The 81,668-nt window shown below is 54.9% G+C and carries 74 protein-coding genes; 47 read left to right on the top strand and 27 right to left on the bottom strand.

The window, feature by feature from the left end:
• Positions 1-120: 120 nt before the first annotated feature.
• The 6 genes from ACR0MO_RS18885 to ACR0MO_RS18910 all read right to left on the bottom strand — a co-directional run bounded on the left by ACR0MO_RS18885 (position 121) and on the right by ACR0MO_RS18910 (position 6,251).
• Positions 121-1,254, bottom strand: coding sequence for a Gfo/Idh/MocA family protein (locus tag ACR0MO_RS18885; protein WP_480892773.1), 1,134 nt, complete (start codon positions 1,252-1,254; stop codon positions 121-123).
• A 12-nt stretch (positions 1,255-1,266) separates the two neighbouring features.
• Entirely contained in the window at positions 1,267-2,007 is a 741-nt protein-coding gene (locus tag ACR0MO_RS18890; protein WP_480892776.1) for a sugar phosphate isomerase/epimerase family protein, read from the bottom strand.
• 64 nt (positions 2,008-2,071) lie between these two features.
• Positions 2,072-3,151 carry an ABC transporter ATP-binding protein gene (locus tag ACR0MO_RS18895; protein WP_480892778.1) on the bottom strand — a complete coding sequence of 360 codons (1,080 nt, stop codon included), beginning with the start codon at positions 3,149-3,151 and terminating at the stop codon, positions 2,072-2,074.
• 5 nt (positions 3,152-3,156) lie between these two features.
• Complete coding sequence (locus ACR0MO_RS18900) at positions 3,157-4,062, bottom strand: carbohydrate ABC transporter permease (RefSeq protein WP_480892781.1); 906 nt, start codon at positions 4,060-4,062, stop codon at positions 3,157-3,159.
• A complete protein-coding gene (locus ACR0MO_RS18905; RefSeq protein WP_480892783.1) occupies positions 4,055-4,945 on the bottom strand; it encodes a carbohydrate ABC transporter permease in 891 nt (296 codons plus the stop codon). The genes ACR0MO_RS18900 and ACR0MO_RS18905 overlap by 8 nt, the downstream gene beginning before the upstream one ends.
• A gap of 79 nt (positions 4,946-5,024) precedes the next feature.
• Positions 5,025-6,251, bottom strand: coding sequence for an ABC transporter substrate-binding protein (locus ACR0MO_RS18910; RefSeq protein WP_480892786.1), 1,227 nt, complete (start codon positions 6,249-6,251; stop codon positions 5,025-5,027).
• A 174-nt stretch (positions 6,252-6,425) separates the two neighbouring features.
• On the opposite strand from ACR0MO_RS18910, the gene ACR0MO_RS18915 reads away from it, so the two are divergent.
• From ACR0MO_RS18915 to ACR0MO_RS18930, 4 genes are all read left to right on the top strand, one after another.
• On the top strand, positions 6,426-7,478 hold the full coding sequence (locus ACR0MO_RS18915; RefSeq protein ID WP_480530623.1) for a LacI family transcriptional regulator: 1,053 nt from the start codon (positions 6,426-6,428) through the stop codon (positions 7,476-7,478).
• Between the two features lie 23 nt (positions 7,479-7,501).
• Positions 7,502-8,566 carry a sugar phosphate isomerase/epimerase family protein gene (locus ACR0MO_RS18920; RefSeq protein WP_480892789.1) on the top strand — a complete coding sequence of 355 codons (1,065 nt, stop codon included), beginning with the start codon at positions 7,502-7,504 and terminating at the stop codon, positions 8,564-8,566.
• Positions 8,554-9,672 carry a Gfo/Idh/MocA family protein gene (locus ACR0MO_RS18925; protein ID WP_480892792.1) on the top strand — a complete coding sequence of 373 codons (1,119 nt, stop codon included), beginning with the start codon at positions 8,554-8,556 and terminating at the stop codon, positions 9,670-9,672. Before ACR0MO_RS18920 ends, ACR0MO_RS18925 begins: the two co-directional genes overlap by 13 nt.
• A gap of 277 nt (positions 9,673-9,949) precedes the next feature.
• Positions 9,950-10,096 carry a (2Fe-2S)-binding protein gene (locus ACR0MO_RS18930; RefSeq protein WP_480892795.1) on the top strand — a complete coding sequence of 49 codons (147 nt, stop codon included), beginning with the start codon at positions 9,950-9,952 and terminating at the stop codon, positions 10,094-10,096.
• 589 nt (positions 10,097-10,685) lie between these two features.
• Here the strand turns inward: ACR0MO_RS18930 and ACR0MO_RS18935 are convergent.
• The 6 genes from ACR0MO_RS18935 to urtA all read right to left on the bottom strand — a co-directional run bounded on the left by ACR0MO_RS18935 (position 10,686) and on the right by urtA (position 19,012).
• Positions 10,686-12,275: a solute:sodium symporter family transporter gene (locus ACR0MO_RS18935; RefSeq protein WP_480892799.1), complete on the bottom strand. Its 1,590-nt coding sequence runs from the start codon at positions 12,273-12,275 to the stop codon at positions 10,686-10,688.
• 774 nt (positions 12,276-13,049) lie between these two features.
• Positions 13,050-13,745, bottom strand: a complete 696-nt coding sequence (gene urtE, locus ACR0MO_RS18940; protein WP_480892801.1) for an urea ABC transporter ATP-binding subunit UrtE — start codon at positions 13,743-13,745, stop codon at positions 13,050-13,052.
• 3 nt (positions 13,746-13,748) lie between these two features.
• Positions 13,749-14,489 (bottom strand): urea ABC transporter ATP-binding protein UrtD, encoded by a 741-nt coding sequence (urtD, locus tag ACR0MO_RS18945; protein ID WP_046210419.1) that lies wholly within the window; start codon positions 14,487-14,489, stop codon positions 13,749-13,751.
• Positions 14,486-15,715 (bottom strand): urea ABC transporter permease subunit UrtC, encoded by a 1,230-nt coding sequence (gene urtC / locus ACR0MO_RS18950; RefSeq protein ID WP_480892805.1) that lies wholly within the window; start codon positions 15,713-15,715, stop codon positions 14,486-14,488. Before urtC ends, urtD begins: the two co-directional genes overlap by 4 nt.
• Before the next feature lie 3 nt (positions 15,716-15,718).
• Positions 15,719-17,671 carry an urea ABC transporter permease subunit UrtB gene (urtB, locus tag ACR0MO_RS18955; protein WP_480892807.1) on the bottom strand — a complete coding sequence of 651 codons (1,953 nt, stop codon included), beginning with the start codon at positions 17,669-17,671 and terminating at the stop codon, positions 15,719-15,721.
• A gap of 60 nt (positions 17,672-17,731) precedes the next feature.
• A complete protein-coding gene (gene urtA / locus ACR0MO_RS18960; RefSeq protein ID WP_480892809.1) occupies positions 17,732-19,012 on the bottom strand; it encodes an urea ABC transporter substrate-binding protein in 1,281 nt (426 codons plus the stop codon).
• A gap of 361 nt (positions 19,013-19,373) precedes the next feature.
• Here urtA and ACR0MO_RS18965 point away from each other — a divergent pair, with 361 nt between their 5' ends.
• The 10 genes from ACR0MO_RS18965 (at position 19,374) to ACR0MO_RS19010 (ending at position 27,145) form a co-directional block, all read left to right on the top strand.
• Positions 19,374-20,228 carry an urease accessory protein UreD gene (locus ACR0MO_RS18965; protein ID WP_480892812.1) on the top strand — a complete coding sequence of 285 codons (855 nt, stop codon included), beginning with the start codon at positions 19,374-19,376 and terminating at the stop codon, positions 20,226-20,228.
• Position 20,229: 1 nt separating this feature from the next.
• Entirely contained in the window at positions 20,230-20,532 is a 303-nt protein-coding gene (locus tag ACR0MO_RS18970) for an urease subunit gamma (protein ID WP_480892815.1), read from the top strand.
• A gap of 15 nt (positions 20,533-20,547) precedes the next feature.
• Positions 20,548-20,709 carry a peptidase M23 gene (locus tag ACR0MO_RS18975; RefSeq protein ID WP_480892818.1) on the top strand — a complete coding sequence of 54 codons (162 nt, stop codon included), beginning with the start codon at positions 20,548-20,550 and terminating at the stop codon, positions 20,707-20,709.
• Positions 20,706-21,011, top strand: a complete 306-nt coding sequence (locus tag ACR0MO_RS18980) for an urease subunit beta (RefSeq protein ID WP_480892821.1) — start codon at positions 20,706-20,708, stop codon at positions 21,009-21,011. The genes ACR0MO_RS18975 and ACR0MO_RS18980 overlap by 4 nt, the downstream gene beginning before the upstream one ends.
• Positions 21,011-22,720: an urease subunit alpha gene (gene ureC / locus ACR0MO_RS18985; RefSeq protein WP_480892823.1), complete on the top strand. Its 1,710-nt coding sequence runs from the start codon at positions 21,011-21,013 to the stop codon at positions 22,718-22,720. The genes ACR0MO_RS18980 and ureC overlap by 1 nt, the downstream gene beginning before the upstream one ends.
• A gap of 18 nt (positions 22,721-22,738) precedes the next feature.
• A complete protein-coding gene (gene ureE, locus ACR0MO_RS18990) occupies positions 22,739-23,191 on the top strand; it encodes an urease accessory protein UreE (protein ID WP_480892825.1) in 453 nt (150 codons plus the stop codon).
• A complete protein-coding gene (locus ACR0MO_RS18995) occupies positions 23,175-23,828 on the top strand; it encodes an urease accessory protein UreF (RefSeq protein ID WP_480892827.1) in 654 nt (217 codons plus the stop codon). The genes ureE and ACR0MO_RS18995 overlap by 17 nt, the downstream gene beginning before the upstream one ends.
• Positions 23,825-24,475, top strand: a complete 651-nt coding sequence (gene ureG, locus ACR0MO_RS19000) for an urease accessory protein UreG (protein WP_152460009.1) — start codon at positions 23,825-23,827, stop codon at positions 24,473-24,475. Before ACR0MO_RS18995 ends, ureG begins: the two co-directional genes overlap by 4 nt.
• 929 nt (positions 24,476-25,404) lie before the next feature.
• Positions 25,405-26,226, top strand: a complete 822-nt coding sequence (locus ACR0MO_RS19005) for a type IV toxin-antitoxin system AbiEi family antitoxin domain-containing protein (protein WP_480892830.1) — start codon at positions 25,405-25,407, stop codon at positions 26,224-26,226.
• Entirely contained in the window at positions 26,216-27,145 is a 930-nt protein-coding gene (locus ACR0MO_RS19010; protein ID WP_480489152.1) for a nucleotidyl transferase AbiEii/AbiGii toxin family protein, read from the top strand. Before ACR0MO_RS19005 ends, ACR0MO_RS19010 begins: the two co-directional genes overlap by 11 nt.
• 141 nt (positions 27,146-27,286) lie before the next feature.
• On the opposite strand, the gene ACR0MO_RS19015 is transcribed toward ACR0MO_RS19010, so the two are convergent.
• The 7 genes from ACR0MO_RS19015 to ACR0MO_RS19045 all read right to left on the bottom strand — a co-directional run bounded on the left by ACR0MO_RS19015 (position 27,287) and on the right by ACR0MO_RS19045 (position 34,545).
• Positions 27,287-27,568: a type II toxin-antitoxin system RelE/ParE family toxin gene (locus tag ACR0MO_RS19015; RefSeq protein ID WP_480833259.1), complete on the bottom strand. Its 282-nt coding sequence runs from the start codon at positions 27,566-27,568 to the stop codon at positions 27,287-27,289.
• A complete protein-coding gene (locus ACR0MO_RS19020) occupies positions 27,565-27,849 on the bottom strand; it encodes a CopG family ribbon-helix-helix protein (protein ID WP_480892833.1) in 285 nt (94 codons plus the stop codon). Before ACR0MO_RS19020 ends, ACR0MO_RS19015 begins: the two co-directional genes overlap by 4 nt.
• A gap of 119 nt (positions 27,850-27,968) precedes the next feature.
• Positions 27,969-29,039, bottom strand: coding sequence for a helix-turn-helix domain-containing protein (locus ACR0MO_RS19025; RefSeq protein WP_480489157.1), 1,071 nt, complete (start codon positions 29,037-29,039; stop codon positions 27,969-27,971).
• A gap of 177 nt (positions 29,040-29,216) precedes the next feature.
• Positions 29,217-30,185: a plasmid partitioning protein RepB gene (gene repB / locus ACR0MO_RS19030; protein ID WP_480892836.1), complete on the bottom strand. Its 969-nt coding sequence runs from the start codon at positions 30,183-30,185 to the stop codon at positions 29,217-29,219.
• Entirely contained in the window at positions 30,185-31,369 is a 1,185-nt protein-coding gene (repA, locus tag ACR0MO_RS19035) for a plasmid partitioning protein RepA (RefSeq protein WP_480508913.1), read from the bottom strand. The genes repB and repA overlap by 1 nt, the downstream gene beginning before the upstream one ends.
• Before the next feature lie 366 nt (positions 31,370-31,735).
• A complete protein-coding gene (locus tag ACR0MO_RS19040) occupies positions 31,736-32,791 on the bottom strand; it encodes a tyrosine-type recombinase/integrase (RefSeq protein ID WP_480892839.1) in 1,056 nt (351 codons plus the stop codon).
• Positions 32,792-33,210: 419 nt separating this feature from the next.
• A complete protein-coding gene (locus ACR0MO_RS19045) occupies positions 33,211-34,545 on the bottom strand; it encodes a tetratricopeptide repeat protein (protein WP_480892841.1) in 1,335 nt (444 codons plus the stop codon).
• A 99-nt stretch (positions 34,546-34,644) separates the two neighbouring features.
• On the opposite strand from ACR0MO_RS19045, the gene ACR0MO_RS19050 reads away from it, so the two are divergent.
• The 3 genes from ACR0MO_RS19050 to ACR0MO_RS19060 are packed head-to-tail and all read left to right on the top strand — an operon-like array spanning position 34,645 to position 37,348.
• Positions 34,645-34,878, top strand: coding sequence for a hypothetical protein (locus tag ACR0MO_RS19050; RefSeq protein WP_480584271.1), 234 nt, complete (start codon positions 34,645-34,647; stop codon positions 34,876-34,878).
• A gap of 10 nt (positions 34,879-34,888) precedes the next feature.
• Positions 34,889-36,355 carry a guanitoxin biosynthesis MBL fold metallo-hydrolase GntH gene (gene gntH, locus ACR0MO_RS19055; RefSeq protein ID WP_480584269.1) on the top strand — a complete coding sequence of 489 codons (1,467 nt, stop codon included), beginning with the start codon at positions 34,889-34,891 and terminating at the stop codon, positions 36,353-36,355.
• A 12-nt stretch (positions 36,356-36,367) separates the two neighbouring features.
• Positions 36,368-37,348, top strand: a complete 981-nt coding sequence (locus tag ACR0MO_RS19060) for a CobW family GTP-binding protein (protein WP_480892844.1) — start codon at positions 36,368-36,370, stop codon at positions 37,346-37,348.
• 347 nt (positions 37,349-37,695) lie between these two features.
• Here the strand turns inward: ACR0MO_RS19060 and ACR0MO_RS19065 are convergent, their stop codons facing one another.
• Positions 37,696-38,934: a tetratricopeptide repeat protein gene (locus tag ACR0MO_RS19065; protein WP_480892847.1), complete on the bottom strand. Its 1,239-nt coding sequence runs from the start codon at positions 38,932-38,934 to the stop codon at positions 37,696-37,698.
• Between the two features lie 118 nt (positions 38,935-39,052).
• Here ACR0MO_RS19065 and ACR0MO_RS19070 point away from each other — a divergent pair, with 118 nt between their 5' ends.
• From ACR0MO_RS19070 to ACR0MO_RS19085, 4 genes are all read left to right on the top strand, one after another.
• Entirely contained in the window at positions 39,053-39,415 is a 363-nt protein-coding gene (locus tag ACR0MO_RS19070) for a hypothetical protein (RefSeq protein ID WP_480584263.1), read from the top strand.
• Between the two features lie 33 nt (positions 39,416-39,448).
• Positions 39,449-41,077 carry a sulfatase-like hydrolase/transferase gene (locus ACR0MO_RS19075; RefSeq protein WP_480892851.1) on the top strand — a complete coding sequence of 543 codons (1,629 nt, stop codon included), beginning with the start codon at positions 39,449-39,451 and terminating at the stop codon, positions 41,075-41,077.
• Positions 41,078-41,144: 67 nt separating this feature from the next.
• Positions 41,145-41,891: a hypothetical protein gene (locus tag ACR0MO_RS19080; RefSeq protein ID WP_480892854.1), complete on the top strand. Its 747-nt coding sequence runs from the start codon at positions 41,145-41,147 to the stop codon at positions 41,889-41,891.
• A 198-nt stretch (positions 41,892-42,089) separates the two neighbouring features.
• Positions 42,090-42,734, top strand: a complete 645-nt coding sequence (locus ACR0MO_RS19085; protein WP_480892857.1) for a hypothetical protein — start codon at positions 42,090-42,092, stop codon at positions 42,732-42,734.
• 45 nt (positions 42,735-42,779) lie between these two features.
• On the opposite strand, the gene ACR0MO_RS19090 is transcribed toward ACR0MO_RS19085, so the two are convergent.
• On the bottom strand, positions 42,780-43,985 hold the full coding sequence (locus ACR0MO_RS19090; protein ID WP_480892860.1) for an adenylate/guanylate cyclase domain-containing protein: 1,206 nt from the start codon (positions 43,983-43,985) through the stop codon (positions 42,780-42,782).
• Positions 43,986-44,066: 81 nt separating this feature from the next.
• On the bottom strand, positions 44,067-45,095 hold the full coding sequence (locus ACR0MO_RS19095) for a LacI family DNA-binding transcriptional regulator (protein WP_480892863.1): 1,029 nt from the start codon (positions 45,093-45,095) through the stop codon (positions 44,067-44,069).
• 112 nt (positions 45,096-45,207) lie between these two features.
• On the opposite strand from ACR0MO_RS19095, the gene ACR0MO_RS19100 reads away from it, so the two are divergent.
• The 11 genes from ACR0MO_RS19100 to ACR0MO_RS19150 all read left to right on the top strand — a co-directional run bounded on the left by ACR0MO_RS19100 (position 45,208) and on the right by ACR0MO_RS19150 (position 58,459).
• On the top strand, positions 45,208-46,719 hold the full coding sequence (locus ACR0MO_RS19100; protein ID WP_480892866.1) for a tripartite tricarboxylate transporter permease: 1,512 nt from the start codon (positions 45,208-45,210) through the stop codon (positions 46,717-46,719).
• Positions 46,716-47,171 (top strand): tripartite tricarboxylate transporter TctB family protein, encoded by a 456-nt coding sequence (locus tag ACR0MO_RS19105; protein WP_480892868.1) that lies wholly within the window; start codon positions 46,716-46,718, stop codon positions 47,169-47,171. The genes ACR0MO_RS19100 and ACR0MO_RS19105 overlap by 4 nt, the downstream gene beginning before the upstream one ends.
• A gap of 44 nt (positions 47,172-47,215) precedes the next feature.
• Positions 47,216-48,175: a tripartite tricarboxylate transporter substrate binding protein gene (locus ACR0MO_RS19110; protein WP_480892871.1), complete on the top strand. Its 960-nt coding sequence runs from the start codon at positions 47,216-47,218 to the stop codon at positions 48,173-48,175.
• Between the two features lie 55 nt (positions 48,176-48,230).
• The gene (gene sauS / locus ACR0MO_RS19115; protein ID WP_480892874.1) at positions 48,231-49,652 is read left to right on the top strand and encodes an acylating sulfoacetaldehyde dehydrogenase; all 1,422 of its coding nucleotides are present in this window, start codon (positions 48,231-48,233) and stop codon (positions 49,650-49,652) included.
• Positions 49,649-51,160, top strand: a complete 1,512-nt coding sequence (locus tag ACR0MO_RS19120; protein ID WP_480892877.1) for an AMP-binding protein — start codon at positions 49,649-49,651, stop codon at positions 51,158-51,160. The genes sauS and ACR0MO_RS19120 overlap by 4 nt, the downstream gene beginning before the upstream one ends.
• Before the next feature lie 198 nt (positions 51,161-51,358).
• Positions 51,359-52,447 carry a hypothetical protein gene (locus ACR0MO_RS19125; RefSeq protein ID WP_480892880.1) on the top strand — a complete coding sequence of 363 codons (1,089 nt, stop codon included), beginning with the start codon at positions 51,359-51,361 and terminating at the stop codon, positions 52,445-52,447.
• Positions 52,444-54,042: an ABC transporter transmembrane domain-containing protein gene (locus ACR0MO_RS19130; protein WP_480892882.1), complete on the top strand. Its 1,599-nt coding sequence runs from the start codon at positions 52,444-52,446 to the stop codon at positions 54,040-54,042. The genes ACR0MO_RS19125 and ACR0MO_RS19130 overlap by 4 nt, the downstream gene beginning before the upstream one ends.
• Complete coding sequence (locus ACR0MO_RS19135; protein ID WP_480892885.1) at positions 54,033-55,592, top strand: sensor histidine kinase; 1,560 nt, start codon at positions 54,033-54,035, stop codon at positions 55,590-55,592. The genes ACR0MO_RS19130 and ACR0MO_RS19135 overlap by 10 nt, the downstream gene beginning before the upstream one ends.
• Entirely contained in the window at positions 55,589-56,257 is a 669-nt protein-coding gene (locus ACR0MO_RS19140) for a response regulator transcription factor (RefSeq protein ID WP_480892887.1), read from the top strand. Before ACR0MO_RS19135 ends, ACR0MO_RS19140 begins: the two co-directional genes overlap by 4 nt.
• A 445-nt stretch (positions 56,258-56,702) precedes the next feature.
• Positions 56,703-57,251 (top strand): hypothetical protein, encoded by a 549-nt coding sequence (locus tag ACR0MO_RS19145; RefSeq protein WP_480892889.1) that lies wholly within the window; start codon positions 56,703-56,705, stop codon positions 57,249-57,251.
• 23 nt (positions 57,252-57,274) lie between these two features.
• A complete protein-coding gene (locus ACR0MO_RS19150) occupies positions 57,275-58,459 on the top strand; it encodes a mandelate racemase/muconate lactonizing enzyme family protein (protein ID WP_480892891.1) in 1,185 nt (394 codons plus the stop codon).
• Positions 58,460-58,556: 97 nt separating this feature from the next.
• Here ACR0MO_RS19150 and ACR0MO_RS19155 read toward each other — a convergent pair whose 3' ends face one another.
• A complete protein-coding gene (locus ACR0MO_RS19155; RefSeq protein WP_480892893.1) occupies positions 58,557-59,012 on the bottom strand; it encodes a MarR family winged helix-turn-helix transcriptional regulator in 456 nt (151 codons plus the stop codon).
• A 193-nt stretch (positions 59,013-59,205) separates the two neighbouring features.
• On the opposite strand from ACR0MO_RS19155, the gene ACR0MO_RS19160 reads away from it, so the two are divergent.
• The 6 genes from ACR0MO_RS19160 to ACR0MO_RS19185 all read left to right on the top strand — a co-directional run bounded on the left by ACR0MO_RS19160 (position 59,206) and on the right by ACR0MO_RS19185 (position 66,781).
• Positions 59,206-60,465, top strand: coding sequence for a ferredoxin reductase family protein (locus ACR0MO_RS19160; protein WP_480892895.1), 1,260 nt, complete (start codon positions 59,206-59,208; stop codon positions 60,463-60,465).
• A gap of 26 nt (positions 60,466-60,491) precedes the next feature.
• Complete coding sequence (locus tag ACR0MO_RS19165) at positions 60,492-60,983, top strand: enoyl-CoA hydratase (protein ID WP_480892897.1); 492 nt, start codon at positions 60,492-60,494, stop codon at positions 60,981-60,983.
• A gap of 39 nt (positions 60,984-61,022) precedes the next feature.
• The gene (locus ACR0MO_RS19170) at positions 61,023-62,369 is read left to right on the top strand and encodes an efflux RND transporter periplasmic adaptor subunit (RefSeq protein ID WP_480892898.1); all 1,347 of its coding nucleotides are present in this window, start codon (positions 61,023-61,025) and stop codon (positions 62,367-62,369) included.
• A complete protein-coding gene (locus ACR0MO_RS19175) occupies positions 62,366-65,485 on the top strand; it encodes an efflux RND transporter permease subunit (RefSeq protein ID WP_480892900.1) in 3,120 nt (1,039 codons plus the stop codon). Before ACR0MO_RS19170 ends, ACR0MO_RS19175 begins: the two co-directional genes overlap by 4 nt.
• A gap of 23 nt (positions 65,486-65,508) precedes the next feature.
• The gene (locus ACR0MO_RS19180) at positions 65,509-65,844 is read left to right on the top strand and encodes an ion channel (RefSeq protein WP_480508881.1); all 336 of its coding nucleotides are present in this window, start codon (positions 65,509-65,511) and stop codon (positions 65,842-65,844) included.
• 133 nt (positions 65,845-65,977) lie between these two features.
• Positions 65,978-66,781, top strand: a complete 804-nt coding sequence (locus ACR0MO_RS19185; protein WP_480892902.1) for a bestrophin-like domain — start codon at positions 65,978-65,980, stop codon at positions 66,779-66,781.
• 199 nt (positions 66,782-66,980) lie between these two features.
• Here the strand turns inward: ACR0MO_RS19185 and ACR0MO_RS19190 are convergent, their stop codons facing one another.
• The gene (locus tag ACR0MO_RS19190; RefSeq protein ID WP_480892904.1) at positions 66,981-68,315 is read right to left on the bottom strand and encodes a tetratricopeptide repeat protein; all 1,335 of its coding nucleotides are present in this window, start codon (positions 68,313-68,315) and stop codon (positions 66,981-66,983) included.
• A gap of 410 nt (positions 68,316-68,725) precedes the next feature.
• Here ACR0MO_RS19190 and ACR0MO_RS19195 point away from each other — a divergent pair, with 410 nt between their 5' ends.
• From ACR0MO_RS19195 to ACR0MO_RS19220, 6 genes are all read left to right on the top strand, one after another.
• The gene (locus tag ACR0MO_RS19195) at positions 68,726-70,393 is read left to right on the top strand and encodes a sulfatase-like hydrolase/transferase (protein ID WP_480892906.1); all 1,668 of its coding nucleotides are present in this window, start codon (positions 68,726-68,728) and stop codon (positions 70,391-70,393) included.
• 67 nt (positions 70,394-70,460) lie between these two features.
• Positions 70,461-71,192, top strand: coding sequence for a hypothetical protein (locus tag ACR0MO_RS19200; protein ID WP_480892908.1), 732 nt, complete (start codon positions 70,461-70,463; stop codon positions 71,190-71,192).
• 112 nt (positions 71,193-71,304) lie between these two features.
• A complete protein-coding gene (locus ACR0MO_RS19205) occupies positions 71,305-72,414 on the top strand; it encodes an HlyD family secretion protein (protein WP_480892910.1) in 1,110 nt (369 codons plus the stop codon).
• A 27-nt stretch (positions 72,415-72,441) separates the two neighbouring features.
• On the top strand, positions 72,442-73,383 hold the full coding sequence (locus tag ACR0MO_RS19210; protein WP_480892912.1) for a formylglycine-generating enzyme family protein: 942 nt from the start codon (positions 72,442-72,444) through the stop codon (positions 73,381-73,383).
• A gap of 219 nt (positions 73,384-73,602) precedes the next feature.
• Positions 73,603-74,259, top strand: coding sequence for a lipid-binding SYLF domain-containing protein (locus ACR0MO_RS19215; protein WP_480892914.1), 657 nt, complete (start codon positions 73,603-73,605; stop codon positions 74,257-74,259).
• 59 nt (positions 74,260-74,318) lie between these two features.
• Positions 74,319-75,515 carry a DUF3300 domain-containing protein gene (locus tag ACR0MO_RS19220; protein WP_480892916.1) on the top strand — a complete coding sequence of 399 codons (1,197 nt, stop codon included), beginning with the start codon at positions 74,319-74,321 and terminating at the stop codon, positions 75,513-75,515.
• A 610-nt stretch (positions 75,516-76,125) separates the two neighbouring features.
• Here ACR0MO_RS19220 and ACR0MO_RS19225 read toward each other — a convergent pair.
• The 3 genes from ACR0MO_RS19225 to ACR0MO_RS19235 form a co-directional block, all read right to left on the bottom strand.
• On the bottom strand, positions 76,126-77,079 hold the full coding sequence (locus ACR0MO_RS19225) for a LuxR family transcriptional regulator (protein ID WP_480892918.1): 954 nt from the start codon (positions 77,077-77,079) through the stop codon (positions 76,126-76,128).
• A gap of 187 nt (positions 77,080-77,266) precedes the next feature.
• Positions 77,267-78,556, bottom strand: coding sequence for a helix-turn-helix domain-containing protein (locus ACR0MO_RS19230; protein WP_480892920.1), 1,290 nt, complete (start codon positions 78,554-78,556; stop codon positions 77,267-77,269).
• A 367-nt stretch (positions 78,557-78,923) separates the two neighbouring features.
• Complete coding sequence (locus ACR0MO_RS19235; RefSeq protein ID WP_480892922.1) at positions 78,924-79,382, bottom strand: hypothetical protein; 459 nt, start codon at positions 79,380-79,382, stop codon at positions 78,924-78,926.
• A gap of 420 nt (positions 79,383-79,802) precedes the next feature.
• Here ACR0MO_RS19235 and ACR0MO_RS19240 point away from each other — a divergent pair, with 420 nt between their 5' ends.
• The 3 genes from ACR0MO_RS19240 to ACR0MO_RS19250 form a co-directional block, all read left to right on the top strand.
• A complete protein-coding gene (locus ACR0MO_RS19240; RefSeq protein WP_142638830.1) occupies positions 79,803-80,159 on the top strand; it encodes a hypothetical protein in 357 nt (118 codons plus the stop codon).
• Positions 80,160-80,207: 48 nt separating this feature from the next.
• On the top strand, positions 80,208-80,621 hold the full coding sequence (locus ACR0MO_RS19245; RefSeq protein WP_480892924.1) for a thermonuclease family protein: 414 nt from the start codon (positions 80,208-80,210) through the stop codon (positions 80,619-80,621).
• A 773-nt stretch (positions 80,622-81,394) separates the two neighbouring features.
• A partial coding sequence (locus tag ACR0MO_RS19250; protein WP_480892926.1) for a hypothetical protein occupies positions 81,395-81,668 on the top strand: 274 nt, incomplete at its 3' end.

The following is an 81,668-nucleotide window of genomic DNA, read 5'->3' on the forward strand; positions in this document are numbered from 1 at the left end:
TTTCTTTCTCATCTCCACTCCTTGGCGGTTACGATGAGCCAGAAACCCTCTCTTATCAAATCGCCCTAAACTGTCCCATTGGTGCTGACGTCAGACAGCGACAGAACCATAGGAGGCAACTCAAATGAGTAGAGCGCGGGCTTGATCCGGGAGCAACGCATCCGGACGTTCGCAAGAGGTGACTATATCGACCCAGCGTCGTTCTTCAGCCGACTGTAGGATTGCGGTCATTATCTCGACCACGTGAGTCGCTAGTTCCAAGCTGCAACGATGCGGCCTTCCCGTGGCGACGGCAGCGGCCATATCCGCAAGTCCTGCACAGCGGTAGTTGGCACGGTCATTCCCTTGCCCGTCCTTGGCATTGGGGATCTCAAATGCATGATTGCGAGACGCAATAGCGGTGGCATCGCCGTCCTGCTTGGCTAGATAAACCTCACCCCCAAAGAAATTTGGATCAGGAAGGTACAGCGAACCATCAGTTCCATAGAGCTCCATATTCTCATGGCGATGGGCGCAAACATCCCAACTTGCGCCAAGGGTGATCAGCGCGCCGTTTTCGAATTCAAGCACGGCGTGAATATTGGTTGGCGTGTCCACAGGCACGGTTTCGCCATCGCGTGGGCCATTGCCGATGGTGCGGGTCGGAAAGCTGGCCGAAGCCATGGCTGTCACCGCTTTCACCGGCCCGATAAGTTGCACCAGGCTGGTCACATAATAGGGACCGAGGTCAAGAATGGGTCCGCCACCGGGCTGGAAAAAGAAGTCCGGATTGGGGTGCCAAGCCTCCATTCCGCGCGACATTACGTGACAGGTACCACCGATGATATCCCCGACCAGATTTTCGTCAATGGCTGCACGAGCGAGTTGATGGGCACCGCCCAGGAAGGTGTCCGGCGCCGATCCTACGCGCAGACCTTTTTCCGCCGCCAGGCTCCGCAGTGCTTCGCCCTCTTCAAGGGTCAGCACGAAGGGCTTTTCGGAATAGGCGTGTTTGCCTGCCTCCAAAATCCGTTTGGTCACATCGAAATGTGCCGCCGGGATCGTCAGGTTGACGATGATCTCAATGTCATCAGCAGACAGCAGATCGTCACTCGTATCGGCGCGGACGGAATACTCTTCGGCCCGTGCCTTGGCGGCATCCATGTTCAGGTCGGCAACCGCCCGGACCTCAAGCGCCTCAAAAAGTGGCGCGAGCTTGAGGTAAGAGGTCGAGATATTTCCGCAGCCGATGATGCCGACACCAACAGTCTTCATGTCTGCGATCCCTCAAAATGCCTGAACAGTGGCCAGCGAGCGGGTCGCCATGCGGACGTGGTCATTGGGGTTGTCATGCTCGATGACATAACGCTCGACCCCGGCGGCATCCATCGCCTGCTTGATCGCGGGCCAGTCCATGATGCCGTGACCAACATCGGCCCAGCCGCTCTCATCGGCATTTTCACCTTCGGGCGCACGGTCCTTGACGTGCACGGTGGTGATGCGGTCAGCATATTTCGCTAACCATTCCGCTGGGTTGTGCCCAGCCACTTTGACCCAGGCCAAATCCAGCTCAAGCATGATGTCGTCCGAAGCGGCGGCGATGATATCCAGCGGGATCTGCCCGTCGACAGGAACAAACTCGAAATCGTGGTTGTGCCAGCCGAACTCAAACCCAGCGGCGGTGATCGGTTCGCCGGCTTTGGCCAGACGCGTGGCAAATTCCTGCCAACCAGCCAGAGTTGTCGGGCGTTCGGCCGGCGGAATGAAGGGCACGATCACCGTCTTGATTCCTAGGGTCTTGGCAATCTCGATGGCTTTTTGCGGTTCGTGCTCCACGAGATCGGGCGCGAAATGGCCCGTCGGCATGGTCATGCCATGGGTCTCGAGCAAGGCTTTGGTCTTGACCAGGTCTTCATAGTAAGGGCCAACACCTTCGACCTCATTGACGCCCAATTCGGCGAGCATCTTGAAGGTCTCTTCAACGTCCCAATTGCGGGAGGAATAAAGCTGATAGGATATAGACGGCATGATCTGTCCTTTAAGATCAAGTTGAGAGGATGGCTTCGGCCCGTTTTCTGGATTGGAAAGTGGCTTAGAGACGCAATTCCGATTGAATATCAAAGAGCGAGGATTGTGACAGGTCGAAACCAAGTCGCAGTTTCTCACCGACCTTCACATCGGCCTGCCCCTCCATGCGCACGCGGAAATGGTTGCCCGCAACAACACAATCCACCAGCTTGTCTGAGCCAGTTGGTTCAATCAGGTCGATATCCACATCGATCAGATAGGGCGCGTTCTGCACAAGCTCTCCGGTGACCACATGTTCGGGGCGGATGCCCAAGGTCGCAGGGCCTTCGATCGAACCCTCCGAAGAGAATTCGTAGCCGGACAGCGGGATCTTCTGCTCGCCCACTTCGAAGTGACCGTCCTTGATCTGGCCATCCATGAAATTCATTGACGGCGATCCGATGAAGCCCGCCACATATTTGTTGACCGGGCGGCTGTAGATTTCATCAGGGGACGACAGCTGCATGATCTGACCGCCCCGCATGATCGCGATCCGATCGGCCAGCGTCATCGCTTCGATCTGGTCGTGGGTGACGTAGATCATGGTGTTTTCGAGGTTCTGGTGCAGGCGCTTGATTTCGACCCTCAGATCCGCGCGTAGTTTCGCATCGAGGTTCGACAACGGCTCGTCAAACAAAAAAACATCGACGTCGCGCACCAACGCACGCCCGATGGCCACACGCTGACGCTGACCACCGGACAGGGCGGCAGGTTTGCGTTTCAAAAGCGGCTCGATTTGCAGGATTTCCGAGGCGCGTTTGATCCGCTCGGCGATCTCAGCCTTTGGCAGGCCCGCATTCTTAAGGCCGAAGGACAGGTTCCCCTCGACCGTCATCTGCGGGTAGAGCGCATAGGACTGGAACACCATGCCGATGCCACGTTCGGACGGCTCGGCCCAAGTAACGTTCTGACCGTTTATGTGGATCTGCCCAGCGGAGATATCCAGCAGGCCTGCAATACAGTTCAACAGGGTGGACTTGCCGCAACCGGACGAGCCCAGGAGCACCAGGAATTCGCCCTTTCCGATATCGAGATTGAGGTCTTTGAGGACTTCAACCGATCCAAACCGCAGGTCGAGATTTTTTATTTCTACTGAATTTTCCATGATGTTCAGCCTTTCACCGCGCCGGCGGCGATGCCGCGCACAAAGAGTCTTCCCGAGACGAAATATATGGTCAGTGGCACCAATCCGGTGAGGATCGTGGCGGCCATATTGACGTTGTATTCCTTCACGCCTTGGGTCGTGTTGACGATATTGTTCAGCGACACAGTCATCGGATAGCTTTCCGGGCCGGTGTAGACGACGCCGAACAGGAAGTCGTTCCAGATGCCTGTCACTTGCAGGATCATCGCAACCGTGAAGATCGGCAGGGACATGGGCACCATGATGCGGAAATAGATGCCCCAGAAGCCCGCCCCGTCGACGCGTGCAGCCTTGAACAGCTCTTCAGGCAGCGACGTGAAATAGTTGCGGAACAGCAGCGTCAGGATCGGCATCCCGAAGATCGTGTGAACAATGACCAACCCCGATAACGATCCGTATAGGCCAATCTCGCGCAGCATGATCACAATCGGATAGAGCATCACCTGATAGGGGATGAAGGCACCAAAGATCAGGATGGTGAAGAACAAATCCGCGCCTTTGAACTTCCAGTTGGCCAAAGCGTAGCCGTTCACCGATGCGATGATGATCGACAGGATCACCGAGGGGATCGTGATCTGGACCGAATTCCAGAACCCAGTACTGAGACCGTTACAGGTCAGACCGGTACAAGCCTCGGACCAGGCTTTGACCCAGGGCTGAAAAGTCACCTCCATCGGCGGGGCAAAGATATTGCCCATCCGGATTTCCGGCATGCCTTTCAGCGACGTCACGATCATGATGTAGAGCGGCAGAGCGTAGTAGGCAGCCACTACAAAGAGCGTGCCGTAGAGAAAGATATTGCGCCGTGAGAAGGCCTTTTGCGGTTTTGGCCCATGTGGGTCGGTGAAAGCGGAAGCGGAAGTATCAGCCACGGTTCTTGCCTCCAAACTCGAGGATAGCCCAGGGGATCACGATGATTGCGACCGTCACCAACATCATGGTCGAGGCAGCAAAGCCCTGACCCAAATTGTTGGCCTGGAACATCATGTCATAGACGTATTTGGCGGGAACTTCGGTGGCGATGCCCGGACCCCCGCCCGTTTGCGCCACGATCAGGTCATAGAGTTTCACAATGCCCGTCACCACCAGTACAAGGGTCGTGATAAAGACCGGGCGCATCATCGGGATGACAATGAAGATATAAGTTTTCCAGGCGGGGATACCGTCGACACGGGCGGCCTTCCAGACCTCTTGATCGATACCGCGAAGACCGGCGAGCATCAGCACCATAACGAGCCCGCTTCCCTGCCAGAGGCCAGCAATGAGCACGCCGTAAATCGCGATATCGGCCGTATAGAGCGGGTCGAAGGTGAAGCTTTCCCAACCCAGACCACGCACGATACTTTGCACGCCGAATTCCGGGTTCAGAATCCATTGCCAGACCAGACCGGTGACAACGAAGCTGAGCGCATATGGGTAAAGAATAATGGTCCGAATGGTATTCTCAAATCGGATCTTTTGGTCAATCAGCGCAGCCAGAATGAAGCCGATCACAAACATCAGAACCAGCATACAGAAGCCATAGATGGCAAGATTCTCGATTGAAACCAGCCATTTACGTGTTGTCCAAAGCCGCTCATACTGGTCAAGGCCAACCCAATTCAAGCGCGGCAAAAGCCCTGAATCGGTAAAACTGTAAACAACCGTCCACACGGTTCCGCCAACAAAGACAAAGAGTGCGGTCAACACCATTGGTATTGCTGCAATCTTTGCTGATTTGTTCCGGAACAGCTGGTTTGGGCGCGTCGAAGTCATCGCCTATCTCCCTGCTGAAAGCCCGACAATCAAAGTGGATGGGTTAGCCCGTTCGAAAACGCGCCAACCACAGAGTGGCTTAGTTTGCGCGTTCAATAATGCGCACGAAATCGGCGTGTGCATCTTCCGGGGAGTAGGAAGGATCGGCAAAGAACTGCACCATAAGATCGTCGATCTGAGATTTGGTGTCAGGGGTCACTAGCATGTTGAAGTCCGGCAGAAGTGCGCCATCCGCAAGCAAGGCCAGACCCTGCTGCATGCAGTCATTGGCCGCTTCGAGGTCGATATCACCCCGGACCGGCAACGAGCCTTTCGCTAGGTTAAAGCTCACCTGAGTTTCAGGCTTGAGAAGCAGGGCTGCGAGTTCGGCTTGGGCCGCCGATAACTCCGCGTCGTCGAGCACGGGGAAGTAGAATGCGTCACCGCCCGTTGATAGACGCGGGTTTACGCCAAGACCAGGCAAGCAGCTATAGTCTTCACCGGCAACCTGACCGGCAACCGCGAATTCACCTTGTGCCCAATCACCCATGATCTGGCCACCAGCCTTGCCCGTGATCAGCATGTTGGTGGCGTCGTTCCAGTTCTGGACGTTGGAGTTAGCAGCCATATCCCGCGCGGACGCGGCGGCGGCGAACACGGATGCCACGTCTTCGCCCGCGGCAATCTCGATGTTCTTGTCGCCATAAACGCTGGTGAATACGTCGCTTGGCGGCAAGCTTGCCATGAAGACATTGAATGCGCCGGCCTGCTGCCAGCCCTGCTGACCTATGGCCATCGGGATTTTCCCGGCAGCCTCAAGAGCGTCTGAAGCGGCAACGAATTCATTCCAATTGGTCGGTACCGCAACACCGGCGTCTTCAAAAGCACCATGGCTTACCCAGAGCCACTGCCAGGAGTGGATGTTTACCGGGGCGCAATAGACGCGCCCGTCGACGGTGCAGGCTTCCAGCAAGCTGGGAGGGTTCACAAGGTCAAGCCAACCTTCGGCCTCGGCGATGTCGGTGATGTCTCGCAGCAGCCCTGCTTCGATCAGCTCTTCGGCCTGACGGCCGTGGTTGAACTGGAACGCGCCCATTGGGTCGCCACCTGTCAGGCGGCTCACCATAACAGCGCGCGCGGCGTCGCCTCCAGCGATCGCGCCGTCAACCCAAGTATTGCCCGTGGCATTAAAGGCATCGGCGAACTGCTGGACTGCTACGGCCTCACCGCCCGACGTCCACCAGTGCATAACTTCAAGCTCAGCGGCAGAAGCGCTGGATGCGGCGACAATCGCCGTTGCTGACATCAGCATTTTAGTCCGGTTCATGGTTTCCTCCCACCTATAACGATATAGTTTTTCTCCTATAACGTTATAGTTTCTCCTTGCAAGTGTTTTTTTGTACGCTTTATTATTGGGGTGCGACCTTTCGCAGACGGAGGCGAAGCAAGAATTGCTGAATAGGTTCAGGCCTGTCTAAGCAATGTTCTGAGGTGTAGGCTAATGAGACGAAGCGCAGATGTAATCGCTGGATTAAGCAAAAAAGAACTGTCGGCGCTGGTTCATCCAGGCGAGCGACCGACCCTGAAGACAATCTCGCGAATCAGCGGTTTGGCCGTCGCAACGGTCTCACGCGCGTTGGGGGATGCTCCGGATATCGGCAGCGACACCAAAGAGCTTGTACGCAAAATCGCCGATGCGGTGGGCTATGTCCCAAACCGAGCCGGGGTCCGCCTCCGGACAGGACGAACAAATGTTGTCACCCTCGTCGTGCCCGCGGAGGGCGACGTCATCAGCAGCGCAACTCGCCTTACGAGTTCAATCGCACTCGAGTTGCGTGGGACACAGTTTCACCTGAACGTGTTGCCATGGTTTCCAGACGAAGATTCGTTGCGGCCGATCAAGTACATCGTCGAAACGCGGTCAGCCGATGCGGTAATCTTCAATATGGTCGAACCAGAAGACCAGCGCGTCGCGTATTTGATGGAACGCAAGTTTCCATTTGCGACGCACGGGCGTTCGAAGTGGTGCGCCGATCACGCCTATTCCGACTACGACAACGCTGCATTCATGCGCATCGCTCTAAACCGTCTTGCAGAGCGTGGACGCAGAAACATCCACGCAATTCTACCACCCCTGCATCAGGCCTATGCCACGGACATGAAGCGCAGCCTGATTGAAACCGCACCTCATCTGAATCTGAGCTATCGAATTGCCGAGAGGGTCTCCAGCGACGATTCTTCCGACGACATCCGGCATTGGCTGCTGAACAGGTTTGAAAAGTCACCAGATATTGATGCTGTTGTCTGCGCTTCCCCCAAAGTGGCCATCGCGACCATCGGTGTTCTCGAAGGCCTAGGGCGCAAGCTGGGCAAGGATATCGACGTGTATTCGAAAGAAACCGTGCCGTTGCTGAAGACATTCCGCGACGACATCCTCGTCGAAACTGAGGATGTCGGGAAGACGGGCCAGTTCCTCGCAAAGGCTGTCATGCAGCAACTGATCGCACCCGATGAGCCGTTGATGCAAAGGCTGCACGTTCCTCCTGAACACTAACAATCCATCGCAAGGAGAAAACGATGGCAACTCAAATCAAGGGGCCAGCCCTTTTTCTGGCCCAATTCGCGGGCAATGAAGCGCCCTTCGACTCCCTGGCCGGGATCACCCGCTGGGCCGCGGGGTTGGGCTACAAGGGCGTGCAGATCCCGACCTTCGACGCACGCCTGTTTGACCTTGAACAGGCAGCGACCAGCCAGACCTATTGCGACGAGATTAAAGGGATTTGCGCGGACGCGGGGGTCGAGATCACCGAACTGTCGACCCATCTTCAGGGCCAATTGGTGGCCGTGAACCCCGCCTATGACGAAGCCTTTGACGCCTTCGCGCCTAAGGTCGTGCATGGTAATCCCAAGACGCGGCAGGAATGGGCCGTGGATCAGATGATGAAGGCCGCCGTCGCCTCCGAACGGCTTGGCCTCATGCACACGGTCAGTTTCACAGGATCGCTGGCGTTCCCTTATCTCTATCCCTGGCCGCAGCGCCCCGCCGGGTTGATCGAGGAGGCTTTTGCCGAGCTTGGCCGCCGCTGGACCCCGATCCTGAACCACTACAAGGATCACGGGCAGGATATCGGCTTTGAAATTCATCCCGGCGAAGATGTCTTCGATGGCGCCACGTTTGAGATGTTTGTCGATGCATGTGACGGCCATGACGCGGCGATGATCAACTACGACCCCTCGCATTTCCTGCTGCAACAGCTCGATTATCTGGCCTTCATCGACATCTATCACGACCGCATCAATGCGTTCCACGTGAAGGATGCCGAGTTTAACCCAACCGGACGTCAGGGTGTCTATTCCGGTTATCAGGGTTGGACCGACCGCGCCGGGCGCTTCCGGTCTCTTGGGGATGGCCAGGTCGATTTTGCCGGGATTTTCTCAAAGCTCACGCATTATGGCTACGACAGCTGGGCCGTTCTTGAATGGGAATGCTGCATCAAGTCACCGGAACAAGGCGCAGCCGAAGGGGCACCCTTTATCGAAAAACACTTGATCGAAGTGACCGGCAAAGCCTTTGACGACTTCGCCGGAGCAGAGCGTGACGATGCGCAAATCAAACGGATGCTAGGAATATGCAAAAGCTAAAACTTGGAATGGTCGGCGGCGGCCAAGGCGCGTTCATTGGCGGTGTCCACCGCATCGCCGCGCGTATCGATGGCAAGTGGGATCTGGTCGCGGGCGCGTTGTCATCCAACCCCGAACGCGCGGCGACCTCGGCTGTGGAGCTGGGCATCGCGCCGGAGCGGTCTTACGACAGTTTCGAAGTCATGGCCCAGCAGGAAGCTGCACGTGAAGACGGGATTGATGCAGTTGCGATTGTGACGCCAAACCATATGCATGCAAGCCCGACGATCGCGTTTTTGAATGCTGGGATTAACGTGATCTGTGACAAACCCCTTGCCGCGACACAGGAAGATGCTGAGGCAATCAAAGCTGCCGTGGACACTTCAAATGCAAAATTCATCCTCACTCATAATTACACAGGTTACCCTCTCATGCGGCAAGCCCGAGAGATGATTGTACGTGGAGATCTGGGGAAAATACGTGTGGTTCAGGCTGAATATGCCCAGGATTGGCTTACTGAGGACGCCCAGAACAAACAAGCCGACTGGCGCACTGATCCATATCGCTCTGGGGCCGGCGCAATCGGTGATATCGGCACGCATGCCTTCAATCTGCTCTCTTTCGTATCGGGGCTTGGTACGGAAGCGCTGTGCGCAGACCTGCATAGTTTCGTAGATGGGCGTAAGGTCGATGACAATGCCCACATCCTTTTACGTTTGGATGGTGGTGCCAAGGGTATGATTTGGGCCAGTCAAGTTGCCGTTGGTTGCGAAAATAGCCTGACATTGCGCATCTATGGCGATAAAGGCAGCATTGAGTGGAACCAAGAGAACCCAAATCAAATGAGTTTCACTAGGTTTGGGGCGGCCACACAAATCCTCACACGGGGCGGCTCTCATTTAGGCGAAGAAAAGGACCGTTGGACGCGCATCCCTCCTGGGCATCCCGAGGGGTATCTAGAGGGTTTCGCCAATCTCTACAATGACGCAGCCGATCTTATCAGCGGTTCTAGCGATGGGCTTCTCCTCCCTGGGATTGACGCTGCAATGAATGGCATGTGGTTTATCACAGCGTGTCAGACAAGCTCGAAAAATGACGCGTCTTGGGTGCGCAATAAACCAAAATAAGGCTGTAAGTGCTAAGAATAAGCTAAGTTGAAGCCATTGGGGAATATGTAGCGAAAGCCCGCTTCATCCTGTGTGGATGACGTCTGCTTTGCAAGGTCAAAATGCTCTGATTGCACAACTGGTCAGTACAGTTCAGTGTCCGGCCTTTGATCGCGGATGTCTTTGACAACTCTCTCTGCCGATGCTTTCTGTTTCCCGGATTTCATTCTCATCTCCACTCTCTGATGGTTACGATGAGCCTGAAATCCTCCGCTACGCAATCAACCTAGTCTGTTCCATGACCGATGTTGATAGTGTCGAAGATGCTCTTCAGGCTGGAACGAATTGCGGGTCCTGCCGGCCAGAATTGGCTGATTTGGTCACACAACAATCGAAATTGGTCCTTCACAAAACGAAGAACTGCCCGCAAAAACAATCAGCTTAGTCTCAGGATCGCGTTGAACAGGACTGCGGTCTTCCTCCAGCGGAAATAGGTTTGCTCAACAACTCCGATCTGTCTGATCGCATCAAGACGGGACATGCCTTGCCCTACCAAAACTTCAACCTGCCGTAACTTCGAGACAAGCTCTTCTGGCTTCGGTCTCTTGTTTGCCGTTCGTGGTTCATCGATTCCTAAACAAAACGGGGGTCCAGTTCAGTTGGGGAGGCTCACTGATCCTTCATGAGACAGCACAGTTCTGGCATGTTTATTCAACAATATTCATGCAGGATATATATATTAGTATATTGATAATATTGAATAAAATGCATATCTGCGTTGATGATTGAGCATTGGTAATGGCGGACATTGTTTTCTAGATAGGGGTTACCAACAACCCCTGGCCCAATAGGAGATGACATGAAAAACTCGAAACTCAAAACCATCCGCACCTTCTTCGCACAACTGGTCCGTGAAAAGTCCCTGACGGCGCCTCGTCTCAAAAATGCGCTCCGTTCTGAAAAATGACCGAAGCCTCAGAATCATGAACAGCCCCAAAAAATGGGGCCGTTCGCATTTTCACGCTGAAGATTAATCAGGTGAAGATGAAGTAGGTGGAAACCACGATCAACGTGATCAACGCGCCGACAGGTTTCGCATACGCCCAAGGCGTCATATCCACCGCGTGACTTTCACGAGAGACATAGGCCGGTTCCATCGGACGTGTCTTGCCAATCCACAGCATGATGCAAACATTCAGCACGAACAGGGCCGCCATAACGTGCAGGAAATGCGGATAGCTCTCTGCACCGACGATATTCTTGAGGCCGAACTGGCTGATGATGTAAAGGCCAACACCTGATGCAAGTCCGATTTTCGCCGCGATAGGCGGGACGCGCTTGGTAAATACACCAACCAGAATGATCGTCAGAATCGGGATCGAATAGCATCCGTTTACTTCTTGCAGATACCCAAACAGACCTTGCGGCGCATTTGCGATAAATGGTGCGATCGTCATAGAGGCAATTGCCAGGACAACGCCGAACTTTTTACCTGCTGAAACAGTTTGTCCATCTGTCGCATCAGGCTTGAAATGCTGCCGATAGATATCGACACCGAAAAGCGTGACCGAACTGTTGAGTGCCGAGTTGAAGGAACTCAAAACCGCGCCGAACAACACTGCGGCAAAGAACCCGCGCAGAGGGTAGGGAAGCACCTCGGTGACAAGCCGTGGATAAGCCTGGTCGCCGACTTCGAGATCATTGAACAGCTGGTATGCGATGATCCCTGGTAGCACCACGATGATCGGACCCAGGATCTTGAAAACACCGGCAAGCAGCAGGCCCTTTTGCCCTTCCTTGAGATCTTTTGCACCAAGCGCCCTTTGGATGATCGCCTGATTGGTTCCCCAGTAGAACAACTGAACCAGCATCATCCCTGTGAAGATGGTGGCAAAGGGAATCGACGATTCAGGGCCACCAACCGCGTCGAAGCGTTCCGGATTGGATTGGTACAGTGTCGAAATGCCAGCGGACAGGCTGCCCTCGCCTACCGCAAGGAGGCCGAAAAAGGGAACAAGCAATCCGCCAATAAACAGGCCAACGGCGTTGATCGTATCCGAGACCGCTACTGCCTTCAGACCGCCGAAAATCGCGTAGATAGACCCGATGATCCCCAACGCCCAAACCGTAAGCCAAAGGGCGATTGTGTCATTCACCCCCAACAGGTTCGGAACGTCGAACATAGTTGAAAGGGCAAGTGCACCCGAATACAGAACGATCGGCAGCAAGACGACGACATAGCCTGAAAGAAACAACAATGACGTGATGGTTTTCGTCTGAGAGTCGTAACGTTCTTCAAGAAAACTGGGAATCGTCGATATTCCAGATTTCAAGTAGCGTGGCAGCAGCACAAGTGCAGTCACAACCATTGCGATTGCGGCAAGTGTCTCCCATGCCATGACAAGCACACCTTCCGTATAGGCCTGTCCGGTTAAGCCAACAATCTGTTCAGTTGACAGATTTGTTAGCAGCAAAGAGCCACAAATGACGGGCGCAGTTAGCGATCGCCCCCCCAAAAAGTAGCCTTCTGAATGCTCTTCATCTGTCCCTCTCGTCCACAGATAGGACAAGATGGCAACCAGAGCGGTGAACCCGATGAATGCCAAAATGTTAAAAGCGCCCATGTCATTCTCCCACATATTTAGCCATGCAAGTTCGTAGTCGAACGTATGAACAGGGAATTTGTATCTTGATTTGGAATGAAAATTCTTGAGAGGAAGCTATCACACAGGTGAATTTGAAAGTTTTGGGTTAGGCCGTCCCAAAAGCCAACAAAGCGTTCTTTTGAATTCAAGAGCGCTCATTTGCAATCTCTCCTTTCTGTACTCACGCGGCTCTGGAAGCGACATAGCGCCAGTGCTTTCGATTCCAGAGTGGCGGCCTTTATCAAGCCGACAGCAGCCCTCGTAGGTAATGATGCAATAGCAGTATCCATTTGCCGCTCGACAGACGCTTACTCTAGACGTTCTGCGTTTTACACGAAGGGCAGAGCTGCGAGATGCGATTGCAGCATCAAAATGTTGCAATTTGGGTCGGCTTTGAGCAACCACGCGACTTTTCAAAGTACGCTGTCTGCGCATTGCTGTCATTTGGGCATCGCGCAGCATCGGTCAAAGTGGGCTCCTTCCAGACCTCGGAGCAGACGCAGAATAGGCCCCTGCCCGTATTCCCGGCCCATAAGAGACATTCGACGCGTTGGTGGCATTCTGTGGTCGCAGCCCACATTCCGGTCATCCGTTGCAAATGCAGAATCTGACACTGTTCGAACCCAACACAGCGTAACGAATCCACCGCTGCGATGTTGCATTAAAGTCCGCACTAGGTAGCTAGAGTTCTAAAGTACGCCCCGTAAAGCCTGAAGCTTCTCGCCGTTCAACGGGCTGGTTCCTTTATGAATGTCAAACCGTTACGCCTTGCAGAACCTGTTCCCGCGACAGCTCGTCCCGCGTGCCTTGCATCAAGACCGCGCCGCGCCGCAGGACGATGAACTTGTCGGCAAGATTATAAGCGAAATCGAAATACTGCTCGACCAGAATGGTGGCCATCTCTCCTTTGGTTCGGAGGTGGCGAATTACCTCGCCGATCTGCTGGATGATGTTGGGCTGAATGCCTTCGGTCGGTTCGTCCAGCAGCAAAAGCTGAGGCTTGGTGATCAGCGCCCGGGCAATAGCAAGTTGCTGTTGCTGGCCACCCGACAGATCACCCCCGCGTCGGCTCTGCATTTTCTTCAGCACCGGGAACATATCGAAGATCTCGTCCGGAACAAAATGTTCATTTGTTGGCAGGCAGACAAAGCCGGCCTCAAGGTTTTCGCGGACAGTCAACAGCGGGAAAATCTCGCGCCCCTGCGGCACGTAGGCCACGCCTTTCCACGCCATGCGATGGGCTGGCAGAGGTGGCAGGGCCTCACCGTTTAGTATCAGATCGCCGCCCGAGCGCGGATGCGTCCCCGAGATCGCCTTGATCAGGCTTGTTTTCCCCACGCCATTGGTGCCCATCACGCAGGTCACCTCTCCTCGCGCGGCCTCCAGCGAGATACCGTTGAGGATTTGCGAATGCCCGTAATGCAGGGTCAGATCGGTCAGATTCAGCATTGCTCAGCGCCCCAGATAGACATCGATGACGTCCTGATTTGATGTGACATGATCCAGCGAGCCCTCGGCCAGAACCGAGCCTTCATGCAGGACTGTGACCTTGCAATTGAGGCGGCGCACGAACTCCATGTCATGCTCTACCACAACAACGGCGCGGGTTTTGGCGGCCTGTACCAATAGATCGGTCGTGTGTTCGCGTTCTTGCGGGGTCATCCCGGCGGCGGGTTCATCAACCAGCAGAAGGCGGGGTTCCTGCGCCAGAAGCATACCGATCTCAAGCCATTGTTTTTGCCCGTGGCTGAGTTCGCCGGATTTGCGGGTCAACTCATCCTTCAGACCAATTTCAGAGGCTAGATCCGCGACCTTGTCCAGATCATCTGCTGAAGGCCGATAGAACAGCACGCCCAGCCAGCCGCGCTTGTTTTTCAGCGCCATCAGCAGGTTTTCCTGCACGGTTTGATCTTCGAACACGGTGGGTTTCTGGAACTTACGCCCGATGCCGGCTTGCGCGATCTTGGCTTCGCTCATTCGCAACAGGGAAACGGATTTCTCACCCCAGATCACGCGGCCTTCGTCGGGTCGGGTCTTGCCGGTGACGATATCCATAAAGGTGGTTTTGCCCGCCCCGTTCGGTCCGATCACCGCGCGCAGCTCGGCGTTGCCGATCTGGAAGGACAGGTTGTTGATGGCGCGGAACCCGTCGAAGGTAACCGACACACCGCTGACCTCTAGCAGAGTGCTCATTCCGTGGCCTCCTTTTCACGCAACGCGCTTTCATCAGGCCCCAGGGCCGCGCCGTGGCGCTGTGGTGCGCGGCGGTTGGTCCAGAGGTCGAACAGCCCTCCGATCCCTTGCGGAGCAAACAGCGTGACCAGCACGAAGGACACGCCCAGCAGCACCTGCCACCAGTCGACCCATTTGATCGTGTAGAACCCCAGCGGGATATCTGGTGCCTGCCCGCCCGTGAACCATGTGCTAAGCAGGCTGACGAACGCCGCGCCGATGACGGCGCCGTACAGGCGACCACGCCCGCCGATGGCGACCCAGACGGCCAGATATATCGAGGCGATCGGGGCCATCTCCTCGGGGTTGATGATGCCCGCCTGCGGATAATAGAGCGCCCCCGCTACGGCGGCGATACAGGCGGTCAGGGTGAAGACGGCTAGCTTGTAGACTTCGACCGAGTAGCCGAGGAACCGCACACGCGCCTCGTTGTCGCGGATGCCCCGGATGACCGAGCCAAACTTGCCTGACACCACCCATGCCGCCAGCATGTATCCCAGCCCCAATGCCAAAGCCGAGGCCCAGAGGAACCAGATCGACACCACATCCTGCGAAGCCGTGACACCCGGCAGGTTCTGCAAGCCCGACAGGCCGTTGTTGCCGCGCAAGCCGCTGTCGTTCTGAAACAGGTACAGCGCCAGCGCCAAGGTCATCGCTTGGGTCAAGATCGACAGGTACACGCCCGTCACCCGGCTGCGGAACGCCAGCCATCCGAAGATCAACGCCAACAGGCCCGGCACCAATATGACAAGTGCCAGTTGCAGCAACAGACTGTCTGAAAAGGCCCAGATCAGCGGGAAGTCCGACGATCCGACGACGCCGAAGATTTGCGTTCCGATGGCGTCCACCACCTCGGACGGGGTGGGCGGAATGTCGGCTTGCGACAGTGACTCGACCACGATCAAGCGGGTGCGTTCGTACATCAGCCACATGCCGATCATATAGCCGCCCAGCCCGAAAAAGGCGAAATGACCGAGAGAGAGGATACCCGTGAAGCCCCAGACCAGATCCATCGCCACAGCGATCAGGCACAGGCATAGGGTCTTGCCCAGCGTTTTGACAAAGCTGGTCGAGATCACGCCGATCCCGAACCCTTCGGGCAGGACGGTAACGCCCAAGGTGAACAGGGACAGGATGGCCAGAAAGACCAGCACCGAGGGGTTTTTGGCAACAAAGCTGCGGTCCATGGCTCAATCCCCCGCCGCGCGGCCTTTGAGGGCGATGATGCCCCTTGGCCGGAACTGGATGAAAATGATGATGAAGATGATCATGTAGGTTTGGGCCGCGAGGGTGTTCGAGGGGGTCATCCACTCAATCCCCTTTTGCAGGAAGCCGATCATGCCTGCCCCCGCCAGCGCGCCCCAGATATTGCCTACACCGCCGACAACCACAGTCATGAAGCTCTGCACGATATAGTCGCTGCCCAGATCGGACGTGACCTTGGCGAACAGTCCAATTGCAACTCCGGCGATCCCGGCGATGCCCGAACCCAGCCCGAAGGTCAGCATATTCACCCGCCCTGGATTGATGCCCATCGATCCGGCCATACGCGGGTTCTGCGTCACTGCGCGCATCTCAAGCCCCAACCGGGTGCGTTTCATGATGTACAAAAACAGCCCCAGAAAGATCATCGCCAGCATAAAGATCGCGATACGGATATAGCTGATCGAGACCACGTCGTTCAGCACCCAAGCGCCGTCCAGCCAGCCGGGCGCGGTCAGCGGCCTTGCCTGCGTGCCGAAGATGTTCTTGGCCAGTTGTTGCAGCGCAATCGAGATACCGAAGGTCGCCAACAGAGTCTCAAGTGGACGCGAATACAGCCAGCGGATCACCAGCCGCTCCATCGCGACGCCCATGGCGAAGGTGACGGCAAAGGCCATCGGGATCGCGACGATGATCGACAGCGTGTGGTCGGGGATAAATTGCTGCACCACATAGCCGGTGTATGCGCCCATCATGATGAACTCACCATGGGCCATGTTGATGACGCCCATCACGCCGAAGGTGATCGCCAGGCCGATGGCGGCGAGGAAATAGATCGACGCCAGAGAAATCGCGTCCAGCGTCAGGTCGAGGGTCTGGTTCAGGCCGACCTTCAACTCAATCTGCTCCAATGCATGCGCGGCGGCGGCGGTCACGTCGGGTGAAGGCTCCGCGTAGGTATCAAAGAACACATGCGCGGCAAGTGCTGCATCGATGTCGGCTTGCGTGATCAAGGCCGGGACGGCCCCAGCCTCAGCCAATGCCTCATACGCCTGCGCGCGGGCAGCGGCGGAGCTCAGTTGCGCAACCGGAACACCCCCCACGCGACCTCGGTCGATATTGGCGGCCAGAGCGGCGCGAATGTCGTCTGCCGAAACACGCGGTGCGGCCAGATCGCTGGCAACCAGCAGATCATAAGCCACATCGCGCGACAGGTCATCCGAGTCGGGTTGCAGCACGGCGGCGATATTCATGTCCGAGGGCAGCGTGGCAGCGGCCTGTCGTTTGGTCACTACCAAAGGGTTCAGGGCCGCGCGAACATCGACGCCCAGATCGTCGGACATCTCTTCAATCGCAGCCACACGCGCGCCGGTATCGGTGTCATACCCAATGGTCAACAACCGTTCCAACCGCTGCTTCTGCGCCTTCAAATCCGCATCGGGTTCGTCGTCAATTGACGCACGAAGTGGTTCCAACAATACCCTCTCGGGATCGCGTTGGATGGATTGCAACGCAGCCTGTCGCCGAGCGCGATCTGGATCGGTCAACTGGAACTGCACCAAAGCCGTTCCGATCATCGCGCGGATACCGCTATTGGGTTTCAACTGTTTCAGGTCGGATTTCTCAAACGTCCCGACGACCTCTCCGGTATCGAAATCGGTCAGTTCATACGACCGCCCCTCGGCTTTTTTCCCGGCAAAGAACAGGCCGTCGGACTTGCGCATCCACACGTCCTTGGCGGCCCATGTCTCAAGCATCACCTGCGCCTGTGGCAACCCGCTGCTGGCAATCGCGTCAATCGCCGGTTTGATCGTCTTGCGTGAGCTTTTGGCGATGATCTCCTGATGTTCTTTCAGGATCGGTTGCAGATCGGCCTCTTGCGCGTTGGCAGTCAGGCAGGCGCACAGGATTGCGAGGCCCGCAAGGTATAGTCGTAACATTTGATGAAACCCGAGATGTCTTGGGGCAAGGCGGGCAATCACACCCGCCTTGCGTATCGTTTAGTAGTTCGACAGGGTCTGAACGCAGGTCTTGGTCTCGGTGTTGTACATACCGCAACCCAGTTCTTTCCAATCCGATACCAGAACCGCCGATTCCGGCAGGAAGTCGGTCCAGGCGTCGCCTGGAACAACATCGGTTTCGCTGATGATGTCGAACTGGCCGTCTTCCTGAATCTCACCGATCAGAACCGGCTTGGCCAGGTGGTGGTTCGGCAGCATGACAGCAGTTCCACCGGTCAGGTTCTGGAATTCCTGCCCGTACATGGCGGCGCGCACATCGTCGACTTCGGTCGAACCGGCCTCGGTCGCGGCGTTCACCCACATGTTGAAGCCGATGTAATGCGCCTCCATCGGGTCATTGGTCACGCGCTCGTCGCCCATGGTCGCTTTCCATGTTTCAACGAATTCAGCATTGGCATCGGTATCCGCTGACTGGAAGTAGTTCCACGCCGCCAAATGGCCGACAAGGTTGGTGGTATCCAGACCGGACAGTTCTTCCTCTCCGACCGAGAACGCAACGACCGGAATGTCATCTGCTGAGACGCCCGCAGCGGCCAGTTCCTTGTAGAAACCAATGTTGGCGTCACCGTTGATGGTCGAGATCACGCCGACCTTCTTGCCATCCGCACCCAGCGCAACAACGTCCGCCACGATCTTGGACCAGTCAGAGTGCCCAAACGGGGTGTAGTTGACGAAGATATCCTCGTCCGCGATGCCCTTCTGCTTCAGATAGCTTTCCAAAATGTTGTTGGTGGTGCGGGGATAAACATAATCTGTGCCTAGCAGTGCGAATTTCTCAACGCCCAACTCGTCCAGGAAATAGTCGGTCGCAGGGATTGCCTGCTGGTTCGGCGCGGCACCAGTGTAGAAGACGTTCTTGGACGATTCTTCACCCTCATATTGAACCGGATAGAACAGCAGGCCGTTCAGTTCTTCGATCACCGGCAGAACCGACTTTCGGCTAACAGACGTCCAGTTGCCAAAGATCACATCCACGTCATGCACGCTCAGCAGCTCACGCGCTTTTTCAGCAAATAGCGGCCAGTCGGATGCGGGGTCGACCACCACGGCCTCAAGCTGCTTGCCGAGCAGGCCGCCCTTGGCGTTTTGCTGATCGATCAGCATCAGCATGGTGTCTTTCAGCGTGGTCTCCGAGATCGCCATAGTGCCCGACAGCGAATGCAGTACGCCAACCTTGATGGTGTCTTCTGCCGACAAAGCAGCGGTTACCATGGCGGCGAAGACGGTCGATCCGGCGAGCGTGGATTTGAGAAATGTCATTAGATTCTCCTGGCGGGGCGAGCACAGAAGCCTTGCGTTGACACGCCGTCTTCTACTACCTGATCCCCGCAACTGTATGTTGCGTTACGTGTGGCGGTTGTGTCCGAGGTCCAATTCGCGCAGCCGTCACACACCCCTGGGCGTTTTCCCCGTGGTGGGCACCCATACGGTTTCTGCATTGCGGCGAAGTTGGCAAATCGGCAGCCGGACATTCCCGATCATTCGGCACTTGTGCTCAAATTTTCGGCGAAAGTCCGGAGGATTGCCCAAGAAATAATCTGCTGCTCTGAAAAACGGACAGGATTCGCTGTTCGGGAATAGAGTTTTGACAAACAAGCGCTGAAACAGGCGGCACCGAACGTTGTCCCGCAGGTGCGCCATTACACATCACGCCACGATATCGCCCCCCAAGGCCACGACGCCGCCACGCGCACAGGGCGCAGTTCGGCTGAGCGTCAAGCGTTATCGCAAAGCCTCAGTTCTGGACGAGTTTCGCCAGTCGGGATCGTTCAAGTGCCTGTTCCCCCGAACCGACGGGGATGCGCTGGACGTCGTGTTGCTGAACACTGCGGGCGGGATCACAGGCGGCGATTCGTTTCGATTGCAGGCTCAGGCGGGTAAAGGCACAACGTTGACCTTGACCACGCAGGCCTGCGAGCGCGCCTATAAGGCCAAGCCCGGCCCGTCAGGGCAGGTCGTCAATCACCTGATAGCCGCACCGGGCGCGCGGCTGAACTGGTTGCCGCAAGAGACGATCTTGTTCGACGGCAGCGCGCTTGACCGCCGTTTGCAAATCGATCTGGCCCCGGATGCCAGCGCGCTGATGGTCGAGCCGCTGATCTTCGGGCGGATGGCCATGGGCGAACGCCTGACCGATATCCGCCTGCGCGACCGGATCGAGATTCGCCGGAACGGCGCGCCCCTGTTTCTGGACGCCTTGCGGTTCAGCGGCGATCTGCAGACGCATCTGGCCCAGCCCCATATCGCCGGCGACGCAGGCGCGATGGCTTTGGTCGCCTTCGCCTCACCCACGGCCCAAGGCCAGTTGGACGCGATCCGTCAGATGCTGCCCGACACCGCCGGGGCCAGCTTGCTGCACCGTGATCTGCTGGTGATCCGAATACTGGCCCAAAACAGCCTTGCCCTGCGCCGCGCGCTGCTGCCGGTCCTGTGGCAACTGAACAATAATACGCTTCCCCGATGCTGGACAATCTGACATGAACCTGACGCCCCGAGAAAAAGACAAACTGCTGGTCGCCATGGCCGCCGAGGTCGCCCGCAAGCGGCTGGCCCGTGGTGTCAAGCTGAACCACCCCGAGGCGATTGCCCTGATCACTGACGCAGTGGTCGAAGGTGCCCGCGACGGGCGGGCGGTCGCCGACATGATGCAAGCCGGGGCCGAGGTGATCACCCGCGCGCAATGCATGGAGGGCGTGCCCGAGATGATCCACGAGGTTCAGGTCGAGGCCACCTTTCCCGACGGCACCAAGCTGGTGACTGTCCACAACCCTATTCGCTGACAAAGGAACCCTGATATGACCCGTATGCTTTTCCCCGCTTTGATCCTGGCTGGCCCCGCCGCCGCGCATAATGGCACGCATATCCATGCACATGGCACGGACTATGCCGCTTTGGCCGTGGGCCTCGCGGTGGTCGCGCTGGCCGCTGTTGTTTTGGTGGTGAAACTAAACAAATGATCCCCGGCGAGCTTTTCCCTGCCGAGGGCGAAATCACGCTCAACCCGGGCGTTGAACCGGTGACGCTGATGGTGGCCAATACCGGCGACCGCCCAATTCAGGTCGGCTCGCACTATCATTTCGCCGAAACCAATCCCGCACTGGAATTCGACCGCGCTGCCTCCCATGGCCTGCGTCTGGACATCGCCCCCGGTACCGCTGTGCGGTTCGAACCCGGTCAGGCCCGAGAGGTCTCGCTGATCCCAATCAGCGGCGCGCGCAAGGTTTACGGGTTCAATCAAATGGTCATGGGGCCACTCTGATGCCAGCAAAAATCAAACGCTCTGACTATGCCGCCATGTTTGGCCCTACCACGGGAGACAAGCTGCGGCTGGCCGACACCGATCTGGTGATCGAGGTAGAACACGACCTGACCGTCTATGGCGAAGAGGTCAAATTTGGCGGCGGCAAGGTGATCCGCGACGGGATGGGGCAGTCTCAGGCCACCCGGGCCGAAGGGGCCGTGGATACGGTCATCACCAATGCGCTGATCTTGGACCACTCGGGTATCTACAAGGCCGATTTGGGTCTGAAAGACGGGCGCATCGCCAAGATCGGCAAGGCCGGGAATCCAGACACGCAGCCCGGCGTCGATATCATCATCGGCCCGGGAACCGAAGCTATCGCGGGTGAAGGGCGCATCCTGACCGCGGGCGGGTTCGACAGCCATATCCACTTTATCTGCCCGCAACAGATCGAAGACGCGCTGCATTCCGGTCTGACCACCATGCTGGGCGGCGGCACCGGCCCTGCACATGGCACGCTGGCCACCACCTGCACCCCCGGCCCCTGGCATATCGGGCGGATGCTGCAGGCGGCTGACGCCTTCCCGATGAACCTGGCCTTTGCCGGTAAGGGAAACGCTTCGCTACCCGCTGCGTTAGAGGAACAGGTCAAGGCCGGGGCCTGCGCGCTGAAACTGCACGAAGATTGGGGCACGACACCTGCGGCCATCGACTGCTGTCTGTCGGTGGCCGACGCGATGGACGTGCAAGTGATGATCCACACAGACACGCTCAACGAATCCGGGTTTGTTGAAAATACCGTGGTGGCCATGAAGGGTCGCACTATCCACGCCTTCCATACCGAAGGCGCAGGCGGCGGCCATGCGCCGGATATCATCAAGATCTGCGGCGAAAACCACGTTCTGCCGTCATCGACCAACCCGACGCGACCTTTCACCGTGAACACGGTCGAAGAGCATCTGGATATGCTGATGGTCTGTCACCACCTCGACAAATCCATCCCCGAAGACGTGGCCTTTGCCGAAAGCCGTATCCGGCGCGAGACAATCGCGGCCGAGGATATCCTGCATGACATGGGCGCGTTCAGCATCATCGCGTCGGACAGTCAGGCCATGGGCCGGGTCGGAGAGGTTCTGATCCGCACATGGCAGACCGCCGACAAGATGAAGAAACAGCGCGGTCGCCTGCCCGAGGAAACCGGCGAAAACGACAATATGCGCGTGCGCCGCTATATCGCGAAATACACCATCAATCCGGCTATCGCCCACGGTCTGAGCCACGAGATTGGCAGTGTCGAAGAAGGCAAGCGCGCGGATCTGGTGCTGTGGAACCCTGCGTTTTTTGGCGTGAAGCCCGAGATGGTCCTGCTGGGCGGCACAATTGCCTGTGCGCAGATGGGTGATCCGAATGCCTCGATCCCGACGCCCCAACCAGTCTATAGCCGTCCGATGTTCGGCGCCTTTGGCCGCTCGGTCGAGAACTCGGCAATCACATTTGTCTCGGCCGCCGCGCAGGCTGACGGGATTGGCGATACGCTCGGGTTGGCGAAACAGACCGTCGCGGTGCGCAATACCCGCGAAATCGGAAAACAGGATTTGCTGCTAAACGATGCAACGCCGCAGGTAGACGTCGACCCCGAAACCTATGAGGTCCGTGCGGACGGCGAATTGCTTACTTGCCAACCCGCCGACGTGCTACCCATGGCGCAGCGCTATTTCATGTTCTGAGACAGAAAGAAGGCCAAGATGACCACCGCGATCAAAACCGCCCGCATCTATCACGATCACACCCACACCCCGGCCTATGCGCAAGTATCGCTGGACTATGACGGGCGCTTTCTGCGCCGCAAGATGCTGGCAACCGATGAGGGAGAGGCGTTTTTGGTCGATCTGGCCCAGACAAAATCGCTGGATCATGGCGGGGTTCTGGTGCTCGAAGATGGGCGCGAGATCGAGATCATCGCCGCCCCCGAAGCATTGCTGGAAGTCAGCGGCGACCATCTGCTGCAACTGGCATGGCACATCGGCAACCGGCACACGCCCTGCCAGATCGAAGCTGACAGGTTGCTGATCCAGTGCGATCACGTCATCCGCGACATGCTGACAAAGCTGGGGGCCGACATTCGTGAAGTTGTCGAACCATTTACCCCTGAAGGTGGCGCATATGGTCATGGCAGGACCCATGGCCACACCCACTAACGCTGACATCCTGATGCTGACTCAGTGGTTGTCCCCGGCCTATCCGGTGGGCGGCTTCGCCTATTCCCATGGGCTGGAAGCCGCGATCGAACAGGGCTGGGTCGCCAGCGCTGACCAGACAGGCGACTGGGTCGCGGCCGTGCTGCAACATGGCTCGGGCTGGAATGACGCTCTGTTTCTAGTGGCCGCGTATGACGCCGCTGACTGGCCCGCGTTGGCCCGGATCGACGCCACCGCCCGCGCCATGTGCGCTGGATCGGAACGGCTTATGGAAACCGATCTTCTGGGTCGGGCCTTCGGGTCCGTGACCGGAGATATCTGGGGGTTGGACCTACAGCACCTCACCTATTCGGTCGCGGTGGGCCGCGCCGCGCGGATGCAGAACCTGCCTCGTCTGCTGGTGACACAGATGTTCCTGCAGGCCTTCATGAGCAACCTGGTCGCCTGCGCAAACCGCCTTGTGCCTCTGGGTCAGACCGACGCGCAGCGATTGATCCGCGACCTGACGCCGCTCTGCGCCGATATCGCTGAAACAGCGCAGCAAACAGGTTTGAGCGAGCTGAGTTCAACCACCTTTATGACCGACATCGACACGATGCAGCACGAAACTCAATATTCAAGGATTTTTCGAACATGAGCAGTATGAACGGCCCCCTCCGCGTGGGCATTGGCGGCCCGGTCGGAGCTGGCAAAACCACTTTGACTGCCGCCCTTTCCGAAGCCCTGCGTGACGTCTGCTCCCTGGGTGTCATCACTAACGACATTTACACGCAAGAGGATGCTGAAGCCTTGATGCGGATGCAGATCCTGCCGCAGGACCGGATCATTGGCGTCGAAACCGGCGGCTGCCCGCACACAGCAATCCGCGAGGATGCCTCGATCAACCTCGCGGCTGTTGCTGAAATGCAGGCGCGCCACCCCGATGTAGATGTGGTGCTGATCGAAAGCGGTGGCGACAACCTGTCGGCCACGTTCAGCCCCGAGTTGGCGGACCTAACGATATATGTCATTGACGTTGCCGCGGGCGAGGAAATCCCGCGTAAGGGTGGCCCGGCGATCACGAAATCAGACATTCTGATCATCAACAAAACCGACCTCGCCCCCCATGTCGGAGCATCGCTCGAAGTGATGGAACGCGACGCGACACGTATGCGGAAAGGCCGGCCTTTCGTGTTCTCTGCACTGCGCCACCGTACGGGCGTTGATGCGATCGTCAGTTTGTTGGCGCAGATCGGAGGTCTGAAAACTGCAGATAGAACTGTAGCAGAGACTTTTGGCCATTGACGCGCGCCTCTGTCGATTGAATGACGACCGAACCATGTAGCTCGTAGTCCGCTAACAATTTCGTTCTTGGGCGCGGCGAACCGGCCCGATCGCCGATACAGTGCTTCGCCGCAAGGTGTCGTCCCGACACCCCCCGAAGATGAACACAATCGTCATCAATGGGTTATCTTCGGCAAGTCTCCGAAATAGCCCGTTTGCCTCGTTGCTCGATGGTCCACCGGTACTCGCAACCAGTCTTCGCCTTGCCTCAATTTTCCACTTCGAAATTTGTTGGCGTAACCTGACCGTGTTGACCAGTTTATGGGATATGGCCAAAGTATAGAACTCGCCTGAGCAATGGAATTTAGGCACTAGGCGGCGCGTTTGGGCGGCCAAGGAACTTAGTCATTTGAAGCAGCTAAGTCTGAGTACTCGAGTGCTCAGAACGTCCGAACTTGTGGACGAATTCGACCGACGCTGTGTGGAAACCTCTTTGGTTTTTAGGCGTTAGAGATTTTCTGCTGGTTTCCTTTGGGGGTTTAGGTTTCTGAATCATTTTTGGGGCCTATTGCGCCGGAGCGGGGTGGATATTGAGCTCTAATCGGCGTTTCCCGCCGCGCAATCTGAACGGTTCGCCGCGGATTAGGCCGGAATGGCGGTCAGATGCCCACGTACCCCGATCAGGGTGATCATCCGATTGATGTTATAGGCTGTCCGTCGTCGAATGACCGCTAAGCACGAGTACAAATGGCTTTTTCGCACCGACAGCGAAGGTCAGCTCCCCGCCCTTGGCACCGGAATCTTCCATTTATCCCGGGTATTCCGATGGGTTTCCGCATGGCGCTGTGTTTTTAATAATGTGTTATTTTCAGCGCTATAGACGCTTTAAAGATGTATTTTTCAAAGAAATCCTCTTGCCCTTTCTTTGAAATTATATGATTTAGGGCGTCATGAACGCTGGAAAATCGCAAAATCTGAAGAAAGTTCTCGACTCGGTGCCCGCTGGGTATCTCGTCGATGCCAACTGGCTCACCGCCCATGGCATAGCCTACGAAACCTTTCGCGACTATGTAAAACGGGGCTGGCTCGAACGCGTTCACCGCGGCGTTTTCCGCCGACCTGTTCCCAATCCGTCCGCATCAAACACCGTTGACTGGAAGGCCTGCCTGCTCTCAGTGCAACATATCATGGGCTATGATATTCATGTCGGCGGCAAAACTGCTCTCTCTCAACAGGGCTACGACCACTACCTGCGTTTGGGAAACAACGCCCCCATCTGGATCTATGGCCACAAAATACCCAACTGGCTCACGAAGCTGCCACTCAATGCACCTATAGAAACGCGCAATACGTCGCTGTTCACTGACCAGGCACCTGGTGTTACAAATGACGACCTAAAACCTGAAAACTCCCTCCCGTGGGACTGGCAACTGCGCATGTCGGCCCCCGAACGGGCGGTCATGGAAGCCATGGACGAATTGCCGGACCATGAGAGTTTTCACAACCTCGACATGGTGTTCGAGGGCTTGACGACGCTACGACCTAAGTTGCTCTCGGCGCTCTTGTTGAGCTGCAAGAAAATAAAAATCAGGCGCCTCTTCTTCGTTTTTGCGGATCGCCACAATCACCCCTGGCGCAAACGACTTGATGCTGACGCCTTCAACCTCGGGACGGGGGATCGAGCATTGGTCAAAGGTGGCCGGATACATCCGCGATATCGTATCATGGTACCGGAAGAGTTCGCCACGACAAAGGCAGAAAATGGCGCGTAGGAACTATGAATCCCAGGTCGCCCTTCTCGTGCGTGTATTGCCTTACGTCGCGAAGGAAGAGATATTCGCGCTCAAGGGCGGGACAGCAATCAACCTCTTCTATCGCGATCTACCGCGGCTCTCGGTTGATATCGACCTGACATATCTGCCGATCAAAGAGCGCGAACAGAGCCTCGCCGAGATCAACGAAGCCATGGATCGTATCGCTAAGTCGATCGAAAGGGGCATCAACGGGGCCAAGGCTCAAAGAATAAAAGGAGGTGGGGGCGGCGCCACCCGCGTGCTTGCGCGTCTGGAAGGTGCAGAAGTCAAAATCGAGACCTCGCCAGTCACGCGCGGCGTTGTTCACGACCCCGAAACCCGGGCGGTCTCCGACGCTGTAGCAGACGCGTTCGGCTATGCAGAAATGCAGATCGTCTCATTCGAAGATTTGTTCGGCGGTAAGCTCCACGCAGCCGTGGATCGCCAGCATCCACGCGATCTCTATGATGTAAAGCTTCTCTATGAACACGAAGGACTGACGGATGATCTGTTCCGGACTTTCCTGATCTACATCGCCTGTTCGGCACGTCCGGCACACGAATTGCTGAATCCCAACCTGATTGCCCTAGATCAACCTTATGTGCGTGAGTTCGAGGGCATGACTAAGTCAGCCGTCGGCCTGGATGACCTACTGACGACGCGCAACCAACTGATTGCGGATATCCAATCTCGCTTCGACAAACCCACCAGACAATTCTTGCTCAGTCTGCAGGATGGCGCGCCGGATTTCGCCGTAATAGATCGACCGCAGGCCGCCAATCTTCCCGCCGTGCGTTGGAAACTTCTCAATCTGGAGCGCCTAATCCGGGACAACCCAATAAAGCACGCCGAGCAGAGGGAAGAACTCGAAAAACTCCTAGGTCACCTCTTCGACTGATTGAAATTCAGAGTCCGACCTATTGAAAGTGCAGGCACATTTCCGACAATTGTGCAGAAGCTAGCAGTCGAACAACAAAATAAGTTCGGTTGCTTGCCCCCCACCCTGCCCGCCTGATGCCACCAATTTAAACTCCTGGTTTCAGTAATCCGTGCCCTGCCGGGTATCCCAGAGACGCAGAATTTCTATCTGGGTTGGCATTACACGATAGATTAGCGTAAATGGGGTTCGCGGTACTGAAAGCTCCCGTACGTCTTGGCGTGTGTCACTCGGGTGACCTGCATACGGGTTTGCTGCAAGAGTAAGCTGAATGGCTTTGAGCTGTGCTCGTGCCCTTTCGCTGCCTTCAGGAAAAACTGACGTGTAGTAGTAGCGGAACCATTGAATGTCCCGGGCCGTATCTTCGAGAAATACAATTTTCATTGGCTATTGGATTGCCCGCTTGCGACCGGAGCAGAGAGCTCATTCTCGGTATCCCAGCTATCTATCCAGGCATTCATTTCATCTGCCGTGATGAACTTACCTAGATCTGCTTTTTCGACAGCTGCATCAATGGCTGCTCGCTTTGCGGCCTTGGATGCCAACATCATTCTAATTGCTCGTACAGCGAGCTGCGCAGGCGGCCGATCTTCTATCGCAGCTTCTCGTTCCAGAGACTTTCTCAAGTCTTCATCAAGACGGATTGAATATGGGCTGGTACTCATCGCAATCACCTGTTTCCGGTATGTAGTACAATGTAATACATTGGCACTCTATTCTCAATAGACGTTGGCATGAATGTTATCTGTTGCTCTGAGCTCATGAGCGAGATGAGATTTCAAAGTTACGGCCCTCTCTTCTGTGGTTTCTTTGTGTTTTGCTTCAACAAAGCGAATGGCTGCGTGTCTCCCCCATCGATTTTGGAGGTCAGAGAAATCAAATAGGCTTGGTGGGATCTTATGTTCTCCGCTCGTTGGAAGATGTATCCCAAAACCATAAAACGGAGAGCAGCGCTATGTGTCGATTTCATAGCATACCAAGTTTGACCAAGTCGTAGGTAATCGGCGATATCGTCCATAAGGCGGTCACAATGCGTCTGATCCCGGGCGAAGCGAAGTTCGGAGCACAAGCGTGGAAAGCTGCGCTTCATTTGATCTGGAGAAACTTGAATCTGAGAATGTTTTTCTTTCTTAACTATCGGATTCAAAGAGTTCTCTTTATGCCCCTCAATTTCATGGTCATTGGCCCTCAAATTTTCTGTATCTGTCTGTGTTATTTCTGAGATTTCCACAGAGATTTCTGCCAATAGCTCGCAGAGTACATTCGCATCTGGTTTGCGACGCAGAGCATTGCGTACGGTGGTCATCAATTCGGAGACCGCGGTGTCATTTGCTACGAGTTCCCTAAGGCGTGCCAGAGCGGCGGAAACCTTGTCACGGAGTACAGTGAACTCCAGAACTCGATCAGCGTGCCTCTGGGCTTCCTGGATGAACTCAGGGTGCCGTTCAGACAAGGGCATCAAGGAGAGCCCAGTTGCGGTGACCACCCTGCCCTGTCGATCCCGGCGCGCCCATCGCTTACCGTTTGCGCTCATTACGCGGCGGATAAGTCCAAGCTCAACCAGCGTCGAGATATGACGCTCAACTGTCTGCACGCTGACATGCGTCCGTTTGGCGATCGCCGCGTTGGAAGCGAAGCAGATGTGATGATCATCTTGGTCCGCAGTAATCTGATCACCGCCCACAAAAGAAATCATGGCTCTCAGGACATTGAGAGTTGTGGATTTCAACCCAAGAGGTTCTCTGGCCTCTTCAACGGCGCGAAGAAGTATCCATTTTTTGGGTGTACTACTCCCCTGCCCTGCCGTCCCCGACAAGGTTGCTCCATTTGGAGCCAATGCTGCTACTGTTTTCATGATTATCTATCGGCAGACAAAAATTACCCGTTCGCTCAAGAGCGTTTTTTCTTGTGTGGCGATTCGGGTGCTGCTAGATTCTAGGTGTCTAATCTAAGAATTGCGCTTTGCGCAGCAGCCCTCGAAGCTCCGGTTTCGGGGGTTTTGTTTGTTTGCCTTCCTCCTTTCTGCTCGTCCTCAGTTCTTTTTCTCGGCGTTTACAGCTGTAAACTCAGCGTGTGAGCGCTTGATGATTTCAGCCATGTTTTTGTCCAACCAGCTAGCGAAGTCAGCGTTAGCTCCGGTCCTTTTGACCGAAACAGTTAGTGATCCGTTGGTGGATTTGATTGTAACTCCTTCAATTTGGCTGACTTCGGCTGCACCTTCTCTTTGTCGTGCACCACGTTTGGCAGCTGCTTTTAGGAGCATTTCCAGCCGATCATCTGACGACATTGATGGCTCAATGGTTGCAAGCAGGTTTGCCGCTTCATCTCCCGCCAGCTTGCCTGCAACGAAGTGTTCTGCAAGCATGGTCCATTTTGGGCGGCCTGATTTTGGGGCTGCGCCGATCATGTCACCAATCTTTGCAGGAACATGTTGCGTAACTTTTGTCAGGTGAGACAGCCCTGATTTCGAAAGGTTCAATACTTGCCGCACCGTTGCAGAGTCATGCCCGGAAGTCAGGATCGCCTCGGCGAAACGTGCTTTCTCGTAGAAGGAAAGATTGCGCCTCGCAGCATTCTCAAGCCCCTTGGCGAGTAGCGCCGAGGCATCGTCGATATCCTGAACATTGGCGCGGACCTTAATGCCAAGTTCACGACAGGCTTTCAGCCGCCTCCTCCCATAAATTGCCTCGTATCGGCCGTCGGATTTCGATTTTCTGACAAGAATGGGAACTTGTTGGCCACCGTCTCGGATACTCGATATCAAGCTTTCAAAGCTATCGTCTTCTTCGTCAGTGTTTACAGCTGTAAACTCACCAAGCCTATCGGCTGGGCCCCAATCGTCGATCAGGGCAGGGTCAATTTCCCTGATTGCGGCCAGAGAGCCTTGAAGCGCACCAAGTGCAGGGGCATTGGGTTTTGGGGTTTTGTCGATGGCCTTGGGGCTAGAGCGCGCGATGGTGTTTGCGATCCCTGACATCTCCTGAAGCGATTTTCTAGCCATTAGCCGCGTCCCCACGCTTGATGGATCATTTGCTCCACCTCAGAGCCGATCGCATCCATTGAGTTCTTTGCCCGATCATAAGTTGCGCGTGTCATTTCCGACCGCACGACCTCGTAAATTGATTGTTTGAGCATTGTGGCGTCACTGATTGCAGTGCTTTTGAGGGCCGTAGCTGACATAACGCGATCCTGAAACAGTGCTCGCATGAACGAAGCCAGTTGTTGAGACGGCACGTCTGTCGGCTCGTCACGCGTTATCAGGAACTTGAAGTTATCGTATTCGAGCGTAGCGCCAGCATCTTCAATGACTGCCATGTAAGCACCAGCGAGTTCGAGGAATTGAGCCGTCGAAGACACGTCCAGCATCGAAGGTGTCAGTGGCACAAGCAATGAACTGGCGGCGGCCATCCCGGCTATTGTCAAAAATCCGAGTTGAGGTGGGCTATCAATCAGAACTAGGTCAAAATCGCCTTCTACCTGGGCCAAGGCATTCCGTATTCTCGTAAAGAACGGATGGTCCGGGTTGGAGTGAACGGCAGATTCTGTCTCAAACTCGGAAAGAACAAGCCGAGACGGCGCCACAGACAGACCGGGGAAGTATGTCGGAAGCACAACGTCCGCCATATCTACCGGATCTTCATACCGAATAGCATCGTAGATCGTCAGTCCGTCAAACTCAATTTCCGGGCTGATGCCGCACATGGATGTAAGCGAGCCTTGTGGATCCAGGTCAACGGCCAATACACGGTAACCGCGAAGCGCAAAATAATGGGCCAGGTGAATTGTTGTGGTGCTTTTGCTGCTGCCACCTTTGAAGTTCATCAACTGCCAGACTTGGAGTTTCTCTCCTTCAGTCCGACGAGGGATATAGCGCCCCTTTTTGCGAGAGGTTTTCTCAAGCGTTTCGCGAGCCTCCCAAAGCTCATGGGCAGTATAGTAGCGTCGACCGCTACGTACGTCTTTTGGTTCAGGAATCGTTCCTTCTGCGTGGACCTTACGCATGAATTGACCTGAGACACCTAAGAGTTCGGCCGCTTCTGGGGCTGCAAAGTTGCGTAGTGACTTGGTGTTGTCAGGGGCAAATGCCGCAAGAAGATGTTCCCGGATGGCCGAGTTTAATCTCTCAGAAATTTCCGTGGCGAGAGCCGATGGTCGTTCTGCCGTAAGTGGTGTCACGGGAATCATGTAGTTGCCTCAAAATAAAGAATGTGGTCATTTTTGCGCCACTTGAGACAAACAGGCGTGATTCATTGTCCTAAGTCAAGGATTTTCGCTTATATTGTGGGTTCTACAAAGCTGTGAACTACATACGCTTTGCATCAAAGCAAAATGGTTTACAGCTGTAAACCTCGTTGAAGCGGTTCCCGGGCTTTTATAGCTGATGAAGTTCTGCTGTGCAAAAAGTAGGCATACACACAAAACTCTTCCGAATGCTCCGCCTCGAGTTGAGCTTTTCATAACGAGCAGTTGGCACAAAAGAAGAAACGGCTTGCGCACCAAGACAAGAAATAGGGAAGGGCAGGGGGCCAATTGAGCTGATTGCGTATTTCCTCACCCCAACAGGTCCGTCGCCGGGTTTTCTGCGATATCGACGTCGTCATAGTACTTCTGCGCCTGGGCCATGGAGCGGTGTAGCGAGAGGCGCATGGCAGCTTGGATTGGTGCGCCGTCCAGTGCGGCTTGGGTTAGGAACCCAGAACGCAGACCGTGCGGCGAGGCGAAGTCCTCCTGCAACCCCGCCAACTGGAGGCGATGTTTGACGATCTGATAGATAGCGTCCGGCGAAAGCCGACGTTTCAGCACACGATCCGCTTTTGAGACTGGTCTGAACAGTGGCCCGTTCTTAATCTGTCCAACCTCGATCCAATGGACCAACGCCTGGGCGGCGCGGCCTTTCAGCACCAGCCGCGGCGTTTCACCTTTGGTTGTCGTCTTGGTCTCCAGCAGTGAAATCCAAACCAGGCTTTTCTCGTCGAACTCCTTCAGCGAGACGTCTTCAAACATCAGCCCGGTGATCTCCGAGCGCCGTCTACCACCAGAAGCCCAACCCAGCATCAAGATGGCGCGGTCGCGGCAATCCCGGCGGCTGCCACGGCAGGTGGACAGCAGTTGCTCGAGGATGTCCCGGGTGATCGGGTGCTGCGATTTTGGGGCAGGGGGCCGGGCTGCAGCCCGGCGCGCCTTGGCACGGGCCTGCTTCACTTGGGGCGCACCGAAAGGGCTGGTCAGGTTCTTCATTCGATGAAAGGCCAGCCAGGAGGCGATGCGCCGGTCCAGCGTCGAGGGGGCAGGGCAGGCGAGGGACTTGCGCAGCCCCTGAGCAATCAGCGCTTCTGCGGTTTCGCGCGCCACATCCGTTTCTGGTGCGTCATTCAGATCTCGGGCGTGATCGAGAATGAAGGCGAGGGCGGTGGCCTCAGATTCCGGCCAGTCCAGCGTCGCTGCGAACCGCGCAGACTTCCAGGCGGTGACATAAAGCAGATCCCGTTCATATGCCCGCAGCGTGTTTTCCGGTGTGCCGCGCACATAAAGATCAGTGAGCGCCTCCTGATCTGTGTCCGAGAGGGCAGGGGCGGCGGCGGGGAGGTATGGGGCAGGGGGCCTCATGTCGATTTCCCCAAACCTGTAGACTGTTCTTGCTTGTTTTCACCATTTTTCATGGTTGGCCTCATGCTGGGTTGGTCCTTTAAGTGTAGGCGCGGACCAAATTTGTGCCGGTACTTGTTTACAAAATTGCAGGTTACTGTGCTGCATCTAATATGGTTTGCTGCCGGATCGGGGCAGGGGTCTACGGGTTACGGACCAATGCCGTCGCGAGTCCATTGGTTAAGGAAAACCGACAATGTACCCATTCTGCGTCAATTTGGGTCAGATTTCAAATATCATGATAAGCGGTACTTATCATGTTTAATTGATAAAAGCCGAAACTGGAAATGTTGTGAGCAAAAAGGTATGGAATTGCACATTAAGCGAATGGAGCCGTGCAAGGCATCATTTTTTCGATGAGTTGCGCGCGGCTGGATTTGTCAGTACTTTTTCAATGTTTCGAAAACTGCTTTGCGAGTTGCGTCGTCGTTTTGAAAAATCCTGTCGGTGAGAAACTCAGACGGAAACTCGGGCCAAGTCTTGCGCATTTTGTTAACGAGACGTTGTGCCTCTTCCGAGTTTCCCAGCTGATCCTGTGCAACAGCTTGGAATAGTAGGGAAGGAGCGCTGACAGGCGCACCTGCGGCTGGGGCGTCCTGAAAGGCTTCGACAACATTTTCGTAGTTGCCGAGCATAAGTTGCGACACGCCCCAGATGTTTCTTGCGCCAAAGCGGCCAGATCCTGATCTGGGTCTCTCCGGATTGCTAACTTCGGCGGCAAGTTCCGGGGCGTTAGCCATGATGGCAGTGATGCCTGCAAGGTCCAGAATATGGCCATTCTTCGGCGCAAGTTCGACGGACATTCTTGCGTATTTCAATGCCTCGTTTGGCTGGTTTTTGACAGCCAGCACCCAACCATTTGCGCCGTTTGCCCACGCATCAGCGGGGGACAATTCAAGCGCTTTTCCAGACATTTCTGAGGCTTGATTGAAGAGATCATCCCTTTGTGCTTCATCCGGTGACAACACCGCCAGGATCGCAAGGACCTGCGCTGATCCAGCATAGCCGTCGGACAGAGCCGGGTCGAGTTCCATCGCGTGCTGGAACATTCCCAGCGCTATTTGCTGACGCTTGACATCAAAAACGGGGAAAAGCATGCCGCGGGCTTGATCCGCAAGATTGGCTGCCTGGAGTCTTGTCAACGATTGTTCGCCAAGCGCCACACGTTCTACTTGTTCGATGGATCGAGTTGTTGGCACAACCTCCCTGTTATCCTGGCTCATCCAGATTCCAAGCACAGCGACTAATGCAAGAACACCCAGTCCGGCTGGCAGCAGCTTCAGCGAACGCCGCCACCCATCAGGCTCATCGCTGTCACAAGTACCTGACGCGCGGTTTTCGATTGTAGGTTCGTATGAAAACCGAGGCTTGTATCCGCCGGGGTCGACAAAGATGCGAACACCTTCACCGTCCCAGTGATCTTCGTAAAACGCGTGTAGCAGTCGACGCAGCCGCCTGGCTTCGACGCGAACGAGGTTTTGACTGCCAGTGCCATCAATGCGACGCTCATAGACCTCCACAGCGATAGCTTTACCTCGGATCTGATCGCTTCGACCCGATAAAGATTCCTCTACTATATAGGTTAGAAATTGCTTCAGGCGGGGCGAGGCTTGAAACCCTTCACTTGATACAATTTGATTCAGAGCTTCCCGGATGAGCTCCGGAGAAGGCTGTCCAACATGTTGATTTATTGGCAATTCGTTGGATTTGTTCAATGTCAACTCACCCCTAACTCACGGTGACTCACTTGGCCTTTGCGGTCAACCGCACTCATCTTGATTTGAGAATAGATAGTGGGTGTCGGGATTTTTCCAGTGACGGTGGACCTGATTGAAGAAATTCCAGAGCTTTCCGATGTGCTGTCGAGGCGCATCGAAACGGACGCGCTTCTCGGCGAGGTCATCGAAGACCTGAAGAAAGCATCTGCGTTTTCGAAAGACGCATCAATCACGGACGCCGAGCGCGCTGAATGGGCCCACATCAGATCTGAACTCGTGAAAGAACTTCGCCGGATGGTGAAGCGCAATCTTCATAACGACTCTAACTGAGGACCAATCCATGACCAAAGACGATAGTGGGAAAGACCAGGAAAACAAACAGGGCCAAGAGACAGACCAGATTGAAGATCCGTCGCGGCGGAACGTTCTGAAGGGCTTGGCCACTGGCGCAGCTGCAACGGGGGCAGCGGGGTTTGCGGCGGGGAGTGCCGAGGCGCACCAAGGCGACGGCCCACTCGGTGAATCTCTCAAGAATCCGTATGGTGGTCGGCCCGCAGGCGGCATCTCTCTGCCAGAGTATTTCCGCCCGACGAAGTACATGACCGGTTCAAACGCAAACTATTTTCCACTCAGTGAAGAGTTGGGCCCAGATGAGATGCGCATCTCGTTTTGTGGTTCGACACCTTATCCGCCGCGCGAAGATCAGGCAGGTACCTGCATCATGGTGGAACTTGGAAATGGAAAACGTTTCTTCTTCGATTTCGGATCCGGTTGTGTACGCAACATCATTGCCATGCAGGTGCCAGGACAGCTGATCAACGACATCTTCATCTCTCACCTGCATGTCGATCACTATGCCGACATTCCCTATATTTACCCCTTCCGTGCGTGGTCGGGTGGCTACACGCCGTTGCGCATCCATGGTCCGTCCGGTCGAACACCGGAACTCGGTACTGCTGGTATGGTCAAGGGCATGCAGCAGATGCTCAAGTGGCACCTCGAAGCGTTTGACGTGTTCCCCATCGGTGACGGTTACGAGATCGAGGTGAACGAGTTCGATTTCCGCCAAGAAGGTGGCATCGTATATGATCAGGATGGGGTCACAGTTCGGTCATGGCCTCGTAGCCATGCCAAAGACGGCGCAGTCGGGTATCGGCTCGATTGGAACGGTCTGAGCTTTGTATGGACCGGCGATGGTCGCCCGGATGAGCTTTCACGGAAATACGGCGAAGGCGTAGATGTCTTTGTAACCGAAATGTCGGGACAGGATATTGGTCAGTTGATGACCTACAAATACGGCATTCCACAGGATCTTTTTAACTATACTATCGATACGCATCACACCTCCCACTATGCCGTGGGTAAGCTCTTTGCTGACACAAGGCCGCGTTTGGGAATGGTGACACACTATACCCAGGACGAAGACATCGACGCCGAAATGCTGGCGGGCATTCGCGCTCACTACGACGGACTATTCCAATGGGGGCTTGATGTGGCTGTCGTCAACGTTACCAAAGATGCGATCTGGTACCGGAAGGCGGCGTTGCCCGGAAAATCTGGAACTGTTCCGCCATTCCGCGAACTGGCTGCGGCAGCTGAGGCCGGGCGCATTGAGCTTCCAGACGAAGTTACCTTGCCGAACCCAAGGCTCACCCGCGCAGATCAACAAGATCAGAAGTACCGGGATATGGAGATCGATCCGCGCGAATACTACCCGTCAGATGTCTTTCGTGCGCCTGGTGGGGAATGGCCCCAAAACTTCACGATCAAGGTGTCCGATGTAATCGGTCCGCGAGACGAGGACTAATAGGTGAGTGCCATGATTGAGTTTGGCTCGACCGCTGCTGTCCCAGTCACCATTCTTACCGGCTTTCTAGGAGCCGGTAAGACAACACTTCTAAACCGCATCCTGACCGGCAACCATGGATTGCGCGTGGCCGTTCTTGTGAATGATTTTGGATCAATAAACGTGGACGCCGACCTCGTGGTAGGTGTTGAAGATGACGTAATGAGTCTGGCGAATGGCTGCGTTTGCTGCTCGATCCGAGATGACCTGATCGAAACGGTGGAGGCCGTTCTCGCGCGCCCGGAAAAACCGGAGTACATCGTGCTTGAAGCAAGTGGAGTGTCGGACCCTTCGTCGATTGCGATGACTTTCACTGACCAACGGTTCCGGGACATGATCCGTTTGGACAGCATCATGTGCCTTGTGGATGCTGAACAAGTATTTGCTGCGCCCGAGCAGATGGAGCTGAAACTACGCCAGATCGCCTTCTCTGACATGGTTATCCTCAACAAGATTGATTTGGTTGACCGTACTACTGTTCAGAAGGTTCACGACTGGCTTGGATCAAGATTCCGTCGCTACCGACTTGTGGAGGCCGTTAACGCTGAAGTACCGCTCGACATCCTTTTGTCGGTGGGGCGTTTTGCCGCCAAGCAGCTAGATACCGAAGTACCAGATCATCACGAACATGGTCCCGGCTGTGGTTGTCCGAACCATGACCATTCTGCCCAGTTCACGACGACCTTCTTGCAATCCGAACGACCCGTCCCCTTGTCCGGACTGCGTGACGCGATCAAGCGTTTGCCTGGCGAGGTCTACCGGGTGAAAGGGTTTGTGCTATCCGAAGAGGATCCGGACCATCGGGTAGTAGTGCAAGTCGTCGGCAAACGCATCGACATTGCAAGAGAGGAGCCGTGGGGTAACCGCAAGCCCGAAACCCGTCTGGTTGCAATCGGAGCACCTGGAGCGGTTTCAGAAAGTATGCTGGAGGACGTGTTTCTCGAGCCAGTCTGATTGCGTGTCGGATTCATGCAAGTCGATATGGTGTGTGCTCGAAGCCCTAGTCGTCAGAATTCTCCTGTTGTGAAAAAGCGGTTCGCGCATGGGTCACGCTCACGCGCGGGCTGACCCGTAACCAACTGGTTGACCTTTGTGTCTTCGAACACCTAGCCCCCAAGGCACGGGCACCTTTGCTAAGAGCAACCATGACGTCCAGAGGTTTTACTTGACCGTTGGAAGGTACATAGAAAGCCGATTTCACATCGTCTGTTTCGCATGAATCAGGCATTGTGCAGTTGCTGAGCATTCGGTCTCGATGACATTGAGAGCAAATCTAGCGGCCAAAGTTCGAATTTACGCTCCTAGCCTGGTGGCTTCCAACTGGCCTGTCTCATTGCATTACCAAGGTCTTCCCCGTGTTTCGGATTTGCAAAAAGCTTCTCGAATAGCGCATCCACGCGACTGTCAGGCCACTCGCGTGAGAGTTGTTCCGATAGAGTCCGAGCTTCAGCCTGATTGCCCATCATCTGATGTGACGCAATTAGGTAAGCAACGGATACAGGTCCGACAGGGCCTCCTTTTTCCGTTGCTCGTTCAAAGGCTGACACGGCGCCTTCATAGTCCTTCATATGAAACTTTGCTGACCCCATCGCGTTCTGAAACACGTAACCCCGCTCTAGCTCGATTTTTGAGAGTGCGTCCTCGCTAATTTCTACGACTTGTTCAAATGAACCGGAAAAGAGCAGGACCAGCGACACGAACTCCAACACATGTACGTCGTGTGGTGCCAAACGCTGTGCTCTTTGTGCAAATTCTATGGCCTCAGGCCAGTTTCCCATGGCAAACTTGACCCAAGCCATTGCGGACTGGCTCCAACCCGTTTCCGGAGCCAACTCGATGGCCCTGTTGGCCCGAGCGTCGGCGTAGTTCAACATTTCCTTGGCTAGGTCGGCATCGGATGTCAGCACAGCAATTGTCGCAGCGACCTGCGCAGCGCCTGCATGGCCGCCGAAATAGGTGTCGTCGTTTTCAATTGCCCCCTTGAATATGGTTAAGGCCGCGTCAAGACGCGCAGGTTCCAAGGCCGGAAAGATCAGATCACGACCAGTATTGGCCAGATTTACAGCCTGAAGGCGCATAGGGGATGCATCAAAAATTGCGCTGCGCTCGTCACGACTCAGGCCATCGACTGGCGAGCCGACTGGATCGACTAGTTTTGTTGATAGCAACGCAACAGCAACTACAAAACAGGCTAGAACGAAGAGGCCGGCAACTCCAACGAACGGGCGACGCCAAGTGTTTGCTCTGATTTCCAGCCCAAACGGAGGAGGTTGAAGCGTCTCGGGCGACCTGACCAGAATCTCAGGAGCGTAGCCGCCCTTTGGCAGGTCGAATATCATGCCTTCTTCGAGACCATCTCCGGCATAGAATTCGGCAAGCTTGCGACGCAAGCGACCGGCGTCGACCCGAACGACGTTTTCACGGCGCGACATCTCTGAAGGGGTCCCACCATAGACATCCAAGGCGATAGTCTTGGCACGAATTTCGTCAGCTCGACCGTTGAGCGATTCTTCGACCACATACACCAGAAAGTCCTGCAATCGCTGCGAACCTGCGAAAGTTGAAGACCTGACAAGCCGCTGCAGTGCCGCCCGCACATCTTTGGGAGCAGGTGACCCGCTCTCATTCAATGTAGTAGATGTGTCTTTGGTTAATTCCATGTTTTCAGTAAGTTACGCATTAGATTACACCGTATTATGCCCCGATAAACCTTTTGTGAGAAGTGAATTCGACGAAAACTCAGCGAAGTTTGTTGATCCATCGAATGAGCCATCGCAATTGGAAGGTTACGCCTTTGATACCCTGTTTCCCGATCACCAATCCGCAATTGCGGATTTACGGCGCGTGGATACGGAATTCGATGAGATCTGCCGCGACTATCAGCTTCTTTGTGACGAGTATCTATCAATGAACATCGAGCCGGGAAGCAACTTAAACCAGTTCGCTAGCGATATCCGCGATACTCTGGATGGTCTTCGGGATGAAATCACCCAATCGTTGCGGCGCGCAGGAAAGATGTAATCCATAGGGGAAGGGATACCGATGAGATCAATATTGAAACATGCCACAGCCATGGTGCTGATGGCTGGCGCGGGTTTTGCCCAGGATGCGCCTATCATCCATGATGGCGAGTTTGAGTTCCTACGCGCACAGTTTGGCGAGCAATGGGATGCGCAGGACTCCGAGATTGAGGCGAAACTTGCCGAGATCCGCGACGCCAATGGCGGCCAGCCGCCCAATATCCTGTATATCCTGATCGACGATGTCAGCTTCGGTCAAATGGGTAACCGGACGATGAACTACGTCACAGGTTTCGACACGCCCAACATCAACGACTTTGCCAACGAAGGCATGTCCTTGATGAGAATGTATACTGAGCCATCCTGCACACCGACACGAACTGCTATGTTGACCGGTCGTCATCCGGTGCGCGCCGGTGTTGAAGAGGTCAAAGTTGCGCTGGTTGGCGAAGGTCTTGCAGCTGAAGAAGTCACGATTGCCGAGATCCTGAAGGAAGAAGGATACAACACTGCTCATGTCGGGAAATGGCATCAGGGCGATATTGAGCAGGCTTACCCGCACAATCAGGGTTTTGACTGGGCCGCATTCCCTTTGCATCAGCAGGTTCAACTCAGCCTGATGACACGGGATGCGATGGTTGCCAACAATATGCTTGGCTTCCATCCGTCCGGACAGTCCAACCAATTCCAGCTGGATGAGCGATTCAAGCCCTACGGTCTTGTAACCGGCGTTGAAGGGGAAGCAGGTGGCCTTGCTCGCGAAGTCGACATGGCGCCGGGCGAAGAATGGACACAGGCCAAATACGAAGAAATGAACCTGCGCTATCAGCGTCAGGCACTGGAACAGCTAGACCGCCTCGCCTCGCAGGACGACCCATTCTTTATGCAATACTGGCCACTCTATCCGCTGAATTTTGCTTATCCGGATCAGGCCGTTTCCCGCAATGGTGGCTTTCATGCCGACAAGTTGCAGGTTCTGGACGGCTGGATCGGTGAAGTACTGGCTAAGCTGGATGAAACTGGCAAGGCGGACAACACCATTGTTATGATTATGGCTGACAATGGCCTGATGTATCACTACGAAGGAACGTCCGGTCTGAACCAGTTGATTTATCGCGGCGGAAAGACGCAGCACCTCGAAGGCGGAGTGCGAACTGACGCGTTCATCCGCTGGCCCGGCGCTATCGAGCCAGGCAGTGCAGCAGGTGACATCGTACATGTCTCGGATTTGTTCACGACCTTCGTGCGGATCGCAGGCGCAACTGACCGCATCCCGCGCGACCGCGTGATCGACGGCATTGACCAGACGGCGCTGTTACTTGAAGGTGAAGGCAACTCGCGTCGTGACTACGTCTATGTGTACGAAGGGCCCGTATTGCGCTCGGTCGTGAAGCAAGAGTTCAAGATGCATTTGCCGGCCCCCGGTCAGCCCGGCGCTGCGGCCCCCGTGTTCAATGTCTATCGCGACCCGCGTGAAGAGCATCCGCTTGTCGGGTATTCACTATGGTCCGGTGCATCTTTCCAAGACATGGTGAAGCGCCATCAGAAGACCATTGCAAAGCACCCGCATCTGCCGCTGGGCAAGGGTGTGCCGTATGAAGGTATTGAGAATCTTCGTCCCGAAAGCGAGTTGACCCGAGAAGTCTTCTCCAGCTGGCAATGATGAAGGTAGAAGGCGGCGAGAACCTGTCGCCGTCTAACCTGACCATCCAACTTCTCCCAGGTGTATGATGTTACGCAACTTCCATTGTCTTGTTCCTCTGATCTATGCACTGGTCGTGGTAGGCTCTGCTTCCGAAGCTGAGGAAAACGCGTCAAATCCATTGGCTGCGGTTAACAACACCGACATTCGATATCAGTACTTCGATTTGGCAGGGGGTGCAGACCGTCAGGATGCCTTTGTCGAAGGTGCATACATGTTACGCCCCGATCTAAAACTAAAATACGAGCTCCACTACAATTCAACGAATACTACTGGCGAAAGGTTCAACGGGTTCGAAAAGACAAGCTTCAAGCTGATCTACTTTCCCTCACAGACACCCTTGAATGACACATGGACCGTCAAATCCGCACTTGGTTTGGAGTGGATCCTCGATTTTGGTGACCCTGACGAAGGCATCGGCACTGGGTCGGATCAGATAGCCCCATTTGGTGGGTTCGCTTTTGCAAACACTAATACTGGGCTGACTCTGATCCCTCTGGTCCAACACTTTGCTTCATATAACGGTTCGACCGATGTCAGCCAAACTGCGATGCGCCTTATTGCGCTACAGCCATTTGGTGACGGGTATTGGGCCAAAGCAGATATCAAGGCGCCATACGATTGGGAAAATGACGCGTGGCCCGCGACCGCCGAATTCCAGATCGGTAAGAACCTCAGCCCTGGAATTGCACTCTACGCAGATGTGTTGGTCGGTATTGGTGCTGACAGACCCTACGACCAAGGTGCCGGGATAGGTCTCAGGTTCAACTACTAAGCGCCGCCAATATGCAAGGAAACTCCGATGCTCCATCTCAGATCAATTAGCGCCCTCGTATTTCTGACCGGCGTATTATCTATGCCCGGGCTTTCCCGTGCTCAGTCTCTACCTGCGCCAGGTCAAAACGAAACAGGCTGGCGGCATGGAGCCTCATTCTATCTGTTCACACCCCTACGAACCACGGGTACGTCAACCGTGGCTGGACAATCCGCGGATTTGGATCTGGACCTTGGTGACGTCCTGGATGTGCTCGATTTCGCGGCAGCCGGCCGGTATGAGGCATGGAACGGGGATTTTGGCATCATCGTGGATGCAAATTATGTGGGGATCGAACAGGATTCCATTCTGCCTGGCCCTCTTGGTGCCGGGGTAAACGTCGACGTTCGTCAAAAATGGTTTGGTGTGCTTGGGGCTTACCGTATTTCAGATGGCGAATACGGCAGCAGCGGCCAAAGGTATGCAATCGATCTCCAAGGTGGTCTGAGGTACAACTCCATCCGTCAGGAAATCGACATATCTACCCCAGGACCGGGAAACCCACCTACATTGGGCGGAGATCAGGGCTGGATAGAACCAGTCGTCGGCATACGCGGAATGTGGCGGCTAAACCAAAAATGGACTGGGATTGGGTCCTTGGAACTTGGCGGTTTTGGGGCCGGTGGAAATGACCTCCAGATTGGTGTAAATGTTGGTTTCGACTATCAACCTTGGGAGAAGACAGCGTTCACGTTCGGGTATCGTTACTTTAGCGTCGACTATAGCGACACACTGAGTTCCGGTGAATTTGCTTATGACGTCGACCAGCATGGTCCATACATTGGTATCAAGTACTTTTTCTAACGAACGGGCGTGAAACAAATTCCATAAGAAACAATCGAATGGCGGTTAACACGACAACACGCCGTGAACAGGCTGCGGTTCGCGAATGCCCGGCAACTCAAAGAGGCCAACCAACGGCAACGTTTCGCTGACACGAGACGCAAACTCAGATGACACCACAATGCGGTAATTCGTACGGCGGGTGATCGCTTCTAATCTCGCCGTGTAGTTCACGGCAGACCCAATCACGGTAAAGTCAAGCCTATTTACCGCGCCCACATTCCCATAAAGCACTTCACCAATGTGCAAACCAATCCCAAATGAAATCGGCGGATCTCCTACATTACTGCGGTCGGAGTTTAGTCGATCTACGTTTTCGCAAGCTTCGCGCGCGGCATTTAACACCGACGAGCACACTTTCGAAGGATCATCGACGTCTGCCGGCAAAGCAAAAAACGCTAGAATGCCGTCTCCCAAAAACTTTAAAATTGTACCTTGGTATTTTTCAACCGGTTTGGCCATAGCGTCAAAAAACTGATTTAGCATTCCAATCAAATCGCTACTGGATAGTGCTTCGCTCATTGACGTAAATCCGGCAAGGTCGCAAAACCATATGATCCCGCTTTGAGTTTTACCGGACCCACGCGTGATTTCTCCATTCAGAATGCGGGTACCGGCGTCATGCCCCACGTAAGCATCCAAAAGATGAACAGCCGTTCTGCGAGCTGTGAGCAGTTCAACAACACATCCGAGTGCTGGCAAGAGTGATGCGATTTTCATGATGTGTTTTGGAGTGAAACCCGAAGGCTGATCTGTTGCGCAGCACAGAACCTGTGGACGATTTTGACTGAAGCGCAAACTCATAAAGACGGCATCTGTGGCGCCGTCTGACTTGAGGGATTGCCCAAAAGCATACTCACTACTCAAGTCATGCAGCCGTATCATCGGGACACCAGAAAGTATTTTTGGAATAGGACTATCTTTGTAGCTATCCAATAGCTGTGCTCCATGAGGCCGGGCAAGGATTTGCGTACCCTTCTTTGCATCCCAGACATAGGTTTCAGCAAATAGTTCGGGGTGGAGTTGCTCCACCCCGACAAACATTTTGACAAGAGGGATATCGAGTGCGGTCAGACGGACATTTAGGGATTCTAACAGCTCGCAAACGTTTGCCTTGTCACGACCAGCGCTCAAAAGCCACTGGTTTATGGGCGACATCGCTTCGCTTGTTTCAGGAGAGATTTCCGGTAATTTTGCTTCTTGTTGCTGCATGCAGGTCAAGCCCCACGTTTTAACTTCAGTATAGTTTGGCATTCGCATTAGGTTGACCAGAATTTTGTTCTGACGTTGAATCTAAACTACCGCTGGACCAGTTGTTCCTCTGACGACGCACTCCAATTTGCAGCAGATACTGAAGTGATCTGGATCGTCTGACATAATGTAATTGGTGAATCTTTCGCCTGCGAGTTTTCCAATGGTTGTTGCTGGAATGCGAATAGTGGTGAGCCCTGGCTCAACATCCGCGGACCCCTTGAAATCTCCAATACCGATGATTGACAGGTCATTAGGAACCTTCAAGCCGAGTTTTTGGGCCGCAAACAAAGCGCCCTGTGCGATGACGTCGTTTCCGCAAAGTAAAGCGGTAGGGCGAGTACGTTCAGTTAGAAGAGACGTGGCCGCCTGCTTAGCCTGAGATATGCTGTACGGGGCTTCAGAATCACGTTCATTCGGAATGGAAATACCCTTTTCGTAAAGCGCGTCACGTACGGCAGAAAGACGATTTTGCGCCCGGTCATTGTCTGTGGTTTTGGGAAAGATCAGCCCAATGTCACGGTGCTCCAATGCAAGCAGGTGTTCTGCCGCAAGGCGCCCGGCCAAGCGATTGTCGGCTCCGACACACGGAAGCGGGCAGTCATTTGAGTAGTTCCATATTGCGAGCGCCGGTGTTCTCTGCTGCTTGATTAACTGAACAGTGGCTTTGGAATGCTCCAGCCCTACCAGCGCCACCCCGTCTATCCGATGCTCCAGCAGCTTGCGGACCATCGCGTATTCTCGGTCGAGATTATAACCGTGTGATGCCAGCAAAAGGGTAAACCCGGCATTGTCGATGGAATCTGAAAAGGCCTGAATGACTTCGGCGAAAATCGCGTGGTTGATGGTAGGGACGACTAGACCGATTGTGCCTGACCTTTTGCCGTGCATCGTCTGCGCTGCCCGGTTTCGGATGTATCCCAACCTTTGCACTGCTCGGTTGATCTTCTTCCGAGTCGCAGGGTTGACCAGATTGGGGTGATTAAATGTGCGGGATACTGTTGACGGTGACACTTTTGCGGCCTTTGCAACCGCTACAATATCCACCTTACCCTTTTGATAATTAGCCATAATATTCTTCCATTCGGTCGAATTTATGAAAACATTTGCAATACTATTTTCATCGCCTACCCTGATTTGTCAACAAAGTAAAAGTGTGGACCGATGGGTTGGGAGGCCCTGAATGGAATTCATTTATTACTTCGGAGATGTCTTCACACCGTTGTCGTTTTTGTTGCTGTTGGGCGGCACGATTGGCGGCCTGATCCTGGGCGCGACACCCGGCTTGTCGCCAACGATGGCGGTGGCCCTGTTGATCCCGTTCACCTTCCAACTTGAGGCCGCGCAGGGCCTGATCCTGCTGGGGGCGGCCTATACCTCGACGGTGGCCGGCGGGGCGGTCAGCGCCATTCTGCTTAAGATCCCCGGTGCTCCGGCCAATATTGCCACCACTCTGGACGGACACACGATGGCCAAACAGGGTCAAGGTGCACGCGCCCTGCAGCTGTCGTTTCTGGCCTCGGCCGTGGGCGGCATCTTTGGCGTTCTGCTGCTGATTTTTCTGACCCCGGTTCTGGCAAAATGGGCGCTGGCCTTTGGCCCGTCGCACCTGTTCTGGCTGGCCATTCTGGGGGTCACGGTGATCGGAACGCTGGATTCCGCGTCAGTGGTCAAAGGCCTTCTGTCGGGCTGTATAGGATTGTGGCTGGCCACGATCGGGTTCGACGACATCATGGGTGCCCAACGCTTTATCTTCCACCCTGCCCTTGGCGGCGGCATCAACATCATCGCCGCGTTGATTGGCCTGTTTGCAATCCCGCAGGTGCTGACCATGTTCGCTAAAGGGCGTCACAACACAGGCGCCGAAGTGATCGAAGTGCAGCGCCACTCGATCATGGCGGCGTTCAGGGAACTGTTCAGCCGCACCCGCGCGTTGAGCATCGGAACGCTGACAGGTTCGATCATTGGCCTGATCCCGGGTGTTGGCGGGCAGATCGCGGGTCTCGTCGCCTATGACCAAACTAAGAAGTTCTCGGCCGAGAAAGACAAGTTCGGCACAGGCCACTCCGAGGGTGTAATCGCCGCGGAATCGGCCAACAACGCAATGGTCGGCCCGTCGCTGGTCCCGCTGCTAACGCTGTCCATTCCCGGCAGCCCAACCGCTGCCGTGCTGTTGGGTGGCTTGCTGATTCACGGGATTTTCCCGGGATCGGACCTGTTCGATAATCACCCGGACGTGGCGTGGACCTTCATCAACTCGATGCTGATCGGGCAGGTGCTGATGTGTATCTTTGGCCTTTACGTCGCTGGTCTTGCAGCACGCGTCGCACAGGTCCCGCAATCGGTTATGGCCGCTATCGTTCTGGCACTGTCCGTCTTCGGCGCATACTCGGTTCAGGGTTCGATGGGCGACGTCTATGTCATGGCATGCCTTGGCATTGGGATGTTCTTTTTGGAACGCTTCGGCTTTTCGGCCGCACCACTGGTGCTGGGTCTTATCCTTGGCCCAATCGCCGAAGCCAACTTCATTCAAGGCGGAATGATCGCTGACGCGACCGTCGGCAAGGCGTCGTACTTCCTGACTGGTGGGTTGAACCTGTTCCTGATCGCCGTCGTTTTAGCCTCGATTGCCTACTCGGCCTGGATGGAGCTGCGCAGCCGCCGCTACACCACCAAAGAGGAGGCACAGGCATGAACCGCTCGCAACATATCTTCGGGTCGGGTCTGGTTTTTGCCGTGGGACTCTGGGTCACATGGGTTAGCTATACCCAACAACCGGCCGAGGCATTCCTGTTCCCGCGTCTGATCGCAACAGTCTTTGTGGTGCTGGCCGGGTGGACATTCGGAAAAGCGGTCATGGGACTATCCAAAGTCGGAAACGGCGTGACGCGAACAATGTTCGTCAACATGCTGCCCGGCCTGATCATCACACTGATCTACGTGTTCTGGGCCGCAAAAACGCTGGGATTCTACACTGCAACAACCATCGCCTTCTTCATCCTGCTGTCGATCTACGACCCCGCCCCCCACAACGAAGCCAAAAGCTGGATCAAACGCGGGATCATCACGGCGGTTTTTGTCGCAGTCATGTACGGGCTCTTTGCGATGCTTTTGAACGTCTACACACCAAGGGAAATTCTGTTCTGACCGCGCAGGCGCGTGGTCGAACCAAATCAGGGAGGAAAGGCAAAATGAAACGATTGATTGCAGGGGCAGCAATGGCTCTGGCGGGCCTGACGGGCATGGCAATGGCCGAAGACTATCCCGAACGCCCGCTGATGATGATGGTCAGCTACGGGGCCGGTGGGGCGACCGATTTCCAGGCGCGGATTGTCACTATGACCGCCGGGAATGAGGATGCGCTGGGTATGCCCATTGCCATCATCAACAAGCCCGGCGCAGGCGGGCGCGTTGGCTGGAACTGGTTCGCCACGCAAGCTGATCCGGACGGGTACACTTTGGCCGCCTATAACGTTCCGCATTTCATCGCCCAGTCGATCAAGGGTGGTGTTGAGTATTCAGCAGACAGCTTTGAGCCCATTGCGAACTGGGGCGCAGACCCGGCTGTATTCGTGGTTGGTGCCGACAGTGAATTCAACTCGATGGACGATGTCGTGGCCTTTGCCAAAGAGAATCCCGGCAAGCTGACCGTATCCGGCGCAGGTCTTTTTGTGGGTCACCACATTGCCGCGCTGCAGATCGACAAGGCCGCCGGAACCAAGATGGCTTACATCCCGACCAAAGGCGGCGGAGCAGCGGCCATGAAGGCGGTCATTGCCGGTGAGGTCATGGGTGGCATCAACAATCTGTCCGACGCCTTCCGTGCGCAAGAGGCGGGAAATGTCAAAATCCTCGGCGTCGCCGATCTGGAGCGCAACGCGTTCTTGCCCGATGTTCCAACGATGATGGAACAGGGGCTGGACGTTGACAATTCCTCGGTCAATTTCCGGGGTGTGATGGTGCCTAAGGGAACACCTCCTGAGGTGATTGAGAAGCTTGCGGCGACAATCCCCGAGATGTTCGCCAACTCGCGCGTCACCAACAAGATGGAAGCGGGCGGCTCGCCCATGCACATCATGACACGTGACGAAGTGATCGAGATGTGGGCGCAGCGTCAACAGACACTGAACGAACTGCTGGCCGGTCTCTGATCGACCTCAATCGGGGCGGGCACGACCCGCCCCGGACAACAAATCGAGGATGAACATGAACGCTCAGAACGAGATAGCCCCCGAGATCGCCGAAGTTGACCGGATCATGGCGCAGGCGCGCAAGGCGCAGATCGCCTATGAAGCCGCAGGCAGCCAGGCGCTTTATGACAAGGCGGCGCTGGCAGCGGGTTGGGCGATCATGGAACCCGCGCGCAATCGGGCGCTGGCAGAGCTGGCCGTGGAAACCACAGGGCTGGGCAATGTCCCCGACAAGATCACCAAAAATCACCGCAAGACGCTGGGCCTTTTGCGCGACATTGCCGAAGCAAAAACATGCGGCGTCATCAGTGACGATCCTGAAACAGGCATCACTGAAATCGCCCGCCCCATTGGCGTGATCGGCGCGGTGGTCCCATCGACCAATCCCGCCGCAACTCCGGCCAACAACATTATCAATGCCCTGAAGGGCGGCAACGCGATCGTCGTTGCCCCCTCGCCCAAGGGCGTCGCATCCTGCGAACTGCTGCTGAGCTTCATTCACGCCGAGTTTGACAAGCTGGGGCTGGACCCGGATCTGGTCCAGATGATCCCGGCGCCGGGATCGAAGGCCAAAACCCAACGGCTGATGGAAGGCTCGGATCGTGTGATCTGCACCGGCAGCCAGAACAACGTGCACCGGGCGCAGTCCTGCGGCACACCCGCTGTCGCGGTTGGCGCGGGCAATGTTACGGTTATAGTCGATGAAACCGCCGATCTGGCGGCTGCCGCAGCCAAGATCACGGCCTCGAAGTGTTTCGACAACGCGACCTCCTGCTCGTCCGAAAACGCCGTGGTTGTGGTGGGCGCGGTCTATGACGACTTTGTTGCAGCGATGGCTGCCGAGGGCGGCGCGCTGGTTCCGGCCTCTGACCAAGCAGGGATCGTTTCCCGCCTTTGGCCGGACGGGCACCTGAACCGGTCAGCCATCGCTCAGGACGCCGACAAGATGCTTGAGGCCGTGGGGATGGCCGGGAAAGTCCCTGAAGGCACCAAGTATCTGGCGGTCGAAACCGACGGGATCGGCCCCGATCACCCCCTGTCCGGAGAGAAGCTGAGCCGGGTTCTGGCCCTCTACCGGGCCTCGGACTATGCCGCCGCGAAAGCCACCGCAGCGCGCGTTCTGGCCCATCAGGGGGCCGGGCACTCGGTCGGCATTCACACCAGCGACGACGCGCGCGCGGTCGAGCTTGGCCGCGAGTTGCCCACTTGCCGGGTCATCGTCAATCAGGCGCATACCTTTGCGACCGGTGGCAGCTTTACCAACGGGATGCCCTTTTCGCTTTCTATGGGCTGCGGCAGCTGGGGAGGGAACTCGATCGACACCAATCTGCATTGGCGGCATTTCGTCCAAACCACCAAAATCGTGCGCGAAATCGCCCCCCGCGAACCTGCGCTTGAGGACGTTTTCGGCGCGTATTGGCAGGAGGCCGGGCAATGATGGAACCGCCAAAAGGCACAGTCCGCGACTGGCTGGACCTGAGGGCCGATCAGGGCGGAGCCGGGTTTGTGTTTCCCGATGGCGCGCTGGATCTAAGCTGGGCGGAACTGCGCGGTTCAGCGCGAAACGTGGCCAGCATGTTGACCCGCCTGGGCGTGCAAAAAGGCGAAAGCGTTGCCCTCGTCTATCCGAACTGCCGTGAGGCGCTGATTGCTGTGTTCGGCGTTCTGTGTGGCGGGTTCCGGGCAACGATGATCAATCTTGTCGCAGGCGACAGTGCCGTGGCCTACGCCCTTGAACACAGTGGCGCGCGCTTTGCCTTTGTGCACCCCGATCAAACCGCGTTGTTCGACCGAACCGCCGACCCCGCAGTGACCAAAGCATTGCAGGTCGCCGACGCCGGTGACGCCACTGCCGAACTGTATGACCTGACGCCTGACGATCACGCCCTGCTCATGTATACATCCGGCACGACCGGTCGTCCCAAGGGCGTCGTTCACACCCATTCCAGCCTGTTGGCTGGTGGGTGGACCACCGCCCTCGCGCACGAGCTGTCAGATGCGGACCGTGGTTTCTGCGTCTTGCCGATCTACCACATCAACGGGCTTTGCGTGACGGTGATGGGAACGCTCGTCTCGGGCGGATCGCTGGCCATGTGCGAACGTTTTTCGGCCAGCCGGTTCTGGGACAACGTCGGGAATACGCAGGCGACGTGGTTTTCGGTGGTGCCCACCATCATCTCTCATCTGCTGCATTCCGACACCAACCCGGATGCCCAGACGCGACAGCGGTTGCGGTTCGGTCGATCCGCTTCCTCTGCGCTGGCACCTGATGTGCAACGCGCTTTTGAGGATCGGTTCGAGGTTCCCATCATCGAAACCATGGGACTTACGGAAACTGCTGCGCAGATCCTGTCGAACCCCCTTCCGCCGGGCGTGCGCAAGATCGGCTCACCAGGTGTTGGGTATGGAAATGATGTCGCGATTCTTGACCTAAACCAGCAACCGGTTCCACATAGAACCGAGGGTGAACTGGTCGTACGCGGACCGAATGTCATGCTTGAATACCTCAAGAACCCGGATGCGACTGCGGGTACGTTTACGACCGATGGCTGGCTGCGTACGGGTGATCTGGCGCGCATGGATGAGGATGGGTATGTCTATGTCACCGGTCGTCTGAAAGAACTGATCATTAAAGGCGGCGAAAACATCGCCCCACGTGAGATCGACGAGGCGCTGTATTCTCATCCCGATGTTGTCGAAGCCGCAGCTTTTGCGCGCCCCTGTCGCAGCTATGGTGAAACCGTTGAGGCCGCCGTGAAAATCCGGGACGGATCCGAACTGACGTCGCTGACCCTATTGCAGATTTGCGAAACCAAGCTGGGTCGATTCAAATCCCCCGATCAAGTCCATGTCTTGCCGGAATTGCCAAAAGGGCCATCAGGGAAAATACAAAGAAACAGAATACTCGAGATTCTCAACAACAAGATCGGTGGTTCGACGACTTAACCCACAGCATTTTTTTTATTAACAAAACACTGCTGACCTTTTCTTCATTGTTGCAGGTCTGAGGAATTTCAACGGCCGTTGCTCGTTCATATCTCGTTAATATTTGCTTAACGTGTGCGTCATTCATGCGTCAGGCTTTGCAACCGCGTTCCGGACAAAGTGTGATTGTCAATACAATCCACGGCTCAGGAGGAACACATGGAAACCCACGCGACACTCAATTTTGCTTCCGTGCGGCACAAAATCAAATGGGCGTTCACGACACGCCGTGCGTTGCGTTCGGACATCGCAGGGCTTGCCCCACTCACGCCAGCCACCCTGCGTGCTGGCGACCTCATTTTGTGTGAGGTCGCCAGTATTGGGCAGCACAAAAAGATCCAGCAAGAAAATCAGCGCTTGTCAGTGATGTATCCTGGCGATCTCGTGGTGGTCTGTCTCGGAGACCGCTACGCTCCGGATCAGTTCCTAGGAGCCGCAAAGCTAAGTGGCGACATGCTCGATTTGTTGGCTGGTGGCGGCTTGGCGGGCACAGTTGAAGCTGCTCATCACGCGATGTCAAAACCAACACAGCTGCGCCCCATAGGCGCGCTGGCGGATCGTCACGGCATTGTAGTCAATATAGACCGGTATGCGATCGGTGCCGCAACCGTGCCGGAAAACATGACGGTGTTTGGTGTTTTTGGCGCATCGATGAATGCGGGCAAAACCACCGCTGCTGTCTGTCTGGCACATGGATTGATGCGCGCGGGCTATGAGGTGGCTGGAATCAAAGCTACAGGTACTGGAGCCTTCGGGGACTTCAATGCCTTCGAGGATGCAGGCATCCCGGCGAGTGATTTCACTGATGCTGGCTATGCTTCCACCTTCCGGGTGCCCTTGGCAGATATCGAACAGTCCTTTGATACGCTGGTTGGGCAAGCGGCCCGAGGTGGTGCTACGGTGGCCGTGGTGGAAATTGCCGACGGAGTATTCCAGAAAGAAACCCGCGAAATCCTGCAAGACTCTTCAATCATCCGCCGCATGGATGGCCTGCTGTTCGCAGCTCCAGATGCACTTGGCGCTGTCGGCGGCACGCAGTTGCTCTCGACCTGCGGCCTGTCACCCTTTGCTATCTCAGGCAAGGTCAGCCTGTCGGCACTTGGTGCGCGGGAAGCAAGCCATGTCACCGGAGTGCCGATCTTGACACGGGAAGAACTGTGTACCCCTGGCGTCGTTACCGATTTGACCGCTCACCTGATGCGGAATGAACGAGTTGAGACACATTCGGATGGAGCGGTTGCCGCATGAGTGATTTGAGGCTTCCTAACCCTCTTGCCCGGCCACGAGGTCGGGCAGTTTTCGCCATGGTGGTGCTCGGTGTGCTGCAGGCGGCATGTCTGTTTCTGGCGGCATTTTCCACACGAGGCCTGTTCGCAGCACTGCACGGAAGCGCTGATATTCCATTTTTGCTGGTGGGGCTCTTGTGTTTTTCGGCGGCTGCCACGGCAACTTGCAATGCGCTTGCGCGAACAAAGGCTGAAGCGATTGGACATTCTTTCGCTATTGAACTGCGCGAAGTCGTCTTTTCGGCGATTGCGCGGCTTCCACAGAAAGTTCGAAATCGCAGAAGCCTCGGCGGACTCTCCTTGCGCTTTGTAGGAGATATGACCGCAGCCCGGGGCTGGGTTGGATTGGGTATACATCGACTGATTGTCGGGGCCTTGGTTGCGCCTGCAGCATTCACTTGCCTGTGGTGGCTAGATCCGCGCCTGGCTGCTGCGGGTGCACTTCCACTGCTGGTTGCAGTTCTGATTATGGTTGGTCTCGGTACAATTCTTCGCCGACGCCACAGTCGATTGAGGAAAAGCAGAGCCAAATTGGCGATCTTTGCGATGGAACGGATCATGATGTCGGAGGCTCTAACCCGGCTTGGGCGTTTGCGCCGCGAATTGAAGAGCTTGAAAAAAGAGGGCAGGGCGGTCGCAGATAATTCGGTTAGTCGCATACGTCGCGTCTCATTGTTACGAGCCTTGCCTGATGTAGCTCTTGGTTTCGGTGGAGCAGCCATCCTTTGGACTGCTCTTAGTTTTGAGGTTGCGCCGGGCACAACGGCTGGAGCGTTAGCAGTTTTGGGGATTGCTGCACTGCCAATCAAAGAAATGATCGGTGTTTGGGACCGATATGTAGCTTGGAGCGTGGCGCGAGCGCGCTGCGAGGCGCTTTTGGTCTTGACCAAAGAGGAACCATCACGTTCGTCTGTTGACGCGCCGATGAGCTTGTGGCTCAAGAAGGGTGGTGATCTACGGTTTTACTGCCCAGCTGGCCAGATCACTGGTCTTTCGATCCTTGAGATTGACGACGCGGTAGACGCTATGCGTTGCATCGTATCTGGTTCTGAGACCAGCGGCTGGACCGCGGAATTCGATGGTGAATCTGGGTCCACACTGCAGGTTGGTTTTGTCAATGATGATCCTTCGTTATTGAAGGGATCTCTTCGTCGCAATCTCTCGCTTGGCTGTAAGCGTCGTCCGTCTGATCATGAGATAGAAGACTGCGCGCGCGCGAATGGTCTGGGTTCACTGATGGACCGACTTGGTGGTCTTGATGGGACGGTAACCGAGCGAGGTACCAATCTTACCGCGACCGAAAAACTGAGGATTTCCGTAGTTCAAGTGATACTGGCAGAGCCAGTTTGCATTGTGATTCAGAGCTATGTCTGGTCGCATTTGGCTGACCGCGATAGGCTTCTGCCGAACCTTGGAAATAACAGTGCGACCATCGTGCACACCTTGGGAGCAAGGGAGGCGCCGGGTACGGAGGTTTGGCTCTCGGACGGGTGCAGCGACCTGAAGCGGGATGCCAGTCATGGCATAGTAGAGGGAGACAACAGAAAATGCGCCTGACCAGTGTAGTAACTGGATATACGTTTGGAGTGTTTCTCCTTGCGCTACTGAGCGGTGGTCTGGCCTTTTGGGCTATTGACCGGACCAGCAACCATATTGAGCGTATGGCTCTGGCGCAGGCCTCTTACGAGGCACATCTTCGTCTGTCCACAAACGGTTTTCAGCTATTCAAGCACTACGGCAATACGCTTTTGACGCCCGACGTTGATGATGAAACAGAAACACGCGCGCTCGCTGACCAAATTCGGTCAGATATCGCGGGGATCCGAGGTATCATCGCAACTGAGATTGAGATGGTTGGCGAGGAAGAAATTGAAGAGCTGGAACTTCTGGAACGCCTGGAAACAAAGCTCGAGATATTGATCCGGCACTTTGAACGCCGGACGAAGATACAAACACTTAACGAAGCCAGTACCCGCTGGATGGCGTTTGTCGGTCTGCTCGGCAACGACACAGAGGCTGGGTTTCGCACCTTGATGACTATGGCGTTAGACGAGGAGCAGGAAGAAGTTGCGGAAACACGGGAAGAGCTTCGCCAAGAGGTACTTTTGGCCACAACCATGGGCGGTGCGTTTATTGTAGTTGCTGGAGGACTGGCATTTGCGGCAATTCGGTTTTTCTATCGCAACGTGACCAAACCGCTTCAAGGACTGCTTAGCGGCGTGGAAGGCATGGAGCGCGGAGAGTTAGATAAGCGTATTGCTGTTTCAGGAAGTCAAGAGATAGATCAAGTCTCAGCTCTGTTGAATTCTATGGCCACAAAGGTGAGTGAGCGCCACCAGATATTGGAAGACAAAAACACCGATCTTGAAACCATCGTGAAACAGCGGACGAGTGAACTGGAGCGGCTCTTAGAGGAGGCTCGTGTCCAGTCTGGCGGGCGCCAACGCCTTCTGGCTGATGTCAGCCATGAATTGAAGACGCCGCTTACAATCATCCGCGGCGAAGCAGACATTGCCCTCCGAAACAGGGAGCCCGAGGTTAGTGAACTCCAGGAGGCATTGCGTCGTTCTAAAGTCGCTGCGGAGCATACATCGGCCATTGTCGACGACCTGCTCTTGATATCCAGGCAAGAAAGCGGCGAACTGAAGCTCAAGAAAGAGGCGAGCAACTTATCAAGGATTGTCCAGGATGCGGTTGCACTCTCACCAATTGTTTCTGAAATTTCTGAACCGGATGGGTCTATTCCAGTCAGTGTGGACCGCCTTCGTCTACGCCAGGCACTTCTGGCTGTGCTTCAAAATGCCAATAACCATGGGGCAACAGCCACTATCATAACACTTAGTAAAAACGAGGATACATGTGAGATTTCTGTTGCAGACAATGGTCCAGGTATGAGTGATGCAGAGAAGCAAAACGCATTTGCTCGTTTTTACCGGGGATCCAATGCGGGAGGGAACCGCGATGCAGGCTACGGGCTTGGTTTGCCAATTGTAAAATCCATAATTGAAGCTCACGGCGGATTGGTCAAACTGTCAGATAGTGAGTTCGGCGGATTGCAGGTTCTGATATCCTTGCCACTGCGCGCTCCATTGAGATCTGTTTCATGAATATATTGATAGTTGAAGACGAAGGTGGAATTGCCGATTTTCTGGTGCGCGGATTGAGAGCCGAGGGCATGATACCAACTCATGCACAAGATGGCGAAACGGCGTTGGAGCTATTAAGAGAAAACGAGTTCGACGTGGTCGTATTGGATATCATGCTGCCTGGTATCTCGGGCCATGAAGTTTGCACCAAGATGCGGTTTCGCAAGGACTACACGCCGGTCCTGATGCTGACGGCCCTTGAATCGACACATGAAAAGATCGCAGGTCTAGAAAAGGGTGCGGATGATTATCTGGCCAAACCTTTCGATTTTGACGAGTTATTGGCCCGGATTGCGGCTCTTAGGCGGCGCTGCAAGACCTGGGTGACGTGTTGTGAGCCGGAAGAAAACGTAGGCCCAATAATCCTGGATAAAGACGCACAATGCGTCCGTGTTGATGGTGCACGTCAAGAGCTATCCGTCAAAGAAATGGCCATACTCACGATGCTGATGACAAATAAAGGCAAAGTGATGAGTAGGGAGCGTATCCTTAACTCAGTTTGGGGTGCGACAGCGGACCCGTTGACGAACACAGTGGACGTGCATGTGGCAAGGCTTCGCAAGAAGATTGCGCCGCATGGTGATCTGATCGCCACTGTACATGGAACCGGTTATCGTTTCGGATGAGGCCGCGGCGAAAAGGAGATGAGTGCGAAACCTAAGGAATTGCAGGTCCCAGTGCGGTAGGGATGTAGTGTGAAGATTTATGGCCTGATGGGGCCGCGTTTTTTGTCCGAATCTAGTGGCCCAAACTTTGACCCTACTTAGTGTCCCACGGCTCGCGACCTCTGGATTGCCAATTCAATTAGAGGCAACAGGATTGGCGTGGCTCCAATCGCAGCGGCCCGTTGGGCCGCGCTTTGCGGCTGCGGTCGGTGCAAACGGCAGGTGCAACTCATCTGACATGGCGGGACGCGACTGAAAAATCTAAACATTTCGGACTGATCCAGCCAACACGTTGTTATTGCGAAAGCTGTGGAAATGCCACAACTGGCGCAGTATGAAGCTAAGGCGTGATTGAACCAACTTGTCTGAAAGACAGGAGGCTATGACACGCGAAAGGAGACAGACCATGATCCCAACAATCCTGGATGATCTTGTCGACCAAATCCGCCAAGCTGCCGCATCAGAGGATCGCTCCACAGCTATTCGGGCTTTTCTGGAGGGAAGTTTGTCGCAGATGGATGACCTGGCAGACGCCATAGCGGCAACGGAAGAGGACGAGGTTATGCTGTTCGAGGATGAAAGCTGCTCGATCTGGACCTGTCGCTACGGCGCGGATGTCGTTTTTGCACCGCACGAACATTGCATGTCGGTACATATCGCTGTCTATCGCGGTGCCGAGGTCGAAGTTCTTTACAAGAAAGAACCCGGGAAACTGCGCCACGGCGGCAACCGTATTGTTAAGGCAGGCGAGGTTGTACGCCTTGGGCCCGAAGCCATCCACGCGATCACGGCAGATGGCAAAGAACAAAGCTGCGCTATCCACGTCTATGAAGGTCCATTGACACAGATAGAAAGGGCACTCTTTGACTGGACCACCGGCGATGAAATCGAGTTCACAATGGAGAACTTCCATTCAATGGCGCGTCGCAAGGCGGATATGGCAGAGTTTGACTAACCTCGCAAAGCAAGATTGACCCCATGAAGATAACATCAGTTGACGTCTATTTCCTCGATGCCGGAGATCAGCAGGGTATGCGCAATCCGATCGTTTGTCGCATCCACACCGACGAAGGCATCTATGGTGATGGTGAATGCGGCATCGGCTATGGTGTCGGCTCGACGGCGGGGTTCGGCATGGTGGCCGATCTGGCCGAGATGATCATCGGTATGGACCCGATGGAGAACGAAGTCATCTGGGACCACATGTTCAAGGAAAGCATCTGGGGCCAAGGCGGTGGCGGCGTGGTGTTTTCGGGTATCAGTGCCCTCGACATCGCGCTGATGGACATCAAGGGCAAGATGCTGGACCTGCCCTGCTATCAGCTGTTGGGCGGCAAGTTTCGCGAAGATCAGCGCGTCTATGCCAGCCAGCTGCAATTTGGTTGGGACGATAGGATTGGCCCGTTCGGCAAGGCGTCTGACTACGCCATGATCACCGAGTACGCTATGGCGCAGGGCTATGACGCGGTGAAGATCGACTTCACGATGTACGACCGTGAAGCAAATCTTATCCCGAAATCCGCTTTTGAGGGGATCGTGCCGAATGCGCTGCTGGCGCTGGTTGATGAACGATTGGCCGCGATCCGCTCTGCCTGTGGTGATGAGGTGGATATAATCGTCGAGAACCACGGTCGGACGGATGCCCCTGGCGCCATCGCCGTTGGCGCGCTTTGCGATAAATATCGGTGTTTCGCCTATGAGGAGCCCACCACCCTAATAAACCCAGAGACGCACAGGTTGGTGCGGGAAAAGGTGAACACTCCGATTGCCTCGGGCGAGCGGATCTACTCCCGCTGGGGTTTCATGAACTATTTCCGCGAGCACGCGATCCAGCTGATCCAGCCGGATATTTGCTGCGTCGGCGGGTTGACCGAGGCCAAGAAGATTTGCGACATGGCGCAAGTGTTTGACGCCACAGTGCAAGCACATGTCGCCGGCTCGCCAATTTCGACCGCAGCAGCGCTGCATTTGCAGGCGGCGATCCCGAATTTCTGCATCCATGAACATCACTTTCGCTCTACACATCCCGACGTGGTTGCCCTGTGCAAAGACGACTACCAACCGGAGAATGGCCGTTATCGCGTCCCGGAAAGGCCTGGTCTGGGGCAGGAAATCTCAGACAAAGCAATCAGGGGAGCGTTCATGCACAAACGTGTCGCTTGAACTAGCTGAATTGGAGATATTCAGTCTAACCGAAGGGCTTTCGAAGCAGATCGTTAGATGCAAGAATCAATTTCTGTACCAATTTCTCGGGATAGTATTAATCAATTGTTGAATCTGAGATTTTGGCGATCTTTTTCAAAAGACCGACGACTTGCTTGCGTTCATCCGTTGAAAGCATCTCAAGAGTTTGGTCGTTTACTTGCCGAACGATTTTCGGAAGTTGCATCGCTTTATCGCGTCCAGCATCCGTCAAATAAATTAGAAACGAACGACGACTGTCCGGATCGGGCCTTCGTTCAGCGTAGCCAGCTTCGACCAGCGCGTCGATGTTTCGGCTCGTGAAATAGTCCGGGAAATTGAGTTTTTCACCCAAAGCCCTCTGGTTGATCCCATCTTCGTCAGCAAGCAGCATCAAGTTGGCGAACACCTTTACGTCGACGTCCACTTCCTTCAGCGCGTGCTTCATCCGAGCGTCGATTTCGCGGGCTAAGGTCTGGATCAGAAACCCGAAACTGTTTTCTCGAATGTGCTTTGTGCTTTTCATTTGGGTCATCAGGAATGCGCTCCTGATCATGGCCTTAATCCCTAATCTTGCATCCTGCAAGTGTTGCAGTGATTTTTGCATTTACAAAGATTGTAAGTGCAAGTATTGCGATTACAAGTCAAGCAGCAGGTTGAGTCGGTGTTTATCAGTCGAAATAGCTGAGGTGCTGCGCTCATAGCCAAGATCATGAGGAGTGCGGGCGATGCTCAAGCGGCAGGGTGTTTTGTTGATCTTAGGTTTGATCGCAGTATTCGGGCTTCTGCATGTCGTGTTTGCGCCAACGGATCATGACTCGAGAACTACCGCTACGACCCTGCTAGGTGGGGGTGCGTTTCTCCTGATGACGTGCTCGGTAGTGTTGTCCACGCGCGCTCCGGTTCTAGAAGACTGGTTTGGTGGGTTGGATCGAATGTATCAGACCCATAGAGTTGTCGGGGTGCTTGCCGCCCTGTTCGCGCTTGTTCATTTTTTTGGCGTACCAAAGGAGCTTCCGGCGGGCGTTGATCCTTTGCAAAACCCGCTGGTTCCTTCTGCTCCGCTTGGGATGCTAGGACTTATCTTTCTCGTAATCGGTCTGTTCATCGCTTTGAACAGAAAAATCCGATATTCCTTCTGGCGACCCACACATAAGATCATGGCGCTTGTTTATGTACTTGTGATCGGACATTTCTTCACGGCACCTCAGATCTTCTTTGTGCAGTTTAGCCCCTCCGGTTTGCTGCTGCTGGCCGCAGCGACGTGCGGTGTGGTCTGCCTGATCTATTCAATTTTCGGGATGAACAAGAGAACTGCGGCACCCTACAAAATCGAGGCTGTTAACGCGCTTGAACGGGCCACCGAGATCGTCCTTAAACCCACAGGCCCGCACCTTGACTTCAAGCCCGGTCAATTTGCCTTTGTGGAGATTGCAGGCAAAGGGTGGAGCGAGCCTCATCCTTTTACAATCTCAAGCGCTCCCAGTGATGGGCACTTGAAATTTACTATCAAGGTTCTGGGTGACTGGACGCGCAAGGTGCGCGAAGAACTGCAGCCTGGTGGTCACGTCAATGTTCGTGGGCCATACGGGCGATTTGACGCGACGAAGGCTGGAGATAAGCAAATCTGGCTGGCCGGTGGCATTGGATTAACTCCGTTTCTGTCAAAAATCCGAGCTATGGAGTCTGGGGATTCCCGACAAATCCATCTGGTTTATGCAGCTCGCGAAGCGCAGGATGCGATTTTTCTGGATGAACTTCGTGATCATGCTGCCCGATTGGGGAACGTCACGCTGGTGCCCTTGTTCTCAGACGAGGGGAACTTTGCTCGCGTAGACATGATGAAGCAGAAACTGTCCGATCCCTTGGATAGCTATGAGTATTTCATGTGTGGTCCAAAGCCGATGGTGGACGGTTTGATGAAAGACCTCAAATCCGAAGGCGTTCCACGCAGCAAGATTCACACCGAGGCATTTGAGTTCCGTTAATCACCAATTAATCAGGCTGTATTTCCATGAAAAAGCTTCTCTCATTCATCGCTGAGATTGGAACCATCATGTATGTGGGCGGTATTCTATCCCACATTGTAATCGGGGCCATCAACGCACATCCATCTCCCGAAACAGCTGCTGTCATTTACCACTACAAGCTGCAGAGCGCTTACATTCTCATTCTGCCCGGTCTGGGTCTGAAAATCCTGGTCGATCTGATCCTATTCTTTGGCTTTGCAGAACGCGCCTGGTGGATGCGGATCAAACTTGCGATGACGGCCTTTCTGACAGTCAATGCGTTCGTTTTTCTGGTCCCGATGATGCCGGAACTGCTGGAGATGGCTAAAGCCTCAATCCCAGACGGCGAACTGAGCAAGGCTTTTCTCGACCGTGAAAACACCGAGAAGCTGGTTGGGATGTCGAACGTGATCCCCTTGGTTACAGAGATGATCATGGGGGCGTTCCGACCGAGGATTTCAAAGGCTGAACGGATGCAGTTGGTCGGACGGGCCTGACCACAACCTCTCAACCTCAAGAAGCCGAGGAATAGTCACATGAACTTCCGACCCCTGTTGTTTCTCCCCCCTCTGGCAATTGGCGTGGGCGGGTTCATGTGGCTAACCAGTGAAGACGCGGCGGAAGTAACACCTCCGGCTGAAACAGTAACGGTCGTGCGCACGATGGCGCTGACCCCAACTTCCGCAGTGCCGAACGCATCCGGGTATGGTCGCGTCACTGCCGTGGACAGCTGGCAAGCAATTTCGCAGGTCGATGGGCGCGCAACCTTCGTGTCTCCTGAACTCGAGGTGGGGACAGTTATTTCAAAAAACACGGAAATTTTGCGGGTTGATCCCCGAGACTACGAAATCTCGCTAGCGAGGGCGACTGCATCCCGAGACAGCGCCCAAGCTGCATTGGATGAACTGGAAGCGACCGAGCATAACACGAAGGCTTCGATTGAACTGGAAACCCGCCTTTTGGATGTACGCAGGGCAGAGTTGGCGCGGCAAGAAACTCTGTTGGAACGCGGGAGTGCATCTCAGTCTGTTGTCGATACGGCTATCGGTAATTTGCTCGCGCAAGAAAAGATGGTTTTGAATCTCGAAAATGCGCTGCGGTTACTCCCCGCGCAGCGCGCCTCGCTGCAGGCTACGATCGACACCCGTGCTGTCGAAATCGAAGAAGCCGAGCGAGCATTGGCAAACACGACCATTACCACTCCACTCACAGGGCGTGTTGTAGCCAAATCGGTGTCACCGGGACAGTTCATTCGTTTCGGTGACACCGTAGCCACAATAGAAAGTACCGCCGCATCGGAAGTCACGGCAGAATTCCAAACTCGCGTTCTTGGCAATTTGTTCACAACGCTAAGAGGTATTGAACCCGCCGAGGCGCTTCGAGGTATGGATGTATCTGATGCCTTTGATGTGTTGCAGAGCTTTGACCTTCAAGCAGAAGTGCGTATGTCTGTTGCTGGCGAGGTTTACGCATGGCCAGCTGAGCTTGTTCGGTTTGACGGCAGCGCAGACCCGACAACTGGAACGGTTGGTCTGGTTGTCCGAATAGAAAGCCCAAGCGTACCAAACCCCGACAGACGCGGGCCCCCGCTTTCAAATGGCACCTTTGTTGAAGTCCAAATATCTGCTCCGTCTGCGCTAGAAGCACTGCGTGTCCCGCGCGCGGCTTTGCACACCGATGGACCAGCCCGCTTTGTCTACGTTCTGGACGATCAATCCCGGCTTGAGCGGCGGGAGGTGGAAACTGGTTCGGTTCAGAACGACGAGGTCATTGTTCACAAAGGTCTCGCTATCGGCGATCAGCTCGTCTTGTCCGACCCCCGACCCGCAGTCATTGGTATGTTGCTGGAGCCTGTTGAGGAATTTACAGGCGAAGAGTCATGATCGCATATTTCACACGGCATCCCGTCGCAGCAAACCTCGCCCTGATCGCTGTCTGTTTAATCGGCCTATCCACACTGCTGGACATGGAGCGTGAAAGCTTCCCGGAATTCACTGCGTCCGAAGTTTCGGTCTCGGTCGAGTTCCCGGGCGCGTCGGCCAGCGATGTGGACGAGCAGATCTGCCTTATTCTCGATGAGGCGTTGGGAGCAGTTAACAATCTGGAAGAGATTGAGTGCCTGTCCGTTGAAAACCTGGCGACGGCCACCCTCACAATGGCGGAGAACGGAGATATCGGGCAATTTTACAACGATATCTCATCAGAAGTCTCCAGTATTAATGATCTACCGTCAGAGGCCGAACTTCCGTCGGTCAGCATTCTTGGTCAAACGGAAGTAATCGCATCTGTAGCGGTTTCGGGCATTGAAACACATGATGGCTTGATTCAATACGCTGACGCGTTTGCGGAAGAATTGGCCAATTTGCCAATGATTGCGACCGCAGAGGTCACGGGCATATCAGAAGCCGAATACCGTATTTCGTTTGATCAACTGGCATTGCGACGGTTTGGGCTAAGTCCGAAGGACGTCGCTGACGCTGTTGAGGCGCGCAGTTTACGCGCGCCCTTAGGTACAGTTGCAACGACGGGGCGCGAGATCACCCTGCGCTACTTCGATGCGCGCCGTTCGGCAACCGATCTGGAAAACTTGGTTCTGGTGGAGACGCCGGAAGGCGGGATCGTGCGTCTGGTAGATGTGGCCGAGGTCACATTGTTTGAAGCCGCACCAGAGCAGCAGTCTTTAATTGACGGGGATCGCGCCGCAATCATTCAGGTCAGCAAACGCAAAACCGATGACGCAATTAAGGCCTTTGCACAGGTGTCTGACAAAATTTCGCAAGAAGAAATGCGGTATCCTGCGCCGTTCCGAATTACGGTCGTCAACAATTTGACCGAAACCGTTGAGACCCAGATCAATCTGGTTCTAGGCAATGCTATCCAGAGTTTACTGCTCGTGGTTTTGGTCATGTGCCTGTTTTTTTCCGTGTCCGAAGCGATCTGGATTTCATTCTCGCTGCCGTTTTCGTTCCTCGGTGGTATTTTCCTCATGGGTCTGGTCGGGGTGACGATCAACACGATCTCTTTGATCGGATTGCTGATGGCAATCGGTCTGATCATGGATGACAGCATCGTCATAGCGGACAATATCGCGAAATGGCGCCAGAAGCTGGGGCCTAAAGAAGCTGCCATCAAAGGCGCTACGGAAGTTATGCCAGGTGTGCTGTCATCCTTTCTAACCACTGCGTGCGTGTTTGGCCCGTTGACGTTTCTTTCTGGTGAAACCGGAAAAGTGCTTCAGGTGATCCCGATCGTGTTACTGCTGACGATGATCACCAGTCTGATTGAGGCATTTCTGATCCTTCCTCATCATATGGCTCATACACGTGCCGATGCGGTCAAAAATGCCCGGCGTTTTGTACCACGCTGGTTGGATCGCTCGCGCGATGGGTTCTTCATTCCAGTCGCTTCGGCTCTGCTACGATGGCGGTACGCCACCTTGGGATCGGTCTTTGCGATCCTAATCCTGAGCATCGGAATGTTGGCATCCGGGCTAGTTAAAGTCGTCGGCTTTCCAGAGACCGAAGGTGACACGATTGAGGCGCGTATCGCCTTGGCTTCTGGTTTACCCATCGAGCGCACTCAGAATTCTGTGGCGCAACTGATTTCGGGTCTGCAGCAAGTAGACACGGAGCTGACGCCTGGAACCGAAGAGGCTCAGCCTCTAGTCGAACGTATTCTGGTTCAGTATTCGGTCAATCAGGACGTCAAAGACAATGGTGCCTATACGGCTACTGTTACCGCAGATTTGCTTGAAAGCGATTTGCGCAACGTCGCCGCAAATGACGTACTGGCCCTTTGGAAACAAGCTACGGGACCTCTGCCGGATCTGGTTCAGAGCAATTTCACGCAGATCGCGGCTGGCCCCGGCGGAGACGATCTGGACGTGGAACTCGCCTCACACGACCTTGAGAATTTGGAGGCTGCGACTAATGAGCTACTTAAAAGGCTGATCGCTCGAGATGACGTGACCGAAGCCTATCAGGATTTTTCGAAGGGCCGATCTGAAATTCGACTTTCGCTGACGGAGTTCGGCTATGTCACCGGATTGACCCCACAGGGCGTAAGTGCGCAACTACGGGCTGCGTTTTCGGGAACTGAGACAGATAGCTTCCGCCAACAGTTTTCAGATGTCGCAATCCGCGTTGAGCTTGGCGACTCAGTACCAACACTTGCCGATCTGGAGCAGTTCCCAATTACAATCCCAACCGGTGAGCAAGTGGCACTATCGGGCGTTGCCAACATTGAACTTACTCAAGCCTACGCGCAGATCACCAGAAAGAACGGGCAAGCCATTTCCCGAATTATTGGAAAGATCGACCGCCGAGCGACTACTTCAACCGCTGTCTCGGCCCTCGTCACAGACCAAATTGGGCCTGATTTGCAACAATCGTACCCCGATGTCTCGATAGGTATAGGGGGTGCCACGGAGGAGCAGCAGAAGACGCAGGCCTCGATTTCTACTGCGCTGCTAACGGGTCTTGTCGGGGTCTATCTGATCCTCGCCTTTCAGTTCCACAGCTACACCCTGCCGTTCATGATTATGCTCAGCATTCCTTTTGCGTTAATCGGGACCATTTTTGGGCATTTTGCTCTCGGTATCGACATCTCAATGCCGAGCTTCATCGGCTTTGCTTCGTTAGCGGGTATCGTAGTGAATAATGCTATCTTGTTCCTTACGTTTTTTGAATCAGAGATCGAGGATGGCGATTATCTGAACGCAGCGATTGACGCGGTTCGCCATAGGTTCCGTCCCGTGGTTTTGTCCTTTGCAACAACCTTCGCCGGGTTGATGCCCATGCTCTTTGAAACCAGCCCACAGGCCCAGGTCCTTGTCCCATTGGTGGCGGCGGTAGCTTTTGGTCTGCTGGCCTCAACACTGCTCGTGATCTTCGTCTTCCCAACTGTGATTGGGATCTATTTCGACTTTGTCGATGTAAGAAAGTGGCGTGCAAATCGGCAGGGCCACAAGAATTACAGTTCAACACTGGAGCCTGCCTAACGTTTCAATGGCCGAGAACCGGAATGCTGAGTAACTTTCTATTCAATTATTTTGGCCTGTTTCGAGCCTTGGCCATGGCGTTAACGGATGGACGGTCGCTGCACTTGCTCGCAATGTCTGCGTCACTGGTCTTTGTCAGTACTTGCTTTTACGTGCTCGTCGAGGGCTGGAGCATTTTGAATGCGATGTATTTCTCAGTCGTCACCATGTCGACTGTCGGCTACGGTGATATTGCGCCCATCACCGCGGCGGGAAAGGTCTTTACGATGATCTTCACTGTTGCTGGTATTGGGATTTTCGTGGCCACGATCACAACTATCGCCACCATCTTTGTTGCGAATTTCAAGGTGCGCAAGTGACTAGTGGTAGGCTGAACCTCATAGCCGCCATTCATGCTTTCCACAGCATTCGAAGGAATGCGATATACGGGCGCGCCGCGCAACCGTTTCCAAGCCTTCTTGATATTCAAAGTTAGTCCAGAGGCTGATGAAAATGGGTCCAATTGAGTATTTTTCAGCCGTTACCTTCGTTGGTTCTATTGTTGTCTTAGCGCTTGTCAGCTATCTCTTCGCGCGTTTGGCCTTTCGCAAATGGATTGTGGAGGACGAAACACGTGAGTTGGCAGTCTCTGTCCTGTTTCGGATCGGTGCCTTGCATGGATTGGTTCTGGCGCTTGTATTTGCGCAGGACCTGGCGGGAGTGCGCAATGTTACGCAAGCTGCGGCGCGAGAAGCTTCACTGGTTAGCGACATCTACCATGACGCCGAACGTTACGGGCATGTCGAAACACATGAGTTGCGGCAGAGCTTTGCCCGATATGCCTTGATCGTCACAGAAGAAGAATGGCCACAACTCGCCAGTAAAAAAGAGCTTTCGGAACTTGCATGGCAACATTGGGAGACAGGATATGTCCTGTTGCTGCGGATGACCCCTGAAACTTCCGAACAAACCCGTTTGCACCAATTCATGCTAGAAGATGTGCGAGAGATATCTGAATTGCGGGAACGGCGCGAGAACGCAGCGCGTGGTGCATCAAGGGCGTTGTTCAGTATGGCTGCTCTTGTGGGTATTGTTCTGATATCAGCGGCCTTTTTTACATGGCCCGCGACGGCATTGAATTTAACACTGGTCTCCATGTTTGCAGCCTATTCCGGGCTGATCCTGTTCATGACCGTTTCTTTTTCAAATCCGTTTGAAGCGCCGGGGCGGGCTCCAACATCTGGTTTTGAACGGTTCTTAACTATTGAAGTACGAGAGATGGCAGCGACCGGTTTTGATCAGGCAAACAGCGATTAGTTTCGCGGTTTGAGACCATCTTGGCTGGAAATCGGGGATTTCAGCCGGAACCAAAAAGGCCAATGCCCTAGACGAATACCTTGAATTTCACTTTTGCAGGCAAAGGAATCTTCTTGGTTAGGATTGCAATGATTGCCACGATCCTGGACAGAAATTTCAAACTTCAAGGGTCGGGCTTTTACTATGCTGGCCGGAAAGATTAGGGCACCCATCCAGCCTGTCGCATCTGAGCAATAAGCTTCTCTGCATCTCGAGGATTTTGAAACAGGCGGAGCATGAGTTCTTCGATCCGGCTATCTGGCCAGGCTTCATTGTATTCCTTAACTAGTTTTTGCGCCTCTCGTGTTCTCCCCGACGCCTGTAGAGCAGCGATCAGATGCGCGGTATTGATCTCACTGACCGGACCACCCGATGCGGCAGCTTCCATCAGGTGTTTTGCGGCCTCGTTGTAGTTTCCAGTGTAGAAACTCGCATTGCCAAGCACGTTTCGCCAAGGAAAACGCGACCCTCGCCGGTTCAGGTGTAAACCCGGGTCTGAATTGGCGATAGCCCTTTCATAGTCACCTGAAAAAAAAGCGATGATCGCGTCGATTTCAAGTGTGATCAGGTCATCCGGGTCCAATGAAACTGCGCGCTTGGACAAGCGGTTTGCGTCATCGAAATCCCTCTCGAACATCAAAAGGAATGCCATGGCAGATTGGCTCCAGCCTTCTGCGGGAGCTAATCGCGATGCTTCCTCGGCGTATTGTCGCGCTTGCTCGAGCATCTGATCGCGGTCTGGCCCAACTGGGGCTAGTCCACCAAACATAGCTGCGGCTTGCGCAGCTCCGGCATATCCACCGAAATAATCCGGGTTTAACTCGATGGCTTTTTCAAAGAGCGTTAGCGCAGCAAGCAGGCGTGTCGGCTGCGTTGCCGGAAATAACAAGCCGCGCGCTTCTTCGGCGAGATTGCGCGCTTGAAGTGCAGTGGGAGACTCCTCAAACAGGGCCGCTCGTTCTGCGTTTTGACGAGAGTCAGACTGAGAGTTCTTCGGCACCTTGTTTGGGTCATTCACCGAAATCCACAAAGTGATCGCAGCAATAGCCAACAATCCAAATGCACCGGCACCAAGAAAATACAGTCGAACATAACTCCTATTTGATTTGGCCTCGTTTTCTTGGCTCTGTGCAACTTCAAACTGAGGCGTGTAGCCGCCTTTGGCTATTTGAATTCGCAGCGGATCTTTTGCCCCTTCGTCTGAATAGTACACTTCCAGTCTGCGCCGCAGACGACCCGCGTCGACTCGCACTACATTCGCAGTAGAAATGTCCTTCTGAGACTTCCGGCCATAGACGTCCTGAGCAATGTTTTTTCCACGTATTTTGTCGCCGCGCCCCGCAATACTCTCCTGAACAATGTACCTCAGAAACTCTTTGAGGCGGTCAGCACCGGCGAAGGCTTTACTCGACACGACACGGTCCAAGGCACCCACAACTTCATCGCTGCCCAAAACGATCTTACTTTGACCTTGCATGTCGAATCCCAAATCCATGAATAACAACACAATATCATGAAGTTACGGGTTCAGTGTAACCGTAACATGCCATATAAAACTATACCTAATTTTCTCATTCAAATATTCAATCCTTGTCCGCTAGTTCCCGGAGGCCTGCTGTGGAAATCGAAGAATTGTGGAGTGCTGGGTTAGAAGAGTGCTTCGAGAATGGGTTCGAACATGTTTGTGCACTCTATCAGCGGGATGAAGTTTTTGCTGAGATGTGCCGCGACTTTGTCGAAATTCACAAACTGAGCAATCTAGACCACACCACAGATGTACATGTGCTTGAGTGCTTGATTGGGCTCAGACAAGAAATCCAATCCCACTTCCAGAGCGTACAATCATCGATCACTCCAAACCATCCGTAGAGAACTGGCAAAGTCAATCAGAGGAAATGTAAGAGTATGAAACTAACCTGGTTAGCAATTGCTCCTATTGCCTTGGCAGCGCAACCGCTGCTGGCACAGGAAGCGCCGATCAATCATGACGCTGAGTATTACATCCTGCAATCGCAACGCAGCGCACAGTGGGCTGAGGATGATGCTGCCGTTGATGATGCGCTGGCAAGCTTTCGCGAGGCGAACGGCGGCAAAGCGCCAAATATCATCAGTGTTCTGATTGATGACTTGGGCTTTGGCGATATGGGCATCCCAGAATTGAATGCTCTGCGTGGATATGAAACGCCAAACATAAACGATTTCTCGGACGAAGCGATGCGTCTGGTGCGCATGTACACCGAGCCGTCCTGCACCCCAACCCGTGTTGCACAGATGACCGGCCGGTTGCCGGTCCGTATGGGAATGGGCGACACTGCCGTTGATATCGCGGGCTTTGGCCTACCGGGTGATGAGGTCATCCTGCCGGAAGTTCTGAAACAGGCTGGCTATGCAACCAGCCACGTTGGCAAGTGGCACATGGGTGACATTGCTGAGAGCTGGGCCATGAACCAGGGCTTTGACTATGCCCAGATGGCGGTGCACCAGCAGGGTCAGCTTACGATCTTCAACGACGACGCCATCAAAGAGGGCGTGTCGGTCGCGAACAATGACTACTTGCCCACTTACACCTTGGACGCATTCTTTCGACCCGACGCATCGCACATGATGACCGTCATCGAAGGCGAAGCCGGAGGCCCGATCCGTGAAATTCGGATGGAAGAAGGGGAGCGATGGAATGCCGCCAAATATGGTGAAATGAACCAGGCGTTCCAGGACAAAATGATGGAAGAGCTGTCCCGCCTTGCGGGCGGGGAAGAGCCGTTCTTCCTGCAATACTGGCCGATGCTGCCGCTCGATAACACGCGAACCGGTCGCGAGGGGCCGCAGTCTCCGAATGGGGGGCTTTATGCGGACAAGATGCAGCTGGTCGACCGTTGGCTGGGCGACATGTTTGATGAAATGGAGACGCTGGGCATCGCTGACAACACCATCGTGGTGGTGATGGGCGACAACGGCCATTTCACCAAGTATTCTCCGCAATCCGGTTATACCCCAATGATTTTCCGTGGAGGCAAATCCGATACGACCGAAGGGGGTGTACGTACAGACGCCTTTATCCGTTGGCCCGGGATGATCGAGGCTGACAGCATGCTGAACAGCATCATCCATGTGTCTGATATCTATACAACGCTGGCACGCTTCGCGGGGGCTGATGAGTATATCCCACGCGACCGGCTTGTAGATGGTGTGGACCAGACAGCGTCAATCCTGTTCGACGACGAACAAAAGGGACGCCGTGACCATGTCATCATCTATTCAGATGATAAACCGAAGGCCATTGTAAAGGATCAACTGAAGCTGAAGCTGCCGCCTCCAGGCGAGAACCCGATCGTGGCGAAATTCTACAACCTGTACCACGATACACGCGAGGAATACTCGGTTTCGACAGAAGTCGGCGCATGGGGTGGCCAGGAATTCGTGCGTATTCTGGCTCGGCACAAAGCGCGGAAAGAGAACTATCCGGACACACCACCCGCATTTGGAATGCCCTACGAAGGTATAGAGAACATTCGGCCAGAAACACAGGCCGCAGTTGATGCCTTTATCGTCCGCAAGGACTCTCCCAATCAATGACAGAACTCCGGCGGCCTGATCTTGGGCCGCCGGGCATCTAGTTGCCACACGAAGATGGAGAAGTTGTTTGAAACAGCTCATTAGCACTACCGCGTTGACCGCGATCATGACGTGTGTCGCAGGGCCATCCTTTGCTGATCAAAATAATTGGGACTTCCGCGCGTTTATCTATCTCTGGGCGCCTGAGTTGGGTGGTACCACGGTCACCGGCGAAAGCATGACCGTGAGTTTCTCAGACTTACTTGAAAACCTTGATTTCGGTCTGATGGGAGCACTGGAGGCAAACAACGGGCCGATCTCAGTGTTAGGTGATTTTCAGTACCTCGATGTAAGCGCGGATCAAGACAGCGCTGTAGGTCCCGGTATCCCTGCCAGTGCAGATGCTGAAGTCACAGGCTTCGTATTCACCGGCTCTGTCGGGTATGACTTCAGGCATACTCAGGATGGTCAGTTGGTCGGCTTCGGTGGCTTTCGATACCTCGACATGGACACGACGGCGAACCTAGCAGTTGGTAACGGTTCCCAGCGTGTTTCAGGGTCAATCTCCAACACTGATGCCATAGTAGGTGTGCGAGGCCTGTTTCCCCTTGCTGACCGTTGGGCCTTTTCATTCATAACCGACGTCGGCGGGGGTGATAGCGATCTGACCTGGCAGGCAGGTATCACGTTCGACTACCAGATCAACAATTGGAACCTGAGTTTTGGGTACCGCCATCTCGACTGGAATATCGGGAACTCAGACGTTGTGAGTGATCTCTCATTCTCCGGGCCCATAGTCGGCGCGAAGCTCTCGTTCTAATGCCGTGAAAGAAACAACGACAACCGACGCCCAAATAAGGAAACCCGGGTGAATGGCCTTCCTATTGCCCGGGGAGTTGATTGGAGGATGAATACCTGATGAGGCACAATAAATGCTGATTGTTTTAGCACTATATTTCGGGCTCGCCTGGCTCGTCTTCTCCAAGCTTCGGCTGCTCCCTTGGAACGCCGTTTCCAAGACTGTCATCTATGGCGGCAGCATCTTAATCGCATTGGTTGTCATCGGGGCATTGAATCATACGACACCAACAGGAACCGCATCTGTTCAGGGCGCAGTGATCAACATAGCGCCCAACGTCTCTGGTCCGGTGACGGAAGTGGCTGTGAAGCCCAATCAACCGGTTGCCAAGGGCGATGTCCTCTTTCGGATCGACAACACGGAATATTCTGCCGAGGTGGCCAGGCTTGAAGCCGCTCTTTCTTCTGCGCAGGCCGAAGCGGACCAACTGGGCCATGACTTGACGGCCGCCGAGGCTGATATCGCATCCCTCGAAGCCCAGCTAACATTCGGCGTCGCGCGTCGCGACGACATCATTCGCCTTGCAGAACGGGGCGCATCGTCAGAGTTCCAGCTGCAGGAAGCCGTTTCCACAATTGAGCAACTTGAGGCGAACTCGCGTGCGGCGGCGGCCCGAAAAGCGGGCCTTGAGAGGCGTATCGCTGCGCAGGTGGACGGCGTTGATGTGGGCGTCGTCGAAGTGGAGAACATGCTGGCTCAGGCCCAATGGGCGCTTGAACAGACGGTTGTTCGCGCGCCCGCTGATGGTTTGGTCACCGGGCTGTCACTACGGCCCGGAAACCGGGTCACAACACTTCAGGGCGCAGTCAATTTTGTGGTTCCGGGAGATCGCGTGCTGATTGCGACATTGCCGCTGAGCAGCCTTGGGAACGTCTCCGCAGGTGACAAAATCAGGTTCGCGATGCGCAGTGCTCCGGGCCAGGAGTTTGAAACAACCATCCGAGACATCCCCCCTGCAACAAGTGAAGGAGCACTTGATACAAGGAGCGGCCTCCCCTCCCTTCGTGAACTGGCCGGATCTTCAGAATACATCGTGATCGCAGACATTCCGGGCGACCTAAGTGACAAGACGACAAAGCTTGGTGCGTCCGGCACAGCCCTGGTGATTACCGAAGGGGCTGGAGCGATTTCCGCTCTGGCAGAAATCCTGTTCTGGATCACAAAAAAGCTGAATTACCTATGATCAAAGCTATGCAACAGGGGCATGTCCATGTCGGTAACGATTAGGTCTTGCTGTGCCCCAAGTCCTCAAAATAATGCGAACGCAGGAATATTCGCGCTGAGAGCTGGTGCCGCAGCGCCGATGCTGGACGGGACACTCGAAATCCCTGGCGGCCGCCCAATCGTCGGCACCGCACGCCCCTTGATACCTAACGATGGTGAAGAGACGCGGCGGTCCAAGCCGCTCAAGCCGTTTCGCATTGGTGCGACCACAGTCACCAATGAGCAGTTCAAAAGATTTGTCGATGAAACAGGATACGTCACGGATGCACAAAGAATTGGATGGTCCTTTGTATTCTGGCTCGATGTGCCGGATGATACCCCCAACCCTCTTGGTGTCGCAGGTACGGAATGGTGGCGTCGCGTTGAAGGCGCCAACTGGCTTGACGTAAACGGTCCCGGCACGTTTGAGAGAGCCTGGTTTCCGGATCACCCTGTCGTACAGGTCTCCTGGAACGATGCCCGGGCATACGCAACTTGGGCAGGTGGCCGATTGCCGACCGAGGCGGAGTGGGAACATGCGGCGCGCGGCGGGCTGGGGGATGTGAGATATTCTTGGGGTGAAGAAGACCCGAATGATCGCGATTTCTTTCCCTGCAACATCTGGCAAGGCACTTTCCCGCATCGGAACATTGAGTTGGATGGCTACGCAGCAACTGCACCTGCTTCGTCATTCAGGCCAAATGGCTATGGTCTCTATAATGTCGTTGGGAATGTTTGGGAATGGACTGCTGATCCATACCGAATTCCCTCTTTGAAGAAAAACGTTCGCAAGAAACTCGATCGGATGAAAGGTTTTCGACTGCTGAAGGGCGGATCGTACCTTTGCCACGCGACCTATTGCTGGCGGTATCGAATTGCGGCCCGGTCCAGAAACACACGAGATAGCACCACCACACATCAGGGCTTCCGCATGGTGTTTGATGTTTGAATGTTCGTCATTTTCCAATCGCGCGACCGGTGCAGTTTTGCCGTGCTGGAGTTCAAGGAAATGACATGCGGACGACGTCTGACTTGGGGGGTTTCTGTTTGAGGACCCAATGGCAGAAACGGCTTACGTAACGACCAAGCCCGGCTGTCAACGTACCTGGCAAGAAGGCTTTTTAGCACGGCGCAAGTGATGCACCGGCAAGTCAAGTGGGAGGAAGAAATGCAACTTACAAAAGCAATCACAGCAATCGCGATAGCTGGGTTTGTACATCTGTCATTGGGGCAACCCGTGAATGCTCAGAAGTTATTGGACAAAGTCACAGAGGGCGTTTCTGGCGTCGCCAAGAAAGTCGGAGACACCGCAGAGACGGCAAGCGAAGCTGTTGTGGATGCGACCGACGGCATGACAGCGGCTCAAATTGACGATGGCGTAAATGAGGTCCTTACTCAGCTCTATAAAAGCTCACCTGAGACCAAAGAGCTGTCTGATAAGGCTGTTGCAGTCTTAGTGTTTCCCAAGATTACTAAGGGTGGGCTGATGGTTGGTGGCCAATATGGCGAGGGAGCATTGCGGGAAAACGGCAGCACGACCGGATACTACAATATTGCGGGCGCATCTTATGGGTTTCAGGCGGGCGTTCAGCAATTCTCTTACGCCATGTTTTTTTTAAATGACACGGCTCTCGAATACCTTAGCAGCAACAATGGTTGGGAAGCAGGTACTGGTCCAACGCTGGTTGGTGGCGACCAAGGTTGGTCGGCATCGATGGGCACAAGTGACCTGAATGGAGACATCGTTCCCATAGTCTTCGGCCAGGAAGGTCTGATGGCAGGCACGAGCCTTCAGGGAACGAAAATCAGCAAAATCGAAAAGTGATCCACTCTGTAGCTACTCGGGGTGCACTACCGTTTTGGACGAGGGGGTCGGACATAGCCATGTCGATGAAACTGAATCTTCTTTGCGTTGCTTACTTGGCCGCTTTTGCAACAGCCACGCATGCGCAGAACGCTGTCTCGGAGCAAGATGAAAGCGTTGAAACCACAGCAGAAACAACCGATGCGACAGAAGACGCGGATTTGTTGACGCAAGCGGAACTTGAAACGCTTGTCGCACCCGTTGCCCTCTTTCCCGATACCGTCCTGACCCAGTTGTTCATCGCGGCGACGCAGCCCCTCGAAGTGGTGAAAGCAGAACGCCTTCTGGCCGAGAACGAAGGTACCACCGCCGATGAGCTGACCCCGCGGATCGAGGCGGAAGGCTTTGACGAAAGTGTGGAGGTGTTGGCCATTGGCTTTCCCGAGGTCATATCAGGCATGGCGGCCAATATTGACTGGACCGAAACCATGGGGCTGGCGATGCTGGCGCAGACAGAGGACGTCTTGGCCGCCGTACAAACTATGCGTCAGACTGCGATCAATGCTGGCACGCTTGTTTCGGGTGATGAAATGACGGTGACGCAAGATGCAACGGATGCTGTCGTTATTCAGCCCACTGATCCGGAGGTTGTCTATGTCCCGCAATATGACACCGAAACAGTTTACGTGGAGCAGGAAGACACGACCGGCGACGCACTGCGCAACATCTTATTTGCGGCAGGCACAGTCTATCTCATAAGCGGGATTTTCGATGATGATGATGACCGATATTACTACTGGGGGTGCCGCAACTGCGGTGGATGGAACGGACGCCCGATCATCGGCAACCCGAACACACGTCCGAACATCGACGGGGATGTTAATATCGATATCGATATCGAAAACTCCCGAAACACTGTCTGGCGTCCCGATGATGACCGCAAAAGGGAAGCCCGTCGCGAGATCAGCGACACCCGGCGCCCAGCGGACGGCAATCCCTCCACGCTGCCCGCAAAGAACAAGCCATCCCGTACTGATGAGCTACGGCGCGACCTGAATGCCCGCCAGCAGGGTGAAGGTGTGCTGAACAGCGGGCCCGCGCCGAGCCCACAACCGCAAATCAATCAACCCTCTGTTACACCACCCGCCAGCGGCGGTACGCGCCCTGCCCTTGGAAATACTGGTGGCGGCACTCGTCCGGCCCTGGGAGGCGGAAGCGGGAGCCGTCCCAAACCCGGCAACCGCGCCGGTGGAGGCGACAGGCCTATCAGGCGCTAGGAGGCCCGGCCGACCGCCGACAAAGCGGGCCAGTACAAAGATCGCCCAAGACAGTGTTATGGAACAGAAATAATCACTGATCTCGAAACAGAAATTAACTTAGAAAAAGGTGGCAACTGTGCCATGTAAGCATATGCTTGAGGCATGCACTCTATCATCGATAGGCTTTCGGGAATTGTACTTCGCATAGAGCAGACCCGGCTCTGGGCGTGGGCAACGGCATCGGTTATCCGAATTTATATAAGCATCGTTGTTCTCTTGGGTGTATTACTCCCGAGCATTCCAGCCATCTATCTTCTCGCTCACTATGCGCCAATCTTGGCTGTTTTCATCGTTGTTGTGGCTATCATCTTCATTGGCCTGCCAATCCACCTTCTTTCCGAAGAGGGGCGAAAGCGCACAAAACGCAAATAACAACTGAACTCCAGCACCCACACGCAAGGCTTATCAACCCTCGATATTTGAGGTCTCCGGGCCGCTATGCCTTGCTCCTGTTCCGCCTCTTGGTGACATTTCTACTTGGTTGCAACAAGGACGGCCTGTAAGAGAAATAATGTGAAACATGCGCCTGCGGTCTTTTCAAAGATGAAGCAATGCGTTTTTGCCGAATTCAGAGATACCTGATCCACAATCTTTGATCACGGTTACACCCAAGTTCCTCGACCACCTCGTTTGCACTCAAGTTAAACTCTCTCGCGAGGTCCGTGATCTCGACAGACTGAAAGCTATCCAGATTCCGCACCGTTCGACCCTCTTCAAAGGTGATTAACTCGTGAGACCTGCCAGACCAACGCACGATCCCGCCGCAAAGGGTATATCCTTCAGCATCTGCAATTTCTGCGACCGGGTCCGCAAAAAAATCCGTCCATTTGAGAATACCGGTAGTGACCGCACGCGCTACGGCCTGTTCCGTTGTCCGGCACTTGAGTTTTGTGACGATCGAAGACGTCAAAGCACGCACCATTCTGGAGGAGAGCCCCGTCTGGCCAGCAACCACGGATGGGATCAATCCTGATGCGAGCATCTTCAGAACATCCATCTCCTGATCGGACAACGCATCCGTAGGAAAGTTGAAAACCGTATCAATCACATCGAGCGCGAGTAGATGCAGGACCTGCGCTTCGTGGCGAAGGGCAGGGAGCATACTCCCGACCAAGGCGTCCCAGTCGGAACGGCGCAGGTTGGAGGTAACCGTAAAGACGCCACGCTCCCCAAACGGATTGATAACCGGAGTGGATAGTCCGTGCTGACCCACACCAAATTTTCTCGCTGCATCGAATAGCGGTGCGTGTTCACGCTGATCATCAAACACAGCCCAATCAATTGGTGCGATCATTGCGGCGCCAAACCGGATGAGGGGATCGACCAGGACCATGTCGTTGTCGACGTAGTGCCTGACCCATTCGGCCGGGAACGTGGTACAGCCGTGGACAACGTTGTGATGCTTGTCGATATGGGCGTAGGACGCATTCTCCAGTCCGAACCTGGAACAAATTTCCTGAAGGCGCGCCTCCCCGGTCTGCCTGAAATCCAGTTCAGAATTGCCAATGTCCGCGATTTTCATAGATCGACTTTCTGTTCTGCGTTGCCGTCGAGGCCGATTAGCAACCTAAAGCTGAACAAGCCACTCGGGAATTCCCGTACCCAATCGCAGATTTGAATACAGTTCTGTTCTGGAGGCGGAAACAGAGCGGAAAATCGCTGATGAGACGCATGAATTGGAAAAGCTGGCAGCGCATAATCCTTCACTGCTACAAACCGTTCTCGTGGTCTTGCCAAAGCCCGTCTTCCTCCTCCCGGGCTCTTCGCGCCAACAGGCCCATGAAACTGGAAATCAGGTTCAATTCACCACGCTCATCTGCGTGCACCATACCGCGCAGATATCCGCCCGGATTAACCACTGGCGGCAACCGTGGATCGCTCAGCCTCGCGTCTGTGATCAACCCGGCCAGGATTGCACCCATCACGGTCAAACGGTCAATTGCCGTATGCCAGGCGGAGATATTGGCGCCGATCTCCGACAATCGCGACCAAACGCCGGTCTCAATCGCGTAGAGCGACGGGCTGGAATTCTGATCTACGCCACCGGCGATATCGATATGCATGCGCAGCTCGGGTGAGGCCAGTTCATATAGGATGCGGTTATTCACCCGCGGTAGTTTATTGGCCTTGCGTGATGCCGTATCCGTCGGATGATTGCTATCTAAGCAATTCGGAGGGCCGTCAGGCCCGGAGCCGGAACAATCTGGTTCCGAGGCTTTAGCCGAGGACATTGTCACTTCGCCACTGGCGTTACAGGACAGAATTTTCTTTTCAATTTGGTCTTGTATATGGGACCCGAAGCGAGCTTCGGGTTCACCCGAAATTTCACCGGGTTTTGCGACATGATCTTCGATCCGTTTCCAAAGGTCATGAGCCGCCTGAACATGTGATCTGAGCCCATCCAGCGACATGTATTTCAGCTTGTCTGCGCGCGGCCAGGACCGAAACGCCTTCCTCATGTCCTCAGCGACTTCAGGAGGGCAGGGGAGTGAATTAAGAATTTCCAGGCTGTGTTTCACATATCGGTAGAGGCGTGACCGATCCCCGCGCAATTCGTCATGTTCTTTCTTGTCTGCCTTGTTCTGTGCTTCTACGTCGAGCATCTCAGGTATGAGGTTCAGCGCAGGGGTCAGGAAGAGGCCAAGCCCCTTGCGCTTACAGCGCGCCCCATTTGCACCAAGCCTACGTTCAATCAGACCAATGGATTCCATTTCGCGTTCATGGTTGTGAATTGTTCGATCTGTCACGCCACGCCCGACAATCAGTGTTTCCTGTCGCGCGAAGCAAAAGGGTTCTTGAGACGGATCGCGAAACGCACATGGCGTAATCATATCGATGATGATCTCTAAGGTGCGAATACACTGGGCGGATGCGCCTCTGATCTGGGCATGGCACACACAGAGCTGCCGAAACCGGTCCCGGTTCCAGCCCTCGGGAAGGCCGTTGTGGAAGCGCTTCGCGTCTTGAAACCGGGCAGATGAGATTTGACGGAAACTCATGGCTTCGACCTCACTGGGCGTGACCCCGGCAGATCCGCGGAGTGTCGCGCGGTGGTGTGTTTGTTTTGGGGGATTTGCTTCATGTTCTGCTTCTCAATCTTGAAGCAAAGCGGGTCAAACCTCAGCGAATAAACACAGAAAAACCGTTCGCACAGATGCGTTTGTCCTTGTCAGTAATCTGGGAGTTTCCTATAAATCAGGTGATCAAACGTGACTTAGGAAGATCCCCGCTGAGGCCCCGCCTTGCGGGGTTTTTTTGTTTTAGGGTTTAGGGTGTTCCTCCGGGCCAAACGGCCTGGTTTATAAGTACGGCTGGCGATTTCGGTGGCATAGTCAGGAGCAATGCGTTGTGCCGCAGGTAAGCACCTCAGTATCGGATGAGTTCATAATCGCTGAACCCGAATGTATCGGTCCACTCGACACCAACGCCACGGAAGTAGCTGGGAGGTTCACAGCGATTGCCCAGTGGCAGCCAAGAAGGGATTGGGGCAGGAGCGCGCTCGGACCATTGGAAGCTTACGTTGTCATCATAGCTGCCAACGACAAGATCAAGTGAACGCTCGCAGTCGCCCTCTCGCGACCGACGGCGATAGCTGTAGTGGCGCACATCCCAAACCCTGATGGACCTCACAACGTCGAAATCGGAAGAGGAAAGATCGACGCTGATCGGGGTGGCTTGGAAACCGTCACCGTATTGGCCGTGATGTGACTGGATCTCATTTATCGAGATCGCTGCGTCTACCAGTAATGGCTTGGCGGTGTCATCCGATGGAAGTTCTGGAACTGGGCTAGCACTGGTGCGCTTGATGGCTTCCAACCGTTCCATAGGACCCAAGTCCGAGGGGCTGCGTGACGTATTCATCGGACAGCGCCAGAGTTGAAGCGGAGGTTCGACCGGGTAGGGCGTGATGCGCCGAATGAACTCCTCCTTGGCTGCGACGCAATCAGCCGAACTTGGCCAACCTCCGGCGAGGCAAAGGAATATGGCACAGTCAATTGGATAGGCACTGGCCTGCGTGGCCGGCAGTGCAGCGAGTGCAACTGCAAGGACCTTCGCGCGAGTTCTATTCCTGGATTTTGAGTGTTTCAAGATGGTCTCTCCTGCTTGCGAATCGCCTAAGCAATATCCGGCCAATATACGCCTGACAATCCAATATCGTATATTGGCGTACTTTCTTATATTGACGTAGATTGTGTTTTAGTCCACAACTTTTGGATGTAGAAGACGGCCCATAGGGGGGTCGTCATGGCGGACAACAAGAGACAATACACTGTGGTAACCATTGAGATGGTCCGGGGCCTGAAAGAGGATCAGGTTCCCTTTACATGCCGCTACGAATTTATCGGACTCGCTTCCCTTGGACGACCTAAGTACCACTGCATTTACAGCTCGCCGAACTATGTCGGGGCCTTGTGCAAGTCGAAGATCTCTCGAGCGGGCGCTGAGCCCAGAGAGTTCGATCTTTGGCCGGGTCTCTTCAAGCATCATCAGGAATTTGGTGATGGGCGCATTCTCTGCGTCAAATCAGACTATACGATCGAGTCGATTACCCCAGAGGGTCTCGAAGCAGCTCAGGCCTTGGACGCGAAATCCAAAACCTGATCTGGCACGTTCGAGAACCTGGCTCATCAAATTACTGGGGCAGGGCACATGAAACGGCTCTTGTTTCTCAGCGCTACACTCGCGTCTTTGTTCTTTGTTGCGGTCTGGATTGAACCATCAAAACAAACAAAGACCCTGAGCGCATCCGAGGTGATTGCCGTTGATGGTGACACCATCGACCACGGTGATGACCGCTACCGCCTCATCGGTTTCGACACACCTGAGACCTTCCGCGCACAATGTGAGGCCGAGAGAGCTTTGGGTCTGAAAGCCAAAGACCGCCTGACGGAGATCATTCAGACCAGTGGGCAGATAGAATTGGTTATCCAACCAGACCTGGACGTGCATGACCGTTTCCTCGCGGTCGGACGTTCAGGTGGTCAGGAGATAGGGAAAACTCTGATGTCCGAAGGTCTCGCGCGACCCTATTCGGGCGGCAAACGCGGGTCCTGGTGCGGCTAGACGAAAGGACTGAGCGACGACTTGCAGAAAATGGAGCGAAATAACTGAGCAATGAGCGGTCCTGTCGATTGCGCCAACAACCGACAGGACAAGAAACGCCCCAAATCCATCCGGGCATTCCTCCAACATCAAAAGAGAACTGTACTATGGTAAAAACAGTAGTCCTAGATGCCGATCCTAGATCGGACAGCACCGCGCCAGAGTCAATGGGAGCGACCCTGAACAACGTGTCTGAGCTTTCGGCCGCACAGCAATGACCAGCGTCAGCGCCGAGCAGGACATCCCCGAAACTTTGGTCAGACCATCAGGTGATTGATCCAAGCTGAACGCTGGCTTTCTACGAAGCCCGCGAAGGGCTCAGTGCTGTGTCCCGGCATCCAATTTCCTGCTGCTCAGATGATCGGAACCTCAACCTTATAATAGTAATTATGTAAAAATTACTGACCTATTCTTAGAAAGGCTTAACGGTGATCACAGTTGCCTTCGACACAGCAAATTGCACCAAAACCGAGCCTGGCACTTTGCACAGTAGGCTCTCTTCGATGCATGTGGTGCTACACCGAAGAGAGATTGCGCTCAGGCTCAGACGGATCTGCACCCGAAACACATCCGCAACCTACAAAAAAGGTGCGGCGGCATTAAGGCAACGCAAGCCATCTCGTTCAAAACAACACGAAATCAAATCAGATAACGTTATTGTTAAGCAGCTCCTTAAGGCCAAATGCGGCCGCGTCGCTCTGTCTTCGGCACTTTGGTGCGCACTGGCAACCACCGTGTTTTCCCAAGTCATCGAATACGAGCCGGATGGCAGCGTGTTTCTGAACGGCGCACGAGCAGAGATCGTCAATGGCGTCGTTCGGCCAATCCGGATGCGTGAGTACACGCTTGACGAAGAACCAGAAGCGCCAAAATCCAAGCCACAGGAAAAGATCGAGATTGCGGGCAAGGCACCGCGGCCTCGCAGATCCTCGGGCGGCTGGTCGCAGGAGCGTATCGTCAAAGAAATCCATGCAGCGGCGGATCGGCATGACATTCCGGCCGAGTTGT

The sequence above is a fragment of the Ruegeria sp. K5 genome (genome assembly GCF_056531805.1).

What these genes read in the sequence shown, in the direction of transcription:
- ACR0MO_RS19015 (WP_480833259.1), bottom strand. Translation starts at nt 27,568, where the DNA reads ATGAAAATTGTATTTCTCGAAGATACGGCCCGGGACATTCAATGGTTC.
- ACR0MO_RS19240 (WP_142638830.1), top strand. Translation starts at nt 79,803, where the DNA reads ATGGCGGACAACAAGAGACAATACACTGTGGTAACCATTGAGATGGTC.
- ACR0MO_RS19140 (WP_480892887.1), top strand. Translation starts at nt 55,589, where the DNA reads ATGAATATATTGATAGTTGAAGACGAAGGTGGAATTGCCGATTTTCTG.
- ACR0MO_RS18925 (WP_480892792.1), top strand. Translation starts at nt 8,554, where the DNA reads ATGCAAAAGCTAAAACTTGGAATGGTCGGCGGCGGCCAAGGCGCGTTC.
- urtC (WP_480892805.1), bottom strand. Translation starts at nt 15,715, where the DNA reads ATGGACCGCAGCTTTGTTGCCAAAAACCCCTCGGTGCTGGTCTTTCTG.
- ACR0MO_RS19145 (WP_480892889.1), top strand. Translation starts at nt 56,703, where the DNA reads ATGATCCCAACAATCCTGGATGATCTTGTCGACCAAATCCGCCAAGCT.
- ACR0MO_RS19205 (WP_480892910.1), top strand. Translation starts at nt 71,305, where the DNA reads ATGCTGATTGTTTTAGCACTATATTTCGGGCTCGCCTGGCTCGTCTTC.
- ACR0MO_RS18895 (WP_480892778.1), bottom strand. Translation starts at nt 3,151, where the DNA reads ATGGAAAATTCAGTAGAAATAAAAAATCTCGACCTGCGGTTTGGATCG.
- ACR0MO_RS18905 (WP_480892783.1), bottom strand. Translation starts at nt 4,945, where the DNA reads ATGACTTCGACGCGCCCAAACCAGCTGTTCCGGAACAAATCAGCAAAG.
- ACR0MO_RS18915 (WP_480530623.1), top strand. Translation starts at nt 6,426, where the DNA reads ATGAGACGAAGCGCAGATGTAATCGCTGGATTAAGCAAAAAAGAACTG.
- urtA (WP_480892809.1), bottom strand. Translation starts at nt 19,012, where the DNA reads ATGACATTTCTCAAATCCACGCTCGCCGGATCGACCGTCTTCGCCGCC.
- repA (WP_480508913.1), bottom strand. Translation starts at nt 31,369, where the DNA reads ATGATTCCCGTGACACCACTTACGGCAGAACGACCATCGGCTCTCGCC.
- ACR0MO_RS18980 (WP_480892821.1), top strand. Translation starts at nt 20,706, where the DNA reads ATGATCCCCGGCGAGCTTTTCCCTGCCGAGGGCGAAATCACGCTCAAC.
- repB (WP_480892836.1), bottom strand. Translation starts at nt 30,185, where the DNA reads ATGGCTAGAAAATCGCTTCAGGAGATGTCAGGGATCGCAAACACCATC.
- ACR0MO_RS19025 (WP_480489157.1), bottom strand. Translation starts at nt 29,039, where the DNA reads ATGAAAACAGTAGCAGCATTGGCTCCAAATGGAGCAACCTTGTCGGGG.
- ACR0MO_RS19185 (WP_480892902.1), top strand. Translation starts at nt 65,978, where the DNA reads ATGGGTCCAATTGAGTATTTTTCAGCCGTTACCTTCGTTGGTTCTATT.
- ACR0MO_RS19170 (WP_480892898.1), top strand. Translation starts at nt 61,023, where the DNA reads ATGAACTTCCGACCCCTGTTGTTTCTCCCCCCTCTGGCAATTGGCGTG.
- ACR0MO_RS18890 (WP_480892776.1), bottom strand. Translation starts at nt 2,007, where the DNA reads ATGCCGTCTATATCCTATCAGCTTTATTCCTCCCGCAATTGGGACGTT.
- ACR0MO_RS19090 (WP_480892860.1), bottom strand. Translation starts at nt 43,985, where the DNA reads ATGCAGCAACAAGAAGCAAAATTACCGGAAATCTCTCCTGAAACAAGC.
- ureE (WP_480892825.1), top strand. Translation starts at nt 22,739, where the DNA reads ATGACCACCGCGATCAAAACCGCCCGCATCTATCACGATCACACCCAC.
- ACR0MO_RS19225 (WP_480892918.1), bottom strand. Translation starts at nt 77,079, where the DNA reads ATGAAAATCGCGGACATTGGCAATTCTGAACTGGATTTCAGGCAGACC.
- ACR0MO_RS19165 (WP_480892897.1), top strand. Translation starts at nt 60,492, where the DNA reads ATGAAAAAGCTTCTCTCATTCATCGCTGAGATTGGAACCATCATGTAT.
- ACR0MO_RS19110 (WP_480892871.1), top strand. Translation starts at nt 47,216, where the DNA reads ATGAAACGATTGATTGCAGGGGCAGCAATGGCTCTGGCGGGCCTGACG.
- ACR0MO_RS19150 (WP_480892891.1), top strand. Translation starts at nt 57,275, where the DNA reads ATGAAGATAACATCAGTTGACGTCTATTTCCTCGATGCCGGAGATCAG.
- ACR0MO_RS19160 (WP_480892895.1), top strand. Translation starts at nt 59,206, where the DNA reads ATGCTCAAGCGGCAGGGTGTTTTGTTGATCTTAGGTTTGATCGCAGTA.
- ACR0MO_RS19010 (WP_480489152.1), top strand. Translation starts at nt 26,216, where the DNA reads ATGGCGCGTAGGAACTATGAATCCCAGGTCGCCCTTCTCGTGCGTGTA.
- ACR0MO_RS19195 (WP_480892906.1), top strand. Translation starts at nt 68,726, where the DNA reads ATGAAACTAACCTGGTTAGCAATTGCTCCTATTGCCTTGGCAGCGCAA.
- urtD (WP_046210419.1), bottom strand. Translation starts at nt 14,489, where the DNA reads ATGAGCACTCTGCTAGAGGTCAGCGGTGTGTCGGTTACCTTCGACGGG.
- ACR0MO_RS19125 (WP_480892880.1), top strand. Translation starts at nt 51,359, where the DNA reads ATGGAAACCCACGCGACACTCAATTTTGCTTCCGTGCGGCACAAAATC.
- urtB (WP_480892807.1), bottom strand. Translation starts at nt 17,671, where the DNA reads ATGTTACGACTATACCTTGCGGGCCTCGCAATCCTGTGCGCCTGCCTG.
- ACR0MO_RS19210 (WP_480892912.1), top strand. Translation starts at nt 72,442, where the DNA reads ATGTCGGTAACGATTAGGTCTTGCTGTGCCCCAAGTCCTCAAAATAAT.
- ACR0MO_RS19100 (WP_480892866.1), top strand. Translation starts at nt 45,208, where the DNA reads ATGGAATTCATTTATTACTTCGGAGATGTCTTCACACCGTTGTCGTTT.
- ACR0MO_RS19060 (WP_480892844.1), top strand. Translation starts at nt 36,368, where the DNA reads ATGATTGAGTTTGGCTCGACCGCTGCTGTCCCAGTCACCATTCTTACC.
- ACR0MO_RS18930 (WP_480892795.1), top strand. Translation starts at nt 9,950, where the DNA reads ATGACCGATGTTGATAGTGTCGAAGATGCTCTTCAGGCTGGAACGAAT.
- ACR0MO_RS18975 (WP_480892818.1), top strand. Translation starts at nt 20,548, where the DNA reads ATGACCCGTATGCTTTTCCCCGCTTTGATCCTGGCTGGCCCCGCCGCC.
- ACR0MO_RS19040 (WP_480892839.1), bottom strand. Translation starts at nt 32,791, where the DNA reads ATGAGGCCCCCTGCCCCATACCTCCCCGCCGCCGCCCCTGCCCTCTCG.
- ACR0MO_RS19120 (WP_480892877.1), top strand. Translation starts at nt 49,649, where the DNA reads ATGATGGAACCGCCAAAAGGCACAGTCCGCGACTGGCTGGACCTGAGG.
- ACR0MO_RS19220 (WP_480892916.1), top strand. Translation starts at nt 74,319, where the DNA reads ATGTCGATGAAACTGAATCTTCTTTGCGTTGCTTACTTGGCCGCTTTT.
- ACR0MO_RS18910 (WP_480892786.1), bottom strand. Translation starts at nt 6,251, where the DNA reads ATGAACCGGACTAAAATGCTGATGTCAGCAACGGCGATTGTCGCCGCA.
- ACR0MO_RS18995 (WP_480892827.1), top strand. Translation starts at nt 23,175, where the DNA reads ATGGCCACACCCACTAACGCTGACATCCTGATGCTGACTCAGTGGTTG.
- ACR0MO_RS18885 (WP_480892773.1), bottom strand. Translation starts at nt 1,254, where the DNA reads ATGAAGACTGTTGGTGTCGGCATCATCGGCTGCGGAAATATCTCGACC.
- ACR0MO_RS19190 (WP_480892904.1), bottom strand. Translation starts at nt 68,315, where the DNA reads ATGGATTTGGGATTCGACATGCAAGGTCAAAGTAAGATCGTTTTGGGC.
- ACR0MO_RS19215 (WP_480892914.1), top strand. Translation starts at nt 73,603, where the DNA reads ATGCAACTTACAAAAGCAATCACAGCAATCGCGATAGCTGGGTTTGTA.
- ACR0MO_RS19130 (WP_480892882.1), top strand. Translation starts at nt 52,444, where the DNA reads ATGAGTGATTTGAGGCTTCCTAACCCTCTTGCCCGGCCACGAGGTCGG.
- ACR0MO_RS19245 (WP_480892924.1), top strand. Translation starts at nt 80,208, where the DNA reads ATGAAACGGCTCTTGTTTCTCAGCGCTACACTCGCGTCTTTGTTCTTT.
- ACR0MO_RS19235 (WP_480892922.1), bottom strand. Translation starts at nt 79,382, where the DNA reads ATGGAACGGTTGGAAGCCATCAAGCGCACCAGTGCTAGCCCAGTTCCA.
- urtE (WP_480892801.1), bottom strand. Translation starts at nt 13,745, where the DNA reads ATGCTGAATCTGACCGATCTGACCCTGCATTACGGGCATTCGCAAATC.
- ACR0MO_RS18970 (WP_480892815.1), top strand. Translation starts at nt 20,230, where the DNA reads ATGAACCTGACGCCCCGAGAAAAAGACAAACTGCTGGTCGCCATGGCC.
- ACR0MO_RS19230 (WP_480892920.1), bottom strand. Translation starts at nt 78,556, where the DNA reads ATGAGTTTCCGTCAAATCTCATCTGCCCGGTTTCAAGACGCGAAGCGC.
- ACR0MO_RS19005 (WP_480892830.1), top strand. Translation starts at nt 25,405, where the DNA reads ATGAACGCTGGAAAATCGCAAAATCTGAAGAAAGTTCTCGACTCGGTG.
- ACR0MO_RS19135 (WP_480892885.1), top strand. Translation starts at nt 54,033, where the DNA reads ATGCGCCTGACCAGTGTAGTAACTGGATATACGTTTGGAGTGTTTCTC.
- ACR0MO_RS18920 (WP_480892789.1), top strand. Translation starts at nt 7,502, where the DNA reads ATGGCAACTCAAATCAAGGGGCCAGCCCTTTTTCTGGCCCAATTCGCG.
- ureC (WP_480892823.1), top strand. Translation starts at nt 21,011, where the DNA reads ATGCCAGCAAAAATCAAACGCTCTGACTATGCCGCCATGTTTGGCCCT.
- ACR0MO_RS19175 (WP_480892900.1), top strand. Translation starts at nt 62,366, where the DNA reads ATGATCGCATATTTCACACGGCATCCCGTCGCAGCAAACCTCGCCCTG.
- ACR0MO_RS18935 (WP_480892799.1), bottom strand. Translation starts at nt 12,275, where the DNA reads ATGGGCGCTTTTAACATTTTGGCATTCATCGGGTTCACCGCTCTGGTT.
- sauS (WP_480892874.1), top strand. Translation starts at nt 48,231, where the DNA reads ATGAACGCTCAGAACGAGATAGCCCCCGAGATCGCCGAAGTTGACCGG.
- ureG (WP_152460009.1), top strand. Translation starts at nt 23,825, where the DNA reads ATGAGCAGTATGAACGGCCCCCTCCGCGTGGGCATTGGCGGCCCGGTC.
- ACR0MO_RS19180 (WP_480508881.1), top strand. Translation starts at nt 65,509, where the DNA reads ATGCTGAGTAACTTTCTATTCAATTATTTTGGCCTGTTTCGAGCCTTG.
- ACR0MO_RS19070 (WP_480584263.1), top strand. Translation starts at nt 39,053, where the DNA reads ATGTTTTCAGTAAGTTACGCATTAGATTACACCGTATTATGCCCCGAT.
- ACR0MO_RS19095 (WP_480892863.1), bottom strand. Translation starts at nt 45,095, where the DNA reads ATGGCTAATTATCAAAAGGGTAAGGTGGATATTGTAGCGGTTGCAAAG.
- ACR0MO_RS19020 (WP_480892833.1), bottom strand. Translation starts at nt 27,849, where the DNA reads ATGAGTACCAGCCCATATTCAATCCGTCTTGATGAAGACTTGAGAAAG.
- ACR0MO_RS19155 (WP_480892893.1), bottom strand. Translation starts at nt 59,012, where the DNA reads ATGACCCAAATGAAAAGCACAAAGCACATTCGAGAAAACAGTTTCGGG.
- gntH (WP_480584269.1), top strand. Translation starts at nt 34,889, where the DNA reads ATGACCAAAGACGATAGTGGGAAAGACCAGGAAAACAAACAGGGCCAA.
- ACR0MO_RS19080 (WP_480892854.1), top strand. Translation starts at nt 41,145, where the DNA reads ATGTTACGCAACTTCCATTGTCTTGTTCCTCTGATCTATGCACTGGTC.
- ACR0MO_RS19105 (WP_480892868.1), top strand. Translation starts at nt 46,716, where the DNA reads ATGAACCGCTCGCAACATATCTTCGGGTCGGGTCTGGTTTTTGCCGTG.